The 115,343-nt window shown below is 36.6% G+C and carries 92 protein-coding genes, 1 other RNA gene and 1 pseudogene (1 of these 94 running past the window's edge); 60 read left to right on the top strand and 34 right to left on the bottom strand.

All coding sequences use genetic code 11. The features are described 5' to 3' along the window. Both B5X53_RS14390 and B5X53_RS14385 read right to left on the bottom strand, forming a co-directional pair. Positions 1–313, bottom strand: partial view of a cupin domain-containing protein gene (locus B5X53_RS14390; protein ID WP_079713929.1) — the 5' portion only. It extends 32 nt beyond the left edge of the window; the window shows 313 of its 345 coding nt (coding positions 1–313); the start codon lies at positions 311–313; its stop codon lies beyond the left edge, outside the window. A gap of 57 nt (positions 314–370) precedes the next feature. Next, positions 371–1,384, bottom strand: coding sequence for a lipoate--protein ligase (locus B5X53_RS14385; RefSeq protein ID WP_079713928.1), 1,014 nt, complete (start codon positions 1,382–1,384; stop codon positions 371–373). A 358-nt stretch (positions 1,385–1,742) separates the two neighbouring features. On the opposite strand from B5X53_RS14385, the gene B5X53_RS14380 reads away from it, so the two are divergent. From B5X53_RS14380 to B5X53_RS14340, 9 genes are all read left to right on the top strand, one after another. Then, positions 1,743–1,958, top strand: a complete 216-nt coding sequence (locus tag B5X53_RS14380; RefSeq protein WP_079713927.1) for a hypothetical protein — start codon at positions 1,743–1,745, stop codon at positions 1,956–1,958. 170 nt (positions 1,959–2,128) lie between these two features. After that, entirely contained in the window at positions 2,129–2,869 is a 741-nt protein-coding gene (locus B5X53_RS14375) for a LytTR family DNA-binding domain-containing protein (RefSeq protein ID WP_079713926.1), read from the top strand. A 100-nt stretch (positions 2,870–2,969) separates the two neighbouring features. Next, positions 2,970–3,542, top strand: coding sequence for a hypothetical protein (locus B5X53_RS14370; protein ID WP_079713925.1), 573 nt, complete (start codon positions 2,970–2,972; stop codon positions 3,540–3,542). 379 nt (positions 3,543–3,921) lie between these two features. Continuing rightward, positions 3,922–4,758 carry a LytR/AlgR family response regulator transcription factor gene (locus B5X53_RS14365; protein WP_079713924.1) on the top strand — a complete coding sequence of 279 codons (837 nt, stop codon included), beginning with the start codon at positions 3,922–3,924 and terminating at the stop codon, positions 4,756–4,758. A 124-nt stretch (positions 4,759–4,882) separates the two neighbouring features. Then, a complete protein-coding gene (locus B5X53_RS14360) occupies positions 4,883–5,545 on the top strand; it encodes a CPBP family intramembrane glutamic endopeptidase (protein ID WP_079713923.1) in 663 nt (220 codons plus the stop codon). A 147-nt stretch (positions 5,546–5,692) separates the two neighbouring features. Beyond that, on the top strand, positions 5,693–6,028 hold the full coding sequence (locus B5X53_RS19670; RefSeq protein ID WP_157822081.1) for a DUF3667 domain-containing protein: 336 nt from the start codon (positions 5,693–5,695) through the stop codon (positions 6,026–6,028). Positions 6,029–6,227: 199 nt separating this feature from the next. Then, positions 6,228–6,395, top strand: a complete 168-nt coding sequence (locus B5X53_RS14350; protein ID WP_079713921.1) for a helix-turn-helix domain-containing protein — start codon at positions 6,228–6,230, stop codon at positions 6,393–6,395. Next, entirely contained in the window at positions 6,382–6,570 is a 189-nt protein-coding gene (locus B5X53_RS19730; protein ID WP_317042329.1) for a HipA N-terminal domain-containing protein, read from the top strand. Before B5X53_RS14350 ends, B5X53_RS19730 begins: the two co-directional genes overlap by 14 nt. Before the next feature lie 131 nt (positions 6,571–6,701). Beyond that, the gene (locus B5X53_RS14340) at positions 6,702–7,064 is read left to right on the top strand and encodes a HipA domain-containing protein (RefSeq protein ID WP_232764060.1); all 363 of its coding nucleotides are present in this window, start codon (positions 6,702–6,704) and stop codon (positions 7,062–7,064) included. A 764-nt stretch (positions 7,065–7,828) separates the two neighbouring features. Here B5X53_RS14340 and B5X53_RS14330 read toward each other — a convergent pair. The 3 genes from B5X53_RS14330 to B5X53_RS14320 are packed head-to-tail and all read right to left on the bottom strand — an operon-like array spanning position 7,829 to position 13,895. Further along, positions 7,829–10,519 carry an alpha-L-rhamnosidase gene (locus B5X53_RS14330; RefSeq protein ID WP_079713919.1) on the bottom strand — a complete coding sequence of 897 codons (2,691 nt, stop codon included), beginning with the start codon at positions 10,517–10,519 and terminating at the stop codon, positions 7,829–7,831. A 25-nt stretch (positions 10,520–10,544) separates the two neighbouring features. Further along, positions 10,545–11,777, bottom strand: coding sequence for a purple acid phosphatase family protein (locus tag B5X53_RS14325; protein ID WP_079713918.1), 1,233 nt, complete (start codon positions 11,775–11,777; stop codon positions 10,545–10,547). A 45-nt stretch (positions 11,778–11,822) separates the two neighbouring features. Next, a complete protein-coding gene (locus tag B5X53_RS14320; RefSeq protein ID WP_079713917.1) occupies positions 11,823–13,895 on the bottom strand; it encodes a glycoside hydrolase domain-containing protein in 2,073 nt (690 codons plus the stop codon). Positions 13,896–14,096: 201 nt separating this feature from the next. On the opposite strand from B5X53_RS14320, the gene B5X53_RS14315 reads away from it, so the two are divergent. The 7 genes from B5X53_RS14315 (at position 14,097) to B5X53_RS14280 (ending at position 29,920) form a co-directional block, all read left to right on the top strand. Next, entirely contained in the window at positions 14,097–14,990 is an 894-nt protein-coding gene (locus B5X53_RS14315; protein WP_079713916.1) for a hypothetical protein, read from the top strand. Between the two features lie 1,042 nt (positions 14,991–16,032). Beyond that, complete coding sequence (locus B5X53_RS14310) at positions 16,033–19,188, top strand: SusC/RagA family TonB-linked outer membrane protein (protein WP_101023026.1); 3,156 nt, start codon at positions 16,033–16,035, stop codon at positions 19,186–19,188. Between the two features lie 41 nt (positions 19,189–19,229). Next, positions 19,230–21,023: a RagB/SusD family nutrient uptake outer membrane protein gene (locus B5X53_RS14305; protein ID WP_079713914.1), complete on the top strand. Its 1,794-nt coding sequence runs from the start codon at positions 19,230–19,232 to the stop codon at positions 21,021–21,023. A gap of 157 nt (positions 21,024–21,180) precedes the next feature. Beyond that, positions 21,181–22,995 (top strand): discoidin domain-containing protein, encoded by a 1,815-nt coding sequence (locus B5X53_RS14300; protein ID WP_079713913.1) that lies wholly within the window; start codon positions 21,181–21,183, stop codon positions 22,993–22,995. Positions 22,996–23,448: 453 nt separating this feature from the next. Beyond that, complete coding sequence (locus B5X53_RS14295; RefSeq protein ID WP_079713912.1) at positions 23,449–25,674, top strand: hypothetical protein; 2,226 nt, start codon at positions 23,449–23,451, stop codon at positions 25,672–25,674. A 220-nt stretch (positions 25,675–25,894) separates the two neighbouring features. Further along, a complete protein-coding gene (locus B5X53_RS14290; RefSeq protein WP_079713911.1) occupies positions 25,895–28,186 on the top strand; it encodes a GH92 family glycosyl hydrolase in 2,292 nt (763 codons plus the stop codon). An 801-nt stretch (positions 28,187–28,987) separates the two neighbouring features. Further along, positions 28,988–29,920, top strand: coding sequence for a hypothetical protein (locus B5X53_RS14280; protein ID WP_079713909.1), 933 nt, complete (start codon positions 28,988–28,990; stop codon positions 29,918–29,920). 866 nt (positions 29,921–30,786) lie between these two features. On the opposite strand, the gene mobB is transcribed toward B5X53_RS14280, so the two are convergent. After that, on the bottom strand, positions 30,787–31,812 hold the full coding sequence (gene mobB, locus B5X53_RS14270) for a MobB family relaxase (protein WP_079713907.1): 1,026 nt from the start codon (positions 31,810–31,812) through the stop codon (positions 30,787–30,789). Next, a complete protein-coding gene (locus B5X53_RS19220) occupies positions 31,812–32,336 on the bottom strand; it encodes a BfmA/BtgA family mobilization protein (protein ID WP_079713906.1) in 525 nt (174 codons plus the stop codon). Before B5X53_RS19220 ends, mobB begins: the two co-directional genes overlap by 1 nt. Positions 32,337–33,772: 1,436 nt before the next feature. On the opposite strand from B5X53_RS19220, the gene B5X53_RS14255 reads away from it, so the two are divergent. The 10 genes from B5X53_RS14255 (at position 33,773) to B5X53_RS14210 (ending at position 48,487) form a co-directional block, all read left to right on the top strand. After that, positions 33,773–34,495, top strand: coding sequence for a GntR family transcriptional regulator (locus B5X53_RS14255; RefSeq protein WP_079713904.1), 723 nt, complete (start codon positions 33,773–33,775; stop codon positions 34,493–34,495). Next, entirely contained in the window at positions 34,495–35,403 is a 909-nt protein-coding gene (locus B5X53_RS14250) for an ROK family protein (RefSeq protein ID WP_079713903.1), read from the top strand. The genes B5X53_RS14255 and B5X53_RS14250 overlap by 1 nt, the downstream gene beginning before the upstream one ends. 7 nt (positions 35,404–35,410) lie before the next feature. Further along, complete coding sequence (locus tag B5X53_RS14245) at positions 35,411–36,559, top strand: MFS transporter (protein WP_079713902.1); 1,149 nt, start codon at positions 35,411–35,413, stop codon at positions 36,557–36,559. Positions 36,560–36,563: 4 nt separating this feature from the next. Then, entirely contained in the window at positions 36,564–38,912 is a 2,349-nt protein-coding gene (locus tag B5X53_RS14240) for a GH92 family glycosyl hydrolase (RefSeq protein WP_079713953.1), read from the top strand. A gap of 127 nt (positions 38,913–39,039) precedes the next feature. Continuing rightward, complete coding sequence (locus tag B5X53_RS14235; RefSeq protein WP_079713901.1) at positions 39,040–42,054, top strand: SusC/RagA family TonB-linked outer membrane protein; 3,015 nt, start codon at positions 39,040–39,042, stop codon at positions 42,052–42,054. A gap of 10 nt (positions 42,055–42,064) precedes the next feature. After that, entirely contained in the window at positions 42,065–43,633 is a 1,569-nt protein-coding gene (locus B5X53_RS14230) for a RagB/SusD family nutrient uptake outer membrane protein (protein ID WP_079713900.1), read from the top strand. Further along, positions 43,633–44,862 carry a SusE domain-containing protein gene (locus B5X53_RS14225; RefSeq protein ID WP_079713899.1) on the top strand — a complete coding sequence of 410 codons (1,230 nt, stop codon included), beginning with the start codon at positions 43,633–43,635 and terminating at the stop codon, positions 44,860–44,862. The genes B5X53_RS14230 and B5X53_RS14225 overlap by 1 nt, the downstream gene beginning before the upstream one ends. A 5-nt stretch (positions 44,863–44,867) precedes the next feature. Continuing rightward, positions 44,868–46,079, top strand: coding sequence for a glycoside hydrolase family 76 protein (locus tag B5X53_RS14220; RefSeq protein ID WP_079713898.1), 1,212 nt, complete (start codon positions 44,868–44,870; stop codon positions 46,077–46,079). A 15-nt stretch (positions 46,080–46,094) separates the two neighbouring features. Then, a complete protein-coding gene (locus B5X53_RS14215; RefSeq protein ID WP_079713897.1) occupies positions 46,095–47,864 on the top strand; it encodes a class I mannose-6-phosphate isomerase in 1,770 nt (589 codons plus the stop codon). Between the two features lie 281 nt (positions 47,865–48,145). Further along, positions 48,146–48,487 (top strand): hypothetical protein, encoded by a 342-nt coding sequence (locus B5X53_RS14210; RefSeq protein ID WP_079713896.1) that lies wholly within the window; start codon positions 48,146–48,148, stop codon positions 48,485–48,487. Positions 48,488–48,525: 38 nt separating this feature from the next. On the opposite strand, the gene B5X53_RS14205 is transcribed toward B5X53_RS14210, so the two are convergent. Further along, positions 48,526–49,788 (bottom strand): site-specific integrase, encoded by a 1,263-nt coding sequence (locus B5X53_RS14205; RefSeq protein WP_079713895.1) that lies wholly within the window; start codon positions 49,786–49,788, stop codon positions 48,526–48,528. Positions 49,789–50,046: 258 nt separating this feature from the next. Beyond that, positions 50,047–50,450: a transfer-messenger RNA gene (gene ssrA, locus B5X53_RS14200) on the bottom strand. Between the two features lie 156 nt (positions 50,451–50,606). On the opposite strand from ssrA, the gene B5X53_RS14195 reads away from it, so the two are divergent. Further along, a complete protein-coding gene (locus B5X53_RS14195) occupies positions 50,607–51,812 on the top strand; it encodes an NAD(P)-dependent oxidoreductase (RefSeq protein ID WP_079713952.1) in 1,206 nt (401 codons plus the stop codon). On the opposite strand, the gene B5X53_RS14190 is transcribed toward B5X53_RS14195, so the two are convergent. From B5X53_RS14190 to B5X53_RS14165, 6 genes are all read right to left on the bottom strand, one after another. Next, positions 51,794–52,192, bottom strand: a complete 399-nt coding sequence (locus B5X53_RS14190; protein ID WP_079713894.1) for a ribosomal maturation YjgA family protein — start codon at positions 52,190–52,192, stop codon at positions 51,794–51,796. The two genes, B5X53_RS14195 and B5X53_RS14190, sit on opposite strands and share 19 nt — an antisense overlap. 35 nt (positions 52,193–52,227) lie before the next feature. After that, entirely contained in the window at positions 52,228–52,992 is a 765-nt protein-coding gene (locus B5X53_RS14185; RefSeq protein ID WP_079713893.1) for an oxygenase MpaB family protein, read from the bottom strand. A gap of 23 nt (positions 52,993–53,015) precedes the next feature. Further along, complete coding sequence (locus B5X53_RS14180) at positions 53,016–53,285, bottom strand: hypothetical protein (RefSeq protein ID WP_079713892.1); 270 nt, start codon at positions 53,283–53,285, stop codon at positions 53,016–53,018. A gap of 53 nt (positions 53,286–53,338) precedes the next feature. Continuing rightward, complete coding sequence (locus B5X53_RS14175) at positions 53,339–53,623, bottom strand: hypothetical protein (protein WP_079713891.1); 285 nt, start codon at positions 53,621–53,623, stop codon at positions 53,339–53,341. A gap of 73 nt (positions 53,624–53,696) precedes the next feature. Further along, positions 53,697–54,005, bottom strand: a complete 309-nt coding sequence (locus tag B5X53_RS14170) for a winged helix-turn-helix domain-containing protein (protein WP_079713890.1) — start codon at positions 54,003–54,005, stop codon at positions 53,697–53,699. Further along, entirely contained in the window at positions 54,005–54,634 is a 630-nt protein-coding gene (locus tag B5X53_RS14165) for a hypothetical protein (RefSeq protein WP_079713889.1), read from the bottom strand. The genes B5X53_RS14170 and B5X53_RS14165 overlap by 1 nt, the downstream gene beginning before the upstream one ends. A 121-nt stretch (positions 54,635–54,755) precedes the next feature. On the opposite strand from B5X53_RS14165, the gene B5X53_RS14160 reads away from it, so the two are divergent. Next, positions 54,756–55,592, top strand: coding sequence for an endonuclease/exonuclease/phosphatase family protein (locus B5X53_RS14160; protein ID WP_079713888.1), 837 nt, complete (start codon positions 54,756–54,758; stop codon positions 55,590–55,592). A 156-nt stretch (positions 55,593–55,748) separates the two neighbouring features. Here the strand turns inward: B5X53_RS14160 and B5X53_RS14155 are convergent, their stop codons facing one another. From B5X53_RS14155 to kdsA, 4 genes are all read right to left on the bottom strand, one after another. After that, positions 55,749–56,606 carry a universal stress protein gene (locus B5X53_RS14155; RefSeq protein ID WP_079713887.1) on the bottom strand — a complete coding sequence of 286 codons (858 nt, stop codon included), beginning with the start codon at positions 56,604–56,606 and terminating at the stop codon, positions 55,749–55,751. A gap of 12 nt (positions 56,607–56,618) precedes the next feature. Continuing rightward, entirely contained in the window at positions 56,619–58,244 is a 1,626-nt protein-coding gene (locus B5X53_RS14150; protein WP_079713886.1) for a BCCT family transporter, read from the bottom strand. A 23-nt stretch (positions 58,245–58,267) separates the two neighbouring features. After that, positions 58,268–59,422 (bottom strand): hypothetical protein, encoded by a 1,155-nt coding sequence (locus B5X53_RS14145; RefSeq protein ID WP_079713885.1) that lies wholly within the window; start codon positions 59,420–59,422, stop codon positions 58,268–58,270. A 187-nt stretch (positions 59,423–59,609) separates the two neighbouring features. Continuing rightward, the gene (gene kdsA, locus B5X53_RS14140) at positions 59,610–60,428 is read right to left on the bottom strand and encodes a 3-deoxy-8-phosphooctulonate synthase (protein ID WP_079713884.1); all 819 of its coding nucleotides are present in this window, start codon (positions 60,426–60,428) and stop codon (positions 59,610–59,612) included. A 145-nt stretch (positions 60,429–60,573) separates the two neighbouring features. Between kdsA and B5X53_RS14135 the strand changes: the two genes are divergently transcribed. The 4 genes and pseudogenes from B5X53_RS14135 to B5X53_RS14120 form a co-directional block, all read left to right on the top strand. Further along, a complete protein-coding gene (locus tag B5X53_RS14135) occupies positions 60,574–61,059 on the top strand; it encodes a DinB family protein (RefSeq protein ID WP_079713883.1) in 486 nt (161 codons plus the stop codon). Between the two features lie 40 nt (positions 61,060–61,099). After that, positions 61,100–61,297 (top strand): hypothetical protein, encoded by a 198-nt coding sequence (locus B5X53_RS14130; RefSeq protein WP_079713882.1) that lies wholly within the window; start codon positions 61,100–61,102, stop codon positions 61,295–61,297. A gap of 143 nt (positions 61,298–61,440) precedes the next feature. Next, positions 61,441–63,240: a translational GTPase TypA gene (gene typA / locus B5X53_RS14125; RefSeq protein ID WP_079713881.1), complete on the top strand. Its 1,800-nt coding sequence runs from the start codon at positions 61,441–61,443 to the stop codon at positions 63,238–63,240. Positions 63,241–63,307: 67 nt separating this feature from the next. Continuing rightward, positions 63,308–63,592 (top strand): annotated as a pseudogene (locus B5X53_RS14120) (YgjV family protein); the annotation flags it as partial. Here the strand turns inward: B5X53_RS14120 and B5X53_RS14115 are convergent. After that, the gene (locus B5X53_RS14115; RefSeq protein ID WP_079713879.1) at positions 63,589–64,272 is read right to left on the bottom strand and encodes a cell division ATP-binding protein FtsE; all 684 of its coding nucleotides are present in this window, start codon (positions 64,270–64,272) and stop codon (positions 63,589–63,591) included. The pseudogene B5X53_RS14120 and the gene B5X53_RS14115 sit on opposite strands and share 4 nt — an antisense overlap. 161 nt (positions 64,273–64,433) lie before the next feature. Here B5X53_RS14115 and B5X53_RS14110 point away from each other — a divergent pair, with 161 nt between their 5' ends. From B5X53_RS14110 to B5X53_RS14090, 5 genes are all read left to right on the top strand, one after another. Then, positions 64,434–67,451: a tetratricopeptide repeat protein gene (locus B5X53_RS14110; protein WP_079713878.1), complete on the top strand. Its 3,018-nt coding sequence runs from the start codon at positions 64,434–64,436 to the stop codon at positions 67,449–67,451. Between the two features lie 40 nt (positions 67,452–67,491). Then, positions 67,492–69,210: a TonB-dependent receptor domain-containing protein gene (locus B5X53_RS14105; protein WP_232764062.1), complete on the top strand. Its 1,719-nt coding sequence runs from the start codon at positions 67,492–67,494 to the stop codon at positions 69,208–69,210. Between the two features lie 266 nt (positions 69,211–69,476). Next, the gene (locus tag B5X53_RS14100) at positions 69,477–70,604 is read left to right on the top strand and encodes a hypothetical protein (protein WP_079713876.1); all 1,128 of its coding nucleotides are present in this window, start codon (positions 69,477–69,479) and stop codon (positions 70,602–70,604) included. 75 nt (positions 70,605–70,679) lie between these two features. Continuing rightward, complete coding sequence (locus B5X53_RS14095; protein ID WP_079713875.1) at positions 70,680–72,308, top strand: amidohydrolase; 1,629 nt, start codon at positions 70,680–70,682, stop codon at positions 72,306–72,308. Between the two features lie 47 nt (positions 72,309–72,355). After that, positions 72,356–73,288 (top strand): peptidylprolyl isomerase, encoded by a 933-nt coding sequence (locus tag B5X53_RS14090; RefSeq protein ID WP_079713874.1) that lies wholly within the window; start codon positions 72,356–72,358, stop codon positions 73,286–73,288. Positions 73,289–73,504: 216 nt separating this feature from the next. Here B5X53_RS14090 and B5X53_RS14085 read toward each other — a convergent pair whose 3' ends face one another. Next, entirely contained in the window at positions 73,505–74,146 is a 642-nt protein-coding gene (locus B5X53_RS14085; RefSeq protein WP_079713873.1) for a peroxiredoxin, read from the bottom strand. Positions 74,147–74,289: 143 nt separating this feature from the next. Then, a complete protein-coding gene (locus B5X53_RS14080; RefSeq protein WP_079713872.1) occupies positions 74,290–74,859 on the bottom strand; it encodes a thioredoxin family protein in 570 nt (189 codons plus the stop codon). A gap of 165 nt (positions 74,860–75,024) precedes the next feature. On the opposite strand from B5X53_RS14080, the gene B5X53_RS14075 reads away from it, so the two are divergent. Beyond that, a complete protein-coding gene (locus B5X53_RS14075; RefSeq protein ID WP_079713870.1) occupies positions 75,025–75,360 on the top strand; it encodes a tRNA-binding protein in 336 nt (111 codons plus the stop codon). Positions 75,361–75,362: 2 nt separating this feature from the next. On the opposite strand, the gene B5X53_RS14070 is transcribed toward B5X53_RS14075, so the two are convergent. The 4 genes from B5X53_RS14070 to B5X53_RS14055 form a co-directional block, all read right to left on the bottom strand. Continuing rightward, positions 75,363–75,773, bottom strand: coding sequence for a hypothetical protein (locus B5X53_RS14070; protein ID WP_079713869.1), 411 nt, complete (start codon positions 75,771–75,773; stop codon positions 75,363–75,365). Between the two features lie 68 nt (positions 75,774–75,841). Beyond that, a complete protein-coding gene (locus B5X53_RS14065) occupies positions 75,842–78,358 on the bottom strand; it encodes a M14 family metallopeptidase (protein ID WP_079713868.1) in 2,517 nt (838 codons plus the stop codon). Positions 78,359–78,522: 164 nt separating this feature from the next. Beyond that, positions 78,523–78,903, bottom strand: coding sequence for a PUR family DNA/RNA-binding protein (locus tag B5X53_RS14060; RefSeq protein WP_079713867.1), 381 nt, complete (start codon positions 78,901–78,903; stop codon positions 78,523–78,525). Between the two features lie 75 nt (positions 78,904–78,978). After that, a complete protein-coding gene (locus tag B5X53_RS14055) occupies positions 78,979–80,736 on the bottom strand; it encodes an ABC transporter ATP-binding protein (RefSeq protein WP_079713865.1) in 1,758 nt (585 codons plus the stop codon). 136 nt (positions 80,737–80,872) lie between these two features. Here B5X53_RS14055 and B5X53_RS14050 point away from each other — a divergent pair, with 136 nt between their 5' ends. From B5X53_RS14050 to yajC, 4 genes are all read left to right on the top strand, one after another. Continuing rightward, on the top strand, positions 80,873–81,976 hold the full coding sequence (locus tag B5X53_RS14050) for a Glu/Leu/Phe/Val family dehydrogenase (protein ID WP_079713863.1): 1,104 nt from the start codon (positions 80,873–80,875) through the stop codon (positions 81,974–81,976). 82 nt (positions 81,977–82,058) lie between these two features. Continuing rightward, positions 82,059–83,003, top strand: a complete 945-nt coding sequence (gene nusB / locus B5X53_RS14045; protein ID WP_079713862.1) for a transcription antitermination factor NusB — start codon at positions 82,059–82,061, stop codon at positions 83,001–83,003. 48 nt (positions 83,004–83,051) lie between these two features. Further along, positions 83,052–83,516: a DUF1573 domain-containing protein gene (locus tag B5X53_RS14040; RefSeq protein ID WP_079713860.1), complete on the top strand. Its 465-nt coding sequence runs from the start codon at positions 83,052–83,054 to the stop codon at positions 83,514–83,516. A gap of 3 nt (positions 83,517–83,519) precedes the next feature. Next, on the top strand, positions 83,520–83,846 hold the full coding sequence (gene yajC / locus B5X53_RS14035; protein ID WP_079713859.1) for a preprotein translocase subunit YajC: 327 nt from the start codon (positions 83,520–83,522) through the stop codon (positions 83,844–83,846). A 215-nt stretch (positions 83,847–84,061) separates the two neighbouring features. Here the strand turns inward: yajC and B5X53_RS14030 are convergent, their stop codons facing one another. Both B5X53_RS14030 and pepT read right to left on the bottom strand, forming a co-directional pair. Further along, on the bottom strand, positions 84,062–84,655 hold the full coding sequence (locus B5X53_RS14030; RefSeq protein WP_079713858.1) for a YdeI/OmpD-associated family protein: 594 nt from the start codon (positions 84,653–84,655) through the stop codon (positions 84,062–84,064). Positions 84,656–84,795: 140 nt separating this feature from the next. Beyond that, entirely contained in the window at positions 84,796–86,037 is a 1,242-nt protein-coding gene (pepT, locus tag B5X53_RS14025; RefSeq protein ID WP_079713856.1) for a peptidase T, read from the bottom strand. Positions 86,038–86,147: 110 nt separating this feature from the next. Between pepT and B5X53_RS14020 the strand changes: the two genes are divergently transcribed. From B5X53_RS14020 to guaB, 11 genes are all read left to right on the top strand, one after another. Next, on the top strand, positions 86,148–87,176 hold the full coding sequence (locus B5X53_RS14020; RefSeq protein ID WP_079713855.1) for a quinone-dependent dihydroorotate dehydrogenase: 1,029 nt from the start codon (positions 86,148–86,150) through the stop codon (positions 87,174–87,176). A gap of 25 nt (positions 87,177–87,201) precedes the next feature. After that, on the top strand, positions 87,202–87,816 hold the full coding sequence (locus tag B5X53_RS14015) for a LysE family translocator (protein WP_079713853.1): 615 nt from the start codon (positions 87,202–87,204) through the stop codon (positions 87,814–87,816). Positions 87,817–87,940: 124 nt separating this feature from the next. Further along, positions 87,941–88,804, top strand: coding sequence for a hydroxymethylglutaryl-CoA lyase (locus tag B5X53_RS14010; RefSeq protein WP_079713852.1), 864 nt, complete (start codon positions 87,941–87,943; stop codon positions 88,802–88,804). Between the two features lie 96 nt (positions 88,805–88,900). After that, positions 88,901–90,109 carry a DUF4856 domain-containing protein gene (locus tag B5X53_RS14005; protein WP_079713851.1) on the top strand — a complete coding sequence of 403 codons (1,209 nt, stop codon included), beginning with the start codon at positions 88,901–88,903 and terminating at the stop codon, positions 90,107–90,109. 65 nt (positions 90,110–90,174) lie between these two features. Continuing rightward, positions 90,175–91,296: an imelysin family protein gene (locus B5X53_RS14000; protein WP_079713850.1), complete on the top strand. Its 1,122-nt coding sequence runs from the start codon at positions 90,175–90,177 to the stop codon at positions 91,294–91,296. Positions 91,297–91,305: 9 nt separating this feature from the next. Continuing rightward, positions 91,306–92,670 carry an HTTM domain-containing protein gene (locus tag B5X53_RS13995; RefSeq protein ID WP_079713848.1) on the top strand — a complete coding sequence of 455 codons (1,365 nt, stop codon included), beginning with the start codon at positions 91,306–91,308 and terminating at the stop codon, positions 92,668–92,670. Next, positions 92,648–95,119, top strand: a complete 2,472-nt coding sequence (locus tag B5X53_RS13990; protein WP_079713847.1) for a TonB-dependent receptor — start codon at positions 92,648–92,650, stop codon at positions 95,117–95,119. The genes B5X53_RS13995 and B5X53_RS13990 overlap by 23 nt, the downstream gene beginning before the upstream one ends. A gap of 94 nt (positions 95,120–95,213) precedes the next feature. Continuing rightward, positions 95,214–96,257, top strand: coding sequence for a Fe(3+) ABC transporter substrate-binding protein (locus B5X53_RS13985; protein WP_079713845.1), 1,044 nt, complete (start codon positions 95,214–95,216; stop codon positions 96,255–96,257). Positions 96,258–96,327: 70 nt separating this feature from the next. Beyond that, positions 96,328–97,899, top strand: a complete 1,572-nt coding sequence (locus tag B5X53_RS13980) for an ABC transporter permease (protein WP_317042327.1) — start codon at positions 96,328–96,330, stop codon at positions 97,897–97,899. A 1-nt stretch (position 97,900) separates the two neighbouring features. Continuing rightward, positions 97,901–98,887: an ABC transporter ATP-binding protein gene (locus B5X53_RS13975; RefSeq protein ID WP_079713843.1), complete on the top strand. Its 987-nt coding sequence runs from the start codon at positions 97,901–97,903 to the stop codon at positions 98,885–98,887. A 94-nt stretch (positions 98,888–98,981) separates the two neighbouring features. Further along, positions 98,982–100,454 carry an IMP dehydrogenase gene (gene guaB / locus B5X53_RS13970; protein WP_079713842.1) on the top strand — a complete coding sequence of 491 codons (1,473 nt, stop codon included), beginning with the start codon at positions 98,982–98,984 and terminating at the stop codon, positions 100,452–100,454. Between the two features lie 176 nt (positions 100,455–100,630). Here the strand turns inward: guaB and B5X53_RS13965 are convergent, their stop codons facing one another. Beyond that, positions 100,631–101,164, bottom strand: coding sequence for an OmpH/Skp family outer membrane protein (locus B5X53_RS13965; protein ID WP_079713841.1), 534 nt, complete (start codon positions 101,162–101,164; stop codon positions 100,631–100,633). A gap of 258 nt (positions 101,165–101,422) precedes the next feature. On the opposite strand from B5X53_RS13965, the gene B5X53_RS13960 reads away from it, so the two are divergent. The 5 genes from B5X53_RS13960 (at position 101,423) to B5X53_RS13940 (ending at position 108,279) form a co-directional block, all read left to right on the top strand. After that, positions 101,423–102,289: a peptidylprolyl isomerase gene (locus B5X53_RS13960; protein WP_079713840.1), complete on the top strand. Its 867-nt coding sequence runs from the start codon at positions 101,423–101,425 to the stop codon at positions 102,287–102,289. Continuing rightward, a complete protein-coding gene (locus B5X53_RS13955) occupies positions 102,252–103,709 on the top strand; it encodes a peptidylprolyl isomerase (protein WP_079713839.1) in 1,458 nt (485 codons plus the stop codon). The genes B5X53_RS13960 and B5X53_RS13955 overlap by 38 nt, the downstream gene beginning before the upstream one ends. A 9-nt stretch (positions 103,710–103,718) precedes the next feature. Further along, entirely contained in the window at positions 103,719–104,672 is a 954-nt protein-coding gene (locus tag B5X53_RS13950; RefSeq protein ID WP_079713838.1) for an AAA family ATPase, read from the top strand. Positions 104,673–105,239: 567 nt separating this feature from the next. Next, on the top strand, positions 105,240–107,507 hold the full coding sequence (locus tag B5X53_RS13945; RefSeq protein WP_079713837.1) for an aconitate hydratase: 2,268 nt from the start codon (positions 105,240–105,242) through the stop codon (positions 107,505–107,507). A gap of 208 nt (positions 107,508–107,715) precedes the next feature. Next, positions 107,716–108,279 (top strand): TlpA family protein disulfide reductase, encoded by a 564-nt coding sequence (locus B5X53_RS13940; protein ID WP_079713836.1) that lies wholly within the window; start codon positions 107,716–107,718, stop codon positions 108,277–108,279. Between the two features lies 1 nt (position 108,280). Here the strand turns inward: B5X53_RS13940 and B5X53_RS13935 are convergent, their stop codons facing one another. From B5X53_RS13935 to B5X53_RS13915, 5 genes are read right to left on the bottom strand one after another with little or no spacing between them, the layout of a single operon-like run. Further along, a complete protein-coding gene (locus B5X53_RS13935) occupies positions 108,281–109,417 on the bottom strand; it encodes a lycopene cyclase family protein (protein WP_079713835.1) in 1,137 nt (378 codons plus the stop codon). Between the two features lie 26 nt (positions 109,418–109,443). Beyond that, entirely contained in the window at positions 109,444–109,893 is a 450-nt protein-coding gene (locus B5X53_RS13930; protein ID WP_079713834.1) for a sterol desaturase family protein, read from the bottom strand. A gap of 1 nt (position 109,894) precedes the next feature. After that, the gene (locus tag B5X53_RS13925) at positions 109,895–110,734 is read right to left on the bottom strand and encodes a phytoene/squalene synthase family protein (RefSeq protein ID WP_079713833.1); all 840 of its coding nucleotides are present in this window, start codon (positions 110,732–110,734) and stop codon (positions 109,895–109,897) included. A 3-nt stretch (positions 110,735–110,737) separates the two neighbouring features. Then, positions 110,738–112,198, bottom strand: coding sequence for a phytoene desaturase family protein (locus B5X53_RS13920; protein WP_079713832.1), 1,461 nt, complete (start codon positions 112,196–112,198; stop codon positions 110,738–110,740). Between the two features lie 2 nt (positions 112,199–112,200). Next, entirely contained in the window at positions 112,201–113,094 is an 894-nt protein-coding gene (locus tag B5X53_RS13915; protein ID WP_079713831.1) for a MerR family transcriptional regulator, read from the bottom strand. Positions 113,095–113,198: 104 nt separating this feature from the next. Between B5X53_RS13915 and B5X53_RS13910 the strand changes: the two genes are divergently transcribed. Further along, a complete protein-coding gene (locus B5X53_RS13910) occupies positions 113,199–114,014 on the top strand; it encodes an SDR family oxidoreductase (protein ID WP_079713830.1) in 816 nt (271 codons plus the stop codon). After that, the gene (locus B5X53_RS13905; RefSeq protein WP_234999247.1) at positions 114,011–115,339 is read left to right on the top strand and encodes an aldehyde dehydrogenase family protein; all 1,329 of its coding nucleotides are present in this window, start codon (positions 114,011–114,013) and stop codon (positions 115,337–115,339) included. Before B5X53_RS13910 ends, B5X53_RS13905 begins: the two co-directional genes overlap by 4 nt. The last annotated feature ends 4 nt before the right edge of the window (positions 115,340–115,343 follow it).

Here is a 115,343-nt window from a genome sequence, read left to right as displayed (position 1 = left end):
GCGTGGTATCCGCTTTTGTAAGGCTCAGTCTCACTATACTATTTTCCGTGGCTTTTAAGTCGTGGGGCACATTGCCTTCCAGGGTTATTAAATCTCCTTTTTTCAAGGGGTGTTTTTCTCCGTTTACCCCAAAATCAATAGCCCCTTCAAATATTTCTACCACTATGGGGAAGGGAGTTTTATGCTCTTTAAGACCCTGATCTTTTTTAAAGGCCATCCTTATTTCTTTACTGACTTCAGTTTCAAATAATACTTTTACCGCCGGCGATTTCTCGCTATATTCCAGATTCTCGGTTAGTGATGATTTCTTCATTTTTATTTTTTTTAAAATTATATTCTTTAATTTACTCGATTTTTGGTCCAGGGTTCTTTATGAAGCTTCAACTTCATCGTTGCCATATATCAGTTCTAAAAAATCAACTTTGGGCAGGGCGCCAAAGTAATCTTCAATTATTACCGGTTCCAATAATTTATTGATTTCCTGCCTGTCATACCTCGCTCCGAGTAATAAATTTTCCAGCTGTTTTACGGGTTCTTTTCCGAAGAAATCTCCATAGATTTTAAAATTGATGATTTCCCCTTTTTCTACGAAAATCCTTAGATCAATTTCCCCTACCGAAAAACGCTTACTACGTTGAATATTGAATTTAGGCGACTTACCGTAGTTCCATTCCCAGGTCCCATATTTTTCATCTTTTAGCGCATGTACCGCCTTCCATTCTGCAGCAGAGAGATGATAGGTTTCAAAATCTTCATTTTCATTATATAATCCCTTTAAGATTAAAGCTCTAAAATCTTCAACATCTATTTTTTCTGTGAGAAATTCGCTAATATTTGCCACCCGGCTACGGCTGGATTTGTGACCTTTAGACTGAATTTTGGTCATTTTTACATTCAGAGCTTTTACTACCTCTTCCAGATTAGTGTCCAGAAGCAAAGTACCGTGGTGTAACATTCTTTTTCCCGTAGAAAACTGTGCATTTCCTGAAATCTTCTTGTCGTTTGCCAACACATCATTTCGCCCTTTTAATTCGGCAGGGACTCCCATTTTCCTGAGGATTTTTATCACCGGCTCGGTGAATTTTGCAAAGTTATTTAAGCTTTTTACATCGTGATTTGTGATAAAGCTGAAATTTAGATTGCCAAAATCGTGATATACGGCGCCACCGCCAGAAACCCTTCTCACCACGTGAAGCCCGTTTTCTTCAACATAATCAAAATTGATTTCTTCCAGGGTATTCTGGTTTCTTCCAATAATTATGGAAGGTTCATTTATATAAAAGAGCAAATAATCATTTGCGGGATCAAAATTTCGCAGTGCATATTCTTCCAGTGCAAGATTTATTCTGGGATCATTAATTCCTTCGTTATCTATAAAAACCATTTTTCATTTTTTAATTACCAAAAACGTGATTCTTCAATTTAGAATATTTTTCGGGTTTATTTCTAATTTCAGCTTATTTCAGAACAAATTATTGAAATGCTGATTTCAAATTCAATTCGGCAACAAAGTAACGGTTATAATAGGGCAGGGATAATGATTGAAATCATATACAAGAATCGGGAGTTGAATATTTAGATAGCTGGGCGAATCATTTAAATTTTCGGTAAAAAAGAACATTTTGTAAAGTTTAGATTAGTTTTAGAACTTCTAAGCTTAACCATGTAGTAAAAATTAATTATCTTACCGGTTTTTGGTGACAGAACGAAATTATTTATTATTTTATATTTAAAAATTGATTATGGGCAGACCTTCCACAAAAGCTAAAGATTTGAGAGATGGCTATTATATTGAAGTCAGGAATAAGAACCAACGAAGCGGTATCAAGATAAGAAGAGATACCAAAGAGCAATTGCTTCTTGCTATTGAAGAGTATAAGGAAAGCAAAGAGGTTGTTGTATTAGGAAAATCTGAGAACGGAAAAATGAAAGAAATTCCAGATATTAAAGTTGATTAATTGCTTTTTTGAAAGTTGAAAGAAAAGAATCGATAAATGAAATTTTTTAACGAATTTTCCCAATTATCATCGTAAAGTAAAACACCCCGTAAATCTTAGGATTTTGGGGTTTTTTACTTTAATTTTTTGCAGTAAAATGACTGCCATCAATAATTTAACGGGTAAAATAATTGAGTATATTAAATCCATCCATAAAACATCACATTATAATAGGTTTCCTTATAGGTATTTGGACATTCATTTTTGCTTTTATTATTAGACCATTTGATGATGGCACTCTCAATTTTCGTTTATGGGCGTTAATAAGTATAGGGTTTAGTCTAATGACTTTTTTTTCTTATACCTTGCTTGCCATAATTCAAAAAAGTGTATACCTAAAACTATCAAGCTGGAATATCCATTTTGAAATCGCCAGTCTTATTCTTTTCTATCTAGTTTATTTATTGGGCATATATGTCTATTACAAAAGTCCGATTTTGGCAGGAGGATACACTTTTATGGAATTTACTACTATAATATTCCTCAAGTTGGCCTTGATTAGTGCGCCTGTTATTATTTTAGCACGTAGGTATCTAATTAAGCTTATTCCAGTAAAAGAGGATATTCTGACTATTAGGGGAGATAATAAATTAGATTTACTAAGAATCACAAAATCCGATTTAATATGTGTTTCCAATGCACAAAATTATATTGAAATTTTCCACACGGAAAACGGTCAATTAAAATCAAAACTCATTCGGTACTCCCTGAAAAAAATGCAAGAAGATTTTGACATTTTAGTTCAAATCCATCGTTCACATTTAATAAATCTATCACATTTTAAGTCATGGAAAAATTCCAATACAATATATTTAACACAGATTGAACTTCCAGTTTCAAAAAATTACAAAGATCAACTATTATCTTTATAATTTTTCATACCTAAAACGAAACATTTCATCCCTAATCCTTTTCAGACTCACTTGGACTCAAGTTTCATTTTAATTTTACCCTCTAAAAAATTAATAAAACATGAAACTAAAAACTCTTTGTCTTACTGGATTGGTGCTTTTTGTAATAAGCTATATCCTGTTTTCACAAGGTGCAAAATGGGCCTTCGCTCAAAAACCGATAGATTTTGCACATTGGTTCAATTTAATTGGAGCAGTATTGCTGATTTCGTTTAACAAGGTGTTTCCAAAAAACAAGATACATTCATTAGCTTCCTTTTTATTAATTTTAGGAGTTATTGCCCATATTGGTCTTTGCACAATCGATTTTATAATGTGGAGTTTTGGGAATGATGAAATTAGTAAAGCGGAATTAAGTAATCATATTAGCAATACTCCCTCAATATTCTATCCTTTCATTATAATTGGCCCTTCTTTACTTTTTCTGGGCCTGGCAATTCACGCATCTAATTTCATTAAAACAAACCCAATAAGTTCAAGTATGGTAATTATTGGTGCACCAGCAATAGGTTTATCATTTTTTATAATTAAGAGTGGATCCTTTATGGCATTAAGCTGCGTCATATTTGCAACTGGATTGGCACTACTTCTATTTAGAGAAAAATACACTCTAAAACGTTTTAAAATTAAATAAAGAAAGCGACATAGCTTTTGTTTGGTTTACTTTCAGTGGTTGCAGGTTTAGATTCTATCATCTATTCCTTGATCCAAATCCTTCATAAATAAGGTTGTAAACTTTATTTAGGATTATCATAAAAAGGTGTAAATTATAAATAAGGATTAACAGTAAAAACTGTAATGTTTTTTCAGGACGACACATATTATCGCCAAGATCGGTGGAACTTAAATAATAACTTATAGAACATCTTCTTTTAAGGTCATATTTCTCAAGGCGCACTTACATAATTAATCGGTTTGTTGCAGTTCAGCCTAAAACTTACGGGATTCAGTTTAAAATTACATAACCAGGTATTTCTTAACTTTAGACTCTAGCAAAAAAGAGCTTCTAATTCATGAGTACTAAGCACCCATCCAAGAATACAGTAGGAACACTATGGCATACATTTATCAGTAGCTATGCGTGGCGTTGGTTTCAGTATTTAATGGTATTTACAATTTTCTCTTTAGTGGTAAATCATCTAGCATCGCGCGATAGTTTTCCAGATGGTGAATCGTATAGATTTCCCATAGAAGGTTTTCTGTCGTCTATTGCTTTATGTATTCTCATTGGAATTATAGCTGATCTTAATTTTAAATTTTACAAGAAAAAGCATTTCTCTAGAAAGGTAGAAATGGTCACTATTGCGGGGTTTATGGCGTCTACCCTAGGCTATATTATAATCTTGTATATCCCTCTAAATATCATTATAAATATAGTTGCAGGAGGAAATACAGAGTTCTACTATTTATTAATTGGTTTGCTCATCACCTTATTATTGAGTTTTATTCTCGTGGGTTTATTGTATGCGAGAGACCTATACAATTTATATAAGTTGTCTTTAAAAAATGCTGAAATTACTATTGAAAGCGGCGCGAAAATGACGAAACTTACCTATGAAAATATTGTTTGCTTTTACATAGAGGACAAAATTGTGTATACGGTTCAAAATGATGGCACAACAATTAGCACCGATTTTACATTGAATGAGCTTGAAGAAAAAATAAACGATCAATTGTTTTTTAGAGCCAATCGGAAAACTATTATTCACAAAGATGCTGTTGACCAAATTGAAAAGATTGAAAATGGTAAGTTGCGTATTCGGTTAAAAACTTCCATTGAAAACGATACGATTGCTCAAATCCATATCAGTCGTTACAAGCGAAAAGAATTTATGGATTGGTTTCAATGAAGATGCCAAAAAGTACCGACTATTCAGTTATAAATTCATTACCATTCAGTAAAAACCTATGTAATCAAAGGGATTTTTAGAGATTTTGTTCATTGTTTAGCTTAGAATTTAGAATCATAAAAAAATGAACAACATCACTTTCCGACAAATATTAGTTCCTTCCATCACCATTGCAATCATCTGCTTTATATGGTTTGGACCCATACGTTTAAGTTACGTAGAAAACATTGTTATATCAATACTAATTATTATAGCTAATTATATAGAATATAACGGAAAACCGTTTTCCGCCCTGGGGTTTCAACGGAAAAAATTCACAGTAAAAAACATCTTAGTATTTGCTCCATTAGTGGCATTAGGACTCTTTGTTTTTTATGTCTTCGCATTGGTTCCTGGAATTACAGAACTCACAGGAGTTCCTATTGATTATTCAAGTTTCGATCAATTGAGAGGAAATCTTCTAGCCTGTTTAATTGCATTATTGTTAGTGTGGGCAACTGCGGGGTTTGGTGAAGAAATTATCTTTCGCGGCTATTTTATGCGACAATTTGTAAAATTCTTTGGAGAGAGCAAAGTCAGTATTGTGCTTAATATTGTGCTACTTGCTGCTTTTTTTGGCTTTCTGCATAGTTATCAGGGAATTACAGGGCAGCTTGTTACAGGAATTGTCGGGGGGCTATTGGCCTTGATTTTCTACTTGCGTAAATACGATTTGTGGTTTGTTATTGCTGTACATGGTTTTTTTGACTCCATTGCCATAATTTGTATTTATTTTGGTTTGGCGTAATGTTGTCATGACTTATAATAGAGAGGGTCCGGAATCTGTAATAAATTCAAATCTAAAGTAACTCATAATTACTGCCCAATTTGTGGTAATTCAAAAAAAATAAAAAGAATTGATGGAAAGTATTTAATTCAAGAACTTCGTTCTGTCTTGAGTTTTGAGAAAGGTTTTCCATTTACCGTTCGAGAATTGGCCACTAACCCCGGGAGAAGTATAAAAGACTTTTTAAATGAAGACAGAAATAGATTAGTAAAACCAGTGGTGTTTTTAATAATAATGTCTCTTATTTATACTGTATTCAATACTATTTTTCACTTTGAGGATGGTTACGCTCAATTTTCAGGGAACGAAGACAAGGTGACTCTTTCAATATCCCAATGGATACAAGAAAATTATGACTATGCGAATATTATCATGGTTATTTTTATTGCTGGATGGGGACTTTTGTTACTATACTTCGTGACGCAGGAGTGGCAGATAAAATAATTATGAGTATTAAAGGACACCGGGATATTAAGACATTTAATATGTACCATCACATTAGTTCTTTTAAAAACTGTTAATAGAGTCTTCGCAGGTTTATAAGTTTGTATTTTAAAACATATAAAAAACATATTACACTAGTATTATATGTTATAGCATATAATTTTTTATTTTTTATAAAATTTATACGTTAAAACATATAATGGAGGAGCTTGCAGCAAGGGCAGGGGTAGCATTAACTGTTATCCGAAAAATCGAGCAAAATAAAATGAATCTAAATCTGGAAAAGGTCAATCAGGTTTTAAAAATGTTTGGTCATAAACTTGTACCCGTAAGTTTTAAAGATAGAGAGAGCAATGAGGCAGGCTAAAATTTTATATAATAATCTATTTTGTGGGTTATTGACCGAAACTGACGATGGCACTTTTACATTTCAATATGATGAAGAATACTTAAATCGTCACCCTAGTCAGTTCATAACTTTCACTATGCCAGTAAGAAAGAGTATAAGGATAAGCGCTTATTTGCATTTTTTGAAGGTTTAATTCCGGAAGGTTGGCTACTAGATATAGCTTCGAAAAATTGGAAATCAATAGGAATGATCGAATGGGAATACTTTTGGAGTGCTACCAAAATTGTATAGGAGCTGTGAGTGTGCAACCAATACCAGAGCAGAATGAGTAAGTGTTTATATTGTTATAAAGAAGTTTCCACAGGAGGAGATTTTCACGAAGAATGTAGTCTAAAATTCTTTAGAACAAAGACAGCTCCTAGAATAGACTATTCTATTCAGGAAATGGCCAAACTGGCTCAACAAGTTGTAGAAAGAAGAATTTCAGTTCCTGGTGTGCAGCCTAAATTATCTATGTCTGTGTTGGAGGATAATAGAAAAGATCAGCGTCTTACCGTAGTTGGCGCTTTAGGGGGTAACTATATATTTAAACCACCTTCAGAAGATTTTTCCGAAATGCCGGCCAATGAGCATGTAACAATGAAAATGGCCAATTATTTAATATTGATGTTGTTCCTCATTCTTTGATTAGACTATCTTCTGGAAAGTTATCATATATCACCAAGCGAATAGATCGAACCTGTCAACTATTTTGTCAACGCAAATTAAAAAGCCTCGTAAACACTGGGCTTACGAGGCTTTTTAATGGAGTCGGAGGGAACGACCTAAATTTCGACTTTATAGTGTTTGCAGGGCCTCCCAAAGGGGTGAAATTTATTGGTCACCGAATTGGTCTCGCTTTAACAAACTTTAACGTTTGAATAGTCCGGATGATTTTTGGAGTAATTAAGAAACAGTATGATTTATTTTGATTATTATGTACAAATGTAAAGTTTTTGTAGATTCCTTTAGACTAAAATATAATAGGCCTAGGTATCTGTATTATTCTTTACAAATTGGCAAGTATAAATAGAAATTAAATGATGATCTGGAAAACTCCAAAATTTGTTCTTTCCTAAAGATTCAAAAATCTTGAAAGTTTTCAAACTTTCATCTGAAGCAAATTGAACTTTGGCTGTGTTAAGGTAAAACAGGAGCCTATAGATAGTTCTGAGGTAGAAAATATTGTTACCATTATCACCTATAATGAAATTTATATGGCAAGCATAGGTATCTAAAAACTTATCTCTAGTCAAGCTAAAAAAAGTGAAGAATTAAATATTTGCCATGACAACTGCTTACAGCAATCGTAGCCAAAATAATTGATCGGCTATCCCTGTTTGCATTACAATGAAACCTGGATAGGAAACCAACGTGATTATAATTACATATGGCATGGAAAGGTCAACATTCTATTGAAGGGAGATTAATATTTCGTGTTTTCCAGACTTTAAATTAAATCTTGCTTTTTCTCCCGATTCAACATCCTTTCCATTTAGCTGCATGTTCTTAGCTTTTAAATGAACCGTAGCTGTACTATTAGGAGGGATAGATACTTCATATTTTACGACATTTTCTTCCTGTTTCTCCCACTTGGAAATAATTTCACCATATGGCCCATCATGCCTTGCCTCAAAATTTTCAAGGTCATCTACAAAATTTGGTTTTAAAATTACATTTTTAAATCCGGGATTTTCGTGATCAGGAAAAATCCCTCCCAGTGCTTTAAAAAACCAGGCGCTAACTTCTCCAAACATGATATGATTCCTGGAAAGATCGGAATCTGCACCAATATCCCAGTTTTCCAATAGGGTGGTAGCGCCATTTTTTATCCACCATCCCCAGGAAGGATATGTCTCTCTCGATGCTACCTCATAAGCGAGATCTTCATATCCATTTTCGCTAAGCGCATTTAAAATAGTCTTTGATCCCAGTAAGCCGACATTAATATGTTTCTCATCTTCTATTACTTTTGCAGCAAGATTCTTCGCCACTAGTTCTTTTTGATTTGTTGGAACAATCCCCCAATATAATGGAGCGCTTAATTCTGTCTGGAATCCACTTCCATAGATACCTGTTTCTTTATTCAGGTATTTCTCATTAATAGCTAGTTTGATCTTTTCAGCCAGATCGCTATACTTTCTATTATCCTCTTCTTTACCAAGAAGTTTGGCTGTCTTTGCTAAAATATTTGCATCTACATAATAGTAGATAGAGGAGGTTAATTCCACCGGAGTTTTATCCTCCACAGGAACCCAATCACCCAATCCCCAGTCTGTCAAACCAGAAGGACTGATTTCTGTAATATGATCTACATAAAGTTTTATATTATCGTAATTTTCTTCCAATGCACGACTGTCTCCATAAAACTGGTATAATTCCCAGGGTATTATTGCGATGGTACTGGTCCAATCCGGACCATTCCCCCAATCATACCCCCATCCCCAAGTAGGGATAATAGAAGGCAACACCCCATTTGGCTGCTGCTCGTCCCTATGGTCATCCATCCATTTTTCATACACGGTAATTCCGTCATAATTATATAAACCCGTTTCTATGGCTATATGGGCATCCCCTGTCCACCCGTTTTTTTCTCGCTGAGGGCAATCTGTTGGGTAGCCAAATAGGTTAGATAAGTATGAAGCATTGGTGGCTTCCCAGATTTTATTTATTATCTCATTTGAGCTTTTAATTTTCCCCACTTGCGGCACATCACTATGCATAAACATACCGGTAAGGCTTTCTTTATTTAATTCAACAGGTTTATTACTTTTTACTTCCACATATTGAAAGCCCTTATAGTTGAATTTAGGCATAAAGGTTTCTTCTCCATCCCCCTTTAAAGTGAAAATATCGGTTTGAAATGGGTCAGAATCGTCCGTAGGCCTGTAATGTACATCGATATTGGACATGTCAATGGCACCAGTACTATCCAGTTGTTCCGCATGAGTGATCCTTAATTCCGTGTTTGGTTCTCCTTTGAGTTTTATCTTGCTTACCCCAGAAATATTACGGCCCAAATCAAAGATGTATTTCGTATCACTAATTTTTTGTACACTAACTGGTTTAATTTCTTCTGTACTTCTTACAGGATGTAAGCTTTGTGCCACAATATTATTAGAAGGGGCTTCGGTCTCTATCGCATTTTCCCATGCAGAACCTTCAAAATTAGGAGAGTTCCAGTTAGAGTCTTCTAAATTTGCATTATAATGTTCGGCGGTATAAATACTATTAAAGATAATAGGGCCGGTGGCGGTTTTCCAGTCGCTATCGGTAACAATATCTTCTGAAGTCCCATCTTTATATTGAATCTTTAAGTTCATTAAAAATCTGGGGCGGTTACGCCACCCCGCTTCGTGGAAATTCCATACAGCGGTAGATTGATGATTATACCATCCATTTCCTAAAATAACTCCAAGGGCAATTTCATCTTCTTCCTGAATTTGCTTTGTTACATCGTGGGTAACATATAGGTTTCTTTTATCATAGCGGGTGTAAGTTGGGTCTAAGCGATTATTCCCTATTTTATCACCATTAATATGCAGTTCAAATAATCCAGCAGCAGTAATATAAGCAGTAGCTTTTTTTACCTCTTTAGTGATATCAATTTCTTTTCTAAAATAGGGTGCTGGTTTTAAATCCATATCTTCTCCATCGGTAATCCACGAACCTTTCCAAGTTTCGTTCATTATTCCGGTTTCAAAACTGGCGACTTCTGAAATCGCATTAATCTTTGAGTTTTCAACACCAATTCTAACGCTCCAGTAATATTTGGTAAATGGTTTTAAAGGTTCTCCGTCATAGATGGCTAGATTGCTACCATCAGCTAGTTCTCCTGATTGCCAAAAATTGCCCTTTCCGTTGGAAACCTCAACAGAATCAGTTCCCACATAGATTTCATAGTTTTCCTGCAGCACCTCTTGATCTCCGGTTTCTAGCTTCCATCTAAACCTGGGTTTTTCAGTATCGAGGCCTATTGGGTTTTTAAGGTACTCGGAAGTTAGACTAGCTACTTTTACGTTTTTAGGTTTCTCTTTCTGGCATGAAACAAAGATCTGGAGGAGTAAAATAAATAAGCCAGTTGTAAGAGAGTTAAGTTTCATATAAAGTATAAATGTATTTTGTTTCTTATGGGTTACGGATAACTATACTTTCTCCCTCGTTTTCCCATACTTTTACTCCAAACGGTAATTTTACGAGCTTTGTGCTATTTGAATTTTCGCAAACCTGGTTGGCCTTGTCAACAATTATGGTTTGGAGTTTTATTTCTTTTCTGGAAACTGTAATCCATTTAAACTGATTAAATGAACCTGAATTTTTAGTCCAGCTTTTATCATCATCATTATTTCTTAATGGGGCTCCCCAGCAACCTTCCCCAACATATACAGTACCTTTCTGATCATCTCGTACAAAGCCCTCGTCACAGTCTTCTCCTCCATTACATGGTTTAATAGGGTAGGTAGTTTTAACAACATGAGAATCCGATTCGCTTACCAGGTTAACTCCGTTTTTATAGAATAATTCTGCCCAGTTATTGTATTCATCATTTCCTTCTGCTTTATGAGATTGATGAGGGCGCATTGGTTTATGATACTGTATAAATTTCCATAATGCCTTGTCATTTTTAATTTTCTTCTTTAACCATGCATACTGATTTCCACCAGCCGCTATTTCAGAATTTAAGGTATATGTGGAAAATAAATTTTTTCCGAAAACGATGTTATAATAGACTGCTTTTGAAGGAGTGTTGAAGAGATTGTAAATCGAACTATTCGATCTTTCATGATTTCCTCTAGCTGGTAAAATAGGGAACATTCTGCCATCTAGAGCTATAGTATGCTGCCAGTCATCCATCCATTCAATCCACTCTTCTTCTGAACCACTATTAGTCATATCCCCGCCAAAAAATACTGCTGTGGGTTTTAATTTTGCAACCAATTTATTTGCTTCAATCCGGGGTACTCTGTTATTCCGAGAATCACCACCGGAAATAAAAGACATGCTTATATTGTCTTTTGGAGCTGTTTTAAACCAAAATCTCTTACTTACACCTTCACTATCTTTAATAATAAAATAATAATTAGTATCAGGATTAAGCTTGGTTAGTGTAACGAAATGATTATTCATTCCTTTATAGTCGACTTTTCTATCGGGTGATTTTTTTAAGGAATATTTGGAACTATACATTCCTCCATCTGTTATTCCATAATATACTCTTGGATTTTGACCAGAAATTTGATCCCAAGCTATTGTTATGGTTGAAGATGGGTCATCTGTTATAATAATTCTATAACGGCTATTTTTAGCAATACTATAGAAAGTTAAAAAAGAGAATATTATGGTGAGGGTTAAATGCTTCATTATGATTAGTTTAGTAAATTGGATTACAAATCTATTTTTTTGATTTTATTTTGATGGTAGGGAAAAAGGCCGTTCCAGATCGGTTGCAAATTGATCTTGTAGTCCCCATTTCTTGTTTGGTTCTTTTGAAAGTTCTATTTCAAGATAACCTCCATTGACAATTTCCTGATGAGTAAGCCAATTTCTATTTAAGGTTTTTCCGTTTAGTTTGGCCGATTTAATATAAAACCAATCTTTATTATAATTATTGACCTTGACTTTAAATTCTTTATTATTTTTATAGGTGATTGTATACTCCCTAAATATTGGTGCTGTTAGATAATATATAGGTGAGCCCACATTAGCTGCAGATAAGCCTAAACTTCTCATAACAAACCATGAGGACATTGTTCCGGCGTCGTCATCCATAGTTCTGAGATAAGCTCTGGGCTGGTTTTTATATATCTTGCCTATATAAGAATCTATTCCTTTACTGTTATTATTAAAATAGGTTTGCACCATCGTATCCAACAGGATTTTACGGAAAAGTTTTTGTGATTTCCAGGGTTTTTTAGTTGCATTGTATATTCCTGGAACTTGAAGATCAGGCTGATTAGCGTGATTATAATTATAGTCTTCAAAAAACTGGTCTAGCTGGTCTAAAAATTTATCTTCTCCTCCAACCAATTTTTTTAAACCATTTAAGTCGAAAGGGACAAACCACCTGTACTGCCAAATTGTACCTTGATAAAGTCCTCGAGCGTGCATTTGATCTACATCATTTCTGGAAAGGTCTTTAAAATCTTTTTTCCAGAATTCTTTATATTTCTGGGATTCTTTTAAATATTTATAGCTCAGTTCTTTTTCATTGATCTGGTGTAGCAGACCGGCCATAGCCCATTTATCGTAAGAAGTTTCCAAAGCTTTATCCGGTGAATCATACTTTAGATTGTTGGCTTCCTCCATTAAAGATTTCTTAATTGATTTTAAATTTAGATCATAACCTTTTCTTACTGCGTCTAATAAAACGACTAATGCATGTTCTGTACGTACCGTTGGAGACGGCTCATGCATGGTTGCCCATTCTTGTTTTCCAAACCGATAAAGATTTGCAATAGATTTTACAATATCGGCATATTTGTCGGGGTACATAAGCGAAAGCATGGGTAGTTGCTCTCTATAATTATCCCAAATGGCCCAACCGTTATAAGTTGTATTTTTTGATGTTTGAATTGAGCCATTTGTGGCTCTGAATTTCCCGTCATTTTCAGAAATTTGAAATGGAGCTTGCAGTCCACGATAAAGTAGTGAATAAAACAATTTCTCTCTATCATTCTCTCCTTCTACCTGAATCCTACCTAACAGCTCATTCCATTTCTTTTCAGTAGTTTCCTTCAAATTTAAAGATTGATTATTTTTAATTTTTTCCGCAGCATATTCACTATTTACTGAAGAAAATGCCACGGGTATTTGAATTTCATCAGAATCTCCGCTCAATATATACTTATGTTCTGTTAATTTTTTTAAATCATAATCTGAAGGGAGTTTTATTGCGAAATATAACCTATAAACACCCCTGCTACAGGTTGTCTCTGTATCTATCCAACCCTTTATTAATCCATTTTTTATTTGATGTTCTTCAGCCTTAAATCGTCCGGCAAGTGCAAAGCCTAAATCTATGTAAACACCATTTTTATTTTTTGGAAATGTGAAACTATTAACTCCGTAATTTAAACCAGAGTTTATCTTTGCTTTAATTCCATTTTCAAAAAAAACAGAATAATTACCGGGACTTGCTGTTTGAGACTTTTTGATTAGATTTTTTGAATAGTCATTACCTGAGAATGGCCTAATTAAAATATTTCCTCCGGAACCTGTGCATCCCACTCCTTCAATTCGTGTATGGGTGAAGCCAATATATTTTTTTGCGTAATATTCATATCCAGTATGATTGTGCGGGATTGTTTGAGGGCTAATACTCATCATACTAAATGGATAGGATGCTGCTGGTGACATTTGACCATAATCTCCAGAAGTTCCCAGAAAAACATTTACTTTTTCCGTGAAATTTTGCTGTGAAAAAATGGTGGTAAATGCGAGAAATAATAAACTTGATAAAATAGACTTTTTACAACTCATTAATTATTTTTTGAATATTCAACGGATAGGCGCGATCAATACTTTGAGGCTTGTTTAAAACTTTTTATATTAAAAAAGAAACAGCTATTTGAAATCCTTTTATTTTTCCATTTAAAATTGGATAAATATCGCTATTAAAACGATTTAGTCAAAATAAATTATAATTTTAACTTCTAAAAATGAATAACTAGATAAATAATTATGCCAATAACGCGCACTTTAAATCTTTTAAAATTTTGCTGTGTCTGTGTTTTTTTTGGAAGAGCTTATGAACATATTTTTTATGATCCTCCTTACAGATCTCTTCTCTGGGATGAAGCCATATTAAGCCCTATAATAAAAAGTGTTTTTAGGATGGATTGGGCGGATTATGTAACAAATACTTCAATTGATAATAAAATACAAATTGGAATTGTTAGTGTAGGTTTCTTTTATTTTTTCTGTGGAATAGCAAGCGTTTTCATCACTAGAAAAAATTATGATGTTTTAAAATATATTATCGGAACCGGAGCTGGGTCATTAATCTTTTTAGCTGTTTTACAGGCAAAAAGTAATTTTTACCATTTTGCCATGTTTTTTGAACATGCTATCCAATTTGGTTCTCCAATAGCACTTCTGGCGTGTTTTAAATTGAAAGAAAGGCAATTTACCTGGATTTTATTTTTAAAATTGATTATAGCGTTAACTTTTATAAGCCATGGATTATATGCAGTTGGACGGCCTTATCCGGTGCCAGGAAATTTCGTGACGATGGTTATCAATATTTTGACAATTACTGAAGGTCAGGCAATGAGTTTTCTGTTGATTGCTGGATGTTTAGATTTTTTAGCAGCAATATTGATTTTTTTACCTAAAACTTCAAATATAGCATTAGTTTATGCTGTCTTTTGGGGTTTTTTTACCGCCTTCGCAAGGATAATTAGTGGATTGACCTATGAATTTTCAGCAATAATATTTCATCAATATTTGTTTACTACTATATACAGGCTTCCGCACGGATTGATTCCTTTATTAACTTATTATATAATTAAAAAAAACAATGCTAAATCAATATATTATAAAATATCTATGACTGGGTTTCCGAAGATTAAGTAGGTATTAAGTGTGTTAATATAAACAGGTCGATTATTTTTGGATAGTGTCTTTTCTATCTAACTTCTTAAATCATTCTGAAAACTTTAAAACATTATTTTTTAAATTCTTAATAATTAAAACGGTTTAAAATAATTGGAGTTTTGCAATTGAAAGCTCATTGAATATTAAAATCATCTGCTTGAATAACCATTGTGCTGACACGTCTTCGGACAATTGGGTTACACTGTACCAAACAATACTTTAAGTATTGCCGGCATTGGGTTAGTGGATTGGGCAGTGTAAGTCTTATTAATATTTTAGCTCAGAATATTGTGGCTTTATGCGATGTAGTTAAACACAGTATTTTTTTGAAAGCTTTGTTTCAGAACGTGATGTATTATGATATAGATAATAAAGATGCAGCCACTACTGCTGCCCCTCATTAATTAAGTATAAATACAAACTTAAGTGTTCTTAATGAGAAGCATATCCAAATTTAGGAACGACTTCCAGATAATTAAGAAGCTATTGCAAAATTTGATTTACAATAAAAAATGAATCGGCTGCAAATAAGAAAGTTTTATTGAACTAAAAAATCACCAAAATAAATTTCTTCCCATTTCTTTGATGCTATTTTCGGTTCAATTATCTGCTCCAAAGTGATCTAGGAGATCACAAAAGATGAATTTCCACATTTGGATGGAAATGTGCAGGTCCGCTAATTTTCGAATGACCGGCACAAGATAAAATTAACATCCGTCAGTTTCAGTTATATTTTCGCCTACGACCGAAATTGAAAAATTATGAAATAATGTTAATAATATTTAACACAAATCTAAGGATTGCCTTTTACAACTTGACTATCAAATTTTACACCTAGGAACTTGTTTTATGTTTTTAAAAGCACATTATTTTCAAAAATAGTCAGTTTGTTCTGGTATAAATTGTTAAAAATTGATCTATTGTAAATTTTAGTTAAAAATTATTTTTCTAAACTAAATCGTTTTAGTAATTTGTCGAAATAATAATTACTGTTAATACTAACCTAAAAAATTAACATGGAATGAAAATACAAATGATATGGGATCTTACATTAATTAAATGTAAGACTGGAGTCACAACAAAAAAGTTTACTCAACTTCTTGTCTTTACTTTAATTTTCTACATTGGTAGTGATTTGGATGCTCTGGCTTTTCAGCAACAGGAAGACAATACAATTACGGTTACCGGTTCGGTAACAGATAATATGGGGCTGCCTCTACCGGGAGTAAATGTGCTTGAAAAAAGTACTACTAACGGGGTGATGACTGATTTTGATGGGAATTACTCAATTGATGTTGCACCTCAAAATGCTGTTTTAATATTTTCTTATGTGGGAATGCAGACATTGGAAAGAGCTGTGGAGGGGGAGACTACTATAAATGTAGCGCTTGAAAATGATCCTCAAGCTTTAGATCAGGTGGTACTAGTTGGATATGGAAAGCAAAAGAAAATAAGTGTAGTGGGGGCGCAATCTACGGTGAAGGCCGAGGAGCTCGAATTGCCTGTCGCTAATTTAGGAACTCAGTTGGCAGGACGTGTTGCTGGTCTTACAGGGGTGCAACGATCAGGACTGCCTGGTTTTGATGGGGCAGATCTTTGGATACGTGGTATTTCTACTTTTGGAGGTTCAGGACCACTTGTTCTCGTAGATGGTATAGAACGTTCCTTAGATAATATCGATCCTCGAGATATTGACTCCTTTACCGTACTAAAAGATGCTTCGGCGACAGCGGTCTACGGTGTTCGTGGGGCGAATGGAGTTATCCTTATTCAAACGAAAAGAGGTGAAATAGGAAAGCCAGAAATAAGTCTTGATTATTTTGAGGGTATTACTTATTTCACACAAGTGCCTGAGCTCACTAGCGGTATTGAGTATATGAATTTAGCTAATGAAGCCAGAACCACCAGAGGTCAGGTTCCCCTCTATTCGCAAGACTATATCGACAGAACGGCCAGTGGCGAAGACCCTTTGTTATATCCTAATGTAAATTGGCTGGACGAAGTATTTAGAGATTTTGGGCGAAATAGAAAAGCCTTACTCAATGTTAGTGGTGGGGCTGAAAGAGCTCGATATTATGTATCAATGGGGTATTATGATGAAACCGGTCTTTTTGTAACCGATGGACTTGAAAACTACGATTCAGATACTCGCTTTAAACGTTATAATTTCACCTCAAACTTGACTCTGGATATTACTAAGACTACACAGGTCAATGTTGGGATCCAGGGATACCTTTCTGAAGGAGATTATCCTTCTAGTGGTGTAGATGCGATATTTGGAACGGCTTTAGAGGCAAACCCTGTAGTATATCCTAAAATTTATCCGGGAGGCTATGTTCCTGGTAGAAGTGTTAACGGAGGTTTGCGTAACCCTTATGCTGAGGTTGCTTTAAGAGGTTATCGATCTTTAACCCGTAATAAACTTAATACAAACCTTGATATTACCCAAGAATTGGGTTCTATTGTTAAGGGCTTGTCTTTTCATGGTTTGTTTGGGTTTGATACCTATAACGAACAAGATATAAACCGAGGCAAACGAGAAAGCACGTTTTTTGTAGATTCTAATTTCCCTTATAACGAAGATGGCTCATTGCTGTTGAACGAAACTTTTACCGGTCAAAACTTTTTGGGATATGATAGATCAAATGGTGGTAATAAGAGAACTTATCTTCAAGCTTCTCTTAATTACGATCGTGAATTTGGAAAACACAATGTGAGTGGCTTGCTTTTGGCAAATCGATCAGATTTCTCAGATAATTTCGCTGGTAATTTTACCGATGCTATTCCGTATAGAAATCAAGGTTTGGCCGGCCGAGCTACTTATTCTTATGACGAACGTTACTTTATGGAAGTGAATGCCGGTTATAACGGTTCTGAGAAATTTGCTCCAGAAAATCGATATGGTTTCTTTCCGTCTTTTGCTGTTGGTTGGGTACTCTCTAATGAAAAATTCTTTGAGCCAATCTCAAATACTATTAATTATTTTAAGATACGGTATTCTGATGGTGAAGTAGGTTCTGATTCTGGAGCTGGTCGTTTTGCTTTTTTAAGTAGGGTAGAAGAGGGTCAACCTGGTTATTCTTATGGTGAAAATCCTGGAGGTATTGGAGGAATTCAAGAAACTTTCTATGGTGCTGACGTTACCTGGGCTACTTCTCGTAAACAGGATTTAGGAATTGAATTTAATGCTTTCAATAACGATCTTAGAGTGATTGTTGACTTTTTTAAAGAACATACCACAGGTGCATTCTTAAACCGTAGAGATATTCCTAACTATATAGGATTAAATTCTGACCCTTCAGCAAATATTGGGGTTGTGAATAATAAAGGTTTTGATGGTACAATTAACTATAATACTACAATAGGTCAAGAATTTCGCTTAGGTTTTAGAGGTACATTTTCTTATAATAGAAATGAAATTATACAGAGCGGTCAACCTAGGCAACCTCATCCTTGGTTAAATGATAAAGGTTATGGTTTGCTCGCTAACAGAGGCTTGGTTGCTGATGGACTTTTTACTCTTGAAGACGATATAAATGGAGACGGTTTTATTACAACCGAAGATGGTTTTCCTACGCAATACGGTCAAATACAACCTGGTGATATTAAATACGTAGATCTTAATGAAGATGGTCAAATAGATGCCTTCGATCGTAAGGTTATCGGTGATGGAGATGTTCCTGCTTTAACCTACGGTGCTGGAATTACAGGTCAATTTAAAGGTTTTGATCTCAGTATGTTTTTTCAGGGGCAAGAGTTTGCAGATCGTTATATAGGAGGTTATGGAGTACAGCCATTTACCGGTGATGGTGGGGAAGGTAGTACATATGCTATAGTAAATGACCGATGGACACCCGAAAATAATGATCCCAATGCGACCACTCCCAGATTATCTTATGGACAATCAGCAATTGGGCAGGGTAACAATACGCAGTTGAGTACTTATTGGTTGCGAGACATTGCATTTTTCAGATTAAAATCTGCAGAATTGGGCTATAATCTTCCTGAAACGCTGACCAAATATGTGGGTGTTAATAACTTTAGGGTTTACCTCCGAGCTACAAATGTATTTACGATAACGGATTTTGATCTTTGGGATCCTGAGTTGAATACAAGTAACGGTAGTCGTTATCCCAATATATCTGTAATTGCTTTAGGCGGAACCATACAATTTTAAACTTTTGGTAGACTAATTTTTTAATTTATAAATATAATAGGATGAAAAAAATAATAATTTTATGTTGTGGCTTAATGATGCTCTCCTGCAGCGATGATTATCTGGATCAGGTTCCCGATGATCGTTTAACTTTCGATGAGACTTTTTCTAAACAAAATACTGTGAGGGGGTATTTGGCTAATATTTATTCACGATTTCCGAATGAGTTTAGTCAACGGTATACTACTAGTGCGAATTCAGGTCCATGGACTGGAGCTTCAGATGAAGCTGAATACGTATGGGGTTTCCATATGGGTAATAATTTAAACATTGCCGATTGGAATGCAACTACTCAAAATGTGAGTAATCTATGGTCAAATTTTTATAGAGGGATACGAGCATCTACTACCTTGATTAACAGTATTGATCAATGTCAAAACTGCTCTGCAGATATAAAAGAACAATACGCAGCTGAAGCACGTATTTTACGAGCGTTTTATTATTACAATTTAATGCGTAGCTGGGGACCTATTCTTCTAATGCCGGAAACAGTTGTTCCAACTAATGCCAATTTAGATGAGTTGGGCTTAGAAAGAAATAGTATAGATGCTGTAACTAACTATATAGTATCAGAGTTAGATAAAGGAGCTGAAGCTCTAGATGGAGTGAATTTTGATGGCCAAAATGCGGGGCGTATGAGTACACCTTTTGCGATGGCTATTAAAGAAAAAACATTGCTTTTTGCTGCAAGTCCACTTTATAATGGTAATTCTGATTATTCAGATTTAATAGATTCAGAGGGGAATAACTTAGTACCTCAAAGCTATGATCAACAAAAATGGAAAAAGGCAGCTGATGCTGCAAAAGCATTTATCGATAAATTTGTACCTAGTTCGTTTGAGCTTTATAAGGAATTTAATAATGATGGAAGTTTAAATCCATTCCTCTCAGTTAAAAATAGCACATTAGAAGATTTTAATGTTGAAATTATTTATGCAATACCTAGAGGGAATAATTCATATCAATATGATGTAACACCTTTACATATTGGAGTGGCTGGTAATTCACCCACTGGTGCTGGAGGACTTAGTGTTACTCAAGAAATGGTAGACGCATTTTTTACCAATAGTGGTAGATCTATAGACGATCCTCAATCAGGTTACCGAGATAGCGGATTTTCTGATTTTCAAGCGCCTGACGATTTCGCACCAAGAACAACCTTTAATCCTTGGACCAATAGGGAGCCCCGCTTTTATGCAGGTGTAACCTACAATAATCGACTTTGGTTAAATCGAAATTTTGGTGACATTGTTACAACAACCTGGTATAGTGGGAATTCAGGCATTCAAGCTGGAACTAATGATTACCCACCAACAGGGTATATTGTTCGTAAAAAAGCTGCCGAAGATTATGGCGCTAGGAGTCTTCCATATATGCGTCTGGCAGAAATTTATTTAGATTATGCTGAGGCTTTAAACGAATACGATCCTGGAAATCCAGATATTCTGAAGTATGTTAATCTTATTCGTGAGCGAGCTGGAATACCTGAATATGGAGATGTTGACCTTCCCGCGCCCTCAGGACAAGATGCTGTAAGAGAAGCAATTCATAAAGAAAGACGTATTGAACTTTTTGTTGAGAATGTTCGTTATTTTGATGCACGCCGTTGGAAAATTGCTGAGGACGCCTTTGGTGGAGATATGCACGGAAAAGACGTTAATGCCAGAGATGAGCAAGAATTTTATAATACGGTTGTTTTTGAAAAAAGGGTTTTTCGTCCACAAGATTATCTATGGCCAATTCCCCAAGACGAGATAAATGCAAATCCAAAACTGATTCAAAATCCAGGGTGGTAGTTTAGCATAGAATTAGGTTTGATTAATACTCTTTTGTAAAAGCAAGTGCTTTAATCATCACCTTGGAGTGAAACTTTATAAGCCAGAAACTTCTTAACTATTTTAATTTTTAAAAAAAGCCATTGGTTGGTTAATCATTTTTAAACACATCAAGATTATGAAAAAACATACTTTTAAAATATTGGTGATTACAATTATGTCAGGATTGATCTATTCTTGTACACCAGAATCTACTTCGGCGATTGAAGGCTTGCCTGATGCTGAGGTTAATAATGATCCACCAGGAGCACCTCCTCGTGGCTTTGTAGAAAATTATCAGAGCCATGATCACGCGGTTAGGAGACAGTATTTTGATGATTATGTAGGGGTATATTATGACACTGTTGTAGATCGTTCCATTACCTGGCCATTTAATTTCTTTAGTTCCGCTTGGAATGAAGTTACTGATATTTATGGCGATTTTGGAAATGAAAGCGCACTTTATGTTGTGGGACATGGAGAGTCAAGTGAAGGTATTTATACCACTGTTTTTGATCAGCAAGATTCCCATAGCCTTATTGATTTTACAGTTCCTGCAGATTCAACTGGAGCGGTATTAGATGAGCCTCTGCGCTTAATGGCAGATGTTGTTCAGATGTCGGCTAATGGTGTTTTTAAATCTCCTGCCAAGGCTGTTTGGAAGGATAAGTTTTCCCAAATATTTATATTTGACCTGTATAGAAAATTAGGCATGGATAACGAGGCTAGTAGAGTAAAACAGGAATATTTGAATGATGTTGATGATTTTCCTAATCCTGGTACCCAGTGGTTTAAGGACTGGTTTCTTCCTATTTATGAGACTTATAATGGAGCTAATACTGTAAGTAACTTTTTTGAAGTACTTTCTCAAAACTATCCTATAGATGGAAGCGAATACTCCAAGGATATGAATATGGGTGAATTTATTCATTTTTGGAGTGCTGCTACAGGAGAGGATCTCTTACCTATGGCAGAAGCTGCCTTTGAATGGAACGATGGATATAATGATGAACTGCTACAAGCAAGGGCAGAATTTCCTAATTTGAATTATCCTTTTGAACCAGCTTCAGAGCTTATAGATTTAACCTCAGAAGCTACAGTAAGTGTAAGTAAGGATAATGATGGAGGAGCAGAAGCCAACGAAGGATCTTTAAAACTTATTGATAACGATGTGAATAGTAAATTCTTAACAGGAGGATTTCCTCAGGATTTCTGGATGCAACAGAATTTTACTGACGCTAAAGTAGCTAATAAATATACAATTACTTCTGGAAACGATGCTCCGGACAGGGATATGAAAAGCTGGGAACTGCTTGGGTCTAATGACGGAATTACCTGGGAAGTAATTGATACTCGAACGGATCAATCTTGGACAGAGCGTAACCAAACACGTGAATATAATTTTGACAATTCCAATGCTTACCTGTATTACAGAATAAATGTTCTTGACAATAATGGCAGTAGCTTGATTCAGGTAAGTGAATGGAGACTGCTTAATTTACAGCTATTAGACTTTGGTCCTAAAGATTTTACTGAAAATGCAATACTTTCGGTAAATCAGGAAAATGGCTCAGGCCCTGACGGTCCTGAAGGCTCATTAAAACTGATAGATAATGATGTGAACACCAAATTCTTTTTAGGTGGGTATACTTCCGAGTTTTATGCACAACAGGAATTACCGGAGGCTAAAATAATTACTAAATATACCCTAACTTCTGGGAATGATTCTCCAGAAAGAGATCCCAAAAATTGGGAGATTCTTGGATCTAACAATGGAGAATCATGGGTTGTTCTAGATACTCGGGAGGAGCAGACATTTAGTGAGCGAAACCAGACTAAAGAATTTTTGGTAGATAATGAAACTGCCTATAAATACTATCGCTTCCATGTGACTGCAATTAGTAGTGGTGGTGCCATGCAACTAAGTGAATGGCGCATTCTGGGTATAGAATAAAATAAAGCTTATTTAATGCATCTATTTCGGGTGGTCTATACACCCGGAATAGTTGTTTTTTATTTTTCGATCACTAAATGGAATTAGTCAATTATGAGTACATTTTACAGAGAATGAATTCAGAATTTAAATTAACCTATGATAATACCTAGTATATTACTACACTCTCGCTTGGAATAAACCGCCAAACCGGTTCCAATAATACTACTTGAAACGTCGAAACTTCAACAACTATAACAGTGTAGTTTGTAGGCTAATAATTATGTTTTATTTTTTAATGCCAGTCTCAAAATGAGCTAAATTAAAGGAAGAGATACGTTCAAACAACTTTAGGCATATTAATAAATTGGTAAAGCCAAACTGTTTTAATTAGCCTATCAATGCCACAATTTGGTTCCAAGACATTAAGTCTTTCCCCGTAAAATGAATTTAAATAAATAAAGCAAAAATAATATGAATAATCTGAAAATCTATCTTTTGCTAAGCTTAGTTTGCGTTACTTTTTTTAGTTGCTACGAAAAAGAAGGGGGAAAACCTTCAGAAGATAAAAAATACGAAAACTCAAAAGCAAAAACAGCCTTTCAAACCAGCAGTGAATGGATGCCCGAAATTGATGTTCGGGCAGATGTGGCCATAGTTTATGGTGTGCATGGAAATCCCACAGACGGGGAGCAGGAAATAACTTTTGAAGACAGGGTAGAATCCTGGCGGGAGAGAGGTTACAATACTCATTTTATGACTGGTATTGCCTGGGGTTCTTACCAGGAATATTTTCTGGGGGAATGGGATGGCGAAAATCACCTTGGTGAAGGTCAGGTTCAGAAAAACGGTGATACCATCTGGCACGGTCATAATGTGCCATATATTGTTCCTACCGAGCCCTTTATTGAATATATGAAAGAGGAGGTAATTGAAAGAGTTATAGATGCAGGAATATCTTCGCTATACCTTGAAGAACCTGAGTTTTGGGCCCGTGCAGGCTACAGTAGTGCTTTTAAAAAAGCCTGGGAGGACTATTATGATGAAGAATGGAAACCTCAACACGAATCTCCGGAAAATACCTGGCTTTCCAACAAGCTTAAATATCAATTATATTATGAAGCTGTAGATAAAGTTTCTTCTTATGCCAAAAAATATGGAAAAGAAAAAGGGATGGATATTAAAGTATATGTGCCTACCCATTCCCTGGTCAACTATTCTTCCTGGCAAATTGTAAGTCCTGAAGCAAGTTTAGCTGCCCTCCCCGGAATCGATGGGTATATTGCACAGGTTTGGACAGGAACTTCAAGAGAGCCTACTTATTTTAATGGAGAGGAGAAAGAACGAACTTTTGAGAATGCTTTTCTGGAATATGGTTCAATGGTTTCTATGACGGCCCCAACCAACCGTAAATTGTTCTTTTTGACGGATCCCATTGAAGATCGTAAAAAAAGCTGGGATGATTATAAGAAAAATTACCAGGCAACTTTTGTCGCTAAACTTTTATATCCAATGGTAGCTAATTATGAAGTTATGCCTTGGCCTGAAAGAATATACACAAGGCCCTACAGTGTAGAAGGAAGTGATGAAGAGGTTTTAATACCCGAAAAATATGCGACTCAAATGCAGGTAATGATAAATGCTTTAAATCATATGCCAGAATCTGAAAATCAAGTGAGCGGTAGCCATGGAATAGGCGTTTTAATGGGAAATTCATTAATGTTCCAGCGTTTTCCCACCCACGATGGTTTTGAAGATCCTAAATTCTCCAATTTTTACGGACAAACCCTTCCCTTGTTAAAACGAGGAATTCCAGTAGAAACAGTACATATGGAGAATTTATCTTTTGATGCAACTTTAGAAAATATAAAGGTGCTCGTGATGAGTTATTCCAATATGAAACCCGAAGGTCCTGAGGTACATGAAAGAATTTCTAATTGGGTAAAAAGCGGAGGGGTTCTGGTCTATGCCGGCCGGGACGATGATCCTTACCAAACTGTTAGGGAATGGTGGAATTCCGGTAATTATAGTTTCGAAAAACCCTCTCAGCATTTATTAGAAGAGTTGGAAATAGAAAAAAGCGCGGAGGAAAATATGTATAATGTTGGTGATGGAGTGGTACATTTTATTACACAAAATCCTAAAGAATTTGTATTGGAATCAAATTCTGATGTTACTTACCTTGATGTAGTTAAACATGCCTATGAAAAGGATGCTTTCGCAGGAAAACTGGAACTTAAGAATAACCTTCACTTAAAGCGGGGAAATTACGAAATTGTTGCGGTAATGGATGAAAGTATTAGTAGGGATAATTTTGAAGTAGAAGGTACATATATTGATCTATTTGATCCTGAATTACCTGTGATCTATAATAAAACTATTAAACCGGGACAGCAAGCCTTGCTGTTTAATATAAATAAAGTGGTAGAGCAATTAAAACCTCAGGTTTTGGCTTCAGCTTCCCGGGTTTATGAAGAAGAAAATAACGATAATAGGTACAGTTTTATCTGCAAAAGTCCAAAAAACACTGTCAATAGTATGCGGATTTTGCTTCCCCAAGAACCTAAAAATATTCAATTAGTAGATTCCGAAGGCGAAGATATAAATCAACCAGAATCGGAATGGGATGAAAATTCTTCTACACAATACCTGAAGTTTGAGAATGCCCCAGATGGTGTGAAAGTTAATATTTCCTGGTAGCTGTACTCAAGAATCACAATTTTCATGGTCCTGATTTTAATAATAATACTGTTAGCTCTCCTGGTAGTAACCGGTCTGGTGCTAAAGAATAAAAGGTTTTGGATTAGTTCCCTCCTATTTTTAATCTTCTTTGTTGTTACATTTTTCTTGTTAACCACAATGGAAACAGATTCAGGAGTTATAGAAGCTCCTATTAATTAAATTAATATCCCTACCCAAAATGAACAAAAATCTATTTTTAATAAGCCTTATTTTAATTTCGTTTAGTCTTCCTGCACAGAATATCAATCCAGCAAAGGAGCTTGTAGAATATGTGAATACTTTGCAGGGAACGAATTCAAAATTTGAACTTACCCGTGGTAATACTTATCCCACTACAGCCCTGCCATTTGGGATGAACACCTGGACCCCGCAAACCGGGGTAAATGGTGATGGCTGGAAATATCAATATTTTAAAGATGAAATACGAGGTTTTCAACAGGCGCATCAGTGTAGCTCCTGGTCTAATGACTATGCTGTATTTTCCTTAATGCCGGTTGTTGGAGAATTAAAATTAATGGAAGATGAACGTTCTACTAAATTTAGCCACGATAATGAAACTGCCAAACCCAATTATTATATGGTAAAGCTGGAGAACGGAATAAAAACTGAAATCGCACCCACCGAACGCGGGGCTCACCTTCGTTTTGATTTTCCAAAGGAGAAATCCTCTTATCTAGTTTTAGATGGATATACTGGATTAAGCGGAGTGGAAATTGATAAAAAGAATCGAAGAATTACCGGATATGTTAGAAATGGTCGTGGAATGCAACGTTTTGATAATTTTAGAAATTATTTTGTAATTCAGTTTGATAAACCTTTTAAAGCCTACGGAACCTGGGAAAATAAAAATGGAAAGAAATGGGAAGGAGAGACTACTCGGGAAGGTAAAGGAATAGGAGCGTATCTGGAATTTAAAAGAGGGATAATAGTTCAGGCTAAGGTAGCATCTTCCTACATTAGTAAAGAACAGGCTCAGGTTACCCTGGAAAATGAGTTGGGTAAAGATAGAAACCTTGAGCAAACAAAGAAAAATGCAGGTGAAATATGGAATAAACAATTAGGAAAGATAGAGGTAGAAGGCGGCACAGAAGAACAGTTTAAAACCTTTTATTCCTGTTTTTTTAGAGCGAGCTTATTTTCCAGAAAGTTTTACGAAATAAATGAGAAGGGAGAACCTTATTATTACAGTCCTTATGATGGAAAAATTCATGAAGGATATATGTATACCGATACTGGTTTTTGGGATACTTTCCGCGGTCAATTTCCTTTAAACGCCATTCTTTCGCCCAAGATGCACGGCCGTTATGTGGCTGCTTTGTTAGATGCTTATGAACAATGTGGCTGGCTTCCTTCCTGGTCTTTCCCCAGTGAAGCTGGAAGTATGGTTGGGAATCACGCCATTTCTCTTCTTGCCGATGCCTGGGCAAAAGGACTCAGAACTTTTGACCCAGATAAAGCGCTTGATGCCTATTTCCATGAGGCAACCAATAAAGGTCCGTGGGGACCTGCGAATGGTCGTGAAGGTTGGAAAGAATATTTTACCCTGGGTTATGTTCCTTATCCAGAGGTAAGAGAAGGTACTGCAAAAACTTTAGAATATGCATATGATGATTTTTGTGCCTATAAACTGGCGAAAGATTCAGGAAACGAATTCTATGAAGAAATATTTTCCCGCCATATGTATAACTATAAAAATGTTTTTGATAAAAAAACCGGTTTTATGCGTGGAAGAAAGAAAAATGGAGAATGGGTAGAAAATTTTGATCCTTATGAATGGGGCGGCCCTTTTACGGAAGGAAATGCGTGGCATTACCTGTGGTCAGTTTTTCAGGACCCGAAAGGACTTATTGATTTAATGGGAGGGGATGAACGCTTTACGGCTAAAATGGATTCGGTTTTCAATGTTTCCAATAAAGTAAATGTGGGGACCTACGGCGGAAAAATTCACGAAATGACCGAAATGCAAATGGCCGATATGGGCCAATATGCCCACGGAAATCAGCCAATTCAGCATATGATTTATCTTTATAATTATGCCGGCCAACCCTGGAAGGCACAACAGAAGGCTAGGGAAGTTATGGAAAACTTGTATAGTTATACAGAGAATGGTTATCCCGGCGATGAAGACCAGGGGCAAACTTCTTCCTGGTATGTGCTTAGTGCACTTGGCTTTTATAGTGTAGCTCCCGGAACTTACGAGTATGTGATTGGTAGCCCTATTTTTGAAAAATCCACCATCAATTTGGAGAATGGGGAATCCTTTGTAATTAGGGCTAAGAATAACAATAAAGAAAATGTCTATATCCAATCGGCTTCTTTAAATGGGGAGGAATTTGGAAAGAACTTTCTTACTTACGATCAAATTTTTAATGGAGGGAGATTAGAATTTCAAATGGACGATAGCCCTAATAAAAATAGGGGTATTTCAGAAGAATCCAGACCGTTTTCTTTAAGTAAAAGTGAAGATTGAATCTAATTTGTCAATATCCATATCTTAATAATACTAGAAAGGAGCTGCTTGAAGTATTAGTGTTGGGTTCATAGAGAAATTAGAATTTAAGGATAATAATAAATATGTTAAAATTTTAAAGGAATTCGTTAATATTTTTTTAAACTAAATCGTTTTAGTATATTGGTGAGGTAAGTATTTTACTTTTAAATTAGTAGTGGAGGCGAAAAGAAAAAATTATGTTTTTCATTTTAAATTTTTGATTAGCCTGTTTAAATACGCCTCCACTTTTTTAAAATTATAATAACTATTTGAATGAATTTAAAGAACGTGAAAATGACCTGGTGTTTAATACTTTTAAGTTCCTTGAGCTTTTCAGCAAATGCACAACAGTTTGAAACTTTTAAAAGATTGGTAAAACACTAATTTTTACCAATGATGCAGCCCGAAGTACCTCTGGTTGGTTAAAGAATAAACCAAACGATATAGATGTTGTTACCCACGAATCTTTGCATATTATCCATTTATACCCTTTCAATAGTAGCTTAGGGTGTTTACCGAAGGAATCGCCGATTACGTTCGCTTTAAGTTAACATTTGCTAATGAAGGGACTGGGTCTTTGCCAGAATATTCAGCGAAACAATATTATAAAAATATCTACAGGATCACTGCTCATTTTTTAGCTTGGAATAATGGTTTTGTAGTAATCTTAGATAAAATCAGGAGAAAAGCTACTTATAAAGTAAATATAAGGAAAGAAAAGACGGGTGAAAGTCTTTATAATTATAGAAAGTGTATAGGAAAAACCCTCAAATTTAAACTATGAAAATCAAACTAATTTTATTTGTACTAGCTATCACAATAGGACTTTTTTCCTCTTGTAATTCAGGAAATAGTTCCAAAACGGTAAATCAAGAAAAAAATACGGTAGAGGCAAATAATGATACTCCACCTGAGACCTGGCAGGAACATTGGTTTGATCATGAGCAATTGCTCACCCGAATACATTACACTGATGATCTGGCAGTTTATTACGACGAAGATGTAGACACTACAATTACTTGGCCTAAAGAGTATTTGGACAAGGTTTGGGTTTATGTTAAAAATGTTTATGGAGATTTTGGAGATGATCCCAGGCTTTACGCTATTTTTCATACCGGAAAATACTCCGGCGGCCATCCTTCAGTTTATATGGATGAAAGTCACGACTATAGGAATGTCGTAGATTGTGGGCCTTATGATTGGAAAGAAAGAAAACCGGAAGCAGGTTTAAGTATGGTAATTCATGAGATTGGTCACATTGTAGAAGGTGCTACTAATGGGGTTAAAGAAAATCCAGCCTGGGAAATTTGGAAAGATAGTAAATGGGCAGAAATATTTATCTACGATGTTTATAAAGGAGTGGGAGATGAAGAGTTTGCTCAACAAACTTATGATGATATGATGGGGACCTATGATGATTTCCCCCAGGAAAATACACAATGGTTTAAAGATTGGTTTTTTCCAATTTACTCTAATTATGGGGAGTCTGAGGTTTTGAAAAGTTTCTATGACTTGTTGTATGAGCATTTTCCTAAAAAAGACAATGATAAAGCTTTTGCCAGAAGAATGAATATGGGTGAGTTTATTCATTTTTGGAGTGGGGCAGCGAAAACCAATTTACAAGCACAGGCTGAAAAAGCCTTTGGATGGACAGACGAGTGGGAAACACAATTCAAAAAGGCTCAATCTGATTTTGAAGATGTTACTTATTGATTAACTATCATCCGAAAGTTTTCATACTCTATCACTTTAAATGTCAAACTGAAATTCTGGTAATATAGAAGTTTCAAAGCATCGCTTTGAAATATTTTAGCAAAGCAAAATTGTTTTTCAGCTTTGCTAAAAAATAATAAAAAATGCCTTTTCTTTTGATCTTCTTGAATCTGCCGATGGGTATTTGGACGAGAAAAGAAAATAAAAATAATATTTTTTAAATCAGTAGGATAAATACGTATAAACCAATTTTTTCAACAAGTGCAGTCAACAAGAGCCTGTAATCAAACTCAATCAGACAATTCTTTCTAATTGAAAATAAAAATTGACAGCAAGAATAATGCAAATTATTAAAATAAATGCTTTTATCTCCTGGAGGTTTAAAAGATACCAATTTTTGGACAGGTACCTGTTCAGAAACTGGATAAGTCCTGTTCATTTTTTGAACAGGATGTGTATCAAATCTGAACATCTCCACGAGGGATCCCATTTGCGGACTAGTGGAGGGATGGTATTTAAGATATCCCCAGTTTGTTAGGTCCCGAAGTAATTTGTGGTAGGTTGTCCTGGAACGTATTTTAGCTAGTGCCATCACCTCCCTACTGTTAAGCATAATTGTTATAGGAAAACGCTTGTGGTTCCATAATTCAAAAAAGACCAGGTATAAACTGCGGTGTGAGCACGAGATCTTGTCATCCTCAGCGAATTTCCGCAATACTCCGTTTAAGTGACTAATGTAATTGACTTCGCTCATGTCTTCTATGTTCTTAGGTTTTTATATGGCTTTTGCTTCCTCATATCTTTTGGGACAATTCAATTCCAGATCTTGCTCCAAAAAAAAATATTTGATAGCATAACAGGTAAATTTAGTAACCGATAGAACTTGATTTAATTCCGGCTTCGATGACTTTTTTTAATTGTTTATAGGCGAAGCCTACTTTACTAGTAGGCAGGTTTAATATGGGTAATTGCAAGCCCGCTTGTCGGATCATTTTAAAGGCAATCTTTTTCTCATTGATCCCCAGGTTTCTTAAGCCTAAAAAATATTGTTTTGGATCCTTACTCAGCATCTTTTTAGCAGCATAGCTCTCTACATAATTTCGGTTGTATCGAAACATTTTGTCAAAAGCCTTTTCGGAATTCTGAAAGAAACGATCCCGCTCAAATCCCCTCATTACAACTTTACCGTGCATGTTCACTTCTGAAGCTTTGTATTTACTGCCAGGGGAAAGGCTGTAGGTATTAGAAGCATCTTTTCTGCTAACGATGATATGAATATGGCTTTGCAGCCCTTCTTTTTTCATTCCAGATTCCATCACCTGTCCTCGAATTTTATAAGGAGCATCCCTGACCAGCTTTTGAATTTCATTTTCAATTTGCCGGGTGTTTCCATAAATTTCCCCACGTTGCACCTTCCGAAGTTCATTTTTCAAGTGGGCGATCTGCTTGCTGTAGGGTTTGTTTTCACGAATAGCTACATCGTTACTTTTATAAGTTCGCTCATATTCAACTTTGGCGTAATATTTAATGTCGTCAACACCCACAGGCCTGCCGTTTATCTCACGATTGAAGGAGCCGGCATATTCTTTCATCGCTTCCCGAACAAAAGCCTTTAGCTTTTCAGGATTATTACGAATGTGTTTTAATTCGTACTGGCTTGGGCTCATAGTGATCGAGTAATATTTGGGTTCTTTGGTTTTTAATTTTGCAGTATTGTCATCAATTCCTTTAATCACTTCGTAAGGTTTTATATTATCATCATACTGATTAAAGAAATATTCCTTTTCCATCGGGCTTTTTCCCTCGTTTTCTTTTTCCAGATAGCTCACAAAATCCCCTGCACTTTTGGAAAAAGCGGCACCGGTTTTCTGAGGAGAGATACTGATATACATTAGTTCTTTTGCTTAATAACTATTTTATAATGCGCCAACTCAGACCGGGGAATATTGAGCTTTAGATAATCTGGGCCAAAGGCGCTACTCTTTATTTCCACATTTTGAATGAGGTACTCCAGATCTCTTTTGTTAGTTTTCAATTCCTCCTGAAGCCTGGAAATTTCCAATTCCAATTGTGCTTGGCTTTTTTTATCCGAAACAGAACCCTTTTCTTTTTTGGCCACTTGAAGTTTTGGAACCGATCGCCCTTCCATCAGTAACTCCAGCATTAACAAGCTCGGTTTGGTCTGGGTCTTCTCAATATTTTTAAGGATGGCGATCACGGCATCGATCCTTTTTTTAATCAGTTGTTCCAGGCTCACTTTTGAGGGCACTAAAGTTTCAAAAGGAGAGAGGTTATTTTGCTCAAAAAAGTCCAGGACCAGGTCTAAGGTTTCCGACTGGTTGCCATTGTTTTTCTTAGAAAACTCCCGGAACCGCTTTGCCGTACTTGCTTTTAATTGTAGTCTTGATTTCGCCATAATGGATACTATTTCAATATTTACTGGCTACCGCTAACCTTATTTTTCAGCCTTTTCCAGTGGGGCATATCCAGTAGGGTGGATATTTTTTAAAATTTTAATTTTAGAATCCCTTATAAACTCAGGGTTTGACTAAAAAAGAAATCGAATAACACCGCTCTGCGTGTTACCCTCTTGCTATTCGATTTCGTCCCGCAGGCGGGACAAAATTTTTCATACATGTTGGTTTGCACCAACTGCTTTTTTTAAAAAGGAATCAGGAAAAATCCTATTCCTTTTCGGATCATTTTTTTAATCGGCGAAAGTCAAAACTGTGGAATTTCTGTAATAATATCAATCAGAAAATCAACACTTTAAAATACCATTTCTGGGGTGTTTTTGAAAATGAAATATTCATTTAAACTGGTGCTAATTGGTTTAATTTGATATGAAAACCGAGAATTGTTCCAAATCAATAATTTCCAGAACGCAGATTTTTCAATACGGAGACTAAAAACCATTCAAAAATTTCCACCGTTGACTTGAAATAAATCATATCCAATTTTGGACAACTTAACTCCGTCATTGAATTTATTTTTTAAATGATTTTCTTATTATATCCAGACCATTTTCCTTTTTATTTTGAATTTTACCACCAGACTCGATCGAAGCTTTTTCAAGATTTTGAACTGAGTCTACCGCTTCCTTTTAGATTTACTTCCTATAGCGCCGTCACATTACCTTTTTTCGATGCATTTATTTTACAATATCCTGGCCTGGTAAAGCGTATAAAAAGAGTAGGCAAAGCCGAATCGGCTTTATGCCGCTGTCCAGGAAAGGATGTTGTTATTTGCATCTTAAAAAGGGGGAGGGGGATTAGGACAAAGTTTAAATGTGGTTTAGGAAATACCACTAGTTTGTTGGGAAAGAAGGACTATGTTCTAAAATGCAATTTGGCGGACTTCATCTGAAAATTTCGATCTGTAATGTAGTGTACTGATTTTTCATCGGGTTAGCCTTGGATATTTATGATAAAAAAGATAGAACTTTTACAGGGAGGTCCAAATCCCAGAACAAGAATTATTTCTGGATCAATTAATCGCTAAATGTTTTATTGCCAGGTAGGAATTTTAAAATTAGTATTTTGGAATTTGGAACAACTCAATTAACGGATGGGTTGAGAAATGAACCATTTATAGAAAATAGAGAGAAATCCCCGGAAGAAAATTAAGTATGTGATGCTTATGAAATATCGATAGTACTCAATTGAATTTTTCATGAATATCTTTTCAACTTTCCCACTTCAATGGGTTTATTTCCTCACAATTTCTGCTGATTAAAATAGGTCCAGAAGCATTTTTTAATTCAACTTAATAATAAATTTAATATTATTATTTATCATATTATTTATATATTAGCCAAATGTTCATACAAAGGAACAAAGAAAATGATAAGGTTTGGAGTTAAAAGTTGATCATAAAAGTCCTGTTCCTTTACATCGACAAGTAGAGGATTTATTAAGGTCTTTAATCGAGCTCCCTGAATTTAAAAACGGAGCATTTCTTCCTCAGGAAGTTGAGCTTGCTAAAAGATTAGGTGTTTCAAGGAACACTGTTAGGCAGGCTGCGAACAAACTTCATAATGAAGGTTTGATTGTAAGAAAGAAAGGGGTAGGAACTAAAGTTTCAACTAATAGCATCACCACTAATTTAGGGGAATGGCATAGTTTTACACAAGAGATGAATTCGAAAGGAATACCTTTTAAGAATTTAAAGCTTAATGTAGAGTGGGTTTTTGTAGATGAAATAATTGCAAATTTTCTTAATGTAGATACATCTACCAAAGTACTTAAGTTATCAAGGTTAAAGGGAAGTGATAAGCCTCTTGTGTATTTTGAGAGCTATTTCCAGCCAAGGATTGGTTTAACAGGAAACGAAGATTTTCAAAGACCGCTTTATGAAATACTGGAAGATGATTATCATTCTGTTCCAGCGGTTTCTAAAGAGAAAATCAGGGCAGGGAAAGCTTCTGAATTCGCTGAAATTTTAGAAATTGACAAAAATGACCCTATTTTGATTCGAGAAAGATTTGTTTCTGATCCTGGAGATCGTCCGCTTGAATATAATATAGGATATTATAGAAACGATAAATTTACTTATTCAATAGAAATTAGAAGATAATGTACAGTATTGGAGTAGACATTGGTGGAAGTCATATCACTAGTTGTATGTATGAACATACCAACAAACAATTATTGAGAAAAACTTTAGTTTATTCTAAAGTGAATACCAAAGGTTCTAAAGAAGAAATACTTAATTCTTGGGTTTATGCAATTTCGAAAACGATTGAGGTCGCTAAAGAAAAAATTAAAGGTGTAGGAATAGCAATGCCAGGTCCATTTAATTATTTCGACGGAATAAGTTTAATATCAAATGTGGATAAGTTTGAATCTTTATATGGCGTAAATATTCGAGAAGAACTTGCCAACCGATTAAATATTAATCCTTCTCAAATCCGTTTTATTAATGACGCTACGGCCTTTTCTATTACCGAAGCTCTGATTGGAAATGCAACTAATCATCACCGTTCTATAGCTATTACCCTTGGAACAGGACTTGGATCTTCTTTTTTGATTAATGGTCAACCCGTAATGCAAGGAATGAATGTACCGCAAGGAGGTTTTTTATATGATAAAATGTACCATGGAATGTTAGCAGATAATATTTTTTCGACTCGCGGTATCATAAAGAAATATAAAGACTTGTCTGGACAGAAGGCTAATAACGTAAGAGAGTTATGCGACAGATTTGAAGCGGATCCAGAGGCTAAACGAGTTTTTCAATGGTTTGGAACTGAATTAGGAAAATTTTTGAAACCTTATATATTAGATTTTAAAAGCAGTATAATAGTAATAGGGGGGAATATCGCAAAGGCTTTTCCTTACTTCAAAAATGAACTTCTACTACAATTACCAAATATAGAGGTATGCGTTTCCGACTTCGGTGAGGATGCTGCGATTATTGGAAGTGCGTTGCTGCTGGATGATATATACTACGATGATTTAAAACCAACATTAAAATTAATGTAAACTATTTATGGGTAAGCAAAAAATCAACAAAATAGCACCGGTTTTGATGTCCTATATTGTCATGGGTTTTGTAGATATTGTAGGTGTTTCTACAGGTTATGCTCAACGGGATTTTGATCTTTCTCCCGAAGTTGCCCAGCTTATTCCATCTATGGTTTTTATATGGTTTTTTCTTCTTTCAATTCCTGTAGGGATATTTCAAAATAATTTCGGAAAGAGAAAAATTCTTTTAGCGGGAATTTTTACAACCGCTATAGGAATGTTTATTCCTTTTGTGCATTATACCTATCCTACTTTATTATTATGTTTCCTTTTATTGGGAATTGGCAATACTATTATACAGGTTTCCTCAAACCCACTACTGCAGGATGTAGTAAATAGAAATAAATTTTCCAGTTTTATGAGCTTGTCTCAATTTATAAAAGCAATCAGTTCTTTAGTAGGGCCTCTTATAGTGACTTTTATGGTTGCCTCATATGGAGATTGGAAGTTGGTGTTTCTAGTTTATGGTTTTATTTCAATTTTTTCCGGGAGCTGGTTGATTCTAACAGGTATTGATGAAACTCAATCTGAATTTAAAGCTTCTTTTAAAACAAGCTTGAGCCTTCTTAAAAATCCATTTGTAGCATCTATGGTAGTAGCAATTTTTTTAATTGTAGGTCTGGATGTGGGAATGAATACCAGTATACAAAACTTATTAGTACAAAAATTTGAGGTGGGACTGGAAAGGGCATCTTTAGGTATAAGTGTTTACTTTTTTGCTCTTATGACAAGTCGTTTTTTAGGAGCTTTAATTCTTGCGAAGGTGGATAATCTTAAGTTTCTTTATTGGACTACGATTTCTACAATTTTTTGTATAGTCCTTTTAATTGTTGCTCCAAATTCTTTGGTTGCATTGGTGCTAATATTTTTAATAGGACTTAGCTCCGGAAATCTTTTCCCCCTTGTTTTTTCTTTAACAATAGGAAAACTTCCAAACCGAGCTAATGAAATTTCAGGCTTGATGATTATGGCTGTGGTAGGTGGTGCAGTAATCCCTCCTCTAATGGGTCTGGTAAACAGGATGGCTGGGGTTTCTATTAGTTTTATTGTGCTTTTACTTTGTGCAGTGTATGTTTATTTTACCTATCATTTATTTAAAAAATTTAAAAATTAGAAATATGAAGAGATTTGTTTTTTGTCTTACAGTTTTGGGTCTGGTCTGTTCCTGCGGGACAGCAATTGATGATCAGAAAAAGGATATTAATAAAAAATCAGTTTTAGATTATGTAGACCCAAACATTGGTACTGCACATAGTCGCTGGTTCTTTTACACCCCTGGAGCCGTGCCTTTTGGTATGGCCAAGTTGGGACCATCAACGAATGGTAGTTATGGGAATGAAAATGGTTGGGAAGCAGTAGGTTATGATTCACGCCATACTAGCATAGAAGGTTTTGCCAATTTGCACGAATTTCAAATTGGTGGATTTCTTTTTACTGCTACGACGGGAGAATTGCAAACTATTCCTGGTACGTTAGAAGACCCGGAGTCTGGTTATCGGTCTCGATTCGATAAAGAAGATGAGCACGCATCTCCTGGTTATTATAAGGTTAATCTGAAAGATTATGATGTTACAGCCGAATTGACTGCTACAAAAAGAGTTGGCTTTCAGAAATATACCTTTCCTGAATCGGACAATGCAAATATTATACTTGATATAGGAAACCAATTAGGCGAAAGCGGTGAGGTTAAAAATGCGAGTGTGACCTTTACTGATGATAATACCATAGAAGGCTGGGTTACAACCTACCCTGAATATGTAAAAAAATATCAGCCGGAAGGAGAGGTTAACATGTATTTCTATGGTGAGGTAAGTAAAAGACCCAAAGCAGTAGGGACATTCATAGGAGATGAAATATTTAAAAAGCAAAGGAGTATAACTGGTAAGGGTTCTGGTCTTTTTATGGAATTTAACACAAAGGCTAACGAATCGATTGAAATTAAAGCTGGATTTTCTTATACCTCGGTTGAAAATGCCCGTTTAAACTTTGAGTCCGAAGCGGAAAACTTAGACTTTGAAGAAGCCAGGTCCGCCGCACAAATAACCTGGTCCGAAGAATTGAATAAAATTAAAGTTAAAGATTCTTCAACTCAGAATAAAAAGAAGTTTTATACTGGTTTGTATCATGCTCTATTAGGTAGAGGGCTTGCTAGTGATGCTAATGGTCAATTTCCTGAAAATGATGGATCAGTAGGACAAATTCCATTAGACAAAAATGGTGATCCTGAATTTGGATTTTATAATACAGATTCGGTTTGGGGAGCATTTTGGAATCTCACGCAATTGTGGACTTTGGCCTGGCCAGATTATTATAATGATTTTGTTCAAAGCCATCTGGCAGTTTATAAAAATTCAGGATGGCTAGGTGATGGTCTGGCTAATTCCAAATTTGTTTCAGGAGTAGGGACTAATTTTGTAGGTTTAATAATCGCATCTGCATATCAGTCAGGTATTAGAGATTATGATATAGAGCTTGCTTTTAAAGCAGCTTATGAAAACGAAGTCAAATATAAAAATAGAAATGAAGGCGCAGGTAAAACTGATCTTCAGGGTTTTGTCGAAAACGGATATGTGCCTTATGTACCGGGTTGGGAAACATCACCCGAAGGCTCTGGTTTTTCAGTTTCCCATACTTTAGAGTATAGTTATAGCAGCTATGCTGTTGCACAGTTTGCAAAGGCACTTGGTAAAGATAAAGAGTATAAAGAATTAATGGAACTTTCTGATAATTGGAAAAATCTATACGATGAAAGTACCGACTTTGTAAGACCAAAATTAGTATCAGGGAAATTCATTGAAGAATTTGACCCTTTTGCTCCCTGGGAAGGATTTCAGGAAGGAAATGCCTGGCAGTATACTTTTTATGTACCTCATGCACCAAAAGAACTAGTGAATAAAATGGGAGAAGAGAAGTTTGTAAAAAGATTAGATTCTATTTTTACCGTATCAGAGAAAACTAAATTTGGAGGTGAGGATATAGACGCCTTTGCCGGATTAACCTATCTGTATAATCAGGGTAACCAACCCAATTTGCATATTTCCTGGCTTTTTAATTATACCGACCACCCATGGTTAACCCAAAAATGGACAAGGGAAATTGGTAATAAGTTTTATGGAGTAGAAGAAGTACATGGTTATGGCTATGGGCAGGATGAAGACCAAGGGCAGTTAGGAGCCTGGTACGTAATGTCATCGATGGGATTGTTTGATGTTAAAGGTCTGACTGAAACAAATCCATCTTTTCAGTTAGGAAGTCCAATTTTTGATGAAGTTGAAATACAGACTGGAGAAAATGAAACTTTAAAAATAAAAACGGTAAACAATTCTCCTGATGCCTATTATATACAATCCATTAAGTTAAATGGAAATAGCTATGAAAGTCGAGAAATTGATCTGAAAACTTTAAGAAATGGGGCTATCTTAGAAATAGAGATGGGAGTTGCTCCTCACAAAACTTTATTAAAATAAGTAATAGATACATTACTTTGATTAATAGTTATTTATAAAAAATTAAATTGTTCTAAAATTATTTTAAATGAATATTTTTTCTAATTTGCACGTATGTTCAAACATATGTACTTAATAACTTTAAATTATGATAAATAAATCAATCTTAACTACAATCTTGTTGTTGATATGTTTGTGTTCGAAATCGTTTGCACAAGAGTCTATCATATCTGGAACGGTTACAAGCGCAGATGATGGACCTTTGCCAGGCGCATCAGTAGTAGAAAAGGGAACCTCTAATGGTACGGTAACTGATTTTGATGGTAACTTCCAGCTGGAACTTTCCAACCCCACGAATGCCACTCTGGTTATAACCTTTATGGGCTTTGCCACTAAAGAAGTAAATTTAGCAGAAAATGATAATAATATTAGTATAACCCTTGAAAGCGATGCAGGGCAATTAGATGATGTTATTGTTGTGGGTTATGGAACTAAGAAGAAAGTGAATCTAACAGGTTCTGTAAGTGAAATTAATAATGAAGCAATCCAGGGAAAACCAGTTAGTAATGCCTATCAGGCACTACAAGGAGAAGCTTCAGGGTTAACAATACAACAGGGCACTTCAGAGCCAGGTTCGGTTCCACAGATTAATATTCGAGGAATAAGTACAATAAATGGGAATACCCCATTAATTGTGGTAGATGGTGTAATCGGTTCACTTAATAATATCAACCCTCAAAATATTGAAAGTATAAGTGTATTAAAAGATGCAGCTTCAGCTTCAATTTATGGTTCAAGAGCAGCAAATGGAGTGGTGCTGGTAACTACAAAGAATGGAGAAGAAGGAAAAACCAAATTTGCCTATAATGCGACTTATGGCGTTCAGGAAGCCACTAACTTCCCCGAGCTTGCGGACTCTTGGGAGTATGCAACTTTAAGAAATGAGGCATTAGTTAACTCTGGAATGTCTCCAGCTTTTACGCCCGAGCAAATAATGGATTTTAGAGAAAACGGTCCTAATGTTTCTTTTTATGAATCTCTTTTTCAGGACTATGCAACACAAAGTAATCATAACCTATCCATGAGTGGTGCAGAAAATGGACTTAATTATTTACTGTCGCTGGGATATATGGACCAGGAGAGTTTGTTTAAGGGCCCTGATTATGGGCACACCCGGTACAATTTTCGAATTAATTTAGATAAGAAGATCAATGATAAATTAAAAGTAGGTGGACGAATCTCTTTTGCAAGAAATGATATAAAAGGACATGCCTGGTGGACCGAATGGATTATTGAACCATCAGTGAGGACTCCTCCAATATATGACATCGTTGATGAAAATGGAGAATATACTCTTGTAAGCGGTAGTAATAGCAATCCCCTTGCTCAATTAGAACAAGGAGGTGCCAGAACTAATCAAAATGATGAGGCTTTGGGAAACGTTAGTATTTCTTATGAACCTATTGAAAACTTAGTGCTAAAAGGAGTTCTGGGTGGTAATATAACAAGTAATAAAACTCATGAATTCCGTAAAGCTATTGAATATGTTTATCCAGGAGGTGGAAATAACCAGAATTCTGTAGCAGATAATTATAGTAGATCTTTGTACTTAAACCCATATATTACAGCAACTTATAATAATACTTTTTTTGATAACCATGATTTTGACTTTCTTTTAGGGGCATCTTCTGAAAGCTACAAAACAGAATTTTTTGGCGTTACAGGTTTGGATGTCCCAGGAAATGAATTTGGAGTAATTGATAACGTTAGTGAGATTCAGCAAAGTGGGACATATGGGTCTGGAAATGAATGGTCCATTCAGTCTCTTTTTGGTAGGATCGGATATACATTCGATGATAAATATCTTTTTGAAGGGAATTTAAGATATGATGGGTCTTCGCGTTTTTCTTTAGATAATCGATGGGGCGTTTTTCCTTCAGTTTCTGCTGGATGGATCTTAAGTCAGGAAAACTTTTTTGATCCTCTGGATGGAGTCATCTCCTTTGCTAAAATCCGGGCTTCCTGGGGACAACTTGGTAATCAGGATATAAATGATTTATATGGTTACCAAAGTTTGGTGAATATTTCCAGTAATGCTTACGCTTTTGGAAACGTGGGGGTCCCCGGATCTTACTACTCTGTCTCAAATCAAAATCGTACCTGGGAGATTTCCACAATGAAGAATTTAGGAGTGGATCTTGCCTTTTTTGATAGAAAACTAAATTTGAGTGTAGAAGTTTTTGATAATCTTACTGAAGATATTCTTTTGCAATTACCAGTTCCGGATACTTATGGTTTAGGGCAACCTTTTCAAAATGCTGGATCGGTAAGAAACAGAGGTTGGGAACTTACCTTGGATTATAGATTGGCAACCGGTGATTTTAATCATTCTTTTAATGTTAATCTTTCTGATAACAAGAACGAGGTGGTTGATTTAAGAGGACGGGAATTCGTAAATGGATTTGATGTTCAAACAATTCTTAGAGAAGGATATCCCATTAATTCCTATTACGCTTTAAAATCTGACGGATTTTTTAATTCAGAAGAAGAAATACAACAAAGCGCTACTCCAATCTTTGCAAACAGTGTTCAACCAGGAGATATCAAATATGTAGATAGAAATGGTGACGGTGAAATTGATTATGAAGGAGATAGGTTTATTCTAGGTAATTCATTCCCTAGATATACATTCGGTGCAACCTATGCGGTAGACTGGAAAGGATTAGATTTTTCAGTTTTTATTCAGGGAGTAGGAAAAAGAGAGCAATGGATTCGTGGAGAAATCACAGAAGCTTTTCATAATAATAATGAAGGCCCAGTATTTCAACGACATCTTGATCGCTGGACACCAGAAAATACTGATGCTACCTATCCCCGATTAACCGTTGGATCTGAATCTGTAAATAATGCAGCCCGATCTGATTTCTATATTGCTGATGCAAAGTATTTGAGAATAAAAAATGTTCAATTGGGCTATACATTGCCTCAATCAATAATGTCTCAAATAGGAATAGAAAGTACAAGATTTTATTTAACCGGTTTGAACTTGCTAACGTTCAGTCCTTTATTGGATAAAGGTCTGGATCCTGAAAATATTGATTCAAATGGTCGGGTATACCCGGTTTCCAGGGTTATTTCCGCAGGACTTGATATAAACTTTTAAAAAAATAATTATGAAAAAAATATTAATTATTATAACGTTGATAATCAGCGCAGGATGTTCTTCGGATCTGGATCTTGCTCCAATCGATGCAACTAGCGAATCTACCTATTGGCAAACAGAAGAAGATGCCCGTGTGTTTTTAAATGCTATGTATGCAGATATTATGGATGCAGATATGTATTTATTTTTAAGTTCAGCTTCAGATGATGCATATACCAGGGGTAGAGAAGAATATAGGAATATTGGTAGTGGAAGTTATGGATCTTCTAATGGCTTAGTGGAAAGCTTATGGGAAAATAAATATGCAGGAATTAGAAGAGCGAATATATTTTTTAATAATATTGATAGAGTTGAGGAAATTAGTGAGGAGGAAAGAATCTCACTTATCGCTCAAGCGCGTTTTATTCGAGCCTGGCATTATTTTATGCTAATTGAAATCTACGGAGATGTTCCTTTTGTTACCGAGGAAATCTCTATTGAAGAATCTTTAGTCCTCGAAAGAACTGATCGAAATACCATCCTTTCTTTTATTTACAGCGAACTTGATCAAGCAATAGCCAATCTTCCTAATAATTATGCAGCAGAAGTACAGGGTAGAATAACAAGTAATGCGGCTGTAGCTTTAAAATCCAGGATACACCTATATAACGAAGAATATTCCGAGGCAGCTTCTCTTGCAGAAGATTTAATTGGTGATTATACACTATTTGAAAATTATGGGGATTTGTTTAAAATGGATAATGAGTATAATGATGAAATCATTTTAAGCTTACAATATGTTCCTACAGATAGAGAACATAATATTCAGTACTCTCTTATTCCCCCAAGCCTCGGTGGTTATGCTAATTTTTCACCATTACAATCTTTGGTGGAAAGTTACCCCACTATTAATGGTTTGGCAATTGATAATTCTGAATCGCTTTATGATGAAGAAAATCCATTTCAAAACCGCGATCCCCGTCTGGCAGCATCCATAATCTATGATGATTATACCATGCAAGATTTTGATGGAAACCAGGTAACTATCGATACTTCCCCGGGAGCTGCACCAGATGGACTAAATTATTCCTCCAATTCAACTCCTACGGGCTATTATGTTTCTAAATTTTATGATCGTGAAGCGAGAAATCAAACTAATTCCGGTTTAAACCTGATCTTGATACGTTACGCTGAAGTTCTTTTAAACTATGCCGAAGCAAAAATTGAATTGGGCGAGTTTACTGCAGAAGATTGGGATTTGAGCATCGGAGCAATTAGGCAGAGAGCTGGATTGTCTGAAGAAGCCCTGGAATTTCCAGGAGGTGATCAGGAAAGCTTAAGGAATATTGTACGCAATGAGCGAAGGATTGAATTAGCCTTTGAAGCCGGGCATCGATTCTTTGATATCAGAAGATGGAGAATTGCAGAAGGTGTACTAAATGGTTGGGCTTACGGAATGAAAACAGATATGACAAGCGAAGACGACGGCTATACAAGGGTGGAACATAGAACTTTTGAAGAGAATAAACACTACTTATTTCCTATTCCTTTGAGCGAACGAGATATCAATAACAATTTATCACAAAATCCCAACTGGTAATGAAAACAATTATTAAACTAAAATATTTGATGTTAGTTGCTTTGATGGCTTTGGTCTCTTGCAACGAAGAGGAGTATGAACTCAATCCTGAAATTGTTGAACTTGGGGCTCTTGAAAGTCCTAGCATGGGTGAGAATATAGAAATTGATTTGGAAAGCGACAGTAGAATTACCTTTACCTGGTCTCCTGCAAAATCGGGTGATGGTGGCCTGGTAACTTATAATGTTCTTTTTGATGAAGAAGGAGGGGACTTTCAAGATCCATTGGCAACTTTTCCATCCGCTAATAGTGGTAGTTCTAATACCTTAAACCTAAGACAAAGTGATTTAAATGAAATTGCTTCAGAATCTGGAATTGGGCAACTCGAAACCGGAAATATTATTTGGACGGTAGAAGCTGTAAGTAGCTATAACCGAGAGCGGTTTTTAGAAATTTCAGACTTGTCTTTAACAAGACCGGAAGGTTTTGCAGATTTTCCAGAGTACATGTACGTTTATGGACCTGCTACCGAAGCTGAAGATATTGAAAATGCAGTAGCTTTTGGACAAATAGAAAATGAATTACCAAATAATGATTTTGAACCTGGAACCTTTGAATCGATTACAAAATTTACTTCTGGAGAGTTTTATATTGTAGATTCAAATGATCCTGACTCCAATCCAACCCATTACTATATTAATGATGAGGGTAAAATTCGAGCTGGTGATGAGCCAACAAATTTTGAAGGCTCTGAAGGTGTTTATAGAATTAGGATGAATTTATCCCGAACCACTATTTCTTATGAAGAAATGTCTAATGTGGAACTGTATGTAATTGCAAATGGAATTACTACGGGAGAACTAAGCTATGTTGGCAATCATACTTTTGAATCTACGAATGGGTACTTTGATTTTTTAACTCCTGGAGCTCCAGATGCTCCAGATTGGTTAGGTTGGGAAGAGGAAAGGTACAGATTTAGATTTCTGATTGATGGGGAACAATCCTATATTGGAAGCTTTCATAATGCAGATATGAATGGTTCTTTGGTTCCAGGGCTTGATGCATTTAATGCAAGGCCTAACGAAGGAGAACCTGAATATTATTATAATACTTACTTCTTGGGTCCCGATGCCGAATTTTGGCAGGGTGCGTGGAAATTTGCTGACCAATTTAATGGAGCTTCCTTTAGCGTACGTGTAATTTTTGATCCGAAAGCAGATCATTATTATCACGAATTTGAATTAAATTAATTAAAATGAAGAGAAAGGCGATGATTTTAAAACTGATTAATATAACTTTTTTTTCGTTTGTTACCGCTTTAACAGGTTGTAGTAACGATTCCATTGAAGACCAAATGGTAGACAATGGGGAGGATAAAGATACCACGGAGGTGGTAAATCTCACTTATAAAGAGAAAGCAAAAGAAACTTATGATCTAATACAGGAGCTCTATAAGGAAGGAGACCTATATAAAGAAAATTACCCTGCTCAGGCTAATGATAACACTTATAGTTATTTGTGGCCATATGTTGGTATGCTCACAGCCGGCAACCTTTTATATGAATTAGGTTATGATGAATCTATATTGGAAAAAGAATTTGAAGGACTAGAAAAGTATTACGACAATAGGAGTAACTTACCAACATATCAGGCTGAGCCAGTTTCAGAAGGAAGTACAGACCATTACTATGATGATAGTGGTATTGTAGCAATGGAATTGATTGATGCTTATCGATTAACTGACAATCAATTTTATTTGGATCGAGCTATTACAATCACGGAATTTATAATGTCAGGTGAAGATTCCCGTATTGGTGGGGGCCTCTATTGGTTTGAGGGGGTTTCAACAGACTGCACTACGGATTCTAATTGTATAAAAGCAGCTAATACGAGCGCTTATGCCGCTTACGTAACCAGTGAGTTATATAAAATAACTGAGGATCCACAATATCTCACTTTTGCTGAAAGAGTTTATAAGTGGACCTATGATACTTTACGGGATCCTTCTGACAATTTATATTGGAATAGTATACACATTAATACTGAAGAAATAAACACGCGTAAATGGACTTATAATGCAGCTATGATGATTATGTCAGGAATTAACCTGTATGAGATCTCTGATGAAGAGTTTTATCTGGATCAGTCAATTGCTACTGCAAGGTCTGCACACTCAAAGTTCACAAGTGTAATCAATGATCGGTTGTTTTATGAGACTAACGATCCCTGGTTTAATGCAGAGTTAATGACTTCTTTTATCGAGCTTTCTGAATATGATTCAAAATCTAAAGATTATGTGGAGGTATTTATAAGGAATGCCGATTATGCCTGGGAAAATGCCAGAACCTCGGAAGGGCAATTCTATGAGGACTGGTCAGGAAATAATAGAGGGAGATACTATTGGTTAATGCATCAGGCAGCCCTTGTCGATGTTTATGCCAGAGCATCACTATTTAAAAATGAATAAAATTTTAGAGACTAAATGAATCAGATTAAAAGTAAGGTAAGGGAAACTTCTCAATTAGAATTACCTCTAAAGAAAAATAAGTCTATATCTGAATATGATATTTATCCAGCACATCATATCGGGGATAACTTAATCCAGGACAGTTATGAATCGCTAGCTAAAGAGTTAGCATCTTTTGATTATTTAAAGATTGATGGGTATGTAGGGATTTTATTTGAAGAGGTACGTGAAAAATTAAATGAGGCCTTTGGGAAAATTGGCATTAAATCGGAGTGGGTTAATATTCAGGAAGCCCTAAAAGAGGAAAGAGAAATTGAAAGTTTGGTCGCCCCGTTTTTAGGAGGTGATGACCCCGTTTTTGGGAAAATCGCAGCTATAGAATTAAAGGATTTTTTCGATTTAAAAAAGATGAGTTCTTTGGTTAAACCAAAATCATCAAATCCGGTTATCTTCTACGGAACCGGGGCTCACCTTATTCCTGTTGAGGGAAAAACAATTTATTTTGATATCAGTAAAAATGAAATTCAATTTAGGTCTCGTGCCGGTTCTATAACCAACATAGGTACCCCTGAACCTGGTGCGGCTAAAACTATGTATAAGCGGTTTTATTTTGTAGATTGGGTGGTGCTTAATAAGCACAAAAATCAAATTAAAAATGAAATTTCTTATTTGGTTGATGGCCAGAGAACAGATGATATTAGTTGGGTTAAGGGCGATGTATGGAGAGAAAGTATAATTGAGTTAACAAAGCGTCCTGTAAGAGTTCGACCCTGGTTTGAACCCGGCGCTTGGGGAGGACAATGGATTAAAAATAAAATAAAAGGATTACCACAGGATGTAGTAAATTATGCCTGGTCTTTTGAATTAATTGTGCCTGAAAATGGGATTATTATTGAAAGTTCAGGAGTTCTTTTAGAGTATTCTTTTGACTTTCTAATGTTTGTTGCCGGAGAGGAAATACTCGGTAAGGATTTTGAAAGCTATCAATACGATTTTCCTATTCGTTTTAATTTCCTGGATACATTTGATGGGGGCAACCTTTCTGTTCAGTGTCATCCGCAAAAAGAATATGTAAAAAATAATTTTGGTGAAAATTTCACACAGGAGGAAACTTATTATATTCTTGATAAAAAAAATAATGCCCAGGTTTATTTAGGTTTTCAGGATGGCGTAACACCAGATAATTTCAGAGAGGCTTTACAATCAAGCCAGGAGGAAAATAAGGAGATGGATATACTGCGTTATGTTCGATCTTTTGATTCAGAAAAACACGGATTGTACTTAATCCCACCCGGAACAATCCATAGTTCAGGAAAAGATAACCTGGTACTGGAGATAAGTTCCACAAAATATCTATATACTTTTAAAATGTATGATTGGCTAAGGGTTGATATTGATGGAAAACCCAGGCCAATTAATATTGAACGGGGTATGGAAAACCTTGTTTTTGAGCGTTCAGGGGATCGGGTTGAAAAAGAGTTGATTTCCAAACCGAAAGTTATTGAAAGTAATGCTGATATGGAGCTGCAGCATCTTCCTACACACAAAGAACATCTGTATGATATACATAGGTTTAAAATTAATACATCAGTTACAGTTAAAACAGATGGTCAGGCCCATGTTTTAAGCTTGGTAGAGGGAGAGAAAATTGAGCTAAGCACTAAGGATAGTACTTCCACTTTTCATTATGCCGAATCTTTTGTCATCCCGGCTGCTGCCGAAGAGTACACCATAAAGAATTTAGCTAAAAATCCTGTAATGGTAGTTAAAGCTTTCGTAAAATAGCCCATACAATGCGTAAGTTTAAATTATAGGGGTTGGACTATTTATAGTCTGACCCTTTTTTCGTTGGGTTAGTATAATGGAAGTATGGTGTCCAAGCCTCTTTTAGTGAAACGCTTTTCACGAAATTAAGCTTTTGCGAAATGCAGCGAGAATAGGCTGAACAGGTATTAGAATATACACGACAGTCCACTTTAATCTTATTTTTAGGAACTCACCTTATAACCAACCGCTTAAAGTAAAAAATATTACATTTATGGAACTGGTCTGTAAATTAAATTCTAATGTTAGAACTGGGAAAAATTTATTTACCAACATGGCTTTCTTGTGACCCCGAAACCAGTATGATTTCTCTGGATTTACCTGAAATTCATTCTCCAGACTATTTTAAGAACGTTTTTTATTCCTTACAACTGGCTTTTAGTGGAAGTAGGGTTGCAATTATGTATTATGGGGAGGATGACACTTATCTCTCAGATGTTCTTCACTTTGAAGCTTGGGATATTGCCGGAGGAAATTTAGAATTAGAAAGTTTTGGCAAAATTCAGGAAAGGGCCTTGAGGGCTTTGGCTAAATATATTCCAGACCTTAATAGGGAGGTGTACGATCTTTTTAATGAAGAGTAAACAGAAAGCTTCTCACGTGGAGATATAAAAACGACAGGCTATTTTTTCTTCTTAGAGTCATTTTTTTTAGAGTCTTTAGCAGCTTTTTCTTCTAATTTCTTTCTTAACGCCTTCATATCATCACTAATTTTTCTATCTACAATTTTTGCATAATGCTGGGTAGTTCGAAGATCTCGATGTCCCAGCATTTTACTTACAGATTCTATAGGAACTCCATTGGTAAGTGTTATAGTAGTTGCAAAAGTATGGCGGGCCAGGTGTGTAGTAAGTGGTTTGGTTATTCCACATAGCGCAGCTATTTCTTTTAAAAATGCATTAGATTTTTGGTTGCTTAATACCGGTAAAACATACTTACCGTCTTTCACCTCAGGGTAGTCTTGATAACGATCTAAAATCTCTTCAGCAACAGGCAACAGCGGAATACTACTGAGAGATTTTGTTTTGGTTCTTTTTATGCGAATCCATTTCCCACCATCAATTCCTTTTGTAATATCAGCACTACTTAATTTTTTTACATCAGAATAGGCAAGGCCTGTATAACAGCTAAAAACGAACATATCTCGTACCAGTTTTAGACGATCCAGATGTAGGTCTTTTTCTATAAGTTTCTGAACTTCTTCCTCATTTAAGAATTCACGTTCCACCGCATCAAACTGCACCTTGTAATTATAGAAAGGATCTCGATCTATCCATTCGTTAGCCAATGCTATACGAATAATCTTTTTGAAATTGTTGACATACTTCAGGGCAGAGTTATGATTACATTCTCGTTTTGTCTTAAGAAAGTATTCAAACTTGGTAATGAACTGGTGGTTAATATCATTCATTGGGTAATCATCTGTCTTAAGTTCTTCGTTAATAAACTGCTCAATATGGTTGTAACAGGTCCAATAACGTTTAGCGGTGCTCTTAGAGATACTTTTACCTGAAAGGCGATCCATTTGACTATTATGTTCTCTAAAGACTTCCAGGGTTAATTTCGGCGGTTTTTTATTCTCACCCTTCAAGTTTCCAATCATTATGGCTGCAGTAATCGGCTGATCGGTTTCTGATAATACTTGGTGAATTTTATTGAGCTTATGGCGAATATTATTGATATGTGTGTTAATCTCTTTTTCATTTGGATTACTGCCCATTACCTTTTCCATTTTGGTATTCCAAAACTCAGGTTGAACTCTCCTGGAGATACTATATTCTTTTCTTTTTCCGTTGACGGTAAGACGTAAATAAATAGGAGCTAGGCCGCGCTTGTTTTTCTTTTTTGCTAGAATGTGAAAGTGGGTGTGAAAGTCAGTTCTCATAATTTTTGAAATTTTAGGTCTCGATTGGTCACCCAAATTACCTAAAAAGTGTATACAATCTAAAATTTTAACTTTGCTTAAACATTTGAAATACAGTAATTTGTATGCCAATCGAGACCCCCTTTATGGTAATTGAAGGGGGTCACCGAATTGGTCTCGATTAGGATGTATTTATTTGATTTTAATTGATATTCCTAAAAACAAAAAACCCCGTAAATCCTAGGATTTCGGGGTTTTTGATACATTTTGAAATGTAAAAAGTGGAGTCGGAGGGGTTCGAACCCTCGTCCAAACAAGCAATTAAATTGCCTTCTACACGCTTAGTTTTCACTTAGATTGTCAGGAAAAAGTCTGGCTGAAAACTACCCAACTTTTTCCGTATCCTCAATTAGATTTCAAAACTGCATCAAGGTCCTACAGTTCCTATATTTACTTTATCGGTGCCCCGGTTGCGAATGCCGTAAATCAAGGCCTTCGCGGGACATCTTGGCTCCCTACCTTGTAGGGACTAAGCAAATCCTACTGTGATTCGGATTATGCAGCCAAGGCGTAGTTATCTTCGCCGTTTAAAAAAGTGTGAAATATGAGATTTACGAGCTATATCCCAGCGCTCGACGTGCTTACAACTCAATTAGACTCGCTGTCAAAACCAAGTCGACCCCATAAATAAAGAACATTGTTATTTCCCTGGCCTGTGCTGAATTTATTTCAGTAAAGGCGGAAATCAGTCAGTCTTAACTGATCTGAGCCTGCAAAGATACAATTTTAAATTCATATCTTTGGAAGACACACATAAAGGAACAAAACCCATACCAGAAATGATAAAATTTGCATTGATTAAAGAAGAAAAAACACCACCAGACAGACGCGTTGTTTTTTCTCCTGAAAAACTAAAAGAACTCGTGAAAAAGTTTCCTGAAGCAAATTTTAAAGTTCAAAGTTCAGAGATCCGAATCTTTAATGATCAGGAATATCGTGATGCCGGTTTCGAAGTTACCGAAGATATTTCAGATTGTGAGGTTTTACTCGGGGTGAAAGAAGTGCCATTGCCAGCCTTAATTCCGAATAAAAAATATTTTTTCTTCTCGCATACCATTAAAAAACAACCCTATAACCAGGATTTGCTTAGGGAAATACTTAAACTTAATATCGAATTATACGATCACGAGGTAATTGTAAAAGAAAATGGCGCCAGGCTTATTGGCTTTGGGCGCTACGCCGGACTTGTTGGTGCATACAACGGATTCCGAGGCATTGGTTTAAAAGAAAATTTATTCAATATTCCGAAAGTAGAATCGCTGCCAGATCTTGATGCCATGTTGGCAGAACTAGATAAAATTGAAATTCCGCTTATAAAAATCGTTCTCACGGGTAACGGTAAAGTGGCTAAAGGAGCGAAGGAGGTTTTAGACCATTTAGGAATTAAAAAGTTAAACGTAGAAGATTATCTTAAATTTGAAGGCGAAGAGCCGGTTTATTGTAATATTGGTGTGCTGGATTACAATAAGAAGAAAGATTTTACAAAAGGAAGCCAGCAAGAATTTTTTAAAGAGCCCGAAAAGTATGAAGCTAACTTTTTGCGTTTTGCCAGGAGTAGTGATTTCTTTATTTCAGGACACTTTTATGGCGACAGGGCACCGGTATTTTTTACTGCTGAAGATGCAAAATCTAAAGATTTTCGAATAAAATATATAGCCGATATTTCTTGTGATATCAAGGGCCCAATTGCCAGCACCATAAGACCTTCAACCATTGCTGAACCTTTTTACGGATATAATCCTGAAACTGAAACCGAAGTAGATTTTAGAGAAAAAGATAGTATTTTGGTAATGGCCGTAGATAATTTGCCTTGTGAATTACCAAAAGATGCCAGCGAAGGTTTTGGCGAAATGTTTCTGAAACACGTAATCCCGGCTTTTTTCAATGATGATAAAGATGGGGTATTAGATCGCGCCCGGATGACCCAAAATGGAAAATTAACACCGAAATTCGGTTATTTACAGGATTATGTAGAGAGGGAATAGATTCTGTTTCTAAGATATTCTACCAGAGAACAGCATAAAATGCCAAGGAGGTAGGCAACAAGATCCCAAACGGAAAAGCTACTGCCCAGCATAATTATGACAATTTCTGGGGGTTGGTATTGAAGTACTTTTACAATATTTATAAGCTGAAAAAATTCAACTGCAAATGAAAATATTAGTACACTAAACAAGCCTTTTATAATGGAAATCCTGCTAATTCCCATTGCAAAACAATAGAGTAGGATTACCACCAAAAAGTCACCGAGATAAGGCCTTATAAAATCATCTTTTACATAAAACGCGATAAGGATTTCAATAATTAAAAGGAATAAAAACCCGGCGAGATAATTTTTCCTGGAATCTCTTTTTAATGCTTTCATTTTCGCAGATTATTTCGGGTGTTTTAGATATATCTTTAGGCACTTTTCATATCCAGCGATTTGATCTCTGCTTTATATTCCGATGGCAGAATTAACGATTTTAGAAGTCCGTCTAATTTTATACTTCTACTAATTTTATAGGCGGGGAGTACCGGTTTTAAAAATGAAAAATTTCTCAGGTTTAAATACCGGCGAACACGAAGAGGAGTGATAAGGCTTTGCGTTTCCAGTAAAAGTCGGTAACGAACAAGTCCAAGATGTTTGCGATATTGCTTGTAAAGATTTTTAGTATATGCTCCATATATTAAATCTTCTTCCAAATGACTTTGCCGCATTGCTTCAAATTCTTCAAAATTCTCAGGTAGACCTTTTAAATTCATTCGTTTTCCAACCCGCCAGAAAACGTAAAAAACTTCTGTCTTTTCAGAAAGCTTCAGTTTGCGTTCCAGGATTTCAAAAGACCTGATGGAATAATCTATAAGCATAAAAAGTACATCGCGGTAAGCCCAATCCGGAATACTCTTTTCGCGTTCAGCTTCAACTGAAGCGTGTATGGAATTGATACGATCTATTGCCTTTAGCGCAGCGTGTTTTTCAGCAAAAACTATTTCACGGGCATAAGAAACCGTGGAAAAAAGCCTTCCTAACGGATCTTTGGGTAATCTTCCAGTAAAATAGAGCCAGTCTACGGCTTTATTAAGGGCAAACTCAGCCGAGGCCCCGGCGAAAATAAAAAGAATAGTATCTCCCTTTCCCCAGATCTCCCTTACTATCGAATTTTCATCTACAAAATATTTCATTGTTGTCTTATTAATTTTTCAGTCTACAAACCATATATTTCTGCGAGGTCTCCAACCGCTAATGTGCCCCAAAGAATAACCAAACCGAGAATAATTTTAATCCAGAGGGGAATAACCCATCCTGTTTTATGGTTGAGCAGGGTATTAAAAGGGGGCGTAAAAATACAGGCAAACAGAATATAAAATATCCCCGGCACCGGATGTACCAGGATAAAATTCATTACACCCAGTAACAGAAAAATAGCGGTTAATACGCAGCTCACAAAATTTGATAAAAATAACCTGGCCATCATAAAGTTTAATTTTAGAAGTTAAATAAGTTTCTAATGATTTAATACCTTGTATATTAACTTCCGGCAAACGGACTTCCAAAAATTCCTACGGCCAGTTCTGCCCAGATTACAAAAAATACTGCAAGAATGATTCCGCCGATTATAAGTCGGTTTCTAGTGCTTGAAAATTTTCTTAGAACTAGATCAATTCCCAACCCGGTAACCAGGAGTAAGATTCCCATAATAATAAAATCTGAAGCAGTCCAAACCACTTCGTTGGTAAACTGCATCGCGATGAAGGGAATTAATAAAAGTGCACCCACGATAAGTACAATAATTAAAAGTCTGTTAGTTTTCATAATGATGAATTTAAATGCTTAATAGTTTTTTTAAGTACTTTGAATATCAAAGTAAAATGATAAAAAAATAAGATTACAGTTTTTGATTCTTTTGATTCAATAAGCTTTCAATGGCGTCTATATGTTTCTGAAAATCTTTCCGGCCGGTTTTGGTTGCACTGTAGCGGGTATTGGGTTTCCGGTCTATAAAAGATTTTTCAACTGTTACATAACCTTTTTTCTCAAGAGCTTTAATGTGGCTCGCAATATTACCATCGGTAACTCCCAAAAGTTCTTTTAAACTGGTGAAATCGGCATACTCATTAACCATTAAAACACTCATTATTCCCAGGCGTACCCGGTGGTCAAAAGCTTTATTTATATTAATTATAATATTCTTCATTAAGCGTTTCTTCTGTCATACTTATTGTACATCCAGATTCCATAGACAATATGAAAAAGTCCGAAACCAATTGCCCAGAAATATAATCCATAACTTAAGAACTGGGTAGCAATAAGGCCCAGGATCAAATTTGAATATCCTAAACTTCTTAGATCGCCAAAGGTATATTTACTGGCGTGAATAAGGGCAAGACCGTAAAAAATAAGCATACAAGGTGCTATAAGTCCGATAAGGCCATACTGTAATAGCACGAGGCAAAATATGCCACCTGCAGTGAGAGGTGCAAAGAAATTGATGAGCAATCGTTTACTGGTGCTATCCCAGGTTTTTTCGCCTGTTTTTTTAGCTTTTCTGGTGGTTAGAAATACTGCGGTTACAATAGCAAGAACAAGAACTGCAATAGCAACCAAAAATAACCGCATCAATATTTCCGCGTTTATTGAACTCAAACGCAGGGAAGCTATAGCAGAATTATGCTCCGCCAGTAAAATTTCTGCGACTACGGTTCCCAGAATAGCATAACATCCCGCAAAGACCCCGGCGAGCCCGCTTAGGGAAATAAAACGCGAGGAGCGGCTCATCAAATGTTTGATGTCGCTTATATCTTTGAGATACTTTTCGTTTTCCATTATAAAGTACTTTGAAAAACAAAGTAAAATAAAAAACTTTAATTATTATCTAAAAATTATCAAAATATTAAATCGTCTTGTTTTTTTAATTTTTTTCCGAACTTTATCCAAAATCAGAATTATGATAATCCGAATTTTCTTTGCCTGCCTACTTTTTATATTTACCGGGACTACACTTTCCAGCCAGGAAGTAGAACTAATGAGTTACAATATTAAATACGCTAATGAAAATGATGGTGAGAATTCCTGGTCTAAGCGTAAAGATCATATAACCAAACAAATTAAATTTTATGAGCCGGGTATTTTTGGAGTTCAGGAAGCTTTAGTAAATCAATTAAAGCATTTTGGGTCTGAAATGAAAAATTATAAATACGTTGGAGTAGGGCGGGATGACGGGAAAGAAGCAGGAGAATTCAGTGCGATTTTTTATGATTCAGAAGAATTTGAAGTTCTGGAAAATGATACTTTCTGGCTTTCAGAAACACCAAATGAAATTTCGGTTGGATGGGATGCGGCAATGGAGCGGGTTTGTACCTATTCGAAATTCAAAGAGAAAAAATCAGGAAAAATATTCTGGGTTTTTAATACGCATTTTGACCACGTAGGAGAAAAAGCCAGGGAGAACAGTGCGAAACTTATCTGGGAAAAAATTTCAGCAGTAAATAAAGAAAATCTACCGGTGATTTTAATGGGCGATCTGAATTTAGAACCCGATACAAGCGGAATTCAGTTTTTAATGCAACAACTGAATGATTCTAAAGCGGTCAGTAAACTCGATTTTGGTCCCGACGGTACTTACAATGGCTATAATTTTGAGGAACCGGTAACCCGAAGAATTGATTATATTTTCACCTCAGATAATATTGAAGTTAAAAAATATGCCGTTTTAAGCGATTCAAAAGATTTAAAATATCCATCAGACCATCTTCCGGTTTGGGTGGAAGTGGATTTTAAATAGGAGAAATCTTAGAAATTGGATTAAAAACGTCAACCTTTAATAAAATCTAATTTTCAAAATGTTAGATCCTCAAACGAGTTCAAGATGACGTGACCACAAGTTCAGGATGAGTAGACCACAACTTTAGTATGCCTTCGGGTTTGGTTGATTTCTTTACTATTTAGAAATCCACAAAGGTACCTCAGGATTTTTTCCAAATAATTCTTCGGTTACACTTCCAACTAAAAGACTTGAAATATTATTGGCCCCTTTATCGGCCACAATTAAAATATCAACTTTATTTTTCTTTGCGCACTCCAGTAAATTGCTGGCTACACTGGCGTCCCGGCCGGGAATAATTAAAGGAGTCACTTCGCCCTGGTAATCTAATTTACTAAGGAATTTATCTCCTTTTTCCCTAACGTGTTTTTCAATTTTCGGGGCCATCGCTTCTATGGTAACATAGGGAGAAAACTGCACTGGCACCGAGTAAACGTGGGCCGCAGTTACAGGAGCCGAAGTAGCTTCCTGAAGCATCTGTGCGATATTAAATATTTTCCTTGATTCGCGGGAAAAATCGGTTCCTGCCCAAATTGTTTTTATTTCGGGATGAAAATCACGTGGAATAGACAAAATATCACATTTTAAAAGGCGTAGCAATTTGTTGCTCACAATCCCGGTACCTTTTTTTCTATTCTTATTTCCAACAACTACAAGGTCTATGTAATATTTGTTGGCAATATAGTTTATTAAGGATTCGGTATAAGGATCTTCAGAAATAAGAACTTCCCATTCGGCTTTGCTATTAAAATGGGTTTCTACTTTTTCATTGAGTTCGTCGCCAATAATTTCATCCAGATTTACATCTTTCATTTGTTCATCAAAAAGCGAAGAAATCTCGTATTTCTTAATATTATGTACAAAATATACCTTATGAATCTTTAGCGTCTCTGATAAGAAAGAAGCATATTTTATTACTGAATTATCAATGTCTGAAAGGTCTAAGGCAACCAGAATGTTGGTGAATTTTTCCATAATGCCTGTTTTTTAATTTTGGTTATTATTTTTGCCGAGGTTTCTTTTCTTAACAATATCATTCACGATATCCTCATAATTTTCCATCTCTTGTTGTTCTTTTTTATCCTGCATTTCTACCAGGTCTTCTTTTAAACCTTTGTAGAGCGAGTAGCACATAATTAGTAAAATGACCGCAAAGGGCAATCCCGTAACAATGGTTGCGGTCTGGAGTGCCTGAAGGCCGCCGCCAATTAATAATACCGCCGCTACAGTTCCTTCGGTTACCGCCCAGAAAATTCGCTGACCTTTAGGTGCGTCAATTTTTCCTCCCGAAGTTAAACTATCAATTACCAAAGACCCAGAATCTGATGAGGTAACAAAGAATCCGGCAATTAGAATTACTGCTACAACATTTATTACCATTGAAAGCGGATAGTCTTCAAAGAAAACAAAAAGGGCAGTGGCAATATCATCATTCACAGCGTCCACTATACTCATATCACCACCCAACGCTTCCTGGATTGAGACGCTACCAAAGGCCGAAAGCCAGAAGAAAGTAACTAAGGAAGGTACTAATAAAACACCTAAAACAAATTCCCTGATAGTTCTTCCTTTAGAAATACGGGCGATAAACATTCCTACAAATGGCGACCAGCCAATCCACCAGCCCCAGTAAAATACTGTCCAGTCGTTTTGCCAGGAGCTATTGGTAAAAGTTTCACTCCAGGTAGAAATTTCAATAAAATTGAATAAATAACTTCCCGTATTTTCAACAAAGGATCTAAAAATGAACACGGTAGGGCCAAGAATTACAGCGAGGCCAAGCAGAAGTAAAGCAACCCTCATATTCCATTCACTAAGGAACTTAACTCCTTTATCTACCCCAAGAACTACTGAAATTGTAGCAATAAGCGTAATTCCCGCAATTAATAAAACCTGGGTGGTGATACCGCTGGGTACATTAAAAACGTGATCTAAACCCGAAGCAATCTGTTGAACTCCAAATCCCAGCGACGTAGCTAGCCCGAATAAAGTAGCTAAAACCGCAAAAATATCTATAGCATCACCAATTTTTCCGTAGATTTTATCGCCGAGAAAAGGATAAAAAATAGATCTTATAGTTAGTGGTAATCCGCGCGTGTAAGTAAAATAAGCAAGCGCCAGTCCCACCAATGCATAAACGCCCCATGCGTGAAAACCCCAGTGTAAAAATGTAAAATTCATAGCTTCCTGGGCTGCCGCTGCAGTTCCGGGTTCCCCGGTTGGAGGAGCTGTAAAGTGCATCACAGGTTCGCCTACACTGAAGAATAATAGTCCAATTCCCATTCCAGCACTAAAAAGCATTGCGAACCAGGAGAGCCTTTTAAACTCCGGCTTTGCATTGTGTCCTCCTATACGCATATTTCCAAACTGCCCCAGGGCAAGATAGACCAGGAATACCAGGAAGATATTCACACACATGATAAAAAACCAGTCGGCATTATTGGCAACCGCGGTTTGAATATCTGCAAAAATAGTTTCTGCCTGTTTCTCAAAAATGAGGGTAAGGGCGATACTGATAATAATGATAAAAGACGAAATAAAGAAAACGGGACCGTTTACCTCTAATCCAAAAATTGACTTTTTCTCATCGCTTCTGGTAACTTTCTTTGCCATATAAGTGGTTTTCAGAAATTAAATTAAAAATAGTAGCCTATGTTGATATTGAATCTCGCTTCCCATTTTGCATCGGGATTACCGGCTGCAAAATCGTCTACAAAATTACCTCCTAACCAGGAGTGGTTATAACCGGCAGCGTAATCTATATAAGTATATACCTGCCCGGCCGTGACCAAAACCCCTGTAACGTTCATATAAGAATCAGTAAAACTGCTCTTCTGTTTTTGCATATAACCAAAATCGTTATAGAATTCCAAATTAGAAACGGGCCCCAGGTTTACCGGGATATTTCTGGAAATTGCCAGGGAATATAAATTGAAATCAGCAGCAACTTCATAAGGGGCGCCATAAGCACCAAAACTCAGAGCTTCTCTGCTTTCTCCTTCAGCATTAATTGGATTATGGGAAGCCGTTAATGCCTGGGCTTTTAAATTCCATCGATTTTGTGTGATTTCATAATGTGCGGCTAAACCGTAGTGATTTCCGGTTTTTTGGGTGTCTAAATTATAGAGCCCACCGTATTGTGCCGAAACTCCTAATCTATTGGCGGCTTTATCCCCAAATTTATAAACGAATTTCCCGTTAAATTGATTCACTTCCTTGTTTCTGCCAACTACATCATAAGAATACCGGCTGGTAGAAGATTCGGTATCGCTTCCAAAGCGTAATTCTTCAGAATTTTTAAAGAAAGCGAAGTGATATTCAAATTTCTCCCCTGCGTGAATATATTTTACGCCCATATCGTGATCGTCTTCCAGTCCCATATAATAAGTCAGGTTGAAAAACCAGTTGTGGGAATTATACTGCTGAATACCAAAAGGAACCTGGGTGAGGCCAATTTGAATTTCGTCTATATCGTTAAATTTATATCCCATCCAGCCTTGTTTCATCACGCCTCCGCCAAAAGCATCAGCGTATAACCTGTATTCAGCATTTAAGTAGACGCCCTTGTATTTTGCGTTGAAGTTTACTCTAAAAATATCGTAACCAAAATCACCACCACGTTTTTTTTGTCCGTCTTTCCAGGAAGAGAGGTTATAATTATAACGAAGCGCTCCACCAACAGATACTTCTGGTTCCTCCTGGGCAGTTAAGGGAGCTATTATAAATATACAGAAAATAGCCCAACTGGATTTCCAGGAAAATACACCTCGGGAAATGGGTTGGTTGTGCATTAAGGTTTTGATTGGTTGAATTTCAAATTAAAATAAATTAAAATGAAAACCCTTACTGCATTTGGGGATTAACTTTTGTTTAGGTATTTTGAAGAATAGTACTCAATTAAATTTCGCTTTTCATTTAGCATTAGGTATTATTACCACACGCCGCGGATAAATTGGAGCTTTTGTAAATAAAGTTTTTTTATAATTTGTTCACTGTTTGCCTAATCGCTACCAAATTGCTTAATAGTTTTTCCAGGTAGTTAAGGTCTAACATATTAGCGCCATCGCTTTTTGCATTTGCAGGATCAAAATGGGTTTCTATAAACAAACCATCTACTTTATTCACTATCCCGGCACGGGCAATGGTTTCTATCATTTCCGGTCTTCCACCGGTAACACCGCTGCTTTGATTGGGTTGCTGAAGCGAGTGCGTTACATCTAAAACGGTAGGTGCAAATTCGCGCATTGTAGGAATTCCCCTAAAATCAACAATCATATCCTGGTAGCCGAACATCGTCCCTCTATCGGTAACCATCACCTGTTCGTTATTGCAGTCGGTTACCTTGGTTACGGCGTGTTTCATACTTTCGGGACTCATAAATTGTCCCTTTTTAAGATTCACTACTTTTCCGGTTTCCGCAGCGGCAACTACCAAATCGGTTTGTCTAACCAAAAATGCCGGAATTTGCAGAATATCCACATATTCAGCCGCCATTTTTGCATCGCTAACTTCGTGGATATCCGTTATAGTGGGAATCTCAAAAGTTTCTGAAACTTTACGCAGAATTTTTAAAGCCTTTTCATCGCCTATTCCTGTGAAACTATCAATTCGGCTACGATTTGCCTTCTTAAAAGATCCTTTAAAAACATATGGGATTTCCAGTTTGTTGGTGATTTCCACTACTTTTTCAGCTATTCTCAGTGCCATTTCTTCACCTTCAATTGCACAAGGCCCGGCCAGTAAAAAGAAGTTATTAGAATTGATATGTTTTAATTGGGGAATCTTTTCAAGTTTCATAAAATGGGAATTAGGAAAGCAAAGATAACAGAATTAAGCGGGGGTTACAATTCAAAAAATAAGTGTTTTCCCGAGTTTATTTTTCCTATTATAAAATATACCCAAGGACTTTTTGTTGTAAATTCCTGTGGTAATTTTTTTAAATATGGAACTGCAAAACCTCCTGATTTCTGAACTACAGCACGAAGTAGTGCTCACCGAAAAGTTTTTGAAGCGTATTCCTGCCGATAAAATGGATTGGCGGCCGCATAAAAAATCAATGAGTATAAGACAATTAGCGAATCATCTCGCTGAAATCCCCAGCTGGATCACTGCTACTATGGAAATGGACGAAATGGATATGGCCGGGTACAAATCTCCCGATTTTGATAGTATTGAAGAAATTCTTAAAATATTGCAGAATAATACCTCTGAAGCTGAAGCAGCCTTAAGAAAACCGGATGAGGAATATCAAAACAACTGGAAAATGATCCAGGATGGAAAGACTTTGATGGATATGCCTAAATATAATGTGCTGAGAATGATGGTGCTTAATCAATTGCCACATCACCGGGCGCAGTTAGGTGTTTATTTTAGATTACTGGATATTCCGGTGCCGGCTACTTATGGCCCATCCGCCGATGAAAACTAAAGATCAAATTTAAATTCATAGCTTTGCACAAATTTTAGCTATGGAAGGATTAAAAGAACAATTCAGTAATTATTATACGCCTAAGCGTTTACTTATCAACGCGCTAATAATGACGGCTGCTACTATTTTCTTTATCTACCAAAGACCCGAAGAACCTTTATTAGGTATTGGTTTTGGAACAATTGCGGCTATTTACTTTGGATTTTTCGTTTATAAAAGGCTAAAATCTACTTCCTGATTTTATTAAATTTCATTTTCAAAATTAATCTTTTGAATATCAGATATTTTACTTCTTTCATTTTTATTTTGAATTAGTAGCCTCAGATACTTGTATCTTTAAAATTAGCCGTACATTTGCAGCCTTAAAAATGAGGCGCTTATATGACAGCTATTAAAAACATCGCGATTATCGCGCACGTAGACCACGGTAAAACTACCCTGGTAGACAAGATTATGTATCACTGCCGTTTGTTCAGGGATAACCAAAACACCGGAGATCTTATCCTGGATAATAACGACCAGGAACGGGAACGTGGTATTACCATTACTTCAAAAAACGTATCGGTAGTCTATAAAGACACCAAAATCAATATTATTGATACTCCTGGCCACGCCGATTTTGGTGGAGAGGTAGAGCGAGTATTAAATATGGCTGATGGGGTTCTATTATTGGTAGATGCCTTTGAAGGCCCAATGCCGCAAACCCGTTTTGTATTGCAAAAAGCTATAGACCTTGGTTTAAAACCATGTGTTGTAGTAAATAAGGTAGATAAACCTAACTGTACTCCAGATGAGGTACACGAAAAGGTTTTTGATCTTATGTTTGAATTGGGTGCCGAAGAATGGCAGCTTGATTTCCCAACAGTTTATGGTTCTGCCTTAAACAATTGGATGAGCGACGATCCAGACGTAAAAACAGAAAATATTGAACCTCTTCTTGATATGGTTTTGGAACACATTCCATCACCTAAAGTACAGGAAGGTTCTCCTCAAATGCTTATTACTTCTTTAGATTTCTCTTCTTTTACTGGAAGAATCGCTATTGGAAGGGTACAACGTGGACATTTGAAAGAAGGAATGCAGGTTTCTTTAGTGAAACGTGACGGAAGTATTAAAAAGACGAGAATTAAAGAACTTTTTATTTTTGAAGGTTTAGGCCGTAAGAAAGTAGAAGAAGTTCAGCCGGGTGATATTTGTGCTATTGTTGGTCTTGAAGGTTTTGAAATTGGTGATACCGTTGCCGATATCGAAAATCCTGAAGGTCTTAAAACCATTGCCATAGATGAGCCTACAATGAGTATGCTTTTCACAATTAATGATTCTCCTTTCTTCGGAAAAGATGGAAAGTTTGTGACTTCAAGGCATATTAAAGAAAGACTTACTAAAGAATTAGAGAAAAACCTTGCTCTTAGGGTAAAGGAAACCGATAGTGCTGATAAATTTTTAGTGTATGGCCGTGGGGTTATGCACCTTTCTGTTCTTATTGAAACAATGAGAAGAGAAGGTTATGAACTTCAAATTGGGCAACCACAGGTGATTATCAAGGAAATTGATGGTGAAAAATGTGAGCCGGTAGAAGAACTAACTATAGATTTACCTGAAGAAGTTTCAGGAAAAGCTGTAGAAATGGTGACGATGCGAAAGGGAGAAATGCTAAGTATGGAAACTCGTGGCGAGCGAATGATTATTCAGTTTATGATTCCTTCAAGGGGAATTATAGGTTTGCGTAACCAGTTGCTTACCGCTACAGCAGGTGAGGCTATTATGGCACACCGTTTTAAAGAGTATCAGCCGTTAAAAGGTGGAATTCCACAAAGACAGAACGGTTCTTTGATTTCTATGGAACGCGGAAAAGCAATTCCTTATTCTATAGATAAACTTCAGGATAGAGGGAAGTTTTTTGTAGACCCGGGAGAAGAAATTTATGAAGGCCAGGTTATTGGTGAGAATTCGCGTCAGGATGATATGGCGGTGAATATTACCAAAACCAAAAAACTTTCTAACGTGCGTTCTTCTGGTGCAGATGATAAAGCGAAGATTGTACCTGCTCTTAAGTTTTCTTTGGAAGAAGCTTTAGAATATATTCAGAAAGATGAATATGTTGAGGTTACTCCAAGGATCATAAGGTTAAGAAAAATTTACCTAACAGAAAACGAGAGAAAAAGAAATAAAATAGTTTAATAACAGCTAGCTTTAGCTAAATGTTTATTCAGAATTATAATAGAAAGCCCGTCATAGATGGGCTTTCTCTATTTTAAAAACTTTGGATATGAATGAATTTTTAGGAATTAGTCTTACTGAATGGATCGGTTATCTAGCCTCCTTTTTTGTAGCGATTTCTTTTTTTATGAAAAATATCATAAAGCTTAGAATTGTAAACAGCCTGGGATGCATTTTGTTTGTTATCTACGGAATTTTGATAGATTCCTGGCCGGTAGGTATAACTAACGGAATCATTGTAGCAGTAAATTTATACTACCTTGTTATTAATAAAAAATCGCACAGGGTTAAAGCTGATGAGGTTCAGCCTTAAACCGATTTTTGAACAACTTCAAAAACACGTTGGCCGTCACACTTCAAAGTTTTTGAAGGATATTTAAGCAATAAGGCATAATCGTGCGTAGCCATAAGAATGGTATTTCCGTTTTTGCTAATTTCCTGAAGTACTTCCATAACTTCTACTGAAGTTTGTGGATCCAGGTTTCCGGTAGGTTCATCGGCCAGAATAAGTTCGGGATCGTTTAAAAGAGCGCGTGCAATAGCTACACGTTGCTGTTCCCCGCCGGAGAGCTGATAAGGAAATTTAAACCCTTTAGATTTCATTCCTACTTTATCTAAAACTTCGTCAATTTTAAGATCCATTGCTTTTTGATCTTTCCAACCGGTTGCTTTTAAAACAAAAAGTAGATTGTCTTTTATATTTCTATCGGTTAGCAATTTAAAATCCTGAAAAACAACACCAAGTTTTCGTCTTAGATAAGGAATGTCTTTTTCCTTCAGCGTTCGTAAATTAAAATCTACAATAGTTCCTTCGCCTTCTGTAAGTGGCAAATCGCCGTATAGGGTTTTCATAAAACTACTTTTTCCGGTTCCGGTTTTACCAATAAGATAAACAAAATCACCTTTATTTACGTGTACATCTACTTCAGATAAAATAAGGCTTTCACGCTGGTAAATAGCAGCGTTATTTAATTCCAGGACGGTATTAGACATAAAGTTTCAGGATTTTCTTTAGTGTAAAAATATCCGTAAATATACATTTTTCAAAAGGCGCGGGTTTACTTTTTTTTACATTAACATAATTATCACTTTATATCCGCGTTAATAAAGCAAGGTTTAAATTATCTTTGAATCATCAACTTAAAAATCTATAAATGACACCTAACAAAATTTTACTGTTTGTTGTTTTAATTCTCTTCTCTTTTAAAGGAATTTCACAGCGATCGGCCAACTATACTCACGATCTCGCTGAATTTAACAAAGCACTTGAACTTTACAATAATCAACAATTTTTGGCTGCCCAAAATTTGTTTGATGAAGTGAAAGAGCAAACCGAAGACGAGAAAATTGAAGGAGATTGTGCTTATTATATTGCCAACGCGGCGGTAAGGTTAAACCAACCCGGCGCCGATAGGTTAATGGAGCGCTTTGTAAGCCGTTATCCCACCAGCACAAAGACGAATTCGGCTTATCTTGATGTAGCCGATTATTATTTCCAAACGGGGAAATATTCCCTGGCCCGTAAATGGTACGATAAAGTTGATGAAAAAAGTATGAGCCGGGCAGAAAAAGAGCGCTATTACTTTAATAATGGGTATGCTTATTTTAGGGCAAAACAGTATGACCAGGCCCGCACTTATTTAGAAAGGGTGCGCGATTCGCAGGAATTTGGTTCCCAGGCAAAATATTACATAGGTTATATGGCCTACGAAGGTGATGATTATGAAGAAGCCAACCAGAATTTTGAAGAGGTAAGTAGTAACGATAGGTACAGTGAAGACCTTTCTTATTTCCAGGCCGATATGAATTTTAAACTGGGGAATTTTGAAGAAGCTATTAAGCTCGCGAAAGAACAATTACAAAGTTCTAACCGTTTAGAACGTTCTCAATTAAACAAGATTATTGGTGAAAGCTATTTCAACTTAGAGCAGTATGAAGAGGCTTTACCTTACTTAAAAGAATATGATGGGGAGCGTGGAAGATGGAATAATACCGATTATTACCAGTTAGGTTACGCTTATTACAAGCAGGGAGACTATGAAAATGCAATCTCTGAATTCAATAAGATTATAGACGGAAAAAATGAAATAGCCCAGAACGCTTATTATCATTTAGCACAATCTTACCTGGAGTCAGATCAAAAGCAACAGGCTTTAAACGCTTTTAAGAATGCCAGCGAAATGGATTTTAATCCCCAAATTCAGGAAGATGCGTATATGAATTATGCAAAATTGAGTTACGAGATTGGAAATAGTTATGAAAGTCCGTCGCAGGTTTTGATCAATTTTATTGAAAAATACCCGGAATCTGAAAACCGGGAAGCGATGGAAAGTTTGCTTATAGATTCTTTCCTTACTTCAGGTAATTTTGAAGAGGCAATGCGTTTGCTGGAAAATAACCGAAACTTTAGCGATAAGCAGGCATATCAAAAAGTAGCTTACTATTACGGACTTCAGTTATATGAAGAAGGTAATTATGAAAAAGCGATCAACAATTTCGAAAAAGCACTTTCAGAACCAAGAGATCAAAAAATAACAGCGAAAGCCACTTTCTGGAAGGCTGAAAGTGAATATAATATCAACCGGATAGACGATGCGATAATCGGTTATCGGGAATTTTCCGGAATGAATGCTGCACAAGGCACCGATGAACTGGAAAACCTGGATTATAATCTTGGTTATGCATATTTCAAAAAGAACGAATATTCGAGAGCAATTGAATTCTTTAAGCGTTATTCAGAAAATGGATCTAACGATGTTGCCCGTAGAAATGATGCTTTATTGCGTTTGGGTGACACATATTTTGTGAGCAGCCAATACTGGCCAGCCATTGAAGCATATGATAAAGCACTTTCGCTAAGCGGCGATAATGATTATGCGGCGTTTCAAAAGGCGATGAGCTACGGATTTATTGACAGAAGAGATACCAAGATTTCTGAACTCCGAAGTTTTATAAATCAATATTCACGTTCTTCTTTTAGAGACGATGCAATGTATGAGTTGGGGAACACTTTTGTCTCTGCCAATAATACTTCCGAAGCATTATCAGCTTACGACAGGTTGATTAGAGAAGTGCCACAAAGTGCATTTGTGCCTAAAGCAATGCTTAGACAGGCGCTTATTCATTATAATGCTGATAACGGAAACCGTGCCTTAGAAAGGTTAAAAAAAGTAGTTAATGACTATCCTGATACACCTGAGGCTATGCAGGCGGTTTCAACGGCGAGAATGGTTTATGTAGATCTTGGCCGAACTGATGAATATGCTGATTGGGTACAAAACATAGATTTTGTTGAAGTGACTGATGCCGATTTAGATAATACTACTTACGAGTCCGCAGAAAATCAATATTTCAATAATGAATATGATAGGGCAATTAGCGGATTTGAAAACTACCTGCAGCGTTTCCCTAACGGAATTCACTCTATAAACGCGAACTTCTATTTAGGACAAATGTATTTTAGAAATGGAAACAAGGAGAAAGCAGCGGCTAATTACCGGTCTGTAGCCGAGAAACCTAAAAATGAATTCACCGAAGATGCGCTTTCAAGATTGTCTGAAATCTTGCTGGAAAATGAAAATTATCGTGAAGCGGTGAGTTATTTAGAAAGATTAGAGAAAGAAGCCAGCTCTGAGCAGAATGTGATTTTTGCACAATCTAACCTTATGAAATCATATCTTGAATTAGACCAGCCAGAAAAAGCTGCTAATTATGCAGATAAGGTATTGGCTAATTCAGAGTCAGATTCAGAAGCAAGAAACGATGCACGGGTAATTGTAGCACGTGCTGCTTTTTCTTCAGGAAATATGAGTAAAGCAAAAAGTGCTTATTCAGAAGTTCAAAAAACTGCAAAAGGAGAATTAGCTGCTGAAGCTTTATATTACGACGCTTACTTTAAAAATGAAAGCGGAAACTACGAAGCTTCTAACGCAGCGGTTCAAATCCTGGCGAAAGACTTTTCTAGCTATAAACGCTGGGGTGCTAAAGGCCTGCTTTTAATGGCCGATAATTTCTACGAACTGGACGATGCCTACCAGGCGACGTATATTCTGGAGAATGTAATTAAGAATTTCTCTAACTACCCTGAAATTGTTCAGGAAGCTAAACAGGAATTGTCCCGAATAAAGACAGAAGAGGCAAAAACCAATTCTTCGGTAGAAGCAAATAACTAATTCAACTTTCAATCTAACATTTAAGAATTTCTATATGCAAATGTTTTCAATAAAAAGAAACCTGTTTTTAAGTCTGTTTTTAATTAGTGGGGTTCTTTTTGCTCAGGATCCTATAGACAGCGAAACTGTAACCGTAGTAAAACCATATACCCCAACAGTTAAAGATGCAACTAAAATAAAGCAAACCCCCACAGAGGCAGATTCTGTACGGACTGAAAAAAGACCGGTGCAATACAGCATCTTTTCAGTTCCCGTGGCTTCCACATTTACACCTGCAAAAGGGCGTGCTACCACTGTAGAGAGAGAACGCCCGGTAAAGGTTTACGATAATTACGCAAGCCTTGGTTTTGGAAATTACGGCAACCTTTTAGCCGAATTTTACAGTAACCTGGAAGTGAACCGTACTGATAATTTCGGGGTTTATTTAGATCATAATTCGTCCCAGGGTGGAATAGACGGAATTGCGCTGGATGATAAATTTTATGATACCGAGCTTAACTTAAGTTATAACTCGAAAACAAGAAATTTAGGCTGGAAAACCGAAGTAGGAGCACAGCACCAGCTTTTTAACTGGTATGGGTTACCGCAAGGAGCTAATTTTAGCAATGCAGAATTAAATGCAATAGATCCTTCGCAAAATTATTTTTCAGCCTATGCAGGGGCCGAAGTTGAGCTTTACGATTCCTTTTTTGATAATGCCCGGGGTACTTTTAGGCATACGGGAGATTCCTATTCATCTGCAGAAAATCATTTTGATGCCCGTGGTACTTTTGAAGTAAATATTGCCGATGAGTTAATCACAACAAATATTTACACTGATATTGTTAACGGCCAAATGGGAGAACAATTTCTGGCAACAGATACTTATGATTATACTTTTATGAACTTTGGTATAAACCCCAGTTTATTAATTTTAAGAGATGATCTTACTTTAAATCTTGGTGTTGCTTTTTTCTATAGCCAGGATGTTGAAGACAGTGATGGCAACTTCTACATTTACCCAAAAGTAACGGCCAGCTATAGATTAGGTGGCGATTATTTTACACCTTACGCCGGGCTGGAAGGTGGCTTACAACAAAACACCTATTATAGTTTTATACAGGAAAACCCTTATGTTTTTCCCGGTTTAGAGATAAAACCAACCGATAATGAGTATAATGCTTACGTTGGTGCCAAAGGAAAATTAAGTAATAGTATTTCTTACAATTTTAAAACCGGTTATGAGTCGCAATTCAACAAAGCATTGTTTAGGCGAAATGCGCAGGCCAATGATATCACTACAGAAAATTATGCCTACGGAAATTCTTTTGAAGTGGTTTATGATGATGTAAAAACCCTTTCGGTAGCAGGGGAATTAAATGTAGATGTAAACCGAAATTTTAGATTGGGAATTAATGCTGAATATTTTAATTACAGCACAGACGATCAGGTTAAAGCCTGGAACCTTCCCGATTTTAAAGCCTCTTTAAATGCCGATTATCAAATTAATGAAAACTGGTATACCGGTGCCAACCTGTTTTATGTTGGCGAGCGTTTTGACCAGGAAAGGATAGCTTCAGCGGGAGACCCATCTATGAATACTATTAGCCTTGATAGTTACTTCGATGTAAACGCTCATTTAGGTTATAGGTTTAACGACAGGCTTTCAATTTTTGCCAAAGGAAGTAACCTTTTAAATAACGATTACCAACGTTGGACAAACTTCCAGGTACAGGGATTACAAGTACTTGCGGGAGCAACTTATAAATTCGATTTTTAATAAAAAAAGCCGTCTTAAAATTAAAAAAAGCATCATTTATTGATGCTTTTTTTTGTTATTAATAATATCTTCGGCCAAATAATAGAGAGTAGAGAGCTTTATTTCAAGTGTTTATAGGAGCTTGTGAGATGAAATTCCTTAACAATAACACAACATTGGAAATTCAAAATTAACAATAGAACTAACTAATATTGTACCCAAATTTTTAAGGAGGTTTTTAGCAAAGACCAAATCTGAATATCAAAATTATAAAAATAGCTACTTAAATGGCAAAAGGCAAAAAGTTTAAAAGGAGTGACCGGTCCCGTCCCTATTTGAATATTCTGGACTTTATGGTTCAGGAGAAGGCATTCCTTGCAATTGTTATTGTTGGTATTATCATGGCCGGAATTTTTACCGGTAACAAAACTGCTGCGATGTGGCTCGGTTTTTTCTTTGCTGCCTATGCAACGGTAGCTAATGATAGTATCCAGTCTTTAGGAACTTTTATTGAAAGTAATAAAGCCAAACGTTGGTGGATTCTATGGCTCTACGTAGGTACCATCTTTTTGGGAGTAGTAAGTTTCAGTTGGTTTTATTTTGATGGAGATGTGACCTTTCAGCGTTTGCTGAAACCCGATGGGACCTCACCTTATCCGCATCCTGAATCTTTCAGTTTCTTTCAAATTATAGCGCCTTTGGTACTATTAATCCTCACCAGGCTTAAAATGCCTGTTTCTACAACATTCCTTATTTTAAGTGTGTTTAGTGCCGATACTTCAGGGATTACCTCAGTAGTTTGGAAAAGTTGGACGGGTTATATTATGGCTTTCATACTATCATTTTTGGTATGGTATCTTTCCTATAATTTTATAAAAAAATATTTTAAAAGCAGGAAATTCAATCACAGTTGGACGATAGTTCAATGGATTGTAAGTGGTACCCTGTGGGGAGTTTGGGTTATGCAGGATGGTGCTAATATAGCGGTATTCCTTCCAAGGAGTCTGGATACTTTTCAGTTTATAGTATTTGCCCTTACTATCTTTGGTGGTCTTGGACTATTATTCTACTTAAGAGGAGATAAAATTCAGGAAGTTGTAAGTGAAAAATCAAGGATTTCTGATATTCGTGCGGCAACCTTAGTAGATTTAACCTATGTAATCCTGCTTATTTACAAACTATTTATAAGTACCGTACCAATGAGTACAACCTGGGTTTTCCTCGGAATTATTGGTGGTAGAGAAATCGCGATCAGTTTGGCAAGAACTAAAAAAGGTAAAAAACACCGTAAGAAAGCCGGTAAGATGATCTTTAAAGATTTCTCTTACGCGATGATTGGTTTATTCGTTTCTGTTGCACTTGCTGCAGCAGCAAATAAAAGTATTCGCGATCAAATTATCAATGCTATTTTTTAAGCATTAATTAAATAAAACTCATAAAATGCGCCTTTAACGGGCGCATTTTTTATTTTTATACGAAAATTGAGAACAATGAAAAAAATATTACTTCTTGGGCTATTCAGCCTGATGCTTATTTCCTGTAATTCTATAGATAAAGAGAAAGCCGACCTTCTAGTTTTTAATGCTGAAATTTATACTGTGGACGATAACTTTAGTTCTGCTGAAGCTTTTGTAGCTAAAGACGGTAAATTTCTGGAAATAGGCTCAGCTGAAGCGCTTGAGGAAAAATATGATATAGCTGAAAAGCTTGACGCAGGTGGCAAAAGTGTATTTCCCGGTTTTATAGACGGGCACGCTCACTTTTACCGCTTGGGGTTACAGCAACAACGGGTAGACCTTACCGGCACTAAAAGTTTTGATGAGGTTGTGCAGCGAATTGTTGATTTTCAGAATAGACGTGACGTAGAATTTGTAACCGGTAGAGGATGGGACCAAAATGATTGGGAAAATAAAGAATTTCCCACCAAAGATACCTTAGATGAATTATTTCCCGATACTCCAATTGCCGTTACGCGTATAGACGGTCACGCACTTTTAGCCAATCAGGCAGCGTTAGATAAAGCGGGAATTACTACTGAAACTCCTTTTGACGGTGGGGATATAGAACAAAAAGACGGGAAGCTTACCGGTATTATTGTAGATAATCCTATGAGTCTAATTACCAATGCTCAACCTGAACCTTCTACTCAGGAGCAGGTAAACGCCCTGCTAGATGCCCAGAAAATTTCTTTTGAATACGGGCTTACCACAGTAGTAGATGCCGGAATTGATAGAGCAACCATAGAGCTTATGGACAGACTTCATAAAGAGAAAAGTCTAAAAATAAGGTTATATGCGATGATTAGTAATACCGAAGAAAACCTTGATTATTATCTGGATAAAGACCCGATTAAAACCGAAAGATTAAATGTACGGTCAGTTAAATTTTATGGAGATGGCGCCCTTGGGTCCAGGGGAGCGGCTTTGAAAGAGGAATACAGCGATCGTGCCGGGCATTATGGCGCATTGCTTTCCCCGGTTGAAGATTTTAAAGAAACTGCCGAACGCCTGGCTGCTTCAAAGTTTCAGTTAAATACCCACGCAATTGGAGATTCTGCTAATTATCTTGTTTTAAAAACTTACGATGAACTTTTAAAAGATGGGGGAGATCGCCGCTGGAGAGTAGAACATGCCCAGGTAATTGATACTTCAGATTTTAAATATTTCAGTAAAAATATTATTCCTTCAATTCAGCCTACACATGCTACCAGCGATATGTACTGGGCAGAAGATCGTTTAGGTGAAGAAAGAATGCAGGGAGCTTATGCATTTAAAAAATTACTGGACCAAGCTGGGATTGTTGCCCTTGGAACCGATTTCCCGGTAGAAGAAGTGAGTCCTTTTTTAACTTTCTACGCGGCTGTTGCAAGACAGGACACCGATAATTTTCCTGAAGATGGTTTTATGATGGATCAGGCTTTATCCCGCGAAGAAACTTTAAAAGGAATGACCATTTGGGCGGCTTACGCTAATTTTGAAGAGGATGAAAAAGGAAGTATCGAAGCAGGGAAATTTGCCGATTTTATAATTCTTGATAAAGATATTATGGAAGTAGATGCTTCAGAAATTCCTGAAATTAAAGTTTTAGAAACATACGTAAATGGTGAAAAAGTATATTAATCCATTCTGTAAAAATAGATATCTTTGCACCTTAAAAATATAAGAAAATGAACGACGGATTATATGCAAAATTTTATACCACTAAAGGCCAGATTTTAGTGCAGCTTGAATTCGAAAAAGCACCCGGAACAGTGGGTAACTTTGTAGGTCTTGCTGAAGGTAAACTGGAAAATGAAGCCTTTCCGCAGGGAAAACCTTATTACAACGATCTTAAATTTCACCGTGTGATTCCTAATTTTATGGTTCAGGGTGGTGATCCACAAGGAACAGGAGTTGGTGGTCCCGGTTATAAATTTGAGGATGAAATTCATCCCGATTTAAAACACGATGCCCCGGGAAAACTTTCTATGGCAAACGCCGGTCCCGGAACCAACGGAAGCCAGTTTTTTATTACCCATACCGAAACTCCCTGGTTAGACGGAAAACACACCGTTTTTGGCAGTGTGATTGAAGGGCAGGATGTGGTTGATAGCATTAAGCAAGGTGATAAAATTGAAAAACTGGAGATTATAAGGTCTGGTGAAAGTGCACAGAATTTTAATGCAGTAGAAGCTTTTAGGCAGTTTGATGGAGCTAAAGCTGAAAGAGAGACAGCGGCTAAAAAAAGGGAAGAGGAATTGCTGGGAGAATTATCCCAGGGTTTTAAAACTACGGAAAGCGGACTTAGATATAAAATTGAAAAGAAAGGTGAAGGTGCTAAACCTGAAAAAGGACAAACCGTTTCTGTTCATTACAAAGGAATGCTTACTGATGGTAGCGTTTTTGATTCTTCTTATAAAAGAAATCAGCCACTGGAATTTCCGGTTGGAGTAGGGCACGTAATTAGCGGATGGGATGAAGGTATTCTTTTACTAAATGTGGGAGACCAGGCCCGTTTTGTGATTCCGTCGCATTTAGCTTACGGAGAACAAGGCGCCGGTGGTGTAATTCCACCAAATGCAGCTTTGGTTTTTGATGTGGAATTGGTTGCGGTAAAATAAAAGCCCAATCACAGATCCTTAAAATATAAAGACCACACAGGTTTCTGAAACCTGTGTGGTCTTTATATTTAACAGAGGAAGTTTAAAAAGTCTTGCTTTTCGTCTGGCTGTCCCGAAGCTTCGGGATATTTCAGCTTCTAATATCTAACGATCCTCATCCTGATATGAATTCAGGATGAGGGATTGGAAAACATTTTAAACTCTTTTTTCATAATCTTACTTAGAATCAGGTTGCGGGGTCATTCTTAGGTATGGTTTTACCTCTTTAAACCCTTTAGGGAACATCTCTTTGGCATCTTCGTTAGAAACCGAAGGACTTATCACTACATCTTCCCCGTGCTTCCAGTTGGCCGGTGTGGCTACTTTCTGGTAGGCGGTAAGTTGTAGCGAATCTATTACCCTTAGTAATTCATCAAAATTTCTACCGGTGCTAGCTGGGTAGGTAATCATTAATTTAATGGTTTTGTCTGGTCCAATTACATAAACAGAACGCACTGTAAGTGTGTTATCGGCTTTTGGATGTATCATTCCATATAAGTTAGAGACCTTCTTATCTTCGTCGGCAATAATTGGGAAATTAACCGTAGTATTCTGGGTTTCATTAATATCGTCTATCCAGCCTTTGTGAGATTCAACTCCGTCTACACTTAGCGCCATAACCTTGGTATTGCGCTTTTCAAACTCATCTTTATATTTTGCCACGGTACCTAATTCTGTAGTACAAACCGGGGTATAATCGGCAGGGTGCGAAAATAAAATTCCCCAGCTATCTCCTAAATAATCGTAAAAATTGATTTTTCCTTCTGAAGTTTCAGCATCAAAATTTGGTGCTTTGTCTCCTAATTTTAATTCGCTCATAATGCAATATTTTTAGTGATTCGAATTATAAAATTAAAGAATAATTTTTAGTATAACCTACTAAACCAATAGGATTTGCTTCCTTTGTGATAAAATTAACTGATAGTGTTTAAAGATTGCTTAAATATTTAATTTATAGCGTTTTAAGATTCAGGTCTGTACTTCCATTTAATACTACATCCAATACTTGGTTTTTGGTTTTCGGAAACTTTCTTATTTGAAAGTATGGCATCCATTGCATCACGTAAATGCCGACCGTTTACCGGAATTCCATTTCCGGGCCTGGAGTCGTCCAACTGCCCTCGATAAATTAATTTTAATTCATTGTCAAAAAGATAGAAATCGGGAGTGCAGGCAGCTTTATAAGCTCTGGCAACTTCCTGGGATTCATCGAAAAGATAAGGAAAAGAGTATTGATGCCTCCTTGCGACTTCGTTCATATTATCGGGATGGTCTGCGGGGTAATTTTCTACATCGTTACTCATAATAGCAGCAAACCCAAATCCCAACACCCGGTAATCTCCGGCCAGTCTCACTATTTCTTCATTTATATGTTTCACAAATGGGCAATGGTTACTTATAAACATAATTAAAGTGCCCTTATTACCTCTTACGTCTTTTAGGGAATACCTATTGTTTGTAATTACATCTACCAGATTAAAATCTGGCGCCGGTGTACCCAACTCTATCATATTTGAAGCGGTTCTGGCCATTTTTTTCTTATAAATTTACTCGATATTTGAAATCTAAAATGTTAGGTGCTGACTTCGGAATTAAAATATTCTTCCATATTTATTACTCACTGGCGCACCCGAAGTAATTTACGAATTCACTTCGAAATAGCCGCTTTTTTTCTAATTTGGATTAAAAATTAGATTATGGAGATTTCCTGGAATGATTTTGAAAAAGTAGAAATGCGAATAGGAACTATTACTGAAGTTTCAGATTTTCCTGAAGCGAAAAATCCTGCCTACAAGATGCTAATCGATTTTGGGTCTGAAATTGGCCAAAGAAAAACTTCGGCTCAAATCACTAAACGCTACAACAAGGAAGATTTACTTCACCGGCAAATTGTTGCGGTGGTCAATTTTCCGAAGAAACAGATCGCGAATATTATGAGTGAATGTTTGGTTTTAGGAGCTGTAGATAAAGAGAATGATATCGTGCTGCTAAACCCAGGCTTTAAAGTAGAAAACGGTTTAAGGGTTGGGTGAAATTAGTCTTCTATTTTTTCATATTTACTCCCACAAGCTTCAGCACATCGCGGATTATGAGGATACACATATAAATCGCCGTCTTTCACTTCATATTTTAGCTCAAAAGTATTTTCACCGCAATCTGTACTTATCATGTTCTCAACGTTATCGTAAGAGGTTTCATTGATATCTTCTTCATGGCAGAAGCTGGTTGAAGATTTAACCAAACCATTAGAAGTAAATTCAAGCGTTCTCCCGTTTTCAACAGGTTGCCAGGTACCGCTTCCATCACCGGGATCGCTCAGGGTTTCGGTTAACTGCCATTTTCCGGTAATTTCCCCTTTATCTAAATTAAGGTCCGGGCTGTTTGGAGTTGAAGAACAGCCGCCGGCCAATGTGGCGAATAATGCTATAAAAAGTAAATTTTTCATCCTTTGGTTATTTGTTATATAAAATAGATGCACACAGCCAGAAAAGGTTGCGTGCATCTGCCAGAAATTTACATTTCCTCACCAAAGAAAATGGCATTCATCAATAATTTATTAGTTCCGAACCAGAAAGCCCTGAAATTTGTATTATCGGTAAATAAAATCACATTTCCTCGCCCCATTCCTGTATGTTTAAAGGGAACAGTACCGGCAATCGAATCTAATCTCGCTGCGCTTATATAGCCGCTTAACAATGGTTCTTCGGTATACTGAATTGGGTTATTATAACTTTGTTTATCGGCTTCAACAAAAATTGTAGTATTTCTAAATAAAGGGAGTTTATCATTCGTGTAACCAAAGTTTACAGGATGAGACCGGTCTATATTCGCTTCAAAAATAGCACCGCCAATTCCCTGAGCGCCTCTAAAATCTCTTTGTTCTTCAAAACTAATATCTTCGGCTACTAAACTATCTTTTTTGATCTCCAGGTCCATAAAATCTTCGCGCTCAAAAAAGCGGGCGGCATTGCGATAACCAATTAAAGTTCCTCCATCGCGAACCCATTCTTTTAGTTTTTCTATATCTCCATCATCTAAAGCGCTCCCCCAGGAATTTGGTAGAATAATATCGGTGTATCCGCTTAGATCTGTTCTGGAAAAATTCCGGGTGTCCAGTTTAGTGATTTTCATATCGTAGCGTTGGTCAAACAGGTGCCAGATCTCACCGGCATCGTAGGGAGTGATCCCTTCGCCTACAATTAAAGCCACTTTTGCAGGTTCCAATGCTCTAAACTGATTACTTCCAAGGTTTACTCCCTGGGTTAATCCCGTGCCTATGCCATCTATTTGTACATTAGATTTTTGAGCTACTTCCTGGAGAAATTCGTGCATTTCCTCTTTATCTAATTCCTGATTTTGCACCGGAATTAAAATTGTCCCGTAGTCATACTCTTTGTTCTCCAAAGAAAAAGGCTGCATTCCAACTTTTGCACGCAAACCTTTTTCTAAAATCATATTTAAAGCTTTTGGCGAATAGAAATCGTGCCACTGCATTACATAAGCATAGTTGCTTTTTTCTACCGTTTCAATTTCCGGTTTTTCCAGGTTCTCTATTTTTTGTCCAGCCTTGTTCATCTTTACATCTTCGGCAAAATCAAGGTTGAAAGCTAATGGAAGCGTCCAGGCCGAAATATCGTAGAATAAACTATCTTCAAATTCCGTTCTACGCTCAAACATGGCTTTTACCAGTCTATGCTGACGTTGATTCTTAGGAACTACATAAGCAGAATTCTTTTTAAAATTAATTCCATCAGTTTTAAAATCTTCTTCTATTTGATGAATGTCTATTTTATGTTTTTTCAGGATTTTTGCCAATTCATACGCTGAAGAAGCATCTTTTTCGCTACCAAAGACATAAGCACCATTTTCAGCAGAATTGCGGGCATTTTTATAAAAATCGCGTTGATAATTGAGGATTTTCTCGCGCATATTTTTTGCCGCTTCCAATGTAGAAAGCGCCGCTGTAAATTGGTTTCTTATGGTAAATGGAAAGGTCAGTACACCATTATCGGTTTCCTGGGCGTGGCCACGGGAACTTCCTTGTTCAAAAAGAATTCCTATACTTCCATTAATATCGGGGAAAGTAGAACCTTTTCCGTAGTAAAAATCGTCGTAGTTTTCTTCAGTATAATAAAAAGAGCCTAACTCGTCAAAAGCTGCCGCGTGATAAGTTCCAATCTCCCGGGTTAAATCCTGGTTAATATCCGGTGTAAGTGGGTGGGTTCTGGAAGGAATTCCCGGCTGAAAGAAAAAGCTGGAATTAGAACCCATTTCGTGGTGATCGGTTAAGATATTTGGAGACCATTTATGAAAAGTTTCCAGGCGTGCCTGAGATTCTGGTAACTGTACCGGGAGCCAGTCACGATTCATATCAAACCAGTAATGGTTGGTTCTTCCGCCAGGCCAAACTTCGTCGTATTCTCTATCCTGCGGATCAGGATTTATATTTTCACTTTTGTGAATATTGGCCCAGGAGGAAAAACGTTGCAATCCATCTGGGTTAAAAGCAGGGTCAAAAAGAATAATTGTATTATCTAATAATTCCTGAATTTCTTCACCTTCAGCCGCTGCAAGATAATAAGCGGCTAAAAGTGCGGCGTTAGATCCGCTGGCCTCGTTTCCGTGTATAGAAAAACCCTGATTTACTACAATAGGCATTTCTTCGGTATCAAGCGAAGAAGCATTTTCCTGTGTTAAAGCAAGATGGTTTTGCCTGATTTCTTCCAGGTTATTCTGGTTTTCTTCAGAAGTAATAGTAAGCAAAATAAGGGGACGACCTTCGTAAGTTTCTCCACGGTTCTCAATGCTAATTCTTGGAGAAACCCGCGCTAATTCCCGCATATAGTTTAAAAGTAAATCGTGGGTTACGTGCCATTCTCCTGGAATGTAACCGATTATGTCTTGTGGTTTAGGAATTTCCTCATTATAGCTAACATCTTGTGGTAAATAATAATCAAGACTTAGGTCTTCTTGCTGAGCAAATGAGTTAACGAAAATGAAGAAAATTAAAAAGGGTAGAAGTTTTTGCATGTTGATTTTTATTTGGTTATAAATATAAAAAAACCGTCCTGAAAATATCGGGACGGTTTTATATTGTTGTTAAATAAACTACCTCGAAACAAGTTTACGAGGCAATTCAGGAAATACATTCATTGTGAGGTAAACCTCTGCACAATTAATAATCGAGTAAAATTTTAGATGTCGTCAAAACTTACATCGGTAAACTTCTCGGGAGAAACGCCTTGCGCCTCACCGTTTTCAGAAGTTTCATATTCCTTTTTGAAATCTTTTTGGTGACGTTCGCTAATTACCTCTTCTCCTTTTTCATTTAGAATAAAATCGGTCATCTCCTGTAGAATTTCATTAAAACCGGCAAAATCTTCTTTGTAAAGGTAAATTTTGTGTTTTTTGTAGAAAAAAGAACCATCATCGTTGGTAAACTTTTTACTCTCGGTAATAGTTAGGTAATAATCGTCCGCACGCGTGGCTCTTACATCAAAGAAGTAAGTTCTTCTTCCGGCCCTTAGCACTTTAGAGAATATTTCTTCTTTCTCCATCATTCCCTTGTCGCTCATAAAATAGATTCTTTAATAGTTTGGTTTTAGTACTGCTCAAAAATCTAAAAATTTTTAACATCTAGCAAAAAATTTTCACATTTCTTTTTCATTTAGCTGTTTTGCGTACAATTCTTTGTAATAGCCTTGTTGGTTTAGTAATTGGGAATGAGTGCCTTGTTGTACAATAGCACCGTCTTCCAGGATAATAATCTTATCGGCATTTTTTGCTGAAGAAATCCTGTGACTAACGATTATTGTAGTTTTTTCTTTTGAAATTTTAAAAAGGTTATTCAGTATAGCTTCTTCAGTTTCAGTATCTACGGCTGAAAGACAATCGTCAAACAACAAAATCTTAGGATCGTGAATTATGGCGCGGGCAATAGAAACACGTTGCTTTTGTCCGCCGGAAAGCGTAATACCGCGTTCTCCTAAAACAGTCTCATAACCTTTGCTGAATCCAACGATATTATTATGAACGGAAGCATTTTTTGCAGCTTCAAAAATCTCTTCATCAGTTGCATCCGTTTTTCCGAACTTAATATTGTTTTTAATAGAATCGCTGAACAAAAATGCATCTTGAGGCACATACCCAATGCTATTTCTCAAACTATCCAGATTTAAATTTTCAATATTTTTTCCGTCTATGCTAATCGATCCCTGATCAACATCATATAATCTTCCGATGAGTTCCAGGATAGTAGATTTTCCTGCACCGGTTTTTCCAATTATTGCGAGGGTTTCTCCGCTGCCTACTTCAAAAGAAATATTTTTAAGCGCGGTAATATTGGTGTCATCGTATGTGAAGCTCACATTATTAAAAGCGATGCTTCCGTGAATTTCATCAGGCGCTTCTTTTCTATTGGTGATTTCAGGTTTTTCGTCTAAAAACTCATTGATACGTTCCTGGGAAGCATCAGCTTGTTGCACTAAAGAAGTCACCCAACCAATAGAAGCGATAGGCCAGGTAAGCATATTTACATAAAGAAGAAATTCAACAATAACCCCAATATTTTCAATTTCACCATTTATATATTGATTACCACCAACATAGATTACCAGCACGTTACTAATGCCTATCAGCAAGACCATAAGCGGAAAGAAAAATGCCTGCACTTTTACCAGGTCAATATTTTTATCCCGACTTCCGTTAGCAAGATCTACGAAATTATGATTAATCTGGGTTTCCATTCCGTAGGATTTTATCACGGCAATTCCACTAAAACTTTCCTGTGTAAAAGTGTTAAGCCTGGAAAGATATTGTTGCACCACGGTACTGCGTTTATGAATGGCCACACTAATTTTATAAATAGAAAATGCTAAAACCGGAAGTGGCGCCACAGTATACAAAGTAAGTTCGGGTGCTGCCTGAACCATAAAAATCAGCACAACAACGGTAGAAGTAAAAGTGGTTACTGTGTACATTATTGCCGGCCCAAGGTACATTCTTACTTTACTAACATCTTCGCTAATTCTATTCATTAAATCGCCGGTACGGTTCTTTTTATAAAAATTAAGCGAAAGTTCCTGGTAGTGTTTGTAGATCTCGTTTTTAAGATCAAATTCAATATAACGCGAAACCACAATAAAGGTTTGTCGCATTAAAAAGGTAAGAAATGCAGCTACCAATGTTGCTCCTATAATTAGCGCAATGTTTATAGCAAGTTCGGTTCTAAGAACGTCAATGGTACTAATTTCACCGTTAATATATTGCTCTATCGCATCAGTAGAATCACCGATTAACGGAATATAATACAATGCGAAAATACGGGCAACGATGGTAATTACGAGGCCAATTAGTAATTTCCATTTATACTTTAGGAAATATTTATTGAGATGCTTAAGGTTCTTCATTTAAGAGTAAAAAAGCTAAAATTTGAGGATATGTTATTTTAACACGTTTTAAAAACCTCTTTGTTGAAATATTCTTTATTTTTGCACTGTGATTTTCAGAAATATGAAAACACTAATTTATAAAATGTAACAAGTTATGCAAGTTGATGTTCTAAATGCAAATGAACTTAAAAAGTCTGCACCGGTATTCGGTCAGCTCTCTTTTGACAACCACGAGCAAGTAGTTTTTTGCAACGACAAAGATACAGGTTTAAAGGCAATTATTGGTATTCATAACACGGTTTTAGGACCTGCACTAGGTGGTACCAGAATGTGGAATTACAGCAGTGAATGGGAAGCATTAAATGATGTTTTACGCCTTTCCAGAGGTATGACCTTTAAAAGTGCGATTACCGGACTAAACCTTGGTGGCGGTAAAGCCGTTATTATTGGTGATGCTAAAACCCAGAAAACTCCTGAACTTATGAGAAGTTTTGGACGTTTTGTAGATTCCCTTAGCGGAAAATATATCACTGCAGAAGACGTAGGAATGGAAACTGCAGATATGGATACCGTTCGAGAAGTTACTAAATATGTAACCGGAATTTCTGAAGATAAAGGTGGAGCAGGTAACCCGTCTCCAATTACCGCTTACGGCGTTTTTATGGGGATAAAAGCCGCTGCAAAACATAAATTTGGAAGCGACGATCTTGAAGGAAAGTCGGTATTGGTTCAGGGAATTGGTCACGTTGGCGAAACTCTTGTAGAACATTTAACTCAGGACGGTGCTAAAGTTTTTATCAGTGATATTAACGAAGAACGTCTTGAAGCAGTAAGAAATAAATATGGCGCCATAATTTATGACGAAGCTGATGTTTATGCAGCTGACGTAGATATCTATGCACCTTGTGCACTTGGAGCTACCATTAACGATGATACGGTGAACCGCATTAAGGCAAAAGTTATTGCCGGTGCAGCGAATAATCAGTTGGCAGATGAAGTTACTCACGGCACAATTTTAAGAGAAAGAGGAATTGTTTACGCTCCAGATTTTCTAATTAATGCCGGCGGAATTATAAATGTTTACGCCGAATTAGAGAATTACGATAAAAAGGAAATTATGCGTAAGACCGAAAATATCTACAATACTACCTTAGAAATTCTTTCTAAAGCAGATAAGGAAGATATGACGTCGCACTTCGCAGCGCTTAAAATTGCACAGCAAAGAATTGAAGACAGAAAAAAACAAAATTTGAAGTAATCAATTTCAAAAGTTTGGTATTTTTGCAAGGCGAAAGAATATTCTTTCGCCTTTTCTAATTCTAAAAAGTTCTTTTACACTTATGTTGACAAGAAGACATATTCGGGTTAAAGTAATGCAATCGCTATACGCCTTTAACCAAAGCCAAAACGATAATCTGGGAACCGAAGAGAGATTCCTGCTTAAAAGTATGGAAGAGATGTACGATCTTTTTCTGGTACAATTAAGCTTAATAGCCGAATTAAAAGGCCAGGCCGAAAACTTTTTAGAAAAATCTCAACAAAAACATCTTGCCACCACCGAGGATAAAGATCCAAATAAAAAATTTGTTTCCAACGCCGTTTTTGAAATTCTTGAGCATAATGAAAGCCTGCAGGATGCATTGGAATCGAGAAAAATAACGCACTGGAAAAGGGATGATGATTATGTGCAAATTATCTGGCAGGAAATAAAGAAAAGCGATCGTTACGAAAATTACATGGAAACCCGCGATTCCAGCTTTAAAGAAGATAAAGAGTTTATTATCGCTATTTTTAAAGAAGTAATTGCACCCAACGAAAAACTTTACGATTATCTTGAAGACGCTAAACTTACCTGGGTAGACGATCTTCCACTGGTAAACACAGCCGTGCTGAAATTCCTTCAGAAATTAAAGCCTAATTCTGCTGAAAATTTAAAGATTGGAAAGCTTTATAAAAATGAAGAGGATAAAGAATTTGCAAAAGAATTATTCAGAAAAACTTATTTGAATGATGACACTTTAGCGAACGAAATGCTAGGGAAAACCCCCAACTGGGATAAAGATAGAATTGCTGAAATTGATATGATTCTTATTAAAATGGCGATTTGTGAATTTTTAAAATTCCCGTCAATCCCGGTAAAAGTTACTATCAATGAATATTTGGAGCTGGCCAAGGAGTATAGCACGCCTAAAAGCAGCATATTTATCAATGGGGTTCTTGATAAACTTTCTAAAGAATATAAAGAAGATAATAAGTTAAATAAAGTAGGGCGGGGCCTTATGTAGTCAATAAAATTTCTTATTTTTAAAAATTAAATTATAAAGTTCACTATTATGAAAAATGGAATCTTAATGTTAGCTGCAGTAGGGGCGCTGCTGTTTACTTCTTGTAAAGAAAACAACGATAACGCCTCAGAAAAAGTTAAGGCCGAAAACGTAGAAAGCGCTGCAGAGCGTGATGCACAGGCAACAGTTTATCCTAAAATGGAATTTGCAGAATCAGAACATGATTTTGGAAATATTGCTAAAGGTGAAAATGTAGAGCATACGTTTACCTTCACCAATGAAGGGCAGGCGCCATTGGTAATTACCAACGCAAAAAGTACTTGTGGATGTACAGTGCCAACCTGGACCAAAGAACCAATTCAGCCGGGAGAAAGCGGTGAAATGGTAGTTAAATTCAACGGTTCTGGAAAAGGGCAAGTAACAAAAACTGTTACAGTAACTGCTAATACTGAAGCTGGTACAGAGCGTCTTAGAATTAAAGCTTTTGTAGAAACCGAAGAAAATGCTAGCTAGTAAATGGATCAATTAACCCAGTTTGCCCCAATAATATTAATGTTTGTAGTGGTGTATTTTTTTATGATACGTCCGCAAATGAAAAAAGCTAAACAGGAACGTAATTTTGCTTCAGAATTAAAGCGTGGTGACCGTGTGGTGACCAAAAGTGGAATGCACGGCAAAATTATTGATTTTAGCGAAAAAAATAATGCGGTAATTATAGAAACCGGAGCAGGAAAAATAACCTTTGATCGTTCTTCCATTTCTATGGAAATGAGTAAAAAACTCAACGAACCGGCAAAGCCAGAAAAAGAAAGTAAGGCCAAAGCCATTAAAGAAAAGAAATAATTTTTCTGTTTTAATCAATAGAATTTAAAATCCCCGGGGCAAAAGCTCGGGGATTTTTATTTTGTAGAATGCCCGGAAAGATGATTTTTTTTCCGTTAACCTGAACCTTCCCGCCCGGTCAGGCGGGCTTGTTTCCGAGCTTGCTCCGAAAACTGTTCGGAGTTCTAACACTGAAAACATCCCGAGGCCTCGGGAGAGAATAACGTCAATCTTATTTAGCAGTTTTTATATTTATCGTTTAACCCAACCCCGTTTAAAATCATTGGTTTAATCTTATATAGGCGTGACTGTTTCGTAGCTTCCCGTTTAGCTTCAGTAATATAATCGGCGTATTCCCTTTGTTTTCCTTTAGTTAATTGCTGAAAGGAATTCTTTAAATCTTCATCTTTCTCTAACTCAAATTTTAATTCTGAAGGGAATATTAATTTTTTATCTTTTAAAGGTTTTATTTCTTTTCCTTCCCGCTGATTCTGTATGGCTTCCGCTACATATTTTTGAATAATTTCCAGTTTTAATTCATTGCCTTTTTCAAACCTTATTTGTCTCAAAGCTTTGGTTTTGCCTTGCTGAGCGTTGTAAAGCAAAGCGGTATTTTCTTTTAATAAAGCCCCATTAAAAAACCAAAGTGCACAATGATTTTTAAAGGCTGCGATTCCCATTATATTTTTACTATCTAAGGCGTAAACGGGAGCGCCCCATTTTATACATTCTTCTAATTCAGTATTTTGCAATACTTCTCTTAAAGAAAGTAATTCCTGTTTCCAGGTGGGGTGGGTTTCAATATATTGGTCTACCGATTGTACAGCCATTTTTTGAACTTTTAGATAAAGTCTTTACTCGACAATTGAGATTTAAATGTTCCGGGGCTTGCCTGCCATTTTCGCAGTTGGGCCTCGAAAATTAAACAATGGTTCTCAATGAATACTTCGTGAGCTTGCCCCGAGGTAGTTTACTTATAATTTTCTGAAGTCAGTTCCACGATTTTCACGATTACTTCAGTGGCTTTTTGCATACTTTCTACCGGTACGTATTCATATTTTCCGTGGAAATTGTGCCCACCGGCAAAAATATTAGGGCAGGGCAGTCCCATATAACTCAGTTGTGCTCCATCGGTTCCGCCGCGAATTGGTTTTAAAATAGGTTCTACATCTACCTCTTTCATCGCATTTTCAGCAATTTCTATAATATGCATCACCGGCTCAATTTTTTCTTTCATATTAAAATACTGGTCGGTAATTTCGACTGAAATACAGTCGCTTTCATACTGCGAGCAAATTTCTGAAGCCAGGTCTTGCATCATTTCCTTACGCGCTTCAAAATGTCCTAAATCGTGATCTCTAATTATGTATTCCAGAATGGTTTCTTCTACATCACCCTGCATATCACTTAAATGAAAAAATCCCTGCCGGCCTTCGGTATGCTCGGGGGTTTCCAATCGCGGTAGGGAATTAATAAAATCTACGGCAATATACTGGCTGTTTACCATTTTATCCTTGGCGTAACCTGGGTGCACACCTCTGCCCTGAACTTTAACAATAGCTTTTGCGGCATTGAAATTCTCAAATTCCAATTCGCCAATTTGGCTGCCATCCATAGTGTAAGCCCACTCTGCACCAAACTTCTCTACATCAAATTTATGTGCGCCACGGCCTATTTCTTCATCGGGTGTAAATCCTACCCGAATCTTCCCGTGAGGGATTTCAGGATTATCCAACAAATATTTCATCGCCGTCATAATTTCGGTGATCCCGGCTTTATCATCGGCGCTTAAAAGACTGGTGCCATCGGTAGTAATTATGGTCTGACCTTTATATTGCTTTAAATCATCAAAATATTCTGAAGACAGAATGATGTTTTTCTCTTTATTGAGGATAATATCATTACCGTCGTAATTTTCAATAATTTGAGGTTTTATATCGGTAGCATTAAAGTCCGGAGAAGTATCAAAATGCGAGATAAAACCTATCACCGGAACCTTATGAGCAACATTAGCCGGAAGCGTGGCCATCACATAGGCGTGATCGTCTATACTAACTTCGGTCATTCCCATTTCTTTTAACTCATCGGCCAGTTTTCGGGCTAACACCCATTGTTTATCGGTACTCGGGGTGGTTGTGCTATTGGGATCGCTTTGGGTATCAATCGTGATATAGCTAATAAAACGATCTATGATGCGCTGTTTGTTAATCATTGGTTAGTAGTTTAATCCAAAATTAAACATTCACATTTCAGCTTCAAAACCTTTTAAGATTTACTGCCGGTTTTTTATGATTTCTGCTATTTTTGCACAAACCAACTACCATGTATAAATCTTCGCTTAGGCCTTTATTATTTCGATTTGACCCGGAATGGGTGCATCATTTTACCTTTAAAACGCTTAAGAAAGTGGGCAAAACTGCTGCTTTTAAAAGTTTCGTACGAAAGAAATTTCAAGTTGAAGATCCGCGCCTGGAACGGGAAGTTTTCGGCTTAAAATTTAAAAACCCAGTGGGGCTTGCCGCTGGATTTGATAAAGATGCGAAGCTATTCCAGGAACTCTCAGATCTTGGTTTCGGTTTTATTGAAATAGGAACGGTAACTCCAAAGCCACAACCCGGAAACGAAAAAAAACGGCTTTTCCGATTAAAAGAAGACGGCGCGATCATTAACCGAATGGGTTTCAATAACGATGGTGTAAAAGCAGCGGTAGAAAGACTAAAGGAAAATAAAAATGTGCTTATTGGTGGAAATATTGGGAAAAATAAGATCACCCCAAATGAAAATGCTGTAGACGATTATAAGATTTGTTTTGAAGCTTTATACGATTATGTGAATTACTTTGTGGTAAATGTGAGTTCGCCTAACACACCAAATTTGCGAGAATTACAGGATAAGGAACCGCTCACCAATTTGTTGAATACGCTGCAAGGTTTAAATGCTGAAAAACCAAAACAGAAACCAATTTTACTTAAAATTGCACCCGATCTTACCGATGCGCAACTTTTGGATATTATCGATATTGTAAAAGAAACCAAGATTGCCGGTGTGATTGCAACTAATACCACAATTTCACGCGAAGGTTTACAATCGGAAAACAAAAACGAAACCGGAGGATTAAGCGGAAAACCATTAAAAAACCGTGCTACCGAAGTTATTCGGTTTCTTTCTGAAAAAAGTAATAAGGCTTTTCCAATTATTGGGGTAGGTGGAATACATTCTGCCGAAGATGCTTTGGAAAAATTGGAAGCAGGTGCCAGTTTAGTCCAGCTTTATACGGGCTTTATTTATGAAGGTCCGGGCTTAATAAAAGAGATTAATATGAAGTTACTTGAAACTGAGAATAAAAATTAATCATAAGAATATTTAATCGCAAAAATTGTTAGAGCAACTTATTCCCTTTTTAACTGCATCGGCGATTCTCACCATTTCACCCGGTCCCGATATTATTTATGTAATGGTACAGGGAATGGCCAATGGGAAAAAACACGGATTTGTCACAGCTCTTGGACTCGCTACCGGGATTATAATTCACACCAGCCTGGTTGCGTTTGGGGTTTCGGCAATAATTAAGAGTTCTGAAACCCTCTTTTTTATTATCAAACTTTTCGGTGCCGTTTACCTTTTATATCTCGCCTGGCAGGTTTACAAAAGTGATCCTGAAATTGCCTATTCTGCTAAAGGAATTAAAGCAAAGCCCTTATTTTCCCTTTTTAAGCAAGGTTTTATAATGAACGTATTGAACCCCAAAGTAACTATCTTTTTTCTCGCATTCTTTCCTGGATTTCTTTGGGTACCCGGCGGGAATACAGTGGTACAATTTTATATCCTGGGGGGCATTTTTATGCTTGTAACCATTATGATTTTTGGAAGTGTAGCCTTACTGGCAGGAAAAATCTCTACCTATCTTAAAAAACATAAACATTCGGGGGTGGTTTTAAAATGGCTTCAAATTGTAGTATTTATCGGAATTGCAGTTTTTATACTCGTTTAAAAGAATTCAGTATTATTCTTTGTAAGAAGCTTAGTGGAATTAGTAATTAATAGCTTTCAATTAAATAAAATGAATTAATTTCCAAAGGTTTTTAAATATTCCTTAAAATACTATCTTTGAAGGTATGGATAAAATCAAGCTTATCGAGTGTCCGCGAGATGCAATGCAGGGAATTAAAACCTTTATTCCTACAGAAAAAAAAGTGCAGTATATTCAATCTTTACTGCGCTGCGGATTTGATACCATAGATTTTGGAAGTTTTGTTTCTCCAAAAGCAATTCCGCAAATGGCAGATTCTGCTGAAGTTTTAGCCAAATTAGATCTCAGTACTACAAAAAGCAAATTGCTTGCAATTGTTGCAAATACGCGTGGTGCGCAAGATGCTTCGGTACACCCGGAAATTAATTATCTGGGTTATCCTTTTTCTATTTCTGAAAACTTCCAGATGCGTAATACTCACAAAACTATCGCTGAATCGGTAGAAATATTAAGTGAGATCCTGGAGATTGCCGAAAAAACTGATAAAGACGTAGTAGCTTATCTATCCATGGGTTTTGGAAATCCGTATGGAGATCCGTGGAATGTAGAAATAGTAGGGGAGTGGACAGAAAAATTATCTGGAATGGGAGTAAAAATCCTTTCTTTATCTGATACCATTGGGAGTTCTACTCCTGAAATCATTGAATATTTATTTTCAAATTTAATTCCAGAATATCCTGAAATTGAATTTGGAGCCCATCTTCATACCATACCCACAAAATGGCACGAAAAAATTGATGCTGCTTATAAATCAGGTTGCAGAAGATTTGACGGCGCAATCCAAGGTTTTGGTGGTTGCCCAATGGCCAAAGATGAGTTAACCGGAAATATGCCTTCCGAAAAAATGCTTTCCTATTTCAATTCAAAAAAAGCAGATTCTAATATTAAAATGACCAGCTTTGAATCGGCTTATAATGAAGCTTCTAAAATCTTCTCTGCATATCATTAATTATTTTATTTAAAATTATTCTTAATAATAGTTGTTGCAAATAAATTACAATTATATATTTGCTACCTATATTTAATCAGTCTAAATAAAGTAACAATGAAAAAGATTTTGACAACTCTTGTTCTTAGTGGCCTTGCCTTTACTTCGTGTACATCAGATGATGATACAATACCTGAAGATGAGCAAATTGAAGTTCCTGCTCAATACTCGTTTGAGAGAGATGGGGAATCAACCGTAAGTTACACAGGACAAACCCAAAGATTAAGCATGGTAAAGGAATTGTTTGCCGAATTCCATAATTTCGAGAATGCTACTCAAAGCAGCATGTCTAATATGTTTTCTAATGAAAACGATCCTTTTACAAGCCCTGAGCTGAACGAAACTTCAAAAAGCATTAAAAGCAAAGTAGCTGCCTCAAGATTGTACTTTTCTACAAATACAGTAGCCAGTAACGAAATAAAAAACGATTTTGAAGAATTTATTAGTATTCAGGCTAATGAGGTTTTTCCTAATGAAAATGAGCTTGCAGCTCCCGGGAAAGCAGGTCAAATTGCAGCCGGATCTTCAGAGCGATATATAGACGAAAAAGGTTTAGAGCCCGATCAGGCTTTTGCTAAAGGATTAATTGGTGCGCTTGTAACCGACCAAATGCTTAACAATTATCTTTCTGTAGAAGTGCTTGACGAAGGAGATAATCTTGTTAATAACGACGAAGAAAATGTAGAGGAAGGAAAAAGCTATACTACTATGGAACATAAGTGGGACGAGGCTTATGGCTACCTTTATGGAGATTCTTCCATTCCTTCTGAAAATCCTAATACTGATTTAAATGAAAGTGATGACATCCTTCTTTTTAAATATATGGGAAGTGTAAATAATGATAGTGATTTTGAAGGTATTGCTGAAGAAACTTTCGAAGCTTTCAAAACCGGTAGAGCTGCAATCGTTGCCGGGGATTATGATCTTCGTGACCAACAGGTTGCTATTATTCGTGAGAACGTTTCAACCATAATCGCAGTGCGTGCCATCTATTATCTACAAGCCGGTAAAAATCAACTGGCTGAAGGTCAGGATGGAGTAGCCTTCCATTCTCTTTCTGAAGGCTATGGCTTTATTTATAGCCTTATGTTTACTCATAATCCGGCAACAGGATCTCCTTATATTTCGGCTGAAAAGGTAGAAGATTACCTGGAGCAGTTAATGGCTGGAGATGGTTTTTGGGATGTGACCCCGGAAACTCTTGATACTATTTCTGAAGAAATTGCTGCTTCATTTGATTTTACTGTGGAGCAGGCATCTGAATAACTTTTGCAAACAAAACAACCAGGGTTAAAGTAGTTTTTTTTACCCTGGTTTAATTCATTATAATTATGATCAGGATACTAAGATTTTCAACCTTGTTCTTACTTGCAGCAGTGATTTCCTGTAGTGATACGGAAGATACTGATGATGGTGCAAATACCGATTCTTTTGATCGTGGAGAAATGCTTCAGAATTGGGCAGATAATATAATTATTCCATCTTTTGAAAATTTTGAAGGTATCACTCAAACTCTGGAAGAGAAAACGTTTGCTTTTACCAGTGATCCTTCCGAAACAACTTTAAATGAATTACGCAGCGCCTACGAGGACGGTTACCTTGGGTTTCAAACGGTTTCATTATTTGAAATAGGAGAGGCTGAAGCTATAAATTATCGTTCTAATCTAAATACTTACCCATTAGATGCAGCCGGTGTGGACGGAAAAATTTCTACTGATGATTATAATCTGGAATTGCCTTCTGCTTATGATGAACAGGGCTTTCCTGCACTTGATTACCTGCTAAACGGACTTGCTGAAACCGATACAGAAATCGTAGAATTTTATACTTCTCACGAAAATGCAGAGGTTTATAAAAATTATCTAAATGATGTTTCTAAAAGGATAAATGCGTTAACTAATACAGTGCATTCAGGATGGAAGGACTCTTTTCGCGATGATTTTGTTTCAAATACAGGCTCGTCCAGTACAGGCGCAGTAGATCGTATAACAAATGATTACGTTCTCTATTACGAAAAATTTGTTCGCTCGGGAAAAATAGGAATACCTGCGGGTGTTTTCACAGGAAATCCGGTACCGGGTGCGGTAGAAGCATATTATTCACCTTCACTTTCAAAAGATCTGTATCTAAAGTCTTTACAAACTACTCAGAATTTCTTTAACGGCCGTCATTTTAACGGCAGCCAGGAAGGCCCCGGGTATGATGATTACCTGGATTATCTTAACAGCATTAAAAACGGTGAAGATTTAAGCAAGCTTATAAACAGCCAGTTTGATATAATAAGAGCACATGCGGAGGTGCTGGACAACAGTTTTGTTAGCCAGGTTGAAAACAATAATAACGAAATGTTAGCGGCTTATGATGAGTTACAGCAAAATGTAATTTTGCTGAAAGTAGATATGATGCAGGCACTTTCAATAAGTGTAGATTATGTTGATTCTGACGGCGATTAATATTTCCGGATGAATCAGAAGATTACATCATATTTTAACGAAAAAACCCAGGCCGCTCCTTTAGCAGTCTTTCGGGTTTTTTTCGGTTTTATGATGCTGGCCAGTATTATTCGATTCTGGTTAAATGGATGGATTGAAAAATTATACATCCTCCCTGAATTTTCATTTTCCTATTACGGTTTTGAATGGGTAAAACCCCTGGGTAATTTTACCTACATCATTTTTTTAATCTGTGGACTTTCAGCATTCTTCGTTGGGATTGGTTATAAGTATCGGCTGGCCATTATCACCTTTTTTATCAGCTTTACTTATATAGAGCTGATGGATAAAACCACCTATTTAAACCATTATTATTTTATTAGTATCCTCAGTTTTTTGCTCATTTTTCTTCCTGCAAATGCCTATTTCTCTTTAGATGCAAAGAAAAATACAGGTATTGCTTTTCAAAAAATTCCCCGCTGGTGTATAGACAGTATTAAACTACTGCTTGGGATAGTTTATTTCTATGCCGGTTTGGCCAAAATAAATTTCGATTGGCTTTTAAAGGCTATGCCTCTTAAAATATGGCTTCCGTCTAAATACGATCTTCCTTTTTTAGGTGATTTGCTGCAACAGGAATGGGTGCATTACGCATTCAGCTGGAGTGGGATGTTATATGATCTTTTAATTCCATTCTTATTGTTGTACCGCCCAACCCGGCTTTTTGCATTTGTAATGGTTGTGATATTTCACGTATTAACCCGGGTTTTATTTCCTATTGGAATGTTCCCGTATATTATGATTGTAAGTGCCATTATCTTTTTTGATCCTGGAATTCATCATAAAATCCTGGAAAAGATTTCCCGCCTGTTCGGAATTGTAAAAGCGCGTTTTGATAATGGCAGGGCGTTAAATTATCTTTCGAACAAAAGGAAATTTCTTTTAAGTTTTTTGAGCCTTTTCTTTATCGTTCAGCTATTGCTCCCCTGGAGATATTTACTTTATCCCGGTGAACTTTTCTGGACCGAAGAAGGTTTTAGGTTTTCCTGGCGGGTAATGTTGATGGAAAAAGCCGGTTATGCACAATTCAAAGTAGTGGATGGAGAAACCGGAAAACGTTTTTATGTAGATAATTCAGATTTTTTAACGCCGTTTCAGGAAAAACAAATGTCCACACAACCAGATTTTATTTTGCAATACGCGCATTATCTGGCAGATCATTTTAAAAAAGATGGTCACGAAAATATCGAAATTTACGTGGAAAGTTATGTAGCACTTAACGGAAGACAAAGTGCGCCTTATATAGATCCTAACGTCAATTTGCTAGAGGAGAAAGACTCCTTTAAGCACAAAACTTTTACATTACCATTCCATGACCAAATCAAGGGCCTTTAGTTTCTTTTGTTTAATTTTCCTGACTTTTACCGGGTCTTATGCCCAGTCTATAAAAGGGAAGGTGATTTCTTCTGAAGATAATTCCGGCGTTCCCTATGCTGAAATTTATAATAAAACAACCGGAAATCTTACGCTTGCCGATGAGAATGGAGATTTTGCTATTGAAGCACTGCCGCCGGCAACTTATGAATTTGTGGTTTATAGCTTTGAATTTCAAATTGAAGAAAGAGAAATTGAAGTTACCGAAAATACCGAAGTAATATTTGAACTTGAGCCCTTAGCTGAAAGTCTTTCTGAAGTGGTTATTACCCAACGCCGTGAGCAATTATTTGCTTTACGTCGGCTTAAAGAAGTAGAAGGTACCGCCATCTATGCCGGTAAAAAAAGTGAAGTGGTGTTAATGGATAAAGTAACCGGGAATTTAGCCGCAAATAATGCCAGGCAAATTTATAACCATGTGGTAGGACTAAATATTTATGATAATGGAGATGCCGGTTTACAGTTAAATATAGGAGGAAGAGGGCTGGATCCAAACCGCACGCAAAATTTTAATACTCGCCAAAATGGATATGATATTTCGGCAGATGTTCTTGGCTATCCGGAAAGTTATTATACCCCGCCACCCGCAGCTTTGAGCGAGATACAAGTGGTACGTGGAGCTGCTTCGCTTCAGTATGGAACCCAGTTTGGCGGCCTTATTAATTTCAGGTTTAAAAAGCCAAATCCGGTTAAAAAATTCGAATTTATCAATCGGCAGTCGGTAGGATCTTACGATCTTTTTACCAGTTTTAATAGTGCGAGTGGAACTGTAGGTAAATTTAGTTATTACACTTATTATAATTATAAATCGGGAAATGGATTTAGACCAAATTCCCAATATGAATCTCATAATGCTTTTGCGCATCTGGCTTGGAAATTTAGTGAGAAAACCCAGTTGAGTTTTGAATATACCTGGCTGGATTACCTTGCCCAGCAGCCCGGCGGTTTAACCGATGCTCAGTTTTATGAAAACCCTAATTACAGCAATCGTTCGCGAAACTGGTTTGATGTAAACTGGAATCTATTTGCGTTAAAGTTTCAGCATGAGATTTCTGATAGAACAGATTTCAGTCTTAATCTTTTTGGTCTTGATGCCTCCCGGCAGGCACTGGGATATCGTCAAAACAGGGTTTCACAACCAGATGACCCCGAAGAGCCAAGAGAACTATTATTTGATGCATTTAATAACTGGGGCGCCGAAGCTCGTTTGCTTACTCGCTATAATTTTCTGGGAGAAGAATCGGTATTTCTTATAGGAAGTAAATATTATGATGCTGATAATACCCAAAGACAAGGGCCCGGAAGCGCTGCAGCTAATCCTGATTTTAGTTTTGCCTCCTCATCATATCCAAATTACCCACGGCAGTCCGAATTCCAGTTTCCGAATAAAAACCTGGCGATTTTCGGGGAAAACATTTTTCATCTTACCGAGCGTTTTTCAATTACACCGGGTTTTAGATTTGAATACATACATACACAAAGCGAAGGCAGCTTTAAAAACATTTTCACCGATCTGGCTGGGAATGTTCTACAAAATGAGACAATCGCAGATAACAGGGGTTTTGAAAGAGGTTTTGTATTGTTGGGTGCGGGAGCAGCTTATAAATTCACTCCGCAAACTGAGCTATATGGTAACTTCTCTCAAAACTACCGTTCGGTGACTTTTAATGATATACGGGTGGTGAATCCTGTTTTCCAGGTTGATCCCAATATTACCGATGAAGAAGGTTTTACTGCCGATTTAGGCTTACGAGGCAGATACAAAGATTTCTCTTATGATACCGGTATTTTTGGACTTAGATATAATAACAGGATAGGAGAGGTTCTTAGAGCAGAAGAAAGGGAAAATGCCTCGGGAGAAATGGTGGAGACCGGTCGTTTGGTTAGATTTAGAGGAAATATTGGAGATGCTTTTATTTATGGAGTGGAAGCTTTTGGAGAATGGAATTTAAAAAATATATTATTTGGGGAGAATCAAGATTATCTGTCCAGCATTTTTCTAAATGCTGCTTTTACCGATTCTGAATATACTTCTTCTGCACAGACCAATGTAGAAGGAAATCAGGTAGAATTCATTCCTGCAGTAAACCTAAAGGCGGGGATGAGTTTTGGATATAAAAACCTATTGGGCAGCTTACAGTATACTTATCTATCTGAACAGTATACCGATGCTACCAATGCAGCACAAGATCGCCGGGACTCGCAAAGAGGGATTGAAGGTGAAATTCCGGCTTACGGCATCATGGACCTTTCTTTTTCCTATTCCTACAAGCGATTTAAACTTGAAACCGGTATAAATAACCTATTAAATAACAGCTATTTTACAAGAAGAGCTACCGGATATCCCGGGCCGGGAATCATACCCGCGCAACCATTAACCTGGTATACTACACTTCAGTTTAAATTATAGAATTTGATTAACAAACAGTGCATAAAAAATTATCTACATTTTATTTAAACCTATTCTAAATAATTATATTTGTTCCAATTTAAAAGTGATTAAAATGAAAAAATTAATAGTTGCCATTTTCAGTATTATTTTGCTAATGTCTTGTAAAGATTCTGATAAGAAAGATGAGGCAGAAATTAAAACTTCAGAAGAAGTAAATGTTTATACCCACAGGCATTACGAATCTGATCAGGAATTGTTTAAAATGTTTGAAGAGGAAACCGGAATTACCGTAAACGTGATTAACGCTAGCGCCGATGAACTTATTCAAAAAATGAGAATGGAAGGGGAACAGTCTCCTGCAGATGTTTTAATAACGGTTGATGCCGGGAGATTAGAAAGAGCTAAAAGCAGTGATCTTTTGCAAGCCGTATCTTCAGATATTCTTGAAGAAACAATTCCCTCTCACCTTAAGGATGCCGATAATCATTGGTTCGGACTTACAAAAAGAGCCCGGGTTATTACTTATGCAAAGGATAGGGTAGACGAAAGTGAATTATCTACTTACGAAGATCTGGCTTCAGATAAATGGAACGATAAATTATTGATTCGTTCTTCGGGAAATATCTATAACCAATCGTTAATGGCTTCTATTATGGTTCATAACGGGGAAGAAGAAGCTAAAAAATGGGCAGAAGCAGTCGTAGAAAATATGGCACGGGCACCCAAAGGAAACGATCGTGACCAGGTAAAAGCCGTGGTTGCGGGGGAAGGTGATCTTGCCGTGGTGAACACTTATTACATCGGAAAAATGCTAAATTCTGAAGATCCTGAAGAAGTAAAGGCGGGAGAAAATATTGAACTTTTCTTTCCCAATCAGGATGGTCGTGGTACCCATATAAATGTTAGTGGTGCCGGCGTTGCAAAACACGCTCCTAATAAAGAAAACGCGATCAAGTTTATTGAATTTTTAATTTCTGAAGAAGCTCAGAAAATATTCGCGCATTCCAATTATGAATATCCGGTGAACGAAGATGTAGCTCCTGCAAATTTACTCCAGGAATGGGGAGAATTTAAAGAAGACACACTTAATCTATCTACACTGGGAGAGAATAATAAAAAAGCAGTAATGCTATTTGATGAAGCAGGCTGGAAGTAGTGATATATTTTCGATAAAATCAAGGTTACGGCGACTTAAAAGAGATACAAATCGATGGTCAATATTTACATTGGCCATCGTTCTTTTTATTGCCCTACCGGTTATCGCCATTGCCGTAAAATTACTGGCAGGACCCGGGGAGACCTGGGGGCATCTGGTAGATAACCTTTTGGTAGATTATATTGGAAATTCCTTTTTTCTCATTTTTTTCTGTAGCTTATTAGTACTTATTATGGGAGTCGGCACCGCCTGGTTGGTGGCCCGGTTTGAATTCCCATTTAGAAAGCAGCTGGAATGGTTGCTTATTCTTCCATTGACTATTCCTTCTTACATCGTGGCTTATGCTTACGCTGGAGTTTTCGATTATGGCGGAAGCCTGGAACTTATTTTAAGAGGATTAAACCTCGAATTTATTCGGATAGATATTATGAATAAATTCGGATTGGCTTTTGTACTTAGTATTTCACTTTTTCCTTATGTATATGTAAGTTCCCGTGCATTCTTTTTAAATCAGGCAGGAAATCTTCTCGAAGCTTCTACAATGCTTGGAGTAGGAGAATTTAAATCTTTTTTCCGGTTGATGTTACCCCTGGCAAGGCCGGCAATTATCGCCGGACTCATCCTGGTCTTAATGGAAGTTTTAAACGATTATGGCGCTGCTCAATATTTTGGGGTGAATACCTTTACCACCGGAATTTTCAGGGCTTGGTTTTCTCTGGAAGAACCGGAAACCGCGGTCTATCTTTCGGCATTACTTATTTTTATTGTTTTTGCCCTTATTTTATTCGAAAAATGGCAGCGTAAAAACATCCGGTTTACCGGAAACAAAGCCTCCGGCCGTACCCACAGAAAGTTAGGAACCAAACCCATGCAATGGTTAAAGTTTCTCTTGGTTTTAATCCCTGTCATCTTGGGCTTTTTTATCCCCGTGGGACAACTGATCTATTGGGCGTTTTTAACCGCTGAAAAAGTGTTTGATCTCGATTTTATTATGCTCTCCCTGCAAAGTTTTGGAATTGCTTTAGTCACTTCTTTAGTAACTGTTCTTTTTGCAACTTTACTTATATATTTTGCGAAATGGAGTAGTATAAACGGAATTAAAAGTATCTCAAGGTTAGGGATATTAGGTTATGCCATTCCCGGGGCGGTGGTGGCTATTGGGATTATGATTCCAACCCTGGCTTTTGATAAGTGGTTTATCAACACCATGGATTCGGTTTTTGGTGTAGAAACGGGCTTTTTATTTAATGGGACGCTAGTCGCACTGGTTTATGCATATAGTGTTAGATTTTTAGCGGTAGCTTATAATCCTATAGAATCCACGGCTTTAAAAGTAAGTAATAGTATTCCTGATTCTTCTAAAATGCTGGGAGTAGGGAATTTTAAAACCTTTTTTAAAATTGAATTTCCTTTGATAAAAACCGGAATTTTAAGCGCGGTGATCCTTGTATTTATAGATGTTTTAAAAGAATTACCATTAACCTTAATTTTAAAACCATTTCATATTAACACTCTCGCCGTGAAAGCTTTTGAGTATGCGAGTGACGAAATGGTAATGGAAGCTGCAATTCCTTCTTTATTTATTATCTTCACGGCTACCATTCCCGTGATATTTTTAAACAAATTATTGATAAAAGAATAAAATGCTAAGCGTAAATTCTATTTCTAAAAGCTTCGATAAAGGCAAAACTTTTGCCTTAGATGAGGTTTCCTTTAATTTAGAGGAAGGAGATGTTTGCGCCATTGTGGGTGAAAGCGGAAGTGGAAAAACCACCCTGGTCAGGCTAATCGCCGGCCTGGAACGCCCCGATCACGGTAGCATTATTCTCAATAACAAAGAACTTTCTTCTGTAAAAAAACTTGTTCCGCCAGAAAAACGAAAAATAGGTTTGGTTTTCCAGGAATATGCTTTATTTCCGCATTTTAATCTGCTTAAAAATGTTACCTACGGAATTTCTAAACTTAAAAATAAAAAAGAACGTGCATTGGAAATGCTAGAGCTGGTCGGACTTAGTGGACTCGAAAAACGCTATCCCCATCAACTTTCTGGCGGGCAGCAGCAGCGAGTGGCATTGGCCCGGGCTTTGGCCCCAAATCCTTCTTTGCTGATTTTAGATGAACCTTTTAGTAACCTGGATGCAATGCTTAGAATGCAGCTACGTAGCCAGGTGTTTGAAGTTATTAAGAAAACCGGCGTAACTGCAATTTTTGTAACCCACGATACCCAGGATGCACTTTCTGTAGCCGATGAAATTCTTATTCTTCAGCATGGAAAAGTGATTCAAAAAGACCAGGCTTCAAATTTATATATCAAGCCAAATTCGGTTTATGTGGCTTCGCTCTTCGGAAATACCATTCAGCTGAATAAAGAATTACAAACCGCATTTGATTGTCCCTTAAATCCAAAATGTAGCCACGCCATTCGCAACGAAAACCTTAGTATTAACGAGGAATGCGAATATGTAACCCACGCACGGGTATTAAAGAAAACCTTTATGGGAAATGGCACCCATTTGCTGCTGAAACTGGATAACGGGCATCAAATTTCAGTAGTAACTAAAGACACCAATGTGGCCGATAAGATAAAAATTGGTTTTAACTCTACTGATGTACTGGAATTTGCCGGTTAAACCTTCCGAAGTAATTTTCTGATAACTAATAGCTTTTAAGCCTGTTTTTGCTATAAAAAGCTTATATTTGCACGCAATTAAATCTTTAATTGCTATGATCGCACACGATTCCAAAATCTTAGGAGAGGGCCTTACTTACGACGATGTATTGCTTGTTCCCGCTTACTCTGAAGTACTACCTCGAGAAGTAAGTATTCGTACAAAATTCACAAAAAATATTTCTATAAACGTGCCCATAATTTCGGCCGCGATGGATACGGTTACCGAATCCAGAATGGCTATTGCTATGGCCCGTGAAGGAGGAATTGGTGTTTTGCATAAGAATATGACTGCCGAGCAGCAGGCACTTAAAGTTCGTAAAGTAAAACGTGCCGAAAGCGGAATGATTATAGATCCAGTTACTTTACCTATTACAGCATCTGTCAGTGATGCAAAAGCAAATATGCGCGAACATAGTATTGGAGGAATCCCAATTGTAGATGATGATGGCAAATTGCTGGGAATTGTTACAAACAGGGACCTTAGATTTGAGAAAAATAATAGCAGGCCGATTGCTGAGGTGATGACTTCAGAGAACCTGGTAACAGTTGCCGAAGGTACTTCCCTTGACCAGGCAGAAGATATTTTACAGGAAAATAAAATTGAGAAACTTCCTGTGGTTAATAAGGATAACAAACTTGTTGGGCTTATTACTTTTAGGGATATCACAAAACTTACCCAAAAGCCTAATGCAAATAAAGATAGCTTCGGAAGACTTCGTGTAGCCGCAGCCATTGGCGTAACTGCTGACGCGGTAGATCGTGCTGAGGCTTTAGTAAACGCAGGTGTAGATGCGATTATTATTGATACCGCCCACGGGCATACCAGAGGCGTAGTTTCTGTTTTGAAAGATGTAAAAGCAAAATTTCCTGATCTGGAAGTTGTAGTAGGGAATATTGCTACTGCTGAAGCTGCTAAATATTTAGCTGAAGCAGGAGCAGATGCAGTGAAAGTAGGAATTGGTCCCGGATCTATTTGTACCACACGAGTTGTGGCGGGAGTTGGTTTTCCTCAATTTTCCGCAGTTCTTGAAGTTGCAGCAGCACTAAAAGGAACCGGCGTTCCAGTAATTGCCGATGGCGGAATTAGATATACCGGTGACATTCCAAAAGCTTTAGCTGCAGGAGCCGACTGTGTCATGCTTGGCTCATTATTGGCCGGAACAAAAGAATCTCCGGGAGAAACCATTATTTATGAAGGAAGAAAATTCAAATCTTATCGCGGAATGGGATCGGTAGAAGCTATGCAAAAAGGCTCTAAAGACCGTTATTTCCAGGATGTGGAAGATGATATCAAGAAACTGGTACCGGAAGGTATTGTTGGTCGGGTTCCTTATAAAGGAGAGTTGGAAGAAAGTATTCATCAATTTGTTGGTGGCCTAAAAGCAGGAATGGGCTATTGCGGCGCTAAAGATATTCCCACGCTAAAGGAAAATGCAAAGTTTGTGAAAATTACCGCTTCAGGAATTCACGAGAGCCATCCGCACGATGTAACTATTACTAACGAATCTCCTAATTACAGTAGGTAAATTTTTTTACCCTATAAATTAAAAGACCTCACAGATTTTGAAATTTGTGAGGTTTTTTTTAATACGTCATCCCGAATTTAAGACGTGGATAATTTAATTATGTTAGAATCCCGAAGGTTCAGGATAGCTTGAATAAATAAAACTTTTCAAACTTAAACTTCGATAGATATTAAAGTTTATTCTTCCTCCTCTACTTCAGAAGGAGCAGGAATTTCAATTCCCATTTTATTCATTACTTTTTCCGTAATATCATATTCTTCAGCAGAAAAAGCAAGACTGTTTCCACCTGCGTGAAGAATTTGTGTAAAACCTTCTTCCTGGATTACGGCGCGCATTGCGACATCAATCTTTTCATAAAGCGGATCGGTAAGTTCGTTTCTGCGCATTTGCATCATTACCTGCGCTCTTTGCCTAAATTGCTTAATCTGGTTTTCCAGTTCAATAATTTCAGATTCACTCTGTTGGCGGGCTTCATCGGCCAGGGTTTCGGTATTTGCCTGGTAGCTTTTTACCAGGGTGTCATATTTTTTTACACTCCCCTGGAAATCCTGTTGCAATTGCTGATCGTAGGCTTGTAAGCCTTCATTTACCTCTTCCATTTCGGGCATTTGTGAAAGGATGTAATCGGTATCTATGGTTCCTACTTTTGTTTGTGCGCTAACAAAAACGCTAAAACATAAAAAAGCAATTAATAAACTGCTGCGTGTCATAATAATATTGTTTTAGGCAAATATAATAGCAGCTTTTAATTATTCATACAAAATCTCTTAAAAGTATTGTGCCGAGATAATACTTTTGGCTGATCTTCAAATTAACACATTAATTCAATTTAAAATTATAATTTTAAGAGGCTTAGAATCGTTTAGCCATAAGCTTGTAGAACCTACAGGAATTCTTATTTTTGCCTACGCGCAAATAACAGGCTGTTAGTCTTTTGAAAATGGTATGTAAATTGCTATCTCAACTTAATGAATTTGAAGGTATCATCGTTTTTTATAATTTCTTTAATAGCCGCTGTTTTGCTCGCTGGTTGTACATTTTTTGAAAAAGAAGAAGAGCGTAAGGTGATAGTAAGGGTCAATGATTCTTACTTGTATGAAGAAGATATAAACGCTTTAATTAACGAGAATACGTCTATAGAAGATAGCAGTCTTATTGTATCTAATTATATTACACGTTGGGCAACACAGCAATTGCTTATAGACCGGGCTCAATTAAACCTTCCTGAAAGTCAGCAAAGAGAGTTTAGAGATCTTATAGAAAACTATAAAAATGAACTTTATACAAGTGCCTATAAAGATGCGGTAGTGGGCCGGCAGTTAGACAGTAGTTTAACGAAGGAAGAAAAAAAAATCTATTTTGAAGAAAACATAGGAAATTTTAAGCTTACTGAAGATTTATTGAAATTGAGGTATGTAAGCCTGGAAGAAAATAACACCAATATAGATGAAATAAAATCTTATCTCACACGATTTAATGAAGAGGACAAAGAAGAACTTGATAAATTATCGCTTCAGTTTAAAAATTACTCTTTAAACGATTCGGTTTGGGTGAAGATAAAGACGGTTTACGATAAAATCCCTGCGTTATCATCTAATAATAGGGATAATCTATTAAACAAATCTAATTTTTTTCAGGTAGAAGATTCATTAGGTGTATATTTGATCTATGTAAATGACGTATTAGAACATGGTCAGGACGCTCCATTTGAGTACGCAGAGCCTACCATAGAAAAGATTTTGCTTAATAAGCGAAAAAGAAATTTAATAAAAGAACTGGAAAAAGATATTACAAAAGATGCAATTAAAAATGAACAATTTGAAATCTATAATTAAAAATATCGGCTTTCTTTTGGCCGTTTTACTGGGCTTTACCGGGTATTCACAAGATGTGATTGTAACCGATAGTACCTCAATTCAACCAGAGGATGAGATCGCGCAAAATACCGTTACCGAAACCAATAACTCAGAGCGCCGCAAAGTAGACGGAATTGCTGCCGTAATTGGTGATTACATTATTCTGGACAGCGATGTAGATATGATGTACAAGGATATGCAAAGCCAGGGAATGTCTACTGCAGATGTGACCGATTGCCAGCTGGCAGGTTCTCTTATGGAAAACAAACTCTATGCTCACCACGCCATTCAGGATAGTATTATTGTGATGGATGCTGAGGTGAATAGTTATATCGATCAGCAAATTTCTGAAATGGTGCGCCAAGTAGGTTCTATGGAGAAAGTCCTGGAATTTTATAATAAAGAAGATGAAGCTGAATTTAGAAGTGAATTATTCGAGCTTAATAAAGAGCGTCAACTTGCCAACAGGATGCAGCAAAAAATTGTTGAAACTGTAGAAATTACTCCGGAAGAAGTAAGAGCCTATTACGAAAGTCTTCCCGAAGATGAATTGCCGGTTTTTGGAGAGGAAGTAGAGCTTTCTCAAATTGTAGTAGAGCCTGAAATTCCTGAAAGTGAAAAGCAAAAAGTAATAGATCGTTTAAAAGATTTCAGGGCGGATGTTTTAGATAATGATGCTAGTTTTGCAACCAAAGCGGTTTTGTATTCTCAAGATCCAGGAAGTGCCAGGGATGGTGGTAGAATTTCTCTTTCAAGAAAAGATAATTTTGTAAAGGAATTTAAAGATGTAGCCTTTAGCCTTCAGGGCGGGGAAGTGAGCGAACCTTTTGAAACGGAATTTGGCTATCATATTATACAGGTAGATAGAATTAGAGGGCAAAAGGTAGATTTAAGACATATTCTACTTATCCCCGATGTTACCAATGCTTCTGTTGAAGAAGCTAAAGCGAAAGTAGATAGCATTAGAAAAAGAATAGACGAAGGAGTTCTGGATTTTGCTGAAGCTGCCCGTGAATTTTCTGATGAAGAAGAAACAAGATCAGATGGTGGGAAACTGATTAACCCAAGAACCGGTGATACCCGTTTTGAACTTTCTAAGATAGACCCAAAATTGTATGATGAAGTTGGAGATCTACAGGAAGGTGAACTTTCTTTAAGAATGCGTGATCAGGATAGAACCGGGCGTCCGTTTTTTAAATTGATAAAAGTGAATAAAAGAATTGCTGAGCACGAAGCCAATTACGCTACAGATTTTACAAAGATCAAAGAGCTTGCATTACGCGACAAACAGTTAGAAGCTATAGAAGAGTGGCAGAAAGAGAAAATAGGCGACACTTATATTAAAGTAAACGGAAAGTTTAAAGACTGTGAGTATAGCAGTAACTGGTTAAAAAATTAGATTTTATAAATGTCAGACGTTGCTCTAGTAGAAAAACTGGTAGTTAAACACCGGGATCTAAAGAAAGAAATTGCCAAAATAATAGTCGGGCAGGATGTGGTTATAGACCAGATCCTGCTTTCGGTTTTTTCAGGAGGGCATTCGTTGCTGGTTGGGGTTCCAGGTTTGGCCAAAACCTTAATGGTCAATACCATTTCCCAGGCTTTAGGCCTCGATTTTAAAAGAATACAATTTACTCCAGATCTAATGCCCAGCGATATTTTGGGTGCAGAAATCCTGGACGAAAATAGGACCTTTAAATTTATAAAAGGCCCGGTTTTTTCAAATATCGTCCTTGCCGACGAAATTAATAGAACTCCGCCTAAAACCCAGGCCGCTTTATTAGAAGCTATGCAGGAAAGATCGGTTACTGTAGCAGGGCACAATTATAAACTGGCTAATCCTTATTTTGTACTGGCTACCCAAAACCCCATTGAGCAGGAAGGGACCTATCCTTTGCCCGAAGCTCAGTTAGACCGGTTTATGTTTTCCATTTTACTGGAATATCCAAGTTTTCAGGAAGAAGTAGATGTGGTGAAAAGCACAACTTCAGATAAAACTCAAAAGATAAATGCTTTATTTTCTGCGGCAGAAATCGTGGAAATTCAGCAATTAATTAGAAGAATTCCTGTTGCTGATAATGTGGTGGAATACGCCGTTAGGCTGGTGGGAAAAACCAGGCCGGCTTCTGCTGAAGCACCAGAATTTGTGAAGAATTACCTCGATTGGGGTGCAGGACCTAGAGCTTCGCAAAACTTAATTCTTGCCGCTAAATCTCACGCAGCGGTTAACGGAAAATTCTCTCCAGATATTGAAGATGTAAAGGCGGTAGCCATTGGAATACTACGCCACAGAATTATTAAAAACTACAAAGCTGAAGCCGAAGGGATTTCAGAAGAAAAAATTATCAGGGACCTCTATTAATGGTTAAAACTTAGACCGGGTTTTATTAAGTGTGCTTTTCTATATTTTTATGGGGGAGAGATTTTTTTTTTCCAATATTTTAGACGTACGTGAAAAAACAAGTACTTTGGTAAACTGGACAGCGGTAGCAATTCTGTTTATATTTTGGTTAATTATTCTTGTAGATATATGATCGAACAAAAACTCAAGGATAAAACCTTTTGATTCTTTCTATGTTCTTCATTCCCTTTTTTGCCCCTGTTATTTATTCCGAAGAAAAAAATTAATTCATCTTCAAAATAATATGTTTAGAAATTTAATAAGCTCTAAAACGTGGTTTCTTATCAAGAATGGGTTTAAATTTTAGATTCTTCAAGGATCGTAATTAAATTTTTGATAATTCAGTTATCTTAATTTACGGAATTCATAATATTCAACCCTAATATTATCCTTAGTTGAATTTAAGTCATCATAAATTGTGAAATATAAAATTATTTTCATTAAATTTTGATAATCACTTCTTATTTTCAAAATCCACTCGAAATCCTTAAATTTGCTAGACTTTTTTAGAACTAAATATATAATAATATGGCATACGATATTGATATGATCAAGAAGGTGTACAGCCAAATGGCCGAACGTGTGAATACTGCACGCGAGGTGGTTGGAAAACCTTTAACCCTTTCAGAAAAAATCCTTTATTCGCATTTATGGGATGGTTCGGCCAAAGAGGCTTACCAAAGAGGAAAAGACTATGTAGAATTTGCGCCTGACAGGATTGCCTGCCAGGATGCAACTGCCCAAATGGCTTTGCTTCAATTTATGCAAGCCGGGAAAAAACAAGTTGCAGTTCCAACTACAGTGCATTGTGATCACCTTATCCAGGCCAAAATGGGAGCGGCAATAGATTTACAAGCTGCCAATAAATCAAGTAGTGAAGTTTTTGATTTCCTTGAATCTGTTTCTAATAAATACGGAATTGGTTTTTGGAGACCGGGTGCAGGTATTATTCACCAGGTAGTATTAGAAAACTATGCATTTCCCGGAGGAATGATGATTGGTACCGATTCTCACACAGTAAATGCCGGCGGACTTGGAATGGTTGCGATTGGTGTTGGTGGTGCTGATGCGGTAGACGTTATGGCCGGAATGCCATGGGAGCTTAAATTTCCAAAACTTATTGGCGTTAAATTAACCGGAAGCCTTTCCGGATGGACCGCTGCAAAAGATGTAATTTTAAAAGTTGCCGGAATTCTTACCGTAAAAGGTGGAACCGGAGCAATTATAGAATATTTTGGCGAAGGAGCCCGCTCTATGTCAGCTACCGGTAAAGGAACTATTTGTAATATGGGAGCTGAAGTTGGTGCAACCACTTCAACTTTTGGATACGATGAGTCTATGGACCGTTACCTGCGTGCTACAGCTCGTACTGAAGTTGCAGACGCAGCCAATGAGATTAAAGAACACTTAACAGGAGATGATGAGGTTTATGCAAATCCTGAACAATATTTTGACGAAGTAATTGAAATTAATCTTTCTGAATTAAAGCCTCACCTTAATGGACCGTTTACTCCAGATTTAGCAACTCCTATTTCTGAAATGGGTGTTAAAGCAAAAGAAAACGACTGGCCAATTAATGTAGACTGGGGATTAATAGGATCCTGTACCAACTCTTCTTACGAAGATTTAACCCGTGCCGCATCTATCGCAAAACAGGCTGTAGATAAGAAAGTAAAAGCAAAATCTGATTTTGGTATTAACCCGGGATCTGAACAAATTAGGTTTACTGCAGAACGTGACGGTTTGCTAAAGATTTTTGAAGATCTTGATGCTACAATTTTCACTAATGCTTGCGGACCTTGTATTGGGCAGTGGGATCGAAGTGATAGAAAAGGTGATGAGAAAAACACTATTGTACATTCTTTTAACCGAAACTTCTCAAAAAGAGCTGATGGTAACCCAAATACCCACGCCTTTGTTGGTTCTCCTGAAATGGTTGCTGCAATTGCAATTTCAGGTCGATTGGATTTTGATCCAACTCGGGATAAGCTTATCAATGAAGATGGGGAAGAAGTGATGTTAGACGAACCAACAGGAATCGAATTACCTTCTGATGGTTTTGCTGTGGAAGAAGATGGGTATGTACCACCAAATGAAGATGGAAGTTCTGTAGTTGTAAAAGTAGCTGAAGACAGTGAAAGACTACAGTTATTAACTCCGTTTGAGCCCTGGGATGGTAAAAACCTTATGGGGGCTAAATTGCTAATTAAAGCTTTTGGAAAATGTACTACAGACCATATTTCTATGGCAGGACCGTGGTTGCGTTACAGAGGTCACTTAGATAATATTTCTAATAACTGTCTTATTGGAGCGATTAACGCTTATAATAAAAAGACAAACTTTGTAAAAAATCAGCTTAACGGTGAGTACGATGGTGTGCCTGCTGTACAACGTGCCTATAAGAAAGAAGGCGTTCCAACCGTAGTGGTGGGAGATCATAACTATGGGGAAGGTTCTTCAAGAGAGCACGCGGCTATGGAGCCTCGTCACCTTGGAGTGAAAGTGGTATTGGTAAAATCTTTTGCCCGTATTCACGAAACCAACCTTAAAAAACAAGGTATGTTAGGATTGACTTTTGATAATGAGGCCGATTACGACCTTATCCAGGAAGACGATACCTTTAACTTTATAGATCTTGAAGATTTTGCTCCAGACAAGCAAATCACCGTAGAGATTGTACATGCTGATGGTAGTAAAGATACTATTAAAACAAACCATACTTATAACCAACCTCAAATTGAATGGTATAAGCATGGTTCTGCTTTAAACTTGATTAAGAAGCAAAACGCCGCTTAATTAAGATTGGCTTATAAATTTTAAGAGGCTGATTATTTTTTTTGCAAACGTCACCCTGAACTTTTTCAGGGTCTAACTTCAAAGAATCTAAGATTCTGAAATAAGTTCAGAATGACGGAGCGAAGGTAATTAATCAGCCTCTTTTTTATGGCTTAAATTCAGATGTTAAGTACCTTTGTTATTTACGTCTAAGTATTAAAATTCGGCAATGAAGAAGCTTTTCAAGAATCAATGGACTAACATTATTTTTATTGTAATTATCCTGGTGATGATTATCCCACAAACCCGGAAGCCCATTCAAATTGTTGTCAATAAGATTTTTGCATTTAGCCCTTCGGTTACAGATGAAGCAGACAGGAAAGAACTGGAAACTTATAACTGGACACTGGAAACAAAAGATGGAAAAAGAGTTGATTTTGCTGAATCTAAGGGAAAAGTGATAATCGTAAATTACTGGGCTACCTGGTGCCCACCCTGTATTGCTGAAATGCCGAGTTTCCAGGAACTTTATACCGATTATAAAGACGATGTAGAATTCTATTTTATCTCTGGCGAAGATCACGAAACTACCAACAACTTCCTGAAGCGTAAAGGTTACAACTTCTCCAGTTACAGGATGCTCTCTGAAGACCCAAAACCTTTGGATGGTTATACGTTGCCTTCTACTTATGTAATTGATAAAAACGGAACCATTGTAGTTGATAAAAAAGGCGCTGCCGACTGGAATAGCCAGAATTTTAGAAACTTATTAAGTCAGCTTTTAACCGATTAACTTAAAAGGTTTTCCTAAAAAATGATTTTACAAAATCAAAGCTGTAAAGCGTAAACATAATCTTTAAATCTTCTGAAACTGAAGTTTCTTCATCCAGGTATTTAAAAAAATCCTGCGGGGAATTTTTAGTGTAGAATTTGGTAAAAATCTCTTCTCCTTTTTGATTATTCTGGGCAAGTACATCCAGGAAAATAGCATCATATTTTCTGAATTTCTCATTGATTAAGTTTTCTCCAGGTAATTTTCCGCTTTTAATATTTTTAATAATTCGGTTTATGCGTTTTTCTGTGTTTTTAAACGAATAACCGGTAGAAGGTTTAACCCAGCCACCACCGGTGCCAATTTTGGTAATTTGCTTTGTATTTGCCTTATTAAATGGGAAATCGGTCATTGGGATTACGCCGGTTTCAGTGCTTTTAACCGTGAATTCTTTTGTTTTTAAAACTTTTTCAAAATATTTCTGAAGCATTTCATCATAGACTTTATCTTCAGTTAAAAAGGGAGAGAAAAAAGTATATTCAACTAAAGCTTTTTTCTCGGTAAAGGGCAGAATATAAGTGAAAGCAGTAGCTTCGGGATACTTAATCCGGTAATCCATCATCGTAAAAGAATCGGGGGTAAAAATGGGTTTTTCGGTTTCTACTTCCCAGCCTTTAAAATGTTGAAAAATAGTAGTGTGTTTTTTACTCTCGAGGTAAGAAGGATCTATCCGGCTATCAAAAAAATGGGTAGCACCGTAAGATTTTTTTCGACCTTTGGCCTTCATAGTCACCGGATCAATTTTCTGAATTTCATCGGTAATAAATTCTATGTCGCCAGATTCTTCTATTTCTTCCTGCAATTTTTGATGATAATCTGCTGCTTTTATCATCTTATACGAATAAGGAGAGAGTTGTAAATCTATATTTTCTTCAGAAGTTATAAATTTTCCTTTATTCCAGGATTGGGTAAGTAGATGATCCCATTTGCCGGCTCCTTTTTCCCAAAAACACCAGGTTTTAACCGGCAGAGAAAAATCAGAATCTATTATGGCAATCTTTTTTCCTTTAAAAAAAACATCCCGGCTAAGTTGCCGGGCTAATTGAAGGCCTGCAAGTCCTCCACCAATAATAACATAGAAATATACGGGACCTAGCATAGAATTACTAACGCAGCATTATCATTTTATTTTTTAAAGTATTTGAAAGGTACGAATAACATTCCAAAACATTCGCCATCATCTTTACCAAGATGTTTGTGGTGCATCTTATGTGCCCTTCTAATTCCTTTCGCATAGCTATTATTAGCGTTTCTAAAAACCTTAAAACGCTGGTGGATAAAAATATCGTGAACCGTAAAATAAGTGATTCCGTAAGCTAAAATTCCTAACCCAATGGGTAAACCAATCCAAACATCTTCGTAACGCCAAAGCAGGAAAAAACCAATACTAACCAGCGCATAAAAAATAAAGAAAAGGTCGTTGCGTTCCCACCAGTGGCTGTGGTTTTTGTGGTGGTGGTCTTTGTGCAGTTTCCAGAGTAAGCCATGCATAATATATTTATGGGTAAACCAGGCCATTCCTTCCATTCCTGCAAAGGTGCCCAGAAAAACCAGAATCCATAATAAAATATCCATATTAAATAAGTTTTAGTCTATAAGAAATATACGATTTGGCCAAAAGTCCTGCTTTTTGATAATCTGGAACTCTTACTCTGCTGTTCCTAATTTCTAAAGAAGGTACTTTTTTAAGCTTATGTAGTAATTTTCTATAATAAATATATGCGGTATAAACGCCAAATTTAGCCTCTACCGGTAAGTGTGAAATCCCGCTTAAGCCGTGTTTAAAATCTTCTTCAATTTCAGCTATAATCTTTTGTTTACTGGCTTCATCTAACTGTTCAAGATTGGTGCCGGGAAAATAACTTCTGCTAAGATCTTCAAAATCGGCTTTAAGGTCTCTTAAAAAATTCACCTTCTGAAAAGCCGAACCTAAACTCATTGCCGATTGCTTCAGGGATTCATATTTTTTTGTGTCTCCCTTTACAAAAACCTTTAAACACATAAGGCCTACAACATCTGCACTTCCGTAGATATATTCTTTGTATTCGGCAACACTAAGATAGTCAGATTTATGCAAATCTAAGCGCATACTCTTCATAAAAGCACGATAAAGTGATTCATCTATTTTATATCTGTGAACGGTCTCCTGAAAGGCATTTAAAATAGGATTTAAACTAATTTTATCTTCAATTGCTTTATAAAGATCTACCTCAAAATCATTAAATAATTTTTCCTTGTCATAGTCGTGAAATGTGTCTACAATTTCATCGGCAAAGCGCACGAAGCCGTAGATATTATAAATATCCTGACGAATAGAGGGCGCGAGCATCCTGGTTGCCGTAGAGAACGAGGTGCTATATTGGTGAGTAACAGTTTTACTACAAGCCCGTGAAACATTGTCAAAAATGGCTTTCATAATTTAATTTTCTTTTTGAATTAATCCCGCAGCGAGCTTTCCTGATATTAGGGAAGGAGGTACCCCGGGACCGGGAACACTTAGCTGCCCGGTAAAAAATAATTTGTGCACTTTTTTGCTCTTTAATTTAGGTCTTAAAAATGCAGTTTGCAAGAGTGTATTTGCCAGTCCATAGGCATTACCCTTATAAGAGTTATAATCTTCTTTAAAATCTTTTACGCAAAACGATTCTTTAAAAAGAAGATGATCGGTCACATTTTGGTTGGTTAGACTTTCAAAACGGGTTATGATTTTCTGAAAATAATTTTCTCTGATTTCAGGAGTATCTTCTACATCTGGTGCCAGCGGAATTAAAAATATACCAGCTTCTTTTCCTTCTGGCGCTGCAGCATCATCTGTTACTGAAGGAAAACTCGCATAAAACAAAGGATTTTCTGGCCACTCGGCATCGTCGTAAATTGCTTTGGCGTGTTTTTCAAAATCGGTGTCAAAAAATAAAGTGTGGTGGGTTACGTTTTCCAATTTTTTGTTGAAACCTGCAAAAAACAATAGGGCAGAAGGAGCAAAGGTTTTCTTTTGCCAGTAAGATTCTTTGTATTGTCTTTTATATTCGGGCAGTAAAGTTTCGGTATGGTGATAATCGGCACCGCTAAGAATATAATCGGCTTCTATTCTTTCGCCGTTTACCTGCATTCCTGTTGCGGTATTATTTTCAACAAAAATTTCAGAAACCGGCGCGTTGGTAGTTATTTTAACGCCCAGTGAATTCGCCAGGGTTTCCATAGCTTCAATCACCTTATACATTCCGCCTTTAGGATGCCAGGTTCCCAGGCCAAAATCGGCATAATTCATAAAACTGTAAAAAGCGGGAGTATTACTGGCTTTAGCACCAAGAAATAATACAGGAAATTCAAGAATTTGAATTAGTTTCTGGTTGGTAAATTCTTTCCTGACTTCTTTTGAAATCGTACTAAAAAACTGGCCTATTTTCCCTGCGGTGGTTGGCGTTATTAATTCTAAAGGAGAAACACCCGGGCGATAAACCAAATCTTTGATCGCGATATCGTAATTGTTTTTGGCTTCTTCAATAAATTGCTTCAGCTTTTTTGAACTTCCGGGTTCTTCGGTTTCGAAAGCTGCGCAAATTTTCTCCAGACTGTCCTCTATGGTAATGCTGTCATTTTTTCCGAAGAAAACTTTATAAGCGGGACTCAGTTTTTTCAGCTCATAATAATCTGAAGGCTGCTTACCAAAATCGGCGAAAAAGCGTTCAAAAACATCGGGCATCCAGTACCAGGTTGGGCCAATGTCAAAGCAGAATCCGTCTTTTTTTAATTGACGTGCGCGCCCGCCAATATTTGCATTTTTTTCAAATATTTCAACATTATAGCCATCTCTTGCAAGGTAGCAGGCGGCAGCGAGGGAAGCAAATCCGGAACCAATTACAGCAACTTTCTTCTTCATATTTAAAGGTTATCTATAAATTGGTTTAGGTTAGTGTGGGTCTTCACGAAGGCGGGAAGTTCTTTATGCTGAATTTCTCTTACTTTATGTCCAAAAAGCAACAGCTCGTAAGTTTTCTTTTCGCAAACTTCCTCGTTAAATTGATTTATAAAATCTTCAACATCTCCGGGGGCGGTGGTAAAATAACTTACAAAACTCAGGTTATCATGACGCTCTAACAGATAGCCAAGATCGGTTAAAGGTAAACTGGGCCCCAGATAAATTGCCTGGTTCCCGTGATAAAGAAGTTCATAATACAGGTAAATTATCCCAATATCGTGAATTTCATTTTCGGGAAGAAAGAGTACATATAACTTATCGGAAGTAGGTTTGATCTCCTTCTTTATTTCGGCAAGATTAAAATATAATTTTTGTTTAATGAGATCTACAATATAATGCTCGTGAATTGGCTTAATGGTATCAGTTTGCCACAGCATCCCAATTTGTTCCAGTAGCGGAAGGAAAACCTGGTGAAAGATCTGCCTGAAGTTTTTATCCTTTCGCAGTGTCTCGTAGGTAGTATTAAAAAGCTCTTCATCAAAATTCATCATAGAAAGTTTAAATGAATTTTGAGCGCGGTTTTCTTTACTGGTGCTTGCAGAAATACTTCGTACCATTTTAGCAATTTCTTCATCACTCAGCTTGGAAATCCTGGAGATCTTATAACCGTGTTCATTTAAGAAAGCGACGTTTAAGATCTTTTGAAGATTAGAACTATCGTATGTCCTTATATTTGTAGAAGTACGATCAGGATTTAAAATATTATATCTTTTTTCCCAAATTCTTATGGTGTGAGCCTTGATTCCGCTTAAATTTTCAAGGTCTTTTATACTGAAATTTTGCTTAATTAGTTCCATATTGTGTTTAAGATAGTCAAATCTAACTAAAATTGAACATTAAACACTTTATGGAAGTGTTAAAATGTTTAATGGTTTAGTTAAAAAGTTAAACACTAAAATTTATGACGAAGATTTCCTCAAAACTTGTTCTTATAACCGGTGGTGCATCTGGTATAGGAAAAATAATGGGCCGGGAAGTATTAAAGCAGGGGGGTAAACTGGTTATTTGGGATGTTGATAAGCTCAATTTACAAAAAACGCTTAATGAATTTGAGGAATTAGGCGAGGTTTATGGATATACCATAGATATTACCAATTCCGTTTGGGTAAAGGAAATGGCCAGGCAGGTAGAGGAAGAAATTGGCGGAATTGATATTTTAATCAATAACGCCGGAATTGTTTATGGGGGTTATTTTCACGAGAATTCTTCAGAAAAAATAGAAAAGACAATGAAGGTCAATGCAATTGCTCCAATGCAACTTGCCCTGACTTTTCTGCCCGGCATGTTAAAAAAGAAAAAAGGTCATATTTGTAATATAACCTCTTCTGCTGGTTTGGTTTCTAATCCAAAAATGGCGGTTTACGCCGGCAGCAAATGGGCCGCCACCGGTTGGTCTGATAGTTTGCGGCTGGAAATGAATCAGCTTAAAACCGGTGTTGGCGTTACGACGGTTACTCCTTATTATATAAATACCGGAATGTTTCACGGGGTGAAATCTAATATTCCTATTCTCGACCAATATAAGGTGGCTAAAAAGATAATTAAGGCTATAGAAAGCAATAAGAGCTATTTAAGCATGCCGTGGAGTATGCGTTTTGTAAGATTTTCACAGGGACTTTTTCCAATTTGGTTTTACGATTGGTTTGTAGGAAGGGTAATTGGAGTTTATAAAACGATGGACGAATTTAAAGGCAGGCCGAAAAAAATAAAATTATGATAGAAACTTCAGCAAGTACAATTTCTGAAATATATAAAGGACAAAAAGCTTTTTTTGCCTCTCAGAAAACCAAAAGTATAGCATTTAGGCTTCAACAATTAAAAACGCTGAAAAAAGCTATTCTGCAGTATGAAGATAAAGTGAATGAAGCTTTATGGCAAGACCTGCATAAATCTAAAGAAGAAGCCTTTCTTACTGAAACCAGTTTGCTCATAGAGGAACTTAATTATCATATTAAAAACCTTAAAAACTGGGCAAAGCCTAAGAAAGTAGGCACACCGTTACAAATTAAGCCTTCGCTTTCAAGGATCTATTTTGAGCCGCTTGGCATTGGTTTGATAATCGCGCCGTGGAATTATCCGTTTCAGCTTACTATAAATCCGTTAATTGGCGCAATTTCTGCCGGGTGTTGTGCGGTTCTAAAACCCTCGCCAGATACTCCAAATGTTGCCAGAGTAATAGAAGAAATGATTTCAGAATATTTTCCTTCTGAATATATCGCGGTAGTGCAGGGAGGGAAAGAAGCCAACCAGGAGTTGTTTAAATTTCCGTTTGATGTTATGTTTTTTACCGGAAGCCCGGGTGTTGGTAAAATCGTAATGAAAGCCGCTGCCGAACATTTAAGTCGAGTTGTCTTAGAACTGGGAGGTAAAAGTCCCTGTATTGTAGATAAAAAAGCAAATCTGAAAATCGCCGGAAAAAAAATTGCCTGGGGTAAAATTATAAATGCGGGACAAACCTGTATCGCACCAGATTATTTACTGGTTCATAAAGAGGTGAAAAATGATTTATTAGCTGAAATTTTAAAAGCTTTTGAAGAAATGCTGGGAGAGGATATTGCGAATAGCAATCATTATGGTCGAATTGTAAATCCAACCGCTATGAATCGTTTAATGAAATATTTAGATGGCGATATTTATTACGGCGGAAAAGTAGACTTAGAAGAAAAATATATTGCTCCTACAATTTTGAATAACGTACAGCCTGAAGATGAAATAATGCAGGAAGAAATTTTCGGGCCCATTTTACCGGTGATGGAATTTAACGAAATAGATGACGCCTTATCTTATATCAATAGGAATGAAAAACCGCTGGCGCTATATTATTTCGGAAAAAATAATGGTGCAGAAAAAGTCTTACGAGAAACAAGTTCCGGTGGTGCCTGTATTAATGATACGCTTTTACATGTAGCCAATCATAAACTGCCATTTGGCGGTGTAGGAAACAGCGGAATGGGAAAATATCACGGTATAGAAAGTTTTTTGGCTTTTACGCACGAAAGGGGAGTGGTGACGGATCATTCTCAAAAGTTGTGTGTGAATTGAAATA

The organism is Salegentibacter salinarum, from assembly GCF_900168115.1.
GTDB lineage: Bacteria > Bacteroidota > Bacteroidia > Flavobacteriales > Flavobacteriaceae > Salegentibacter > Salegentibacter salinarum.
Note: the sequence above shows the minus strand (reverse complement) of the source record. Positions and strands in the feature narration are given on the sequence as shown.

Bases quoted from the DNA above. Each gene is read 5' to 3' on its own strand.
- B5X53_RS14020 (WP_079713855.1), top strand. From the start codon at position 86,148: ATGTATAAATCTTCGCTTAGGCCTTTATTATTTCGATTTGACCCGGAA.
- B5X53_RS14100 (WP_079713876.1), top strand. From the start codon at position 69,477: ATGGCAAAAGGCAAAAAGTTTAAAAGGAGTGACCGGTCCCGTCCCTAT.
- B5X53_RS13910 (WP_079713830.1), top strand. From the start codon at position 113,199: ATGACGAAGATTTCCTCAAAACTTGTTCTTATAACCGGTGGTGCATCT.
- B5X53_RS14155 (WP_079713887.1), bottom strand. From the start codon at position 56,606: ATGGAAAAATTCACCAACATTCTGGTTGCCTTAGACCTTTCAGACATT.
- B5X53_RS14145 (WP_079713885.1), bottom strand. From the start codon at position 59,422: ATGCACAACCAACCCATTTCCCGAGGTGTATTTTCCTGGAAATCCAGT.
- B5X53_RS14360 (WP_079713923.1), top strand. From the start codon at position 4,883: ATGAACAACATCACTTTCCGACAAATATTAGTTCCTTCCATCACCATT.
- B5X53_RS14240 (WP_079713953.1), top strand. From the start codon at position 36,564: ATGAAGAGATTTGTTTTTTGTCTTACAGTTTTGGGTCTGGTCTGTTCC.
- B5X53_RS14050 (WP_079713863.1), top strand. From the start codon at position 80,873: ATGCAAGTTGATGTTCTAAATGCAAATGAACTTAAAAAGTCTGCACCG.
- B5X53_RS19220 (WP_079713906.1), bottom strand. From the start codon at position 32,336: ATGGCGAAATCAAGACTACAATTAAAAGCAAGTACGGCAAAGCGGTTC.
- B5X53_RS14330 (WP_079713919.1), bottom strand. From the start codon at position 10,519: ATGAAACTTAACTCTCTTACAACTGGCTTATTTATTTTACTCCTCCAG.
- B5X53_RS14005 (WP_079713851.1), top strand. From the start codon at position 88,901: ATGAAAAAGATTTTGACAACTCTTGTTCTTAGTGGCCTTGCCTTTACT.
- B5X53_RS14105 (WP_232764062.1), top strand. From the start codon at position 67,492: ATGTTTTCAATAAAAAGAAACCTGTTTTTAAGTCTGTTTTTAATTAGT.
- B5X53_RS14175 (WP_079713891.1), bottom strand. From the start codon at position 53,623: ATGAAAACTAACAGACTTTTAATTATTGTACTTATCGTGGGTGCACTT.
- B5X53_RS19730 (WP_317042329.1), top strand. From the start codon at position 6,382: ATGAGGCAGGCTAAAATTTTATATAATAATCTATTTTGTGGGTTATTG.
- B5X53_RS14320 (WP_079713917.1), bottom strand. From the start codon at position 13,895: ATGAGTTGTAAAAAGTCTATTTTATCAAGTTTATTATTTCTCGCATTT.
- B5X53_RS14160 (WP_079713888.1), top strand. From the start codon at position 54,756: ATGATAATCCGAATTTTCTTTGCCTGCCTACTTTTTATATTTACCGGG.
- B5X53_RS14225 (WP_079713899.1), top strand. From the start codon at position 43,633: ATGAAAACAATTATTAAACTAAAATATTTGATGTTAGTTGCTTTGATG.
- mobB (WP_079713907.1), bottom strand. From the start codon at position 31,812: ATGTATATCAGTATCTCTCCTCAGAAAACCGGTGCCGCTTTTTCCAAA.
- B5X53_RS14180 (WP_079713892.1), bottom strand. From the start codon at position 53,285: ATGATGGCCAGGTTATTTTTATCAAATTTTGTGAGCTGCGTATTAACC.
- B5X53_RS13975 (WP_079713843.1), top strand. From the start codon at position 97,901: ATGCTAAGCGTAAATTCTATTTCTAAAAGCTTCGATAAAGGCAAAACT.
- B5X53_RS14065 (WP_079713868.1), bottom strand. From the start codon at position 78,358: ATGCAAAAACTTCTACCCTTTTTAATTTTCTTCATTTTCGTTAACTCA.
- B5X53_RS14010 (WP_079713852.1), top strand. From the start codon at position 87,941: ATGGATAAAATCAAGCTTATCGAGTGTCCGCGAGATGCAATGCAGGGA.
- B5X53_RS14325 (WP_079713918.1), bottom strand. From the start codon at position 11,777: ATGAAGCATTTAACCCTCACCATAATATTCTCTTTTTTAACTTTCTAT.
- B5X53_RS14350 (WP_079713921.1), top strand. From the start codon at position 6,228: ATGGAGGAGCTTGCAGCAAGGGCAGGGGTAGCATTAACTGTTATCCGA.
- B5X53_RS13985 (WP_079713845.1), top strand. From the start codon at position 95,214: ATGAAAAAATTAATAGTTGCCATTTTCAGTATTATTTTGCTAATGTCT.
- B5X53_RS14205 (WP_079713895.1), bottom strand. From the start codon at position 49,788: ATGAGAACTGACTTTCACACCCACTTTCACATTCTAGCAAAAAAGAAA.
- B5X53_RS14170 (WP_079713890.1), bottom strand. From the start codon at position 54,005: ATGAAGAATATTATAATTAATATAAATAAAGCTTTTGACCACCGGGTA.
- B5X53_RS14110 (WP_079713878.1), top strand. From the start codon at position 64,434: ATGACACCTAACAAAATTTTACTGTTTGTTGTTTTAATTCTCTTCTCT.
- B5X53_RS14135 (WP_079713883.1), top strand. From the start codon at position 60,574: ATGGAACTGCAAAACCTCCTGATTTCTGAACTACAGCACGAAGTAGTG.
- B5X53_RS13950 (WP_079713838.1), top strand. From the start codon at position 103,719: ATGTCAGACGTTGCTCTAGTAGAAAAACTGGTAGTTAAACACCGGGAT.
- B5X53_RS14280 (WP_079713909.1), top strand. From the start codon at position 28,988: ATGAAAATCAAACTAATTTTATTTGTACTAGCTATCACAATAGGACTT.
- B5X53_RS14150 (WP_079713886.1), bottom strand. From the start codon at position 58,244: ATGGCAAAGAAAGTTACCAGAAGCGATGAGAAAAAGTCAATTTTTGGA.
- B5X53_RS14000 (WP_079713850.1), top strand. From the start codon at position 90,175: ATGATCAGGATACTAAGATTTTCAACCTTGTTCTTACTTGCAGCAGTG.
- B5X53_RS13930 (WP_079713834.1), bottom strand. From the start codon at position 109,893: ATGGATATTTTATTATGGATTCTGGTTTTTCTGGGCACCTTTGCAGGA.
- B5X53_RS14190 (WP_079713894.1), bottom strand. From the start codon at position 52,192: ATGAAAGCATTAAAAAGAGATTCCAGGAAAAATTATCTCGCCGGGTTT.
- B5X53_RS13965 (WP_079713841.1), bottom strand. From the start codon at position 101,164: ATGACACGCAGCAGTTTATTAATTGCTTTTTTATGTTTTAGCGTTTTT.
- B5X53_RS14245 (WP_079713902.1), top strand. From the start codon at position 35,411: ATGGGTAAGCAAAAAATCAACAAAATAGCACCGGTTTTGATGTCCTAT.
- B5X53_RS13955 (WP_079713839.1), top strand. From the start codon at position 102,252: ATGCAATTAAAAATGAACAATTTGAAATCTATAATTAAAAATATCGGC.
- B5X53_RS14290 (WP_079713911.1), top strand. From the start codon at position 25,895: ATGAACAAAAATCTATTTTTAATAAGCCTTATTTTAATTTCGTTTAGT.
- typA (WP_079713881.1), top strand. From the start codon at position 61,441: ATGACAGCTATTAAAAACATCGCGATTATCGCGCACGTAGACCACGGT.
- B5X53_RS14230 (WP_079713900.1), top strand. From the start codon at position 42,065: ATGAAAAAAATATTAATTATTATAACGTTGATAATCAGCGCAGGATGT.
- nusB (WP_079713862.1), top strand. From the start codon at position 82,059: ATGTTGACAAGAAGACATATTCGGGTTAAAGTAATGCAATCGCTATAC.
- B5X53_RS14340 (WP_232764060.1), top strand. From the start codon at position 6,702: ATGAGTAAGTGTTTATATTGTTATAAAGAAGTTTCCACAGGAGGAGAT.
- B5X53_RS13990 (WP_079713847.1), top strand. From the start codon at position 92,648: ATGACCAAATCAAGGGCCTTTAGTTTCTTTTGTTTAATTTTCCTGACT.
- B5X53_RS14210 (WP_079713896.1), top strand. From the start codon at position 48,146: ATGTTAGAACTGGGAAAAATTTATTTACCAACATGGCTTTCTTGTGAC.
- B5X53_RS14315 (WP_079713916.1), top strand. From the start codon at position 14,097: ATGCCAATAACGCGCACTTTAAATCTTTTAAAATTTTGCTGTGTCTGT.
- B5X53_RS14295 (WP_079713912.1), top strand. From the start codon at position 23,449: ATGAATAATCTGAAAATCTATCTTTTGCTAAGCTTAGTTTGCGTTACT.
- B5X53_RS14185 (WP_079713893.1), bottom strand. From the start codon at position 52,992: ATGAAATATTTTGTAGATGAAAATTCGATAGTAAGGGAGATCTGGGGA.
- B5X53_RS14040 (WP_079713860.1), top strand. From the start codon at position 83,052: ATGAAAAATGGAATCTTAATGTTAGCTGCAGTAGGGGCGCTGCTGTTT.
- B5X53_RS13960 (WP_079713840.1), top strand. From the start codon at position 101,423: ATGAATTTGAAGGTATCATCGTTTTTTATAATTTCTTTAATAGCCGCT.
- yajC (WP_079713859.1), top strand. From the start codon at position 83,520: ATGGATCAATTAACCCAGTTTGCCCCAATAATATTAATGTTTGTAGTG.
- kdsA (WP_079713884.1), bottom strand. From the start codon at position 60,428: ATGAAACTTGAAAAGATTCCCCAATTAAAACATATCAATTCTAATAAC.
- B5X53_RS14130 (WP_079713882.1), top strand. From the start codon at position 61,100: ATGGAAGGATTAAAAGAACAATTCAGTAATTATTATACGCCTAAGCGT.
- B5X53_RS14070 (WP_079713869.1), bottom strand. From the start codon at position 75,773: ATGAAAAATTTACTTTTTATAGCATTATTCGCCACATTGGCCGGCGGC.
- B5X53_RS14365 (WP_079713924.1), top strand. From the start codon at position 3,922: ATGAGTACTAAGCACCCATCCAAGAATACAGTAGGAACACTATGGCAT.
- B5X53_RS14250 (WP_079713903.1), top strand. From the start codon at position 34,495: ATGTACAGTATTGGAGTAGACATTGGTGGAAGTCATATCACTAGTTGT.
- B5X53_RS14300 (WP_079713913.1), top strand. From the start codon at position 21,181: ATGAAAAAACATACTTTTAAAATATTGGTGATTACAATTATGTCAGGA.
- B5X53_RS13925 (WP_079713833.1), bottom strand. From the start codon at position 110,734: ATGAAAGCCATTTTTGACAATGTTTCACGGGCTTGTAGTAAAACTGTT.
- pepT (WP_079713856.1), bottom strand. From the start codon at position 86,037: ATGATTAACAAACAGCGCATCATAGATCGTTTTATTAGCTATATCACG.
- B5X53_RS14220 (WP_079713898.1), top strand. From the start codon at position 44,868: ATGAAGAGAAAGGCGATGATTTTAAAACTGATTAATATAACTTTTTTT.
- B5X53_RS13915 (WP_079713831.1), bottom strand. From the start codon at position 113,094: ATGGAACTAATTAAGCAAAATTTCAGTATAAAAGACCTTGAAAATTTA.
- B5X53_RS13940 (WP_079713836.1), top strand. From the start codon at position 107,716: ATGAAGAAGCTTTTCAAGAATCAATGGACTAACATTATTTTTATTGTA.
- B5X53_RS14370 (WP_079713925.1), top strand. From the start codon at position 2,970: ATGAAACTAAAAACTCTTTGTCTTACTGGATTGGTGCTTTTTGTAATA.
- B5X53_RS14165 (WP_079713889.1), bottom strand. From the start codon at position 54,634: ATGGAAAACGAAAAGTATCTCAAAGATATAAGCGACATCAAACATTTG.
- B5X53_RS14115 (WP_079713879.1), bottom strand. From the start codon at position 64,272: ATGTCTAATACCGTCCTGGAATTAAATAACGCTGCTATTTACCAGCGT.
- B5X53_RS13905 (WP_234999247.1), top strand. From the start codon at position 114,011: ATGATAGAAACTTCAGCAAGTACAATTTCTGAAATATATAAAGGACAA.
- B5X53_RS14215 (WP_079713897.1), top strand. From the start codon at position 46,095: ATGAATCAGATTAAAAGTAAGGTAAGGGAAACTTCTCAATTAGAATTA.
- B5X53_RS14060 (WP_079713867.1), bottom strand. From the start codon at position 78,903: ATGAGCGACAAGGGAATGATGGAGAAAGAAGAAATATTCTCTAAAGTG.
- B5X53_RS14090 (WP_079713874.1), top strand. From the start codon at position 72,356: ATGAACGACGGATTATATGCAAAATTTTATACCACTAAAGGCCAGATT.
- B5X53_RS14310 (WP_101023026.1), top strand. From the start codon at position 16,033: ATGAAAATACAAATGATATGGGATCTTACATTAATTAAATGTAAGACT.
- guaB (WP_079713842.1), top strand. From the start codon at position 98,982: ATGATCGCACACGATTCCAAAATCTTAGGAGAGGGCCTTACTTACGAC.
- B5X53_RS14030 (WP_079713858.1), bottom strand. From the start codon at position 84,655: ATGGCTGTACAATCGGTAGACCAATATATTGAAACCCACCCCACCTGG.
- B5X53_RS14085 (WP_079713873.1), bottom strand. From the start codon at position 74,146: ATGAGCGAATTAAAATTAGGAGACAAAGCACCAAATTTTGATGCTGAA.
- B5X53_RS14095 (WP_079713875.1), top strand. From the start codon at position 70,680: ATGAAAAAAATATTACTTCTTGGGCTATTCAGCCTGATGCTTATTTCC.
- B5X53_RS14385 (WP_079713928.1), bottom strand. From the start codon at position 1,384: ATGGTTTTTATAGATAACGAAGGAATTAATGATCCCAGAATAAATCTT.
- B5X53_RS14080 (WP_079713872.1), bottom strand. From the start codon at position 74,859: ATGGCCAGAACCGCTTCAAATATGATAGAGTTGGGTACACCGGCGCCA.
- B5X53_RS14305 (WP_079713914.1), top strand. From the start codon at position 19,230: ATGAAAAAAATAATAATTTTATGTTGTGGCTTAATGATGCTCTCCTGC.
- B5X53_RS13935 (WP_079713835.1), bottom strand. From the start codon at position 109,417: ATGCTAGGTCCCGTATATTTCTATGTTATTATTGGTGGAGGACTTGCA.
- B5X53_RS13945 (WP_079713837.1), top strand. From the start codon at position 105,240: ATGGCATACGATATTGATATGATCAAGAAGGTGTACAGCCAAATGGCC.
- B5X53_RS13995 (WP_079713848.1), top strand. From the start codon at position 91,306: ATGAATCAGAAGATTACATCATATTTTAACGAAAAAACCCAGGCCGCT.
- B5X53_RS14075 (WP_079713870.1), top strand. From the start codon at position 75,025: ATGGAGATTTCCTGGAATGATTTTGAAAAAGTAGAAATGCGAATAGGA.
- B5X53_RS14235 (WP_079713901.1), top strand. From the start codon at position 39,040: ATGATAAATAAATCAATCTTAACTACAATCTTGTTGTTGATATGTTTG.
- B5X53_RS14195 (WP_079713952.1), top strand. From the start codon at position 50,607: ATGATAAAATTTGCATTGATTAAAGAAGAAAAAACACCACCAGACAGA.
- B5X53_RS14380 (WP_079713927.1), top strand. From the start codon at position 1,743: ATGGGCAGACCTTCCACAAAAGCTAAAGATTTGAGAGATGGCTATTAT.
- B5X53_RS13920 (WP_079713832.1), bottom strand. From the start codon at position 112,198: ATGAAGAAGAAAGTTGCTGTAATTGGTTCCGGATTTGCTTCCCTCGCT.
- B5X53_RS14055 (WP_079713865.1), bottom strand. From the start codon at position 80,736: ATGAAGAACCTTAAGCATCTCAATAAATATTTCCTAAAGTATAAATGG.